At 44.0% G+C, this 115343-nt stretch carries 95 protein-coding genes (1 of these 95 running past the window's edge); 52 read left to right on the top strand and 43 right to left on the bottom strand.

Features of this window, described 5'->3' with window-relative positions; genetic code table 11:
* Positions 1–738 carry the 3' portion of an acyl-CoA dehydrogenase family protein gene (locus K339_RS0102945; protein ID WP_028522274.1) on the top strand. It extends 402 nt beyond the left edge of the window, so 738 of the gene's 1140 nt are visible here — the last part of the coding sequence; the start codon falls outside the window, past its left edge; it ends in the stop codon at positions 736–738.
* 72 nt (positions 739–810) lie between these two features.
* Here the strand turns inward: K339_RS0102945 and recA are convergent, their stop codons facing one another.
* Positions 811–1869 carry a recombinase RecA gene (gene recA, locus K339_RS0102940; RefSeq protein ID WP_028522273.1) on the bottom strand — a complete coding sequence of 353 codons (1059 nt, stop codon included), beginning with the start codon at positions 1867–1869 and terminating at the stop codon, positions 811–813.
* Positions 1870–2090: 221 nt separating this feature from the next.
* Between recA and K339_RS0102935 the strand changes: the two genes are divergently transcribed.
* Positions 2091–3224, top strand: coding sequence for a DUF4932 domain-containing protein (locus K339_RS0102935; protein WP_028522272.1), 1134 nt, complete (start codon positions 2091–2093; stop codon positions 3222–3224).
* A gap of 86 nt (positions 3225–3310) precedes the next feature.
* Positions 3311–3571, top strand: a complete 261-nt coding sequence (locus tag K339_RS32435; RefSeq protein WP_037299073.1) for a hypothetical protein — start codon at positions 3311–3313, stop codon at positions 3569–3571.
* A 203-nt stretch (positions 3572–3774) separates the two neighbouring features.
* Here K339_RS32435 and K339_RS0102925 read toward each other — a convergent pair whose 3' ends face one another.
* Both K339_RS0102925 and K339_RS0102920 read right to left on the bottom strand, forming a co-directional pair.
* Positions 3775–4629 (bottom strand): UbiA prenyltransferase family protein, encoded by an 855-nt coding sequence (locus K339_RS0102925; RefSeq protein WP_028522271.1) that lies wholly within the window; start codon positions 4627–4629, stop codon positions 3775–3777.
* Between the two features lie 3 nt (positions 4630–4632).
* Entirely contained in the window at positions 4633–5166 is a 534-nt protein-coding gene (locus K339_RS0102920; RefSeq protein ID WP_028522270.1) for an acyl-CoA thioesterase, read from the bottom strand.
* A 181-nt stretch (positions 5167–5347) separates the two neighbouring features.
* Here K339_RS0102920 and K339_RS0102915 point away from each other — a divergent pair, with 181 nt between their 5' ends.
* Complete coding sequence (locus tag K339_RS0102915) at positions 5348–6271, top strand: M23 family metallopeptidase (protein ID WP_028522269.1); 924 nt, start codon at positions 5348–5350, stop codon at positions 6269–6271.
* 19 nt (positions 6272–6290) lie between these two features.
* On the opposite strand, the gene K339_RS0102910 is transcribed toward K339_RS0102915, so the two are convergent.
* The 3 genes from K339_RS0102910 to K339_RS0102900 all read right to left on the bottom strand — a co-directional run bounded on the left by K339_RS0102910 (position 6291) and on the right by K339_RS0102900 (position 10583).
* Positions 6291–7634: a hypothetical protein gene (locus K339_RS0102910; protein WP_028522268.1), complete on the bottom strand. Its 1344-nt coding sequence runs from the start codon at positions 7632–7634 to the stop codon at positions 6291–6293.
* 41 nt (positions 7635–7675) lie between these two features.
* Positions 7676–8848 (bottom strand): class I SAM-dependent methyltransferase, encoded by a 1173-nt coding sequence (locus K339_RS0102905; RefSeq protein ID WP_028522267.1) that lies wholly within the window; start codon positions 8846–8848, stop codon positions 7676–7678.
* Between the two features lie 436 nt (positions 8849–9284).
* On the bottom strand, positions 9285–10583 hold the full coding sequence (locus K339_RS0102900; protein WP_169731807.1) for a M23 family metallopeptidase: 1299 nt from the start codon (positions 10581–10583) through the stop codon (positions 9285–9287).
* Between the two features lie 426 nt (positions 10584–11009).
* Between K339_RS0102900 and K339_RS0102895 the strand changes: the two genes are divergently transcribed.
* On the top strand, positions 11010–12902 hold the full coding sequence (locus tag K339_RS0102895) for a peptidase U32 family protein (RefSeq protein WP_028522265.1): 1893 nt from the start codon (positions 11010–11012) through the stop codon (positions 12900–12902).
* 1 nt (position 12903) lies between these two features.
* Here the strand turns inward: K339_RS0102895 and K339_RS0102890 are convergent, their stop codons facing one another.
* The 12 genes from K339_RS0102890 to K339_RS0102835 all read right to left on the bottom strand — a co-directional run bounded on the left by K339_RS0102890 (position 12904) and on the right by K339_RS0102835 (position 26163).
* Entirely contained in the window at positions 12904–13938 is a 1035-nt protein-coding gene (locus tag K339_RS0102890; RefSeq protein ID WP_028522264.1) for a GntR family transcriptional regulator, read from the bottom strand.
* Positions 13935–15416 carry an FGGY family carbohydrate kinase gene (locus K339_RS32430; protein WP_037299069.1) on the bottom strand — a complete coding sequence of 494 codons (1482 nt, stop codon included), beginning with the start codon at positions 15414–15416 and terminating at the stop codon, positions 13935–13937. The genes K339_RS0102890 and K339_RS32430 overlap by 4 nt, the downstream gene beginning before the upstream one ends.
* 128 nt (positions 15417–15544) lie before the next feature.
* The gene (locus tag K339_RS0102880; protein WP_028522263.1) at positions 15545–16525 is read right to left on the bottom strand and encodes an ABC transporter permease; all 981 of its coding nucleotides are present in this window, start codon (positions 16523–16525) and stop codon (positions 15545–15547) included.
* 127 nt (positions 16526–16652) lie between these two features.
* Positions 16653–18158, bottom strand: coding sequence for a sugar ABC transporter ATP-binding protein (locus K339_RS0102875; RefSeq protein WP_028522262.1), 1506 nt, complete (start codon positions 18156–18158; stop codon positions 16653–16655).
* A gap of 20 nt (positions 18159–18178) precedes the next feature.
* Positions 18179–18787: a DUF2291 domain-containing protein gene (locus K339_RS0102870; RefSeq protein WP_028522261.1), complete on the bottom strand. Its 609-nt coding sequence runs from the start codon at positions 18785–18787 to the stop codon at positions 18179–18181.
* A 1-nt stretch (position 18788) separates the two neighbouring features.
* Entirely contained in the window at positions 18789–19646 is an 858-nt protein-coding gene (locus K339_RS0102865; protein ID WP_229598686.1) for a D-ribose ABC transporter substrate-binding protein, read from the bottom strand.
* A gap of 200 nt (positions 19647–19846) precedes the next feature.
* The gene (locus tag K339_RS0102860; RefSeq protein WP_028522259.1) at positions 19847–21244 is read right to left on the bottom strand and encodes a DUF1593 domain-containing protein; all 1398 of its coding nucleotides are present in this window, start codon (positions 21242–21244) and stop codon (positions 19847–19849) included.
* Positions 21245–21321: 77 nt separating this feature from the next.
* Positions 21322–22287: a transketolase family protein gene (locus tag K339_RS0102855; protein ID WP_028522258.1), complete on the bottom strand. Its 966-nt coding sequence runs from the start codon at positions 22285–22287 to the stop codon at positions 21322–21324.
* Between the two features lie 158 nt (positions 22288–22445).
* Positions 22446–23333: a transketolase gene (locus tag K339_RS0102850; RefSeq protein WP_084332089.1), complete on the bottom strand. Its 888-nt coding sequence runs from the start codon at positions 23331–23333 to the stop codon at positions 22446–22448.
* 3 nt (positions 23334–23336) lie between these two features.
* Positions 23337–23681 (bottom strand): four helix bundle protein, encoded by a 345-nt coding sequence (locus K339_RS0102845; protein ID WP_229598685.1) that lies wholly within the window; start codon positions 23679–23681, stop codon positions 23337–23339.
* Between the two features lie 150 nt (positions 23682–23831).
* Positions 23832–25232 (bottom strand): L-fucose/L-arabinose isomerase family protein, encoded by a 1401-nt coding sequence (locus tag K339_RS0102840; protein WP_028522255.1) that lies wholly within the window; start codon positions 25230–25232, stop codon positions 23832–23834.
* Between the two features lie 166 nt (positions 25233–25398).
* Positions 25399–26163 carry a DeoR/GlpR family DNA-binding transcription regulator gene (locus tag K339_RS0102835; RefSeq protein WP_028522254.1) on the bottom strand — a complete coding sequence of 255 codons (765 nt, stop codon included), beginning with the start codon at positions 26161–26163 and terminating at the stop codon, positions 25399–25401.
* A 518-nt stretch (positions 26164–26681) separates the two neighbouring features.
* Between K339_RS0102835 and K339_RS0102825 the strand changes: the two genes are divergently transcribed.
* The 13 genes from K339_RS0102825 to K339_RS32420 all read left to right on the top strand — a co-directional run bounded on the left by K339_RS0102825 (position 26682) and on the right by K339_RS32420 (position 46243).
* Positions 26682–29855, top strand: a complete 3174-nt coding sequence (locus K339_RS0102825) for a SusC/RagA family TonB-linked outer membrane protein (RefSeq protein ID WP_157607456.1) — start codon at positions 26682–26684, stop codon at positions 29853–29855.
* 87 nt (positions 29856–29942) lie between these two features.
* The gene (locus K339_RS0102820; protein WP_028522252.1) at positions 29943–31358 is read left to right on the top strand and encodes a RagB/SusD family nutrient uptake outer membrane protein; all 1416 of its coding nucleotides are present in this window, start codon (positions 29943–29945) and stop codon (positions 31356–31358) included.
* Positions 31359–31464: 106 nt separating this feature from the next.
* Positions 31465–32724 carry a ribulose-bisphosphate carboxylase large subunit family protein gene (locus K339_RS0102815; RefSeq protein WP_028522251.1) on the top strand — a complete coding sequence of 420 codons (1260 nt, stop codon included), beginning with the start codon at positions 31465–31467 and terminating at the stop codon, positions 32722–32724.
* A 114-nt stretch (positions 32725–32838) separates the two neighbouring features.
* Positions 32839–34248 (top strand): four-carbon acid sugar kinase family protein, encoded by a 1410-nt coding sequence (locus K339_RS0102810; protein WP_028522250.1) that lies wholly within the window; start codon positions 32839–32841, stop codon positions 34246–34248.
* A 104-nt stretch (positions 34249–34352) separates the two neighbouring features.
* A complete protein-coding gene (locus tag K339_RS0102805) occupies positions 34353–35009 on the top strand; it encodes an aspartate/glutamate racemase family protein (RefSeq protein ID WP_028522249.1) in 657 nt (218 codons plus the stop codon).
* Positions 35006–36289, top strand: a complete 1284-nt coding sequence (locus tag K339_RS0102800) for a bile acid:sodium symporter family protein (RefSeq protein WP_028522248.1) — start codon at positions 35006–35008, stop codon at positions 36287–36289. Before K339_RS0102805 ends, K339_RS0102800 begins: the two co-directional genes overlap by 4 nt.
* Entirely contained in the window at positions 36273–37529 is a 1257-nt protein-coding gene (locus K339_RS0102795; protein WP_229598684.1) for a glycoside hydrolase family protein, read from the top strand. Before K339_RS0102800 ends, K339_RS0102795 begins: the two co-directional genes overlap by 17 nt.
* 128 nt (positions 37530–37657) lie before the next feature.
* Positions 37658–39673: an aceric acid hydrolase gene (locus K339_RS0102790; protein WP_028522246.1), complete on the top strand. Its 2016-nt coding sequence runs from the start codon at positions 37658–37660 to the stop codon at positions 39671–39673.
* A gap of 138 nt (positions 39674–39811) precedes the next feature.
* Positions 39812–40303, top strand: a complete 492-nt coding sequence (locus tag K339_RS0102785) for a hypothetical protein (protein WP_211243774.1) — start codon at positions 39812–39814, stop codon at positions 40301–40303.
* A gap of 6 nt (positions 40304–40309) precedes the next feature.
* Positions 40310–41314 (top strand): type II TA system antitoxin MqsA family protein, encoded by a 1005-nt coding sequence (locus K339_RS0102780; protein ID WP_028522244.1) that lies wholly within the window; start codon positions 40310–40312, stop codon positions 41312–41314.
* A 182-nt stretch (positions 41315–41496) separates the two neighbouring features.
* Positions 41497–41832 (top strand): SMI1/KNR4 family protein, encoded by a 336-nt coding sequence (locus K339_RS32425; protein WP_051397770.1) that lies wholly within the window; start codon positions 41497–41499, stop codon positions 41830–41832.
* A 35-nt stretch (positions 41833–41867) separates the two neighbouring features.
* Positions 41868–44756, top strand: coding sequence for a 3-coathanger stack domain-containing protein (locus K339_RS0102770; RefSeq protein WP_028522243.1), 2889 nt, complete (start codon positions 41868–41870; stop codon positions 44754–44756).
* Positions 44757–44899: 143 nt separating this feature from the next.
* The gene (locus K339_RS32420) at positions 44900–46243 is read left to right on the top strand and encodes a CotH kinase family protein (RefSeq protein ID WP_051397769.1); all 1344 of its coding nucleotides are present in this window, start codon (positions 44900–44902) and stop codon (positions 46241–46243) included.
* Between the two features lie 15 nt (positions 46244–46258).
* Here the strand turns inward: K339_RS32420 and K339_RS0102760 are convergent, their stop codons facing one another.
* Entirely contained in the window at positions 46259–47179 is a 921-nt protein-coding gene (locus K339_RS0102760) for a ClpXP adapter SpxH family protein (RefSeq protein WP_028522242.1), read from the bottom strand.
* 261 nt (positions 47180–47440) lie between these two features.
* On the opposite strand from K339_RS0102760, the gene K339_RS0102755 reads away from it, so the two are divergent.
* Complete coding sequence (locus tag K339_RS0102755; RefSeq protein WP_028522241.1) at positions 47441–47806, top strand: winged helix-turn-helix transcriptional regulator; 366 nt, start codon at positions 47441–47443, stop codon at positions 47804–47806.
* 22 nt (positions 47807–47828) lie between these two features.
* Here the strand turns inward: K339_RS0102755 and K339_RS0102750 are convergent, their stop codons facing one another.
* From K339_RS0102750 to K339_RS0102740, 3 genes are all read right to left on the bottom strand, one after another.
* Positions 47829–48614 carry a ThuA domain-containing protein gene (locus K339_RS0102750; RefSeq protein WP_051397768.1) on the bottom strand — a complete coding sequence of 262 codons (786 nt, stop codon included), beginning with the start codon at positions 48612–48614 and terminating at the stop codon, positions 47829–47831.
* 47 nt (positions 48615–48661) lie between these two features.
* Positions 48662–49435 carry a hypothetical protein gene (locus tag K339_RS0102745; RefSeq protein WP_157607455.1) on the bottom strand — a complete coding sequence of 258 codons (774 nt, stop codon included), beginning with the start codon at positions 49433–49435 and terminating at the stop codon, positions 48662–48664.
* 62 nt (positions 49436–49497) lie between these two features.
* Positions 49498–50055 carry a helix-turn-helix transcriptional regulator gene (locus K339_RS0102740; protein WP_028522238.1) on the bottom strand — a complete coding sequence of 186 codons (558 nt, stop codon included), beginning with the start codon at positions 50053–50055 and terminating at the stop codon, positions 49498–49500.
* 497 nt (positions 50056–50552) lie between these two features.
* On the opposite strand from K339_RS0102740, the gene K339_RS0102730 reads away from it, so the two are divergent.
* The 3 genes from K339_RS0102730 to K339_RS0102720 all read left to right on the top strand — a co-directional run bounded on the left by K339_RS0102730 (position 50553) and on the right by K339_RS0102720 (position 55476).
* Positions 50553–52784 carry a hypothetical protein gene (locus tag K339_RS0102730; protein ID WP_028522237.1) on the top strand — a complete coding sequence of 744 codons (2232 nt, stop codon included), beginning with the start codon at positions 50553–50555 and terminating at the stop codon, positions 52782–52784.
* A gap of 30 nt (positions 52785–52814) precedes the next feature.
* Complete coding sequence (locus tag K339_RS0102725; protein WP_229598683.1) at positions 52815–54203, top strand: DUF3748 domain-containing protein; 1389 nt, start codon at positions 52815–52817, stop codon at positions 54201–54203.
* Between the two features lie 79 nt (positions 54204–54282).
* Positions 54283–55476 (top strand): alpha/beta hydrolase family protein, encoded by a 1194-nt coding sequence (locus tag K339_RS0102720; RefSeq protein WP_028522235.1) that lies wholly within the window; start codon positions 54283–54285, stop codon positions 55474–55476.
* 156 nt (positions 55477–55632) lie between these two features.
* Here K339_RS0102720 and K339_RS0102715 read toward each other — a convergent pair whose 3' ends face one another.
* Positions 55633–56907: a DUF349 domain-containing protein gene (locus tag K339_RS0102715; RefSeq protein ID WP_028522234.1), complete on the bottom strand. Its 1275-nt coding sequence runs from the start codon at positions 56905–56907 to the stop codon at positions 55633–55635.
* Positions 56908–56987: 80 nt separating this feature from the next.
* Here K339_RS0102715 and ettA point away from each other — a divergent pair, with 80 nt between their 5' ends.
* Positions 56988–58658, top strand: coding sequence for an energy-dependent translational throttle protein EttA (gene ettA / locus K339_RS0102710; RefSeq protein WP_028522233.1), 1671 nt, complete (start codon positions 56988–56990; stop codon positions 58656–58658).
* Positions 58659–58718: 60 nt separating this feature from the next.
* On the opposite strand, the gene K339_RS0102705 is transcribed toward ettA, so the two are convergent.
* On the bottom strand, positions 58719–59732 hold the full coding sequence (locus K339_RS0102705) for an NAD-dependent epimerase/dehydratase family protein (protein ID WP_028522232.1): 1014 nt from the start codon (positions 59730–59732) through the stop codon (positions 58719–58721).
* 228 nt (positions 59733–59960) lie between these two features.
* Between K339_RS0102705 and K339_RS0102700 the strand changes: the two genes are divergently transcribed.
* The 3 genes from K339_RS0102700 (at position 59961) to K339_RS0102690 (ending at position 63815) form a co-directional block, all read left to right on the top strand.
* Entirely contained in the window at positions 59961–61223 is a 1263-nt protein-coding gene (locus K339_RS0102700; RefSeq protein ID WP_028522231.1) for a DUF937 domain-containing protein, read from the top strand.
* Between the two features lie 188 nt (positions 61224–61411).
* Complete coding sequence (gene htpG, locus K339_RS0102695; RefSeq protein ID WP_028522230.1) at positions 61412–63244, top strand: molecular chaperone HtpG; 1833 nt, start codon at positions 61412–61414, stop codon at positions 63242–63244.
* Between the two features lie 187 nt (positions 63245–63431).
* Entirely contained in the window at positions 63432–63815 is a 384-nt protein-coding gene (locus K339_RS0102690; RefSeq protein ID WP_028522229.1) for a hypothetical protein, read from the top strand.
* A 67-nt stretch (positions 63816–63882) separates the two neighbouring features.
* Here K339_RS0102690 and K339_RS0102685 read toward each other — a convergent pair whose 3' ends face one another.
* Entirely contained in the window at positions 63883–64329 is a 447-nt protein-coding gene (locus K339_RS0102685) for a GNAT family N-acetyltransferase (RefSeq protein WP_028522228.1), read from the bottom strand.
* A gap of 49 nt (positions 64330–64378) precedes the next feature.
* Positions 64379–65434, bottom strand: coding sequence for a ferredoxin--NADP reductase (locus K339_RS0102680; protein WP_028522227.1), 1056 nt, complete (start codon positions 65432–65434; stop codon positions 64379–64381).
* 177 nt (positions 65435–65611) lie between these two features.
* Here K339_RS0102680 and K339_RS0102675 point away from each other — a divergent pair, with 177 nt between their 5' ends.
* Both K339_RS0102675 and K339_RS0102670 read left to right on the top strand, forming a co-directional pair.
* On the top strand, positions 65612–65938 hold the full coding sequence (locus K339_RS0102675) for a HesB/IscA family protein (RefSeq protein ID WP_028522226.1): 327 nt from the start codon (positions 65612–65614) through the stop codon (positions 65936–65938).
* Between the two features lie 96 nt (positions 65939–66034).
* Positions 66035–67237, top strand: coding sequence for a hypothetical protein (locus K339_RS0102670; protein WP_028522225.1), 1203 nt, complete (start codon positions 66035–66037; stop codon positions 67235–67237).
* Here K339_RS0102670 and K339_RS0102665 read toward each other — a convergent pair.
* A complete protein-coding gene (locus tag K339_RS0102665) occupies positions 67234–68574 on the bottom strand; it encodes an FAD-binding protein (protein WP_028522224.1) in 1341 nt (446 codons plus the stop codon). The genes K339_RS0102670 and K339_RS0102665 overlap by 4 nt on opposite strands.
* 43 nt (positions 68575–68617) lie before the next feature.
* Positions 68618–69256: a 3-keto-disaccharide hydrolase gene (locus K339_RS0102660; RefSeq protein WP_028522223.1), complete on the bottom strand. Its 639-nt coding sequence runs from the start codon at positions 69254–69256 to the stop codon at positions 68618–68620.
* Positions 69257–69551: 295 nt separating this feature from the next.
* On the opposite strand from K339_RS0102660, the gene K339_RS0102655 reads away from it, so the two are divergent.
* The 6 genes from K339_RS0102655 (at position 69552) to K339_RS0102630 (ending at position 74767) form a co-directional block, all read left to right on the top strand.
* Entirely contained in the window at positions 69552–70355 is an 804-nt protein-coding gene (locus tag K339_RS0102655; protein ID WP_028522222.1) for a ParA family protein, read from the top strand.
* A 69-nt stretch (positions 70356–70424) separates the two neighbouring features.
* The gene (locus tag K339_RS0102650; RefSeq protein ID WP_028522221.1) at positions 70425–71342 is read left to right on the top strand and encodes a ParB/RepB/Spo0J family partition protein; all 918 of its coding nucleotides are present in this window, start codon (positions 70425–70427) and stop codon (positions 71340–71342) included.
* Positions 71339–72037: a DUF5683 domain-containing protein gene (locus tag K339_RS35700; protein ID WP_157607454.1), complete on the top strand. Its 699-nt coding sequence runs from the start codon at positions 71339–71341 to the stop codon at positions 72035–72037. Before K339_RS0102650 ends, K339_RS35700 begins: the two co-directional genes overlap by 4 nt.
* A gap of 24 nt (positions 72038–72061) precedes the next feature.
* Positions 72062–72778 (top strand): 4-hydroxy-tetrahydrodipicolinate reductase, encoded by a 717-nt coding sequence (gene dapB, locus K339_RS0102640; protein ID WP_028522220.1) that lies wholly within the window; start codon positions 72062–72064, stop codon positions 72776–72778.
* 28 nt (positions 72779–72806) lie between these two features.
* On the top strand, positions 72807–73946 hold the full coding sequence (gene lepB, locus K339_RS0102635) for a signal peptidase I (RefSeq protein ID WP_028522219.1): 1140 nt from the start codon (positions 72807–72809) through the stop codon (positions 73944–73946).
* Between the two features lie 356 nt (positions 73947–74302).
* On the top strand, positions 74303–74767 hold the full coding sequence (locus tag K339_RS0102630; RefSeq protein WP_028522218.1) for a YchJ family protein: 465 nt from the start codon (positions 74303–74305) through the stop codon (positions 74765–74767).
* A gap of 6 nt (positions 74768–74773) precedes the next feature.
* On the opposite strand, the gene K339_RS0102625 is transcribed toward K339_RS0102630, so the two are convergent.
* Both K339_RS0102625 and K339_RS0102620 read right to left on the bottom strand, forming a co-directional pair.
* The gene (locus K339_RS0102625; RefSeq protein ID WP_028522217.1) at positions 74774–77815 is read right to left on the bottom strand and encodes an AAA family ATPase; all 3042 of its coding nucleotides are present in this window, start codon (positions 77813–77815) and stop codon (positions 74774–74776) included.
* Between the two features lie 8 nt (positions 77816–77823).
* Positions 77824–79038, bottom strand: coding sequence for an exonuclease SbcCD subunit D C-terminal domain-containing protein (locus K339_RS0102620; protein WP_028522216.1), 1215 nt, complete (start codon positions 79036–79038; stop codon positions 77824–77826).
* A 155-nt stretch (positions 79039–79193) separates the two neighbouring features.
* Here K339_RS0102620 and serA point away from each other — a divergent pair, with 155 nt between their 5' ends.
* From serA to K339_RS0102590, 6 genes are all read left to right on the top strand, one after another.
* Entirely contained in the window at positions 79194–81098 is a 1905-nt protein-coding gene (gene serA / locus K339_RS0102615) for a phosphoglycerate dehydrogenase (protein WP_028522215.1), read from the top strand.
* 60 nt (positions 81099–81158) lie between these two features.
* Positions 81159–81968: a 4-(cytidine 5'-diphospho)-2-C-methyl-D-erythritol kinase gene (gene ispE, locus K339_RS0102610; RefSeq protein ID WP_028522214.1), complete on the top strand. Its 810-nt coding sequence runs from the start codon at positions 81159–81161 to the stop codon at positions 81966–81968.
* A 31-nt stretch (positions 81969–81999) separates the two neighbouring features.
* Entirely contained in the window at positions 82000–82614 is a 615-nt protein-coding gene (locus K339_RS0102605; protein WP_028522213.1) for a cytochrome c oxidase subunit 3, read from the top strand.
* A 68-nt stretch (positions 82615–82682) separates the two neighbouring features.
* The gene (gene ligA, locus K339_RS0102600; RefSeq protein WP_028522212.1) at positions 82683–84773 is read left to right on the top strand and encodes an NAD-dependent DNA ligase LigA; all 2091 of its coding nucleotides are present in this window, start codon (positions 82683–82685) and stop codon (positions 84771–84773) included.
* Between the two features lie 158 nt (positions 84774–84931).
* Complete coding sequence (gene pyrR, locus K339_RS0102595) at positions 84932–85468, top strand: bifunctional pyr operon transcriptional regulator/uracil phosphoribosyltransferase PyrR (RefSeq protein ID WP_028522211.1); 537 nt, start codon at positions 84932–84934, stop codon at positions 85466–85468.
* Between the two features lie 54 nt (positions 85469–85522).
* Entirely contained in the window at positions 85523–85849 is a 327-nt protein-coding gene (locus K339_RS0102590) for a nucleotide pyrophosphohydrolase (RefSeq protein ID WP_028522210.1), read from the top strand.
* A gap of 1 nt (position 85850) precedes the next feature.
* Here the strand turns inward: K339_RS0102590 and K339_RS0102585 are convergent, their stop codons facing one another.
* Together K339_RS0102585 and K339_RS0102580 are read right to left on the bottom strand one after the other, a co-directional pair.
* Positions 85851–86483: a LysE family translocator gene (locus K339_RS0102585; protein WP_028522209.1), complete on the bottom strand. Its 633-nt coding sequence runs from the start codon at positions 86481–86483 to the stop codon at positions 85851–85853.
* A 54-nt stretch (positions 86484–86537) separates the two neighbouring features.
* On the bottom strand, positions 86538–87827 hold the full coding sequence (locus K339_RS0102580) for a type IX secretion system plug protein (RefSeq protein WP_028522208.1): 1290 nt from the start codon (positions 87825–87827) through the stop codon (positions 86538–86540).
* 366 nt (positions 87828–88193) lie between these two features.
* Between K339_RS0102580 and K339_RS0102570 the strand changes: the two genes are divergently transcribed.
* The 3 genes from K339_RS0102570 to K339_RS0102560 all read left to right on the top strand — a co-directional run bounded on the left by K339_RS0102570 (position 88194) and on the right by K339_RS0102560 (position 91535).
* Positions 88194–89177, top strand: coding sequence for a gliding motility protein GldB-related protein (locus tag K339_RS0102570; protein WP_028522206.1), 984 nt, complete (start codon positions 88194–88196; stop codon positions 89175–89177).
* Between the two features lie 63 nt (positions 89178–89240).
* Positions 89241–91055, top strand: a complete 1815-nt coding sequence (locus K339_RS0102565; RefSeq protein WP_028522205.1) for an ABC transporter ATP-binding protein — start codon at positions 89241–89243, stop codon at positions 91053–91055.
* Between the two features lie 141 nt (positions 91056–91196).
* Positions 91197–91535 (top strand): phage holin family protein, encoded by a 339-nt coding sequence (locus K339_RS0102560; RefSeq protein ID WP_028522204.1) that lies wholly within the window; start codon positions 91197–91199, stop codon positions 91533–91535.
* 102 nt (positions 91536–91637) lie between these two features.
* Here the strand turns inward: K339_RS0102560 and K339_RS0102555 are convergent, their stop codons facing one another.
* The 4 genes from K339_RS0102555 to K339_RS32400 form a co-directional block, all read right to left on the bottom strand.
* Complete coding sequence (locus tag K339_RS0102555; RefSeq protein ID WP_157607453.1) at positions 91638–92240, bottom strand: T9SS type A sorting domain-containing protein; 603 nt, start codon at positions 92238–92240, stop codon at positions 91638–91640.
* Between the two features lie 331 nt (positions 92241–92571).
* Positions 92572–93105 carry a DinB family protein gene (locus K339_RS35695; RefSeq protein ID WP_028522202.1) on the bottom strand — a complete coding sequence of 178 codons (534 nt, stop codon included), beginning with the start codon at positions 93103–93105 and terminating at the stop codon, positions 92572–92574.
* 19 nt (positions 93106–93124) lie between these two features.
* On the bottom strand, positions 93125–94033 hold the full coding sequence (locus K339_RS32405; RefSeq protein ID WP_051397766.1) for an alpha/beta hydrolase family protein: 909 nt from the start codon (positions 94031–94033) through the stop codon (positions 93125–93127).
* A 39-nt stretch (positions 94034–94072) separates the two neighbouring features.
* Complete coding sequence (locus tag K339_RS32400; RefSeq protein WP_051397765.1) at positions 94073–94639, bottom strand: TetR/AcrR family transcriptional regulator; 567 nt, start codon at positions 94637–94639, stop codon at positions 94073–94075.
* Positions 94640–94962: 323 nt separating this feature from the next.
* Between K339_RS32400 and K339_RS0102535 the strand changes: the two genes are divergently transcribed.
* From K339_RS0102535 to K339_RS32390, 6 genes are all read left to right on the top strand, one after another.
* Positions 94963–96234, top strand: a complete 1272-nt coding sequence (locus tag K339_RS0102535; RefSeq protein WP_028522201.1) for a metal-dependent hydrolase family protein — start codon at positions 94963–94965, stop codon at positions 96232–96234.
* A 177-nt stretch (positions 96235–96411) separates the two neighbouring features.
* Positions 96412–97698, top strand: a complete 1287-nt coding sequence (locus K339_RS0102525; RefSeq protein ID WP_028522200.1) for a citrate synthase — start codon at positions 96412–96414, stop codon at positions 97696–97698.
* Between the two features lie 243 nt (positions 97699–97941).
* Positions 97942–99309 carry a DNA repair protein RadA gene (gene radA / locus K339_RS0102520; protein WP_028522199.1) on the top strand — a complete coding sequence of 456 codons (1368 nt, stop codon included), beginning with the start codon at positions 97942–97944 and terminating at the stop codon, positions 99307–99309.
* Between the two features lie 18 nt (positions 99310–99327).
* Positions 99328–99783: a DUF6934 family protein gene (locus K339_RS32395; RefSeq protein WP_051397764.1), complete on the top strand. Its 456-nt coding sequence runs from the start codon at positions 99328–99330 to the stop codon at positions 99781–99783.
* Positions 99780–99923 (top strand): hypothetical protein, encoded by a 144-nt coding sequence (locus K339_RS36935; RefSeq protein ID WP_157607452.1) that lies wholly within the window; start codon positions 99780–99782, stop codon positions 99921–99923. The genes K339_RS32395 and K339_RS36935 overlap by 4 nt, the downstream gene beginning before the upstream one ends.
* Before the next feature lie 44 nt (positions 99924–99967).
* Positions 99968–100987, top strand: coding sequence for a formylglycine-generating enzyme family protein (locus tag K339_RS32390; RefSeq protein ID WP_028522198.1), 1020 nt, complete (start codon positions 99968–99970; stop codon positions 100985–100987).
* 11 nt (positions 100988–100998) lie between these two features.
* On the opposite strand, the gene K339_RS0102500 is transcribed toward K339_RS32390, so the two are convergent.
* Positions 100999–102102, bottom strand: coding sequence for a glycosyltransferase (locus tag K339_RS0102500; protein ID WP_037299053.1), 1104 nt, complete (start codon positions 102100–102102; stop codon positions 100999–101001).
* Between the two features lie 158 nt (positions 102103–102260).
* On the opposite strand from K339_RS0102500, the gene K339_RS0102495 reads away from it, so the two are divergent.
* On the top strand, positions 102261–103982 hold the full coding sequence (locus tag K339_RS0102495; RefSeq protein WP_028522196.1) for an alpha-amylase family protein: 1722 nt from the start codon (positions 102261–102263) through the stop codon (positions 103980–103982).
* 153 nt (positions 103983–104135) lie between these two features.
* On the opposite strand, the gene treF is transcribed toward K339_RS0102495, so the two are convergent.
* Entirely contained in the window at positions 104136–105647 is a 1512-nt protein-coding gene (gene treF / locus K339_RS0102490) for an alpha,alpha-trehalase TreF (protein ID WP_051397763.1), read from the bottom strand.
* A gap of 96 nt (positions 105648–105743) precedes the next feature.
* Entirely contained in the window at positions 105744–107003 is a 1260-nt protein-coding gene (locus tag K339_RS0102485; RefSeq protein ID WP_028522194.1) for an MFS transporter, read from the bottom strand.
* Positions 107004–107254: 251 nt separating this feature from the next.
* On the opposite strand from K339_RS0102485, the gene K339_RS0102480 reads away from it, so the two are divergent.
* Entirely contained in the window at positions 107255–108106 is an 852-nt protein-coding gene (locus K339_RS0102480; protein WP_028522193.1) for an AraC family transcriptional regulator, read from the top strand.
* A gap of 74 nt (positions 108107–108180) precedes the next feature.
* Positions 108181–109707 (top strand): L-piperidine-6-carboxylate dehydrogenase, encoded by a 1527-nt coding sequence (gene amaB, locus K339_RS0102475; protein WP_028522192.1) that lies wholly within the window; start codon positions 108181–108183, stop codon positions 109705–109707.
* Between the two features lie 437 nt (positions 109708–110144).
* On the opposite strand, the gene K339_RS32385 is transcribed toward amaB, so the two are convergent.
* The 4 genes from K339_RS32385 to K339_RS32380 all read right to left on the bottom strand — a co-directional run.
* Positions 110145–110570 carry a hypothetical protein gene (locus tag K339_RS32385; RefSeq protein ID WP_051397762.1) on the bottom strand — a complete coding sequence of 142 codons (426 nt, stop codon included), beginning with the start codon at positions 110568–110570 and terminating at the stop codon, positions 110145–110147.
* A 492-nt stretch (positions 110571–111062) separates the two neighbouring features.
* Complete coding sequence (locus tag K339_RS0102465; RefSeq protein WP_037299050.1) at positions 111063–113648, bottom strand: NB-ARC domain-containing protein; 2586 nt, start codon at positions 113646–113648, stop codon at positions 111063–111065.
* 590 nt (positions 113649–114238) lie between these two features.
* Positions 114239–114892: a DUF4145 domain-containing protein gene (locus K339_RS0102460; RefSeq protein WP_028522190.1), complete on the bottom strand. Its 654-nt coding sequence runs from the start codon at positions 114890–114892 to the stop codon at positions 114239–114241.
* Positions 114893–115056: 164 nt separating this feature from the next.
* On the bottom strand, positions 115057–115343 hold a 287-nt coding region (locus K339_RS32380; protein ID WP_037299048.1), incomplete at its 5' end, for an integrase core domain-containing protein.

The following is a 115343-nucleotide window of genomic DNA, read 5'->3' as shown; positions in this document are numbered from 1 at the left end:
GGAAATATGCGAACGGTGGCCGTTAAAGACGGTGACTATTGGGTCTTAAATGGTTCTAAAAATTTCATTACCCACGGAAAAAGTGGCAACGTAGCCGTTGTGATTGCGCGTACTGGCGCAGTGGGCGACAAACGGGGCGCCACGGCCTTCATCATCGAACGTGGCACAAAAGGTTTTTCGGCGGGGCGTAAAGAAGACAAACTTGGAATGCGGGCTTCGGAAACGACAGAATTGATTTTTGAAGACTGCCGCGTCCATGAAAGCAATGTGTTGGGCGAAGTTGGTGAAGGTTTTGTGCAAGCCCTCAAAATTTTGGACGGTGGACGAATTTCCATCGCGGCCCTGAGCCTTGGCACGGCCATTGGGGCGTTTGAAGCCGCCTTGGCTTACTCCAAAGAACGTCAGCAATTTGGCAAGCCGATTTCGCAGTTTCAGGGGATTTCGTTCAAACTTGCCGATATGCACACCGAAATTGAAGCCGCCAAACTACTCGTGTATGATGCCGCTACCCGCAAAGACCGCCACGAAAAAGTAACGCTCCAGAGCGCTACGGCCAAATACTACGCCTCGGAGGTGTCGTGTAGGGTGTCCAATGAAGCTGTTCAGATTTTTGGTGGCTATGGCTTTACCAAAGATTATCCTGTGGAGAAATTTTACCGCGACTGCAAACTATGTACCATTGGAGAAGGTACGAGTGAAATTCAGAAGTTGGTGATTTCGAGAGAGATATTGAGTTAGGCTCAACATAAAACCTCCCGAAAGTTTGAAACCTCCCGAAAGTTTGAAACTTTCGGGAGGTTGATAGCAGGCTTAGTCTGGCGTTCCGTCGTCGGCGATGTTCGGTTGTTGCGTATCCAACAGTGCATCATCATCTTCGTTGACTTTTGCACGGATTTTCGCTTCAAGTTCATCGGCCAATTCAGGATTATCTTTCAATAATTGCTTCACTGCGTCACGACCTTGTGAGAGGCGGTTGCCATCGTAGCTAAACCAAGAACCCGATTTCTTCACGATTTCAAGTTCTACCGCTAAGTCGATGATTTCTCCTACTTTAGAGACCCCTTCACCGTACATAATGTCGAACTCAACCACTTTGAATGGAGGTGCCAATTTGTTTTTCACCACCTTCACTTTGGTACGGTTTCCAGTGATATTATCGGCGCTTTCTTTGATTTGTCCAATCCGACGAATATCCAAACGAATCGACGAATAGTACTTGAGGGCATTACCACCCGTAGTTGTTTCTGGGCTACCAAACATCACGCCGATTTTATCGCGTAACTGGTTGATAAAGATACAGCAGCAATTGGTACGGTTAATAACCCCCGTCAATTTACGCAAGGCTTGCGACATCAAACGCGCCTGAAGACCCATTTTGCTATCGCCCATTTCGCCTTCGATTTCCGCTTTAGGAACAAGGGCCGCTACGGAGTCAATCACGATGATGTCAATCGCTCCCGACGAAATCAAATGTTCGGCGATTTCGAGCGCTTGTTCACCGTTGTCAGGCTGCGAAATAAGTAAGTTTTGGGTATCAATTCCCAACTTTTGGGCATACACACGGTCAAAGGCGTGTTCTGCATCAATAAAGGCCGCCAAACCGCCCAATTTTTGAGCTTCGGCAATGGTCTGCATGGCAAGTGTAGTTTTACCTGACGATTCTGGCCCGTAGATTTCTACGACCCGTCCACGTGGCAAACCACCAATTCCTAGGGCAAGGTCAAGTCCAACGGAACCCGTTGAAATTACCTCGACATCCATTACTTTTTTGTCACTGAGACGCATCACTGTGCCTTTTCCGTAGGCTTTGTCAAGCTTCTCAAGCGTTGTTTGCAGGGCTTTAAATTTTTGTTCTTTGTTGTCTGCCATGGTTGATGTTAAAATATGAAATAGTAGGTTTGTTTACGTGTAAAAGTACTCATTTTATTTAGGTTTTCCAAAGAAAACAGCGACTAAAACGGGTCATTTTTAAGGTTATTTACGGGGCTTTTGCGCAACGTTTTTTAAGACGGGGAAAGTTCATTTTGGGGGTAAAATTCTTAGCGAATCACCTAATTGCTATCTTTGAATCTTGAACATATCCATTTCTTATGAAACATACGCTAACAGCCTTCTTTGTACTCTCATTTGGTGCTTTTCTCTTTACTTCTTGTGGCAACCCGATTGCGCCCAAAGCCCGATTCTCCGCCGCTTATCAGACTGAAAACCGACAAAAAGTAACCATTGAAATGCCCGAGACGTATGAGCTTAGTTGCATTATCATGGCACTCACGGGTTACCGAAACGTTTTGGAAGAGAAAGACCCTTACATTCAAGACGTTAAAAAACATTTTAGTCCTTACAAAGACCATCCGATGGTGCGGCACGCGGCAAAAAAACTTCGTAAGTTAGGATTACTTCACCATACCCAATTGCGCAAAAGTGCACTCACGCTTGAATTTAACGACAACAACCGCCTCGTAAAAAGTAAGGTTTATTCATTAAAACGCCCGCTTTCGATGATTTTGTTGGACTTACAAGACCGCCCAGCCCTTCTTCGGGATTTTATTGAAAAAACAAATTACCGAGCGTTTTACGCCCAGCATAAAAGTTATTACCAAGGCCAGTTGGCGAAGACCGAAAAATACATGCCCGTCCGTAAAATGTGGGCATGGGCCGAAAGTCAGTTTCCGTCGCGCTACGATAGTTATAAAATCTATCTTTCTCCGCTCGACGGTGGCCATCATTTCACGTTTCATCTGAACGAAAACGGCTTTCGTCAAACGCTCATGTTTATAAGTCCAGCGGGCGAGTTTCCTAGCAACCGTTCTGAGGTTGAAAAAGAAGGCTCTTGGTCGCGCATTGTTTTTACCGAAATTGACCACAACTACGTCAACCCCGTCACCGACCAGTACAAAAAAGAAATTGAGGCCGCCATGCCCGATTGGAAAAAATGGAACAAAACCAAAGAAGGCAACAAAGGCTACTATGAATCTACGTACCTGACGTTTAACGAGTACATGACGTGGGCGGCTTTTACGCTGTACGCCTACGACTCCTACCCTGCGGCTGATTTTGAGAAAATCAATCAGCGCGTTGAAGATTTTATGATCAATGGCCGTGGATTTCACCGCTACAAAGAATTCAATCGTTTTTTGTTGGAAACCTATAAAAAACGCGCCGCCAATCAGACCGTTGCCGACCTTTATCCTGCGGTCATTGCTTGGCTCAAAGAACAACCATAAATGGATTTTTTGAATAACCACGCGCCAATCAGTGCCCAAAGCTCGTACCTTTGCCGCACTAACCAATTTATTGAGACATCAAACTCATGAAAACTCCTTTAGTTGAAAGTCTGCTGGGATGGACGTCATTAGGTTTCTTTGCGTTGTGGATTTTGGAATTTCGCCGTACCGAATTTGTAGATAGTTACTGGTTATTAATGCTTTGTTTGGCCTGTCTATGGGGCTTCCAATACCTACGTCGCAAACGCGGTGCCGAGCCTTTATTGTCAAAATATACGCCCGAAAATCGTCAGCAAAAACCCAAGCCCAAAGCGACTATCAAGCCTTCGATTAAGAAGAAGAAATAGAGGTTGGGGGGTGAATTAGGAATTAGGGAATATTTGCCATCACGGGTGGTACGTCCTTTGTCAGTATGACCAGGAAATTGAACGTAGATTCCTCCTATGGTCGGAATGACAAAAAACAGGAAACCACAAACCCGAAACAGGAAACTCAAAATTGGACGTAGATTCCTCCTTTGTCGGAATGACAAAAAACAGGAAACCGAAAACTAAACCAGCCAAAGGGTAAAAAAGAAGACGCCATCGCCTAGCCAACGGTAGCGTTCGTTGGGGAGTACTGAGGCCGACTTTCTTTTGAGGTAGTCGTTGGCAAGGCTCATTACCGACACCGTGATGGCTGCTCGCACGCAATAGCGGTACGAAGTGGTAATTAGTACAATTAAGGCTGTCGCACAGACAATGATGCTAATCCACATCAGAATTTTACTCACAGTTTCTGTTCCCCAAGCAATGGCCAAAGTATAGCCTTCTTCCATGTCGAAAGACTCAAACCAAGAGAATAATAGCAGATTTTGGAAAGCAACCAACCCAAAAAGCCCCATGAAAACTTTGCTCTCCCAAGGTGTTTCGGCGGATGCCGACAGCGCCGTCCACCAGACCCCTGCGGTATAAATCAAAGCAACAATAGGCTCTTTAAACAACTGAAAACCATCGGTTAGCGTTGTTCTAAATATAACCACCAAATACCCCACTACCAGTACTGCTAGCGTCAGCCCAACAATAAACATGCCTTTGGGGAGCCAAAACAGGCAAACAAGCCCCACTACCCCTAATCCAGCTAATATTTTGAGTAAAATCGGCTCATATTTTGCGTGAAATCGGTGTCGTTGGGTATCCACCTTTTTCGATTTACGGTTGTCGAGCAAGCGATCTGTCACATAAATGGCGAACACCGCGATACCCACCAAAAGCGTCGAAGCCCACGAGACTTTCCCGTGTCCATCGGGCATACGCTGCGCAATGGTGTGCGTAAGCATTGCGCCCGCCACCACATCCAAACTTAGCCAATGAGCCCGTTTTAAATAATATCCAATAATAAATGCTGTATTGTGCAGCCAGTTCATTCCTTACACTTTCGTCGAAGCAGCGCTCAGACTTTGTTTAATTTCTCGAATCCGTTCGTTAAAGTTCCAGTTGTGATAATCCACGTTTGGTAAACAGGTTGCTTCCAAATAATCCATAATCGAAGGTGGATGCACCGTGCGTTTTCCCGAACGTACATCAATGTACTTAGAGGTTACCCAAAGTACATTTTTGAGTTGCGTCCGCGAATCGTCCGTCATGTAGTATTCTGTGACAATGGTGTCTTCGCTAAAATAAATCAAGCGCGACGTAATGCGCACCCATTCGCTCACCAGCGCAGGCCGCACGTAGGCGATTTGGTGCTGATATACCACCCAACTCTGTCCTAACTCCCGAAACAAGCGTCCGAAATTAAATTCGTAGAGCTTGGCTACTTGGTCTTCACGGGCGTTGAAATAATAGTCAAAGTACTTCGCGTTGTTGAGGTGTTGAAGCGGGTCACAGTCCTGAAAACGAATCACCATCCGCGATTCGGGTTCTTTGGGATAATCTTTATTGGGTAGGCGCTCAAAAAACATGTGCGTGACGAATAATTGATTCTTTGAAAAAGAAAGCAAAGTTACAACACGAATTGGCTCCTAAGCCTTTGTCCACAAAAAATGATACTCTTTTATAAAAAATTGACAAATGTCAAGTGGTTGACCAGAGATTTAACCTAGCTTTGTCGTTATCAATTTCAGCCAACTCATTATCGTATTTATGAAACTATCCTCTTCTATTCTCGCTTTTACCGCCCTTTTTTCACCCTTTTTCGCGCTTGCACAAAGCTCCGTTGAAGTTACTTACACTGCCAACGACAAACGCGAATACACTTTTCAAGCCAAAAACTCCAACGTTTGCGACTATACCGTAAAAGTCGAATTTACTGATTTACAGGGCGGAAGCTGCGGATGTTCGTTGCCGTTTATTGAATCTATTTCACCTGGCCCCAGCACCTTATTCACACTCAAACCGAACCAAAACAACCAAGGGATTTCGTTTCGCTTCGGTTATTCTTACCTAAAAGGACGAGTGCTGAACAAAGCCCCCAAGCCATTTTTATACCTTTTTCCTTTTTCTTCGGCAGTGGCGCACAAGGCTTTTTTGTCAAAAAATATCATGGAAATGATTGCCAACAAAAAAGTGTCTAATTTCTACGGTATTGCTTTTCAAATGCAAAAAGGAGACACCGTTTTTGCCGCCCGTCGCGGGGTAGTGAGCCAATTGAAAGATGCTTTTGATACCCATTCTGACGGAATTTGGTTCTCCAGCCAAACCAATTCGGTAGAGGTTTTTCACGGCGACGGCAGTTTTGCCAGCTACAATCGACTCAAAAAAGGTAAAATGTTGGTCAAAGAAGGCCAAGAAGTAGAAGCTGGCGAGCCACTGGGCATTGTCACTGACGATACCTTCGAAGGAAGTGTCGTAGTTCAGTTTTCGGTGTACTATCTTAGCCGTGCGAGGGCTTTCAACCAAACCGAATATCCGTACGAATTCGTAGTTCCGTCGTTTTATTCGCCCACCAATACTTCGGGCTTAGTAATGCAGAGCGGCGGCACTTATACTTCCGAATGGCCCGAAGCAATGGTCACCCAAGAAATGTCAAAGAAAGAAATCAAGCGCTGGAAAAGTAAGCAAAAGTAGTCGAGGGGGATATTTCCCCTCAATCTTTGGCATACCAAAATGGCACTGCTACGTAGTCAGTCCATACTTTTTTGGGCAGGCTGTCCACGTTCATTGTTTTAATGTAAAGCGTATTACGGCCAATTTTACATTTTTCAGTACTCAAATACGTCCTCAACCCTTTGGTATTACCCTGGTCTTCAAAGAACAACTCCACCGAATCAAAAGTACTGTCGTTGAGGGCTATTTTAAAGTATTGATTAAAACACTCAAGCCTATTTTTATCCACTAATAGCCTTCGTTTGTACTTTCTGATACTGTCGGGGAGTGTAGGTTCTTGACATATTTTGGCTAAATCGGTATCAAAAACTTTACTATAATTGATATACAACTTCAGAAACGGCTCTTCGACAACGTCCGACTGAATGCTTGCGGCTTCTATCCGCTCACCTTCTGGTCGTAAGTTATCATAGTAATTGGCCGTCAGTTTGTGTTCGCTTGTGCCAGTGGAGTAAAATTTGCGAGATTCTAGGGTAGGAATACTGTTATGCGCCAATATTTTCTCCACATAAATAGAGATAGCTAATCCAAAAAATAAAAATCCTATGGAAGCAAGGGATAGGAAATATTTCTTTCGAGGTAGATTGGAGGCAAACGTAAAATTGATGTACTGGATAGGTTTATACATACCCATGTACATCCAAGCGCTTTTAGCTATGTATTGTTTAAGAAGTTTGCTAAAAAAGGGATGTTCACGGTATTTTTCCTTCGAACTTAGTAGTACAATGACCAAACTAAGCACCATTATGCTCCCTCCTGCAACCATAAAAACAGGTTTGGCTTTGCTATAAAATACGGGGAAGTACGTCTTGAGGCCCACCGTCCCTGCAAATGTGACGATGTACATGATTGTGAGCATCAAACTGAACAATACCATCACGAAGGCGATGGAGAAAATTTGGCTACTAATTCTGTCTAATCGAATGATAAAGCCATCCAAGCTCCCAAATTTCTTTTCGTATGATTCGGCCAGCTCTTTGTTCGTATTTGGCAAATTTTCAAAGTTGATTCCCTGCGGAAACACCGCCCTTAGCCCTACAATAGCAATCCAAAACGCACGAATAATAAAGTGGACAACAAACGTAAATATCAGGAGATAGGCGGAAGATTTGGCAAAACTGTAGGCTAAAATTGGCAAAACTTGTTCGAAAATACTGTTACTCAGCTGGTAATTTTCAAAATAGCTTTCGATGGCAGCATCGGTCAATTCGGGGAGAAACGAGGTAGAAAAAATAGCCGCCCCTGACACGACCAGTTCTAAGTTCCAACTTTGGTTGGATAATTCTTGAATCCAGTTACTTTTTTCGGGAGAAGGGGTTTCCATGCAATAGCCAATAAAGGTTTAGGTCACAACAAATGTAAAAATTAAATTGGCTTTTTACACACCAAAAGTCGTTTATCTCCATTGGCCAGGGTCGTGGCAAAAATGTAGGTGGAGCCACCTTCTTTGAGTTTAAACTTTTTACGTAATTCGTCAGTAGAAAGTGGAAAATTACGCACCGTCAGGTTGGCTTTTCCGTCAGTAAGGTACGGTGCCAACGCTTTGGCGTCCACTTTCACGACGGCTTCCACCTGAAAAATCCGCCCAGGAAAATGCTCAACCAACGTCGCAGAGGTGTAAAGGTGGCTGTGAGGGGCTATTTTTTCCACTCCGTACGCTTTGGCCACCGACTTAAACGCCCCTGCCTTCAATACCGAAGCATTGGGTTCGTAAAGATACATCTGCGGTTCGTTCAGCGTTACGGCTAAACTGGCTTCACTATTCCATTCAAAATCAAACTGTTGTATCGTTTCATCCGACTTAAAATTAATTGTCCGTACCGTTGGATTGGTCGTGGGTTGGGCCTCCGACGCTATTTCAAAAAGCAGCTCTTTGCACTCATTTTCTACCGAAACAACGTAAATGACCGACAGCTGGGGCAAGTCCAACAAGGTTTGTTTGAGGTCGAGCAGCGGCGAGGCTTTGATGAGCAATCGCTTGGCTTTTTGCAAAAGAAGCGGCAGGTACGTCACCACGTCGGGTTCGCAATCGCGCAGCCCTACCACGCGGCGGTTATCGGCCGAACGACGCGCGGGGTCGAGATAAATCCAATCAAAAACGGTATCGAGCGTTGGTAAAATTTCCAGCGAATTTCCTTGCAGATACTGCACGTTTTGAAGCCCTAGCAAGTCTAAATTATACCTTGCACACGCCACGAGTTCGGGCTTTTGTTCTACATAAAACACTGACGTACAGTTTTTAGCAAAAAAAGAAACATCTATTCCCATTCCACCCGTTGCGTCCATGAGCGTCCCCGACACCAACGCCGCTTTGTAACGCCCCGTTGTTTCCGACGAACTTTGTTCTACCGAAACCGCAGGCGGAAAAATGAGTCGTTCTTCAGCATACCACGAAGGAAGTTTGTGTTTGGCTTTCTGCCGAGCTTCGATTTGGCGAATTTCAAACTCTCTATTTTTACCGTATTTGAGCAACAACGCCGCCACCGACGTTTGCTGATGTTGTCGAATAAATTGACGTTGTTCGTCTGTCAAAGTCATTGTAGAAATACCCCGCTTTAGATGTTTGCCAAGGCACAAAAGTAAGCATACAAGTGGCAGAATGTCTATCAAAAGCGTCATTAAAGCTCAAAACCCTAGTTGACTCATACCGATTGCTACGGCTACGAGTTAACTAGGGTGCATTCTGAGTTAAAAACTAACGTTGAACAATGAGTTACAAAAACTACCCTTTTTTATTCCAAAAGTAAAGAGCCCCAAGCCTAAAATTCCTCAAACAGCCCAATCAAAATAAGCCGTACTTTGGGGCGGGATTTTGACAACGTAGGCATTATAATACAGTTCTCAATCAGTTTATCTGCATTATTTTCGAAGCAGACGTCAGTTTCCTCTTTAATAACTTTCTTGGAAACCATTCCTTCTACAGGTTGAATGTATAATCAATAACGAAGGCAGAACCTCTGCATTAGTAATGATATCAATCAGTAACCCATACTGCTAGAATTTGGGGTAAGTTATCTATATACTTGTACTCTAATCTTACTCTTTTTCCATTCATGAATGAATCCTTCAAAATATCAACCATTCTTAATTCCATTGACTTATCTTGAGCGTTCTTTAATGGTATGAAGAAAAATTCTGGATTTGAAACACCATCTAACCAAACTAAAAACTGCTCTTTTTCAGGAGGTGGCATTCCTATGATGTCATTATTTGAAAGTACTCTTGTTTGAATTCTTTTTATTTTCCTATATGGCTGTTCTGTAAGTAATGATATTGGCAGCGAATTTATTAAAGGGTTCGTTCTCCAATGTATAGTTCTAAGTGAACCTCTTATAGAAAAGGTAAGAAAATCAAACTTGTTATTTAAATTATTTGGCAAATAATTATATGAATTTACATCATTAGGATTTCTTGCATAATCATAAATGCCAAATGGATCAATCAAATAATATAATTCTGGAATCTGTACATTATTAACTACTCCTTTTGGACCTTTAAGGGCAACTCCAAAATGTAAATGAGCACCATTTCCTCTTGCTATCTTACCAATTTTTTGTCCTCTTTTTATGAGATGACCATCCTGAAAGTTAATAATACTTGAAGGTTCAAGGTGTTGATAAACCGTAAGAAATTCTTTATTATTTGAAGATTTATGAGATAAAACAACGCAACTATCACTTTTACTTTTCAAAATTCCATCTTGGGCAGCACAAACATCAAAGTCTCCAGATGAAGTTTTAGGCATAAAATCAGTTCCTGCGTGATATTTTATGACATCAGAAGTCCTAATCCAAGCCCTTCCTCTGTCACCTAATTGTATAGAATCAGTATAAAATGGCAGTGTTAAATCAAGTGATGTAGCATTACCCAAAGGGTCATCCAAAAATTTTGACAAATTATTTCCAATGGGTAAGTTATACTTCGTTCCTTCAATTTGGTAGGCAAATGGTTGATATTTAAACGTTATACCATTTATTCTTCCATCTACTTTATCAACAAGATTTCTTCCATTTGGTAATAATCTATTTGGGTCATCCCCAAGTAGAAGTGACAATAGTGATAAGTTTTTTTGAAGAGGCACACCCCCGAATTTTTCGTCAAAATATCCATAAAACTGCGTACCGTTTGAGTTTGGTGATGATACAAAATAATATTGGCTAATCGGTGGATTCTGTGAAAAAGACCTCATTCCATAAAAGATAAATAATAAGATAAGACATGCTGACTTAGAAAAACAGGGTGTGAAATTATATTTTATTCTTAAACGTTCCATTGTACACCTAATTTCTAGGTCGATTTGACGAAGCAATAGCAGCCCTACTATGCCGAGACCAGCATTAAGAACACCAATAAACCGAAAGATGGACACTAGGAAGAGATTCGTAGCATCTCCCCCAAAATAGTCTGTCGCTAATGTGGGAACGAAGAGCACAAACAAGCCGAGGGCTAATGAATAGAACGAGACAATGAAAATAAAGGTAGAACGAGACATAGTAGAAGGTGATTAAGTTTAATAATCACAAAACTGAGAAAATTGCTTCGCATTGTTCCTCATGGTTTTCTATGAAATCATCTCATAGAAAACCATGATTTTGGAGGAGAAGGCAAGCAACTACTCCAAGCCCATTAACGTCACCCTCCATATCTCCTCAAAATTCCCTAATTTTGCGCTCCATTCTTACAACGGATAGATAATTAGATGAAAAAGAAAGTTGAGATTCTTGCTCCTGCCAAAAACCTTTACCAAGGAATGGCCGCTATCAATGCAGGGGCAGATGCTGTCTATATTGGTGCTCCGCAGTTTGGCGCACGAACCAATGCCACCAACTCGGTCGAGGACATCGCCGACATGGTGCGCTACGCCCATCTTTTCAAGGCAAAGGTGTTTGTCGTTATCAATACCATTTTGTACGACGAAGAACTCGCCACTTGCCAGAAACTGATTCACGAATTGTACAAAATTGGCGTGGATGCGCTCATCATCCAAGACATGGCCATCATGGAGATGGATTTGCCGCCTATCGTGATTCACGCCAGTACCCAGGCCAACAACCGCGATGCCCAGCACGTTAAGTTCTTGGCCGATGCGGGCATGAAACGAGCGGTTTTGGCCAGAGAGCTAAACTTAGACCAAATCCGTGACATCAGCGAAGCTACCGACATCGAATTGGAGTTTTTTGTGTCGGGGGCTTTGTGCGTGTCGTTTAGCGGAAATTGCTACATGAGCGTGGCCAACGGTGAGCGAAGTGCCAACCGTGGTTCTTGCGCCCAAAACTGCCGCTTGCCTTACCAACTCATTGACGGCAAGGGCGAAACGTTGATTTCCAACAGCCATTTATTGTCCATCAAAGACTTGGATTTGAGCGACCAACTGCCCAATCTGATTGAAGCGGGTATCACTTCTTTCAAAATCGAAGGGCGCTTGAAAGACATCGTTTATGTCAAAAATAATACGTCGTTTTTGCGTCAAAAATTAGACGCATTTTTGGCCGAAAACGGCGATAAATACGAAAAAGCTTCTTCGGGCCGCACCTTCTACAACTTTGAACCACAGATGGATCGAAGTTTCAACCGAGGCTACACCGACTATTTTGTCAATAAGAGAAAGGAGAAAATCGGTTCGTGGGAAAGTCCGAAATCGCAGGGGCAATACATCGGCAAGCTGTTGGAAATCAAAGGCAAGGGCTACGTCATTGAAAACTTTGAAGAACTCAACAACGGCGACGGCCTTTATTTTATCAACGAAGAAGGCGTGGCCGACGGGGTTCAAATCAACGTGATTTTCAATAACCTCGTCATCCCCAATACCTTTAAGCCACTTCCTGTGGGAACGGTTATTTATCGAAATTCGGATGCGGAGTTCAACAAAATGGTGGAAAAAGAAAACAGCGCCGTGCGTAAAATTGGCGTTTCGCTGTATTTTTCTGAAACTGCCGACGGCTTTCAACTACTCGCCATCGACGAAGACGGTCACCAACACAGCTCGACGCTCGCCATCGCCAAAGAACTAGCTCGCACCGAAGAATCGGTGATTCCGAACATCAAAAAGAACTTGGCTAAAACGGGCAATACGCCTTTTGAGGTGGACGCTATGGAAGTGCAATTTAGCCAAAACTGGTTTTTGCCCACGTCAAAAGTCAACGAAATCCGCCGCGAAGTGCTTGAAGAATTGGCGGAGGTTCGGGTGCGAGATTACCACCGCGAAACGTTTCAAATCGAAAAAACGACCCACCCCTACCCCGTTCAAAAGCTTGACTTCATGTACAATGTGGCCAATCACATGGCGCGGGAGTTTTACCAACGTCATGGCGTGACGGAAATCGAAAAGGCGTTTGAGCTGCAATGGGATCCAGGAAAATCGCGGGTGATGACCACCAAGTACTGCGTCAAGTACGAGTTGGGCAAATGCGCGCGATTCCAGCGCGCCACCATGGGCGAAAAATTGACCGAGCCCCTCACCCTAAAACACGGCGAAGTGGAGTACAAATTGCGGTTTAACTGCAAGCCCTGCGAAATGGAAATTTGGGAAAAAGACGCCGAATTGGAATACGAAGACGAAGACCAACAATTGGGCTACATCGAGAAGTGGTAAATCACAAGGAAGCCCTGAGCGTGAGGTAAAACGGCACTTCTATGTATTCCTTCGCATTGTTGAGAATCAGCTCTGCGGTTTTCTGTCCCATCAACTCAAAATCGGCCGAAATAGTCGTAATTCCGTCGAGGATAATGCGCTTGAGGGGGGTGTCGTTGTAAGAAATGATGCCCACCTCCTGCCCTACTTTTAGGGTTGAAGCCAACGCCTTCTCTACCAGCACAATCAGGTCATTTTCGGTAATACTGATATACACTTCCCCCGCCCGAATGGGTTCATTCACAATACCACTTATTACCTCAAAATCAAAGGAATACTGATGGCAAAAGAGCGACAAGCCTTCCAGAATTTCTTTGGGATGGTGGGATTCTTGCGGAAAAATAATGTTGATTTTTTGGTACTTCGACAAGGCTTCTAACGCCTGTTCGAGGGCGTTGTAAATGTCTTTTTCAAAGTTTTGGCACACTGAACCGTACTTGCCCTTTATTCCCTCAATCGGTTTATCGACGACAATCACCTTCTCGCGGGGAATCGTATTGTTAATGACTTCGTGGGCTTTCTCTCCTCCCTCGGTAAAGTGCGGAATGATGACGTAATGCGTGTAGTCGTGGCTATTGGTTTGGAGGAGTTTTTTAAAATAATTGAAGTCGTTGTTATAAATGTAAAAATCAATCGTAACGCGCTCTCCTAATGCCGATACGAGCGCATCGTAGATGATTTTTTTGTGCGCATTCAATTTATTGACCAACAAAAAAATCTTTGGATGCGGATGAATCACCGTACTTTTGACAAAATATCCTTTGCCAGGAACGGAGTCAAGCATTCCAATTTTTTTGAGGTACTTATAGCCTTTTTCGGCCGTATCCCGCGAAATATCCGATTCAAAACTCAGTTCGTTAATCGACGGTAAAATCTCGTCTTTTTCCAACTCTCCTTTGCCAATGGCCGTCAAAATAGAATTGGCTACTTGCAAGTATTTAGGAGTTGCCGAATAGCAATCTACGGAAATGAGTTCGATTAAAGGTCTTTTTTTCATTGCATTTTTACGTTGGTCAACCAACCTTCATAATCGCCCGCAATCGTGGCATTAGCAAGGTTGGGTTCAAGGTACGTCTTGTTGCTGTGCAGCTGGGCAATTTCTTCTATCGACGCCCAAAGCCCACTCCCAAGTCCCGACAAATAGGCTGCTCCTAAGGCCGAAACATCGGCAAGACCGATGGTAGCGACGGGTTTTGCCAACAAATCAGCCAAAAATTGCACCACAAAACCGTTGGAAGTCATTCCTCCGTCCACCATTAGTTCTTTGAGTTCTATTTCGGTATCCGACTCCATCGCCGAAATAATATCTTTGATTTGGTACGGAATTGACTCCAACGCCGCCCGAACGATGTGGTTTTTGGAACTTCCGAATGTCAATCCTGAAATCGACGCTTTGCGTTTCATGTTCCAATGGGGAGCACCCAACCCGCTAAATGCAGGCACGAGATACACCCCGCCGTTGTTTTCTACCGCCCTTGCCATGGCCTCGGTTTCGCGACTGTCTTGTATCAAACCTAGTTCGTTTTTGAGCCATTCGATAGTAGCACCACACGTTACAATAACTCCTTCTAAGGCATAATCTACTCGTCCTTCAACGCTCCAACAGACCGTGGTCATCATGCCTTGGGTTGAGTTTTTGCGCTCGCTGCCCACGTTCATCAAAATCGAGCAACCTGTTCCCAAAGTAGCTTTGGCCGTTCCTGAGGTGAAACATCCCTCTCCAAAAGCGGCCGCGTGGCTATCGCCAATCATGGCCGTAATGGCTACGGGAGTGTCAAAAAGTCCTTCAAAATCGGAAGCACCAAACTCAAACGCCGAGGGTTTTGGTTCGGGCAAATGGACGTTAGAAAGTCCAAATGCTTCCAGTAATTCGGCATCCCACGCAAGGGTATCTAAGTTAAAAAATAACGTGCGGGAAGCATTGGTATAATCCGTCAAAAACTGTCGTCCTTGGGTGAGTTTGAACAACAACCATGTATCGACCGTTCCGAAGTAAGCGCGTCCTTCGGCAATGGCAGTTTTGACGATTTCAACGTTTTCATTGAGCCACATTACTTTTGTTCCCGAAAAATAAGGGTCAATAATTAAACCCGTTTTTGAGCGAACACTCTCTTCTAACCCTTTGCTTTTCAACGATTCACAAACTTGCACGGAGCGTTTACACTGCCAAATGACAGCGTTGTGCAACGGTTGTCCGTTCTCATCCCAAAGCACAAATGTCTCGCGTTGGTTGGAGATACCCACCGACTGAATATCCGCTATTTTTCCTCCTTTTGACGTAAACGCTGCCACGCACTTCCGTACCGAGGTGAGTACGTTTTGATAAATTTCTTCGGGGTCTTGCTCGGCAAAACCTTCGCCAAAATAATGCGTTTTTAAAGGTTCCGATGCCCGTGCAACGGCATTGCCCGCTGCGTCAAAAATCAACGTTTTGGTGCTGCTCGTGCCTTGGTCGATGGAGAGAATATAAGCCATTTTTGAAGTTTATTTAAACCACAGAAAGCACAAAGAAATGCAACACAAAGTTCACAAAGCAGTTCTTTGAACCCAAGTATGTGGTGTGGCTAGCCCTTCCAAGGTTTAGAACCTTGGAAGGGTTCCACTTATCCATTTTTAGAATTTACTTTGTCAATAATAACGGCCAAGAGAATCACAAAACCTTTGACGACTTGTTGCCAAAAAGGGGAAACGTTCAACAAGACCAAGCCGTTGTTCAAAACCCCGATGATGATGGCGCCCAACACGGTTCCCCAAATGCTTCCCTTTCCGCCCGAAAGCGAGGTACCGCCAATCACAACGGCAGCGATGGAGTCGAGTTCGTAGCCTGTTCCTGCGTTGGGTTGGGCCGAATCGAGGCGCGAAGTCACCATGAGACCACCTACCGCCGCCAAGGCGCCTGCGATGGTATAGACAATGACCTTGACTTTATTGATGTTGATGCCCGACAAAAGCGACGCATTTTCGTTGCCACCGATGGCGTAGATGTAGCGCCCCAACTTGGTTTTGTCTGACAAAAACACCGCCAATCCTACCACGGTGGCACTGATCCATACAGGTACAGGAACGCCTAAAAACCAGCCCGTTCCCATGTACGCAAACTGCTCGCCGAGACCACTGATAGGAAAGCCTTTGGTCCAAAGCATGGTAAGGCCGCGAGCGACGGTCAACATGGCCAACGTGGCGACAAAAGAAGGGACTTTGAAGCGGGTAATAACAAAACCGTTGAAAAACCCTAACAACGCGCCCGTCAGAACTCCCGCTACAGAAGCCCCTAATAACGTGAACCCAACGTACAGGTTTTGGGAAGGTACTTCAATGCCCATTTTGAACAAACCTGCGGTAATCGCCCCGCACAAGGCCAAAACCGACCCCACCGACAGGTCAATTCCTGCCATTAGCACAACGAGAGTCATCCCTACCGATAAGCAAATGTTGACGGAGATTTGGCGGAGGACGTTCCAAAAATTAGAAACTGTGAAAAATTTATCGGACAACAACCCAATGATGAGGCACAAAACGAAGAGTGCAATCAGGGGTTGTAGCTTGGCTAACCGTTTTTTCTGAGATTCAAGGGTTGTTTGCATATTTTTTCTTTTGTGACATTCATTCTGAAACACATAGAAATCAGTAGAATAAACACATAGAAAATAGAGTAAAAGCTTTGTTTTCTATGTAAAAATCTAAGTGAACTATGTGTTTGCTTTGTACACCTTATTTCTTTGAAATCGCTGCTTTTAAAAGTTTGTCTTCCGTGGCGTTTTCGATGGGTGTTTCGAGGGTTAATTTTCCTTCTGACAACACTAAAACTCGGTCCGAAACCGCAAAAATTTCGGGGAGTTCGGAAGACACCATCAAAATCCCCAGTCCCGACGCCGCCAACTGAAGTATCAACCTATAAATCTCACTTTTGGCGTGTACGTCAATACCGCGCGTGGGTTCGTCGAGGAGTAAAATTTTAGGGTGTGTGGCCAGCCATTTCCCCAAAATTGCTTTCTGCTGATTGCCGCCGCTGAGGTTTTTAATCAATTGCCCCGACGACGACGTTTTTATCCCTAATTCCTGGATGTATTTGTCGGCCAGTTGAGCCTCTGCGTTGTTGTTTAGCACGCCATTTTTTTCGACATGATACCCCAACGACGCCAAGCTAATGTTTTGCTTTACCTCCATGATGGGCACGATGCCGTCTCGTTTTCGGTCTTCGGGCACCAACGCCAAACCTGCTTTTACAGCTTCGACAGGCGACGTAATTTTCACTTCCTGCCTTTCAATGCTCACTTTCCCCGACGTAAGGGCTGGGTGTAATCCAAAAAGTGCTTCAAAAAGCTCCGTTCTACCCGCTCCCATCAAGCCAAAAATGCCCAGAATTTCGCCCCGTTTAAGCGTAAACGACAGATTATCAAGCACCAACTCAGGACGTTTGGCCGAGCGTTTGAGTGAAAAATGCTGAACGCTCAACAATTGGTCTTGGGAAACCGACAACGCAGGCTTTTGATGAACAAAAATCTCCCGTCCTACCATTTTTTGAATCAGTTGATCCTGATTGATTCCTGCCATTTCGCCCGACTCAATCGACTTGCCATCGCGCAACACAATGTAGCGGTCGGCAATCCGAAACAACTCGTCGAGTTTGTGCGAAATGTAGGCAATGGTTTTATTTTCTTGCTTCAACTCATTGATGATGTCAAACAACGTTTCTACTTCTTGGTCGGTAATGGCCGAGGTCGGTTCGTCCATGATAATCACTTGAGGGTTGAGCAACAGCGCCTTCGCAATTTCAACCAATTGTTGTTGCCCTACTTTCAGTTCATTCACTTGGGTATCAGGGTCAACGTCCAATTTGAGTTTTTTGAGCAACTCAGTGGTCGTTTGACGCATTTTTTTCTTATTGAGCGCCCCCCAAATCGTCTCTAATTCTTGTCCCAAAAAGATATTTTCGGTGATACTCAGGTATGGTATCAGGTTGAGTTCTTGGTGGATGATGGCAATTCCTGCGTCTTGGGCTTCTTTGGTGCCTAAAAAACGGACGGGACGTCCGTTCCACAGGAGTTGCCCTTCGTATTCTTGATAAACGCCCGACAAAATCTTCATCAAGGTGGACTTTCCTGCGCCATTTTCCCCCAAAATAGCGTTGACTTTCCCCTCATGGAGTTCGAGGCAAACGTTGTCGAGGGCCGTGACGCCTGAGAATTTTTTGGTGATATTTTCGGCAACTAACATATAAAACCTATTGCGGTAAATTATTTTAACGACGCTGGAATCACCTCAATTTCAGCCAGATTCAGGTGTTCTTTATTAAGGGCAACTGCCCCCGCAAACTGCACCATATCACCTTCTTTGGCTTTGGGACGAAACGGAAATACTACCGATGCTCGAATGAGTTTATTCAACTCCGAGGAAACGTTGTTGATGTCGGCAGTTTTGGTAAATTTTGTAATATCAAATTCCCCAGAAGCATCCCGCAAGGCATTGCCATAAATAAATTCCATCGCTAAGGTAAGCTGCTGTTTGGGCGTCTGAATCGTCAGGTCATTCTCATTAATTTTGACAATTTTACCCTGTCCTTTGACCAAAAAATAACGGATGTTCCCAATCGCCGTCGCGTGCGAATAAGTATCAAACGCCTTGTTTTTATCCGTCGAAAGCATAGTCGTCAATTCATCAATATCGGGCGCAGTTTCCAGTTTTGGGCTCAACTGTTTTTCTAAAAAATTCTTGGCAAAACTTGCAGCATCAAACTTCCCCGAAGCCTCTGCTTTTACTTCGTCCAATTTTCTAAAATACACTGAATTGTAGGCCAACAACAGCACCACAGCGCCCCCAATTCCGTACTTGAGCCACGGCAGCATTTTATTGTTCTTTTTTTCCAAAGGCGGCATAGTCTTCGATGTTCTTTTTGGTGACTAATTCTACGGCTACGGGCAGTTTTTGGGCAAACTCCCGCTTTCCTTTCAAGTATTCATCGGCATAAATGGCCGCGGTTTGCGCCATTACTTTCGGAAATTGCATACCAGTAGCAGCTATTTTTCCGTCTTTAATCGCCGAAACCACATCGTCGGCCCCATCAAAACCAAACACTTTTACTTTACTGGCTTTTCCCGCAGCGGCCAAGGCTTGGTACGCCCCCATCGCCATGGCATCGTTTCCACAAAAAACGGCGTCGATATTTGGATTGGCCTGTAAAATCGACTCCATGACGTCCATGGCCTTATTTCGGTCAAAATCAGCACTTTGTTGCGCTACCATTTTGAGGCTTGGATAATTATCCACCACGCTATGAAACCCTTGCGAACGTGCCCAAGTATTGTTGTCGCCCACCAGTCCAAGGAGCTCGACGTACGTGCCTTTTTTGTTGGTTTGTTGTACAAAAAGCTTGGCTAATTCTACACAACCCGAATAGCTATCTGACAAAATCTGAGACGTGGCGGCATCCGTGGCGTTGATTTCACGGTCCATGCAAAACACAGGAACGCCAGCGGCTTTGGCTTTTCGCACGTTGACTACCGAACCTTCAGCATCGGTTGGGTTGAACAAAATAGCACTGTACCCCGATACCAACGCATTTTCAAAGTGGTCGGACTCTAACGCTGTGTTGTTTTGTGAATCAAAAATTTTGGTTTCGTAGCCCAATTCTTTGGCTTTGGCAGCGGCGTTATCGGCCAAAAACACAAACCAAGGGTTGTTTAAGGTCGAAATAATAATCGCCATCTTTTTTGGGGCGTTTGAGTCTTTTTTCTCTGCACAACCAACAAGTAGCAGAAAGAGAAAAAAGCCCCCTAATCGAAGCATAAGCCATGCTGTATTTTTTTCGGACACAGAGTTTCTCGGAGTTTGGCACGGAGTAACACGGAGGCTTATTTGCTGGATGACACTCGTTATTTTTTTCTGATGAAACATACACTCATTGTTTAAGGAAAAACAGTCACAATTACCCGTTGATAACGTGTCAAAGCAGGCGTGCCATTATCGGTGACGGCCAACACAATATGGATAGTTTCGGGTTGAGTTACTTTAGGGGCGACAAACGATGTCTCCGCTTTCTTGCGGTCGGCGAGTTGAATTCCGTTTTTGTTTCCGTACGTACCTGGTTCGGCATAATACATCCAATCGTAACGCAGGCTGTTCCCATCGGGGTCGGTGCTTCCTTGAGCGCTCAATTGTACTTTTCCTCCGCTCTTTGCTTTAAGAAAATTGGCGTGTGCCAACTTCGCAACGGGCGGGTGGTTTGCTTCTTTATAAGGCTTTACGCACCAGTCCATACGGGCCGCAAAATCGTACTGATACGCTTCGCGCCAGCGCCAAATCGTTGCTTGGTTTCCTGTATGATAAACGCTATCGGCACCCAGCACTTCGTCCACGGCATCGGCCCACATCGGGCGGGTTTCGGGTTCGTAAAACCATTTTTGGGTACGTGGGGTGTACAATTCATAACGCCCACCCCAGTTGCCCCAATTGGGATGCTCAGGGTCGCTTAGGCCGTTTTCCATTAAATACAAAAATGTAGGGGTGTCGCCTTCCATCAAAAATTTCACCGCAGGGTATTCTTCGCCCAGCGGCCCGTGGTTTTTGCGGATGTGTTGCTCCAGCCAAGGATTATCAACAATGCTAAAATTTCCTCCCGAAAAACGTCCGTGAAACTTGTCGCCGCTGATGCCCGTCCAGGTAGAATAATGGTACGCGCCGTTGGCGTGAAAACCTGGACTTGCAATGTAAAACAACTGTGGAAAGTTTTTGCGAATCCACGGCCCCGTGTCGTCTTGGTCGGAAATGGTATAAACCCGAAGTTTCGATACAAACTTGGCCACTTCGTCGGGCGTGCGGGTCATTTTTACTTTCCAAAGGGCTTGCGCAAGGCAATTGGCTCCACCCCAAACGGGTATCCACAGCGGGCGTGGGTCGGCTTTATCGGCCTGACGAATAATCCATTCGGAGCCTTCCGAATCTTTTCCTTCGCCAATGGCTTCCATCCCAAATTTGGGAAGTCCTGATTTGATAATACTCAATAAATAGCTGGTTTCGGGAAACCCTTTTTCGTGCAAAAGCAGGTTGCTACGCACTTTGTCGTAGGCATTGACAATTTTACGAATGCTTTCGGGAGCAACGCGCTCACGCTGGTGAACGGAGGTCGTGGCCACAATCCCTTCAATATCCCATTGATTTGAATAGACTAAAAATCGCACCATCGACTCGGTGTCGTCGGGTTCGTTTTCAATGTCGGTCAGCACCAATACGCGCCTCTTTTCGGGAGTTTGGGCGTAGAGTTGGCTGGCGACCAACAGCAGCATCAAGGTAAGTAGGCGTTTCATTTGTTAAGGTTTAGGTACTTTTTTGCGTCGGAGACGCGATTCCATTGGGGTTCCCAAATTGTAGTTTGGGAACAGCGTTAAGCACTTTCAATCAATGCTTTTGCACGACCCGCGATTCCGTTTTCTGAGATTCCGTAATGATTTAAAATCTCCACTTGTGAGCCCGTAACGGTGTATTCGTCGGGGATTCCTAAAATATCAAAAGGTTTTGCGAAACGGTTTTTTAGCAACCACGAGGCGCAGGCTTCGCCCAAACCACCGTTTACGCTGTGTTCTTCTACCGTCAAGATAGCGTTGCACGATGCTGCCAATTCAGCCAGTAGTGCTTCATCCAAAGGCTTGATGGTGTGCATACTTACTACTGTGGCTTCGATGCCATGTTCAGCCGAAAGTTTTCGCGCGGCTTGCAAAGCGGGGTAAACCGTTTCGCCGTTTGCGATAATCGCTACGTCGCTACCTTGTCGAACCACCCGTCCTTTGCCAATTTCAAAAGGGGTTTGCTCCGTTTCGTCCAACAAGGGCATGGGTTTCTTTCCAAATCGCAAGTAATAGGGCGCGTCCGACGCGGCCACTTGTTGCACTGCTTGCTCCGTTTCGTAGTTGTCAGCGGGTACAACAATCGTTATGTTATTGATGGCTCGTAACACGGCGAAATCGTGCAAACTGTGGTGGGTAGAGCCCAATGCCCCGTAACTTACCCCCGCACTTATCCCAATGAGTTTCACGGGATTGTTGGAATACGCTACATCGTTTTTGATTTGCTCCAACGCCCGCGCCGTCAAAAAACAAGCGGGAGAAACCGCAAATACTTTCTTCCCCGCCGAAGCCAATCCTGCCGCCATGCCTACTAAGTTTTGTTCGGCAATGCCTACCTCTACGATTTGCGCGGGGTATTTTTTACCAAATGGCACCAATTTCCCCGACCCACGCGAGTCGCTGGTGACAACCACGATGTTGCGGTCGGTCGCAGCCAATGCTTGCAGTGTTTCTGAAAACACGTCCTGATTGGCCCTATTTACGGTATTTTCAACTATGACTTCCAAAGTATTTGAAGTGTGTAAACACGATTAGTTTATGTGACTATCTATTTTCTGTATTCATCTGTGGGCTGTTCCCTCTGTGGTTATCTGTGTGAAATGATTGGTTACGCACAGATAACCCCAGATTATGAGCACAGATTTCCGCAGATTGTACCAAGCCATTATTTTATTGAAGTGACAGTCTCTAATTCCTCCATCGCAATTTTATACTGCTCTTCGGAAGGGACGCCGTGGTGCCATTTGAGTTCGTTTTCCATAAAACTCACCCCTTTTCCTTTCACCGTATGGGCAATGATGACGCTTGGTTTGTCCTTTTCAAAGGGCAAAGCATCAAAGGCTTCTTTCAACGCAACTACGTCATTGCCGTCCACGTGGCGGGTTGCCCAACCAAAACTTTCAAATTTTTTATCCAAAGGCTCGGTATTGCACACATCCTTGGTAGGCCCCGTAATTTGCAAACCGTTCAAGTCCACGATGGCACAGAGGTTGTCCAGCTTGTAATGCGCTGCCGTCAACGCCGCTTCCCAGTTGGAACCTTCGGGCAATTCGCCGTCACCCATCAACGTAAACACCCGATAATTACGGTTATCCATTTTTGCTGCCAATGCCACGCCTGCACTCATCGGAAGGCCATGTCCCAACGCGCCCGTATTCTGCTCTACACCATTTACCTTTCGTGTGGGATGACCAATGTAGTGCGACTGGTATTTACACAGCGTTTCGAGGTCGGACTCAGGGAAAAAACCTTTATCAGCCAATACCACAAACAACGCTTCCACACAGTGTCCTTTGCTCTGAATGTAGCGGTCTCGGTCGGGCGAGGTGAATGTTTCGGGCGAAACGTTTAGGACTTCGTTGTACAGCACATTCAAAATATCAATACACGACAACGACCCTCCCGTATGCCCCGCCTTGGCTTTGTAAATGTATTTGAGGATGTTTCTACGGTATTCCGTTGATTTAAGTGATAAGTGATGAGTGATGAGTGATGAGTCATCGGTCAGCAAGGAATTGTGCAGAGTAAGTGTTACGTCTTTTGTAGCTTCCATTCTTTATTTATCACCTTTAAGGTTTTTCTTTTTTGTCAAGATTGAGCTTCTAATCATCTTCATCAGCTCTTCGGCGTCCTTATAAAGAGAATCATGTTCAATCAGCGTTATGTAGTCAGTTCGATGTAAAATTTCTAACCAGTACTGGGTCTCTCCGATTTCTTTTTGGGAAATTCCCAATTTGTGTACAAAATCTACTCCAGATTCCGCATTAACAGCTTCTCTAACCATTGCCCCTGGATTTGTCCCACACCTAAGAATTTGCTTACTTAACACATATTCATTTTTTTGTGATGTCAGATATTGATACAACCGTACAATTCTAATAGCAAAATCGGTTGATTTCACTCTCAACGGGCTTTCCATATTTGTATTAGCGATACGTTTTGTTAGAGATAAGTAATTAGTGGGGAGTAGGGAGCGATAAGAGTTGAGATTGTTTAGTAAGGGAATTGTGAAGAAATAACCTACTCATCTCTCATCACTTACCTCTCATCACTAAATATGCTGATACACCTCCCAACCCATATAATTCTCCAATGCTTCTTTTAGTATGTCCGCAGTTTTTGAGGCATTCATTACGACGTGGTGTTCAAAACCATTGCGACAAACATATTTCATTAGTCCCTGTAAATCTGAAATTTGCGCTACCGCTCGGTTGCCAAAGGTCGCTAATGGGTCGTTGGTCAGGTCGCCTTCTCCGATGTACGCTTTGATGATTCCTTTCGGGTCATCGGTGCTGATTCTACCGTAGGTCAACGGCATAGCAGGTGTACGGCCATCCAAGGCTCCGTAGGTATTTTCAACCCCTACCGATGTACCCAAAATCGGCGCATTACTAATTTGAATATCAGGCAAAAACGATTTCGCCCAGTTGCCACAGTGGAAAAGCACACACTTATTTTCGTCGTCAGCGTAGTTGTTGTTCCAATCTACCAACGCACTTGGTGAGCCCGACGCCAACTGCATGGCGTACATACTCAACGTGCCAGTCACGTCCACTTCACACGCACTTGGGAGCATGTTTTCGCTCATGATACTCATGCTCGTACACACATTACAGCCGTAGTTTTGCTGCAAGCTCGTCCAGCACTGAATGGCGGTGGCGTCGAGGGCATTTTCTTCCATGATTTCTTTTAGCACCACGTCCAATTTGGCGATTTGAAGCATCGCTTCGTTGGGCGTTTTGCCCTTGGGCGCATAGGCATTGATTGACTCAAGGTGTTTTTTTACTTGTTCGCTATCGGCCGTTAGCTTATTGGCTCTCCCCAAAATCTCCGACAAGTCGAAAGTAGTTACTGTAATGCCGTTGCGTTGTAAGATTTTTTCCGAATAACGTACTGTGTTGAAAGCGCCAGGTCGAGCTCCGATGGCGCCAATCCGAACATTTCTTAGTCCTTTCACCACGCGACATACCGCCACAAAGTCCGTCAAATCTTTCTGAAAAGCTGGCGAAGATGGCAGGCTAACGTGCTGACTCGTAAGGGTATATTTGATTCCGTATTGATACAAATTATTACAAACTGAAATCTTTCCGCACCACGAATCGCGGCGATTGACGACGTTCATCTTCGTCAATTCGTCAGGGTACGCCTGAATCAAAACTGGCACGTTGAGATTGGCCAATTTTAGGGTATCAGCCACGCCTTTTTCATCACCGAAGTTGGGTAAAAGCACCAAAATTCCCATGATTTCTTCGCGGTGGGCCTTAAAAAGTTCCGCGCATTTTTGGGCTTCTTTAAACGTCTCTACTCCCCCCAATTTTGTCGCATTGCTATCCAAAAGGATGGGGGTAAGTTTCAACTGGGCAAAAACATCAATGATTTCCGTTCTTGCTTTTTCGACCAAACTATCAGGGAAAAAGTCCCTGTTTCCGATGATGATTCCGATACTTGCCATGTTGTATAAATTCTGTTCAAATGAGGTTTGTCAGGGCTAAAGCCCCTCTTATGTATCTACTTATCTTCTTCCCACGCCCTGAAGGACGTAGTTAGAAGAACTTATTTCTCCTTTAACTCCATGCTTTAGCATGGGGATGATCAAACAAGGGCTTTAGCCCTGACCGTTACTTCGCAATGATTACTTCAATGTCGTTTTGCTTAAAAAGCTGCAAATGACCGTCTTCGATGCCACTGTCGGTTATCAAATAATTAATCAGCGACAATGCTCCAAGGCTCGCAAAAGCGCTTTTGCCTACTTTGCTCGAATCGGCCACCAAGTAGGTGGTTTCAGCGGCGTCAATCATTGCTTTTTTTACCACTAAATCACTGATACTCGGGTAGGTAAGTCCTGCTTTAAGCGAAATTCCTGCCGTGGCCAAAAACAACTTTTGGACGTGAATCCCTTTAAAAAAATCAGCCGCTTTCTGTCCCGTCAGCGACAACGTCGGTGGTTTAAACTCTCCTCCCGTCAGAATGACTTCGATGTTTTGTTCCGCCCCCAACATCAAGCCAATATTCATGGCATTGGTGATAACTGTCAGACGGCGGTTTCCTTTTATTTTTTTTGCGATTTCGGTAGTGGTACTTCCCGAATCCAAAATAATCGTATCGCCGTTGTCGATATAGTCGAGGCAGGTCGCCGCAATGATTTCTTTCTTGTCCATGTTTTCTTGGTGGGCCAACGAAAACGAGCTTACTTGTTCCCGCACACTTTTCAAGTACGCCCCTCCGTGTTCGCGCACCACAATCCCCTCTTTTTCAAGCTTTTCTAAATCTTGCCGAATGGTTACTTCGGTTACTTTGAACAAATGGGCTAAGTCCACTACTTTGGCAGAGCCGTCTTCGTACAACAACTCTAATATTTTTTCTCTTCTTTGATTTGGAAGCATTGTTTTACTTTTTAAGGCATTTGAACAGATTGATTTCCTTCAAAGAAAAGAAATAATAAGAAAACAAAAAACACAGCCTTACCCCTTTTCTCAACATAAACGCTCCTAATCAGCGGTGTTCGTAGGAGTTGCTATTTTAGAATGGGAACAAAAACCTTTTGTTTTTTGCAAATTTCTAAACAAAACAAAAACAAATGAAAGAAAACAGAAAAATATTTTTATTTTTAATAACAAAACAAAAGACATTTTTATTGAATTATTCAAATATTAATTTTTCTAAAATCGACTTTTTATTTGCAAAAAAGGGCAAAAAAACCACAAAATTACATTTTGTTGCCTAATCTTCGTTTTGCAACAATTTGTACTTTACTTATTCAAAAAACACTATAAACTTTCGTTTACTTTTGTTTTATCAGGACGGTTCAGGACGGGGATACTTTGTCACAAATTTACTTTTGTTTCACTTTTCATTGATTTTATAGTAACAATTCTACATTCCCAGCCTCAATCTTACCACCATGAACCTTTATCTACCCTGTTTGTACCCAAAGTATTCGAGGTACATTTCTTTTGTTTTGCTTTTATTTTGTTTTAGTCAGGCCATTGGCCAAAACAGAACCGTCACGGGAAAAATTACCGACGAAACAGGCAAACCCGTTCCTGGGGTTTCGATTGTGGTAAAATCAACCACGACAGGAACCATATCAAACGCCGAAGGCGCTTACAACCTTTCTGCTCCCGAAAATGCCACGTTGGTGTTTAGCTCAGTGAGTTATGAAACGCAGGAAATCGCCATCAACAAACGTTCAATTATCAACATCTCACTACTACCTTCCAGCAAAATCTTGAACGAAGTTGTTGTGGTGGGCTATGGTACTCAAAGCAAACGTGCCGTGACGGGCGCCGTTGCGTCCATCAACAACAAGCAATTCCAAGACCGTTCGTTTAGCAACGTGGCGCAGTCCTTGGCGGGGCAAGTGGCTGGGGTCAATATTTCGCAAGCACAAGGCGCACCAGGTTCGTCACCGTTCATTAAAATTCGCGGGGTAAGCTCCATTACGGCAGGGACGAACCCGCTGTTGGTGGTTGACGGTGTGCCTTTGGAAAACTTCAACCTCAACATGATTAACCCACAAGACATTGAGTCGGTAGAAGTGCTAAAAGATGCTTCGTCGGCGGCTATTTACGGGTCGCGCGGGTCGAGCGGAGTGGTGATTGTAACCACCAAACTCGGCAAAGCAGGCAAGCCAAGTGTTAGTGTAAACCTCGAATATGGCTCGCAAAAAGTAGCCCGTCAAATCGAAATGATGGATGCGCAGCAATTTATCCGTACCTACGTTGATGCCAAAAACAACGCTTGGATTGCGGCAGGCGGCAAAGCCACTGACGGAAATGCGCTACGCCCTACCTTGTTGAAAATTCCTGAAGATTTCTTGACCAATCCACAGCAATTTGGCGCTGGTACCAACTGGCAAGATGTGATGTTTAGAACGGCACCGATGTACAACGGTCAAATCTCGGTATCGGGTGGGACTGAAAAAACGCAGTACATGTTTTCGGGGGCGTATTTAGACCAAACGGCTATTTTGGACATGAACTACTACAAGCGTTTGGCTCTCCGTTCTAACGTAAAAACGATGGTCACTGACAAATTGACGATAGGCTTAAACTTGGGTGTAACGAGCATTTTTGACCGTACGGAAGGCACAAAAGGTAAAAGCGATGTCATTAGCTTAGGCTTGCAGAGCAACCCGCATTTTCCTGTTTACAACGAAAATGGTAACCTCGGCTACCGCGATCCCAATTCTACTTGGTTCCGTTTTACGGCCTTTGGCGACATGAACCTTTGGCATCCTTACTCGCTCACCCGTGAGGTGGACAAAGGCACCAAATCGTTCAATACTTTAGGAACAGCCTATTTGGAATACAACATTTTGAAAAACCTCAAGTTTCGTACCAGCCTCAGTGGCAACCTTTTCAACACGCGTAACCACTTTTACTGGAACGACAAACAAAAATATGGCTACTCAGCCGTATTGGCTGCACAAGCCAACGCAGGCAACAGCTATATGTTCAACTGGTTGAGTGAAAACACATTGACGTACGACAAACAAATCGGCGACCATTCACTCACGGGTTTGATCGGTTATACATCGCAAAAACAGCGCGACGAAACCATGTACGTAGCGGCCAATAATTTCCCCAACGACTTGGTACACACCCTCAACGCAGGGACGGTGACGGCAGGAAACACCACCGCCAGCGAATGGTCGTTGCTGTCATACATTGCACGTTTGCAGTACAATTTCAACAATCGTTATTTCTTGACAGGAACCATTCGCCGCGATGGAATGTCGCGCTTTGGTGACAACAATAAATGGGGCTATTTCCCATCGGTATCGGCAGGTTGGTTGATTTCGGACGAGGCTTTTATGAGCAGTTTGAAAAATATCAACAACCTCAAACTCCGCGTCAGCTACGGTGTAACGGGTAACAACCAAATCCCGAACTACGGAGCGGTGAGTTTGTTGGCTGCTTCCAATTATGTGTATGGAAGCACCATGAACAACGGCTTGCGCGTCAGCAGCATCGCCAATCCCAATTTGAAATGGGAAAAAACCAACATGTTTAACCTCGGTTTGGATGTGGGCATATTGAACAACCGTATTTCGGGTTCGGTAGAATTTTATAACTCCCTTACCCGCGACATGCTCCTGTTTGTTCCCGTGCCTGACATCACAGGTTTTTCAAGCCAGTTGACCAACATTGGTAAAATGCGTAACCGTGGGATTGAATTGAACATTTCAACCAAAAACACCGTAGGCGAATTTAAGTGGACGACGGATTTTAACTTCTCTCGCAACCGCAACAAAGTACTTCAACTCGGCTCAGGCAACGCGCCTATCCAGTACGTTGACAACGTCGTGACGGTTCGGACGGAAGTAGGCCAACCCGTTTCTAACTTCTACGGATATATTTTCGACGGGGTGTTTAAAAACCAAGCCGAAGTGGACGCCTATCCGCACCACGCCAGCACTACCCCAGGCGACCCGAAAGTACGCGACGTAAACGGCGATGGCAAAATCACCGACGCCGACCGCACCATCATTGGCAACAACCAACCTGACTTCATTGCGGGAATGACCAACACCTTCACTTACAAGGGCTTTGACTTATCGTTTATGCTTCAAGGATCATACGGCGGCGAAATCGCCAACAACAACATCCGTTACTTAGGAACGTGGGACAACGGCCGTAACTTCTACGCAAGCATGTACAACTACTGGCGCTCCGAAAGCGACCCAGGGGACGGCATTCACTTCAAACCCAACGTAAGTTACCAAGGGTTGCAAAAGCAGTTTTCGTCGTATTGGGTAAGCGATGCTTCGTTCTTGCGCATGAAAAACATCCGCGTTTCGTACGCCATTCCGAGCAAGCTATTGAGCAAGATGAACATGAAATCAGCGCGGGTATATGTCAACGCCGAAAACGTGTTTATCCTTTCGAAATACAAAGACGGCTATGACCCTGAAAACACCACTTACGGCACGACTTCGTACAGTAGCAGCATGGAGACTTCGGGCTCATACACCAGCGGAAATGCGCCCGTTCCTGGTGCTTTCCAAGGCGTTGACTACGGTTCATACCCACTTCCACGCGTGATTACAGTAGGTGTCAAGGTTGATTTTTAATTTCATTTACCACATAGTGATTAATTTCTATGTTTTCTACTGTGAAAATCGTCTATGTACCTATGTGGTAATAAAAAACATAACACAATGAACAAGTTCAAACACATATTAGCAGTCTGCCTCACAGGAATGGTGATGAGCAGTTGCAGCGATTCTTTTCTTCAATTAGCGCCTGTTTCCAATCCCAACGCAGGGAATTTTTTCAAAACAAAGGCTGACTTTGACTTGGCTTCCAACGCCGCTTACGCCACCCTTTACACGATTTATAACCCCGAAGGGCCTGTTTCATATACGGGTGAATTGATGGGCGACAACGTGACAATTCTGAACATTTCAGGAAACATGGCCGATAAATGGCAGTTTCGCGATTATACCCTCGCGCCTGCCAATACGATGGTGTATCAGTTTTGGCAAGATTTTTACCGCTCTTTGTACAACATTAACATTGTACTCGATAAAATCGAAACGGCCGACGTGGACGCAGCCTACAAAGACAAAGTAAAGGGTGAAATGATGTTTTTACGCTCCCTTTATTACTTCCAAATGGTGCAGATTTGGGGTGAGATTCCGCTTGTGACTAAGCCCATCACAGCCGAAGAAAGCTACGGCGTGTTGCGTTCCCCCGTTACGGAAGTATATGCTCAAATTGTCAAAGACTTGCAGTTTGCGGCAAGTAAACTTCCATTAGCCTCGGCAGCAGGAGCAGGAAAAGTATCAAAAGGAGCGGCACAAGCGTTGTTGGGTAAAGTGTATTTGACCATGGGAGATAAAACCAACGCTGCGACTGCCTTAAAAGAGGTAGTTAATAGCGGTCAGTACCAATTGCTTCCCAGCTATGCGACACTTTGGGATGCCAAAACAAAAAATACCAAAGAATCTATTTTTGAAATTCAATACTTGGGAGGGTCGTCAACGGCTCCTTTCAGCGACTATTACCTCGGCTTTTTCCCCAACTCCAACGCCCTTGGTTTTTACGGAAGTGGCATGAACCAAGTGGTTGATGATACTTGGAACGAATACGAAACAGGCGACGCACGACGTGTTGCTTCAATTGATACGGGTTTTACGGATGCCAAAGGAACATTTACAAAGGTAAAATTTCCTAAAAAATGGCAAGACAAAACGGCTCCTATCATCGGACAACGCATTGCGGCCAACAACAACTTTATGGTATTGCGCTATGCCGACGTGCTGTTGTTGTTGACCGAAGCTACGGGAGATGCGCAATACCTCAACCAAGTGAGAAAAAGAGCGGGAGTGCCAGAGTTTGGTACAGCCGCCTATCCTTCAAAATACAGTACCATCGAAGCCGCTACCGAGCACGAGCGCCGCGTAGAGCTTGCCTTTGAATTTCAACGCTGGTTTGACCTCAAACGTACCAATCGCGCACTCACCGTGTTGGCGGCCAAGGGCAAAAGTGTCTCTCAAGCTAAATTGCTGATTCCAATCCCTAACGTAGTCAGAGATCAAAACGGTAAAATTACCCAAAATGCAGGGTATTAAATCATAGAGTTGCAAGTAGGAGACGCTGGCTAAAATCTTTGAAATTCAGAGCGTTTTAACCAGCGTCTCTCCCCCATTTAACCACCTTAACTAGCCTCCGTTTTAAATGGAACGCATATCTGCTACTTATTTTATTGAAACGCCTTTTGACGTTGAAAAGGCTGCCAAAGTGTTGGCTGGTGAACAATCCAGCGGCACTTTTGTGGCTATCCCTGGAGAAACGGATGAATTAAAAGAGCGTTTTGCTGCCAAGGTAGAATCAATCGAACTGTTGGAAACGGTTTCGCAACCCGCTTTGCCTGGTGCTGAAGGCTACGACGAATACCACCGCGCCAAACTCACAGTATCTTGGTCGGTCGAAAACTTTGGGTATAATTTGCCCGTGATGATTTCCACCTTGCAGGGCAATTTGTACGAACTGTCTCAGTTCACAGGGCTAAAACTCATGGACTTAGACGTGCCTGACTCTTTTCGCAACCATTTTGTTGGACCTCGTTTTGGAATCGAAGGCTGTCGTACGTTGACCCAAGTGTATGATCGTCCGCTCATTGGCACCATCATCAAACCAAGCATAGGGTTGGCCGCCGAGCAAACCGCAACTTTGGTAAAAACGCTTGCCGAAGCAGGCATTGATTTTGTCAAAGACGACGAACTCATGTCTTCGTCGGCTAATTCTACCTTTGAAGCACGCGTGGACGCGGTCATGGACGTCATTAATCGCCACGCGGACGCTACGGGCAAAAAAGTAATGTATGCCTTCAACCTCAGCGATGAAATAGATTCGATGCTTCGTCGGTACGAATACTTGCTCAAAGCAGGTGCTACCTGCGCCATGGTAAGTATCAATACCGTTGGACTATCGGCCGTCAAAAAAATCTGTGACCAAGGCGCACTTCCTGTTCACGCCCACCGCAACGGCTGGGGCATGTTAACCCGCCACCCGCTGTTAGGAATCGACTTTGTAGCTTACCAAAAGCTTTGGCGCTTGGTGGGGGTTGACCAAATCCACGTCAATGGCATTCAAAATAAATTTTGGGAAAGTGATGATTCCGTAGTCCGTTCCATAGAAGCCTGCCGCCAACCCTTGTTAGGAGGTTTTGAGGTACTGCCTGTCGTTTCGTCGGGGCAGTGGGGTGGGCAAGCACCCGAAACCTACCGCCGTACGCAAACGGTGGACTTGCTCTACATGGCAGGCGGCGGCATTATGGCACACCCTAGCGGCCCCCAAGCGGGTGTAATTGCCCTAAAACAAGCGTGGGAAGCGGCTGTAAACGGCTGGAGCGTAGAAGAAGCTGCTCAGTTTTACCCCGAATTTGGAAAATCAGTAGAAAAGTTTGGGAAATCAATGAAGTTTATCCCTGCCTAAAGGCGACATGAAATTAGAAGGGTGTACGAAACTTTTCAGGTGAACACATAGCTCAGATAGTTTTTTCACATAGAAAACATAGCTATATTAAATAACATTGCCTTTACCTTTACAATGCCACAACCAAACCCACTCTTATTGGCTTTTTACGGTGACGACTTTACGGGTTCAACCGACGCGCTCGAATCCATGAGTACCTCAGGAGCACGTACGGTGTTGTTTATCGAACCTCCTACCGTTGAGCAAGTTCGCCAGTACGAAGGTTTACAAGCCATTGGCATTGCGGGGCTTTCGCGCTCACTTTCGCCCGCCGACATGGAACGGGAGCTTTTGCCCACTTTTAAAGCCCTTAAATCGCTTTCTCCGCGCCACGTTCATTACAAAGTTTGCTCCACGTTCGACTCCTCTCCTAGCATTGGGAACATTGGCAAAGCCATTGAAATCGGCGCAGAAGTATTCCAATCGCCGTGGGTTCCCATTTTGGTCGCGGCACCTTCACTGGGGCGTTATTGTGCCTTCGGAAACCTGTTCGCGCGCATGGGCATTGGTAGCCAAGGAGTTATTCACCGCCTCGACCGCCACCCTTCGATGAGCGTTCACCCCATCACTCCTGCCCACGAAAGCGACTTGCGCTTGCATTTAGCCCAACAAACGGAACGCACGACGGGGCTTTTTGATATTTTACAGATTGAACAACCTGAGCCTTCTGTTCCCTTTCAAGAAGTATTACAAAAAGGTTTTGACAATATCCTTTTTGATGCCTTATACGACCATCACTTACCCCGCATCGGTAAGCTTTTGGAGGAAAATGCCCCTTCACACGTGCCGCTTTTTTCGGTAGGTTCGTCGGGCATTGGAAGTGCGTTAGGAGCGTATTGGCAACAAACGGGGCAGCTTCAAGCCCGTACCGCTTGGAAGTCGGTTGACATTGATACACCTATTTTGGTTATTTCGGGCAGTTGCTCTCCCATATCGGCACGGCAAATTGCGTGGGCTGAAAAACACGGTTTTGCCTCTTTGGGCATTGACACCGCCGCCGTGGTTGAAGCAGAAAATACGTTAGAAGTTTTAGAAATTATCATCCAAGAAGCTGTCCAAACAATTCGTCGAGGCCAATCGGTTATTGTCCATACCAGCAAAGACAACCAAGACCCACGCATCGCCCAAACGAATGCCATTTTTGAGCAAAAAGGGCTAACGCCCGCAGAAATTCGTTCGCGGACGGGGCAGCTTTTCGGGAATGCTTTAGGAACAGTAGCGCAAGAAGTGGTAGCTCAAACCAACGTGCAACGCGTAGTCGTGGCAGGTGGCGATACCTCCAGCTATGCCGCCCGTGCGATGGGGATTGAGGCCGTTGAAATGCTCGCTCCACTAACGCCAGGTGCGCCCATTTGTTTAGCCCATGCTCCTTCATCGGCGCTGGATGGGAAACAAGTTGTTTTCAAAGGAGGCCAAGTAGGTGCTGAGAATTATTACGAAACCGTGCTTGGGGTTTCTCAAAACCCCGACGACATCAAACACTAGGTTTTGAGAAACCTAGCCGCGGTTAGGAGTAGTAACCACGGGCACAGCACAACAGAACAGCGAACGCAACAAAATCACGAATACAAAGCTAACTAACATATAAGATGACAAAAACATTAGGATTGGTTCACACCTCCGCAACCTTAGTACCTGTTTTTCAAGAACTTTGTAAACAATACATTCCGCATATCAACGTCTTTAATATCGTTGACGATAGCCTCATTAAACAAGTGATTAGTCGCGGCGAACTGCGGGCTGATACCGCGCGGCGGGTAGTCAACTACGCAGGCTCGGCCGAAAGTGCGGGAGCTGATTACATTATGTTTACCTGCTCGTCCATTGGTGCTGCCGTGGAAGCAGCTGCCGACCTCACCCAAGTGCCTGTACTCCGCGTGGATCAACCCATGGCCGACCAAGCCGTAGCAACGGGTTCGCGCATTGGAGTCATCGCGACGTTACCAACTACCCTCGCCCCCACGTCCGATTTAGTGCAACGTCGTGCGGCGGTTGTAGGGAAAGATATTCAATTAAAGGCCGTCTTGTGCGAAGGCGCGTTTGAGGCATTGATGGGCGGTAATCCCGCCCTTCACGACCAAATGGTGGCCAAAGCCCTGAAAGAGCTGAGTACCCAAGTCGATGTGATTGTGCTAGCCCAAGCCTCGATGGCACGGGTCGTCGATACCCTTTCAGAATCAGAGAAAATAGTCCTCATTTTGACAAGTCCACCGATTGCGATGGCGTATTTGGCAACCGTATTATGAAACAATTTTCAAAAATAGCCTTGTACCTCAGTGGCTTGGCAGTGGTGCTACTCGGTGCTGGGCTATTCACTTCCACCGATGCCCTTTGGCAACCTGCGGCTGTGGCGTTGGCGGTTTCCTTGGCCATTGGCATTGGTGCAATCCCGTCGCTAAAAGGGTATCAATATACTACTTGGATTATTGCGGCCGTGGTAGCGGGCATGATTTACCCTTCGGCCTTCACTAAGTGGGGAGATTTTGATTTACGTAACAAATGGCTGATTTTAGTAATTATCCAAACGGTCATGTTTGGCATGGGAATCCACATGAGCATCCGCGACTTTTCGGGTTTGGCCACCACGGGCAAGGGCGTGATTATTGGGCTTTTGTGTCATTTTTCGGTGATGCCTTTGATGGGTCTATTACTTACCAAAATCTTTGACTTTGAGCCTGAAATCGCCGCTGGCATCATCCTGATTGGCTCATGTTCAAGCGGTTTGGCTTCCAACGTCATGGTGTATCTGGCCAAAGCCAATTTGGTTTTATCCGTTATCGTAACCGCCATGGCGACCTTGGTTGCGCCTTTTTTGACGCCCTTATTGATGAAACTGTTGGCAGGAACGCTCATTGAGGTGCATTTTGTGGACATGATGATGGAAATTATCAAAATCATCATTGTACCCATCGGCGCGGCTCTTTTACACGATTACCTCAAAAACGCGACACCCGCCATTTGGCAAAAAGTCTGGTTTATTTTTGGTAGTTGCCTGTTGTGGCTTCTTACTTTGCCACTTGGAACATGGGCTTTTTTCAAAGAAACGATTACCTCCACGCCCCTACTCCAATCTCTTGAGATTTTGGGCTTTTTTGCGGGGGCGTTTGTCGTGGGAGTGTTATATCATTTGCTTACCCTTCGGTTTCCAAAACTGGACAGTCTAATGCCTTATTTTTCGATGTTTGGCATCATTTACTTCACGACGGTGACCACCGCCGCTGGCCGCGAAAACTTGATGAAGGTAGGCTTTTTATTATTTATCTGTTCGGTCATTCACAATGCCGCTGGTTATTTCTTTGGGTATTGGTTGAGTCGTTTGTTTGGCTTAGACGTTAATTCCAGCCGTACTGTTGCTTTTGAAGTAGGACTCCAAAACGGTGGCATGGCCTCGGGTTTAGCAGGAAGCATGGGAAAACTAGGCACGGTAGGACTTCCTGCCACGGTGTTTAGCCCTTGGATGAACATTTCGGGGTCTATTTTGGCAAATTATTGGCGTAAACGACAAAAAAATGATGAGCACGCTTGAACTACTAACCTCACCCCAACCCCTCCGCTTGGGCGGCACCGTCCCTCAGACGAAGGGCTTCAAAAGCCCCCCTCCCCTGAAAGGAGATGGGGCCGCCCGAGCGGAGGGGGATTTAGGGGGTGAGGTTATCCACATTTTCTATATTCTCCTTTGTTTCTTCTTCCTCCAAAACGCCGCCGCACAAACGGTATCCCCCGAACGAATGCAGCAGGTGTATGAAGAAATCAAGACGCCGCACAAGTATGGCCTCATCATCACCCCAACTACCAATGAGAAAAAGCTCGATTGTCCAACGGTTTTTCGTAAAGGCAAAGGTTGGTACATGACCTACCTCATTTACGACGGGCGTGGCTACGAAACGTGGCTTGCCAAAAGTAGCGACTTGCTCAATTGGACAACCTTGGGGCGTTTGATGTCGTTTGCCGATACTGATACTACGCATTGGGACAGCAACCAACGGGCGGGCTATGTAGCCCTTCAAAATACAAAATGGGACGGCAACTACAAGCTTCAAAAATACGACAGTCGCTATTGGATGCCGTATTTGGGCAGTAATACCCGTGGCTACGAAGAAGGCAAATTGTCGTTAGGAATGGCTTTTACTACAAATCCGCCCCATAAAGTCGCGGAGTGGCAACGCCTTCCCAAACCTACCCTCACTCCCGACGACCCAGATGTGCGGTGGTGGGAAAACAAAAAGCTCTATAAAAGCACGGTGATTTGGGATAAAAAGAAAACCACGGGCTATCCGTTTGTGCTGTACTACAATGCCAACGGCGATACTAGCAATAATAACCCCAAATACCGCTTGATTGAGCGTATTGGTATGGCCGTTTCTAATGACATGAAAACTTGGAAACGCTTTGGCCAAGACCCCGTCATCGATCATCAATCGGGGATTTCGGGGGATGCTGTGTTGCAAAAAATGGGTGATTTGTGGGTAATGTTTTATTTCGGTGCTTTTTGGAACGACCGAAAAGATGCCTACAACCGCTTTGCCTGTTCGTACGACCTCGTCAACTGGACCAAATGGGAAGGCGTTGACTTGATTGCTCCTTCCGAACCCTACGATAGTATGTACGCCCACAAATCGTACGTCATCAAACACAAAGGAATTGTATATCACTTTTATTGCGCGGTCAATAAACACGACCAACGCGGCATCGCCGTCGCTACTTCCAAAGACGTAGGAAAAAGCAAGCTGGCCTTTGTCGCCCCCCCGCCGCCTAAGAAGAAATGATTTGTTATCCGTTAAACGAGACTTTCCAAATTTTAGGTTTATGCTATTGATAATCAGAAGAGTTATAAACTTGAAAAGTCTATTTTTACATTATTGCTTAATTCCTCATTCGTAATTCGTAATTAAAAATGAAGCTTCCCTTCACCACCCTTTGCACCATTGCCGCTACGGCCTTTGCAATGGCCCAAAATAAAGGCATCACCAACACCACCCATAGCCCCTACGCCAAAGTTTACTCACCCAACATCACCGACGTACGTTGGACAGGTGGTTTTTGGGGCGACCGTTTTCGGGTAGCCAAAGAAACCATGGTGCCACAGCTTTGGAAAACCTACACCGACCCCAATATCAGCCATTCTTTTCGGAATTTTGAAATAGCAGCGGGGTTGGAAACGGGCAATTTTAAAGGCCCTTCGTTTCACGACGGCGATTTTTACAAGACATTCGAGGCTGTGGCGAGTCTGTACGCTTCTACCAAAGACCCCGAACTGGACGCCCTCATGGAAAAAGCCATTGCGGTGATGGCCAAAGCCCAACGCGAAGATGGTTATGTATATACCAAAGCCATTATTGAGCAAAAGAAAACGGGGAGTACGAAGCTGTTTGACGACAAACTCAGCTTTGAAGCCTATAATTTTGGCCATTTGATGACGGCGGCCTGCGTACACCACCGCGCGACGGGTAAAACCAACTTGCTCGATATTGCAAAAAAATCGGCCGATTTCTTGATTGGTTTTTACAAAGTAGCCACGCCCGAACAGGCCCGCAACGCCCTTTGTCCTGCGCACTACATGGGTTTGACGGAACTATACCGCACCACCAACGAAAAGAAATACTTGGATCTGGTCAAATACCTGATCAACATCAAAGGCACCACCGAAGGCACCGACGACAACCAAGACCGCATTCCGTTTCGTCAGCAAACGGTGGCCATGGGTCACGCCGTACGCGGTACGTACCTCTACGCGGGTGTAGCCGATGTGTATGCCGAAACGGGCGAAGATTCGTTGATGCGGTCGTTGAATTTGATTTGGGACAACCTCACCCAACGCAAGATGTACGTTACAGGAGCTTGCGGGGCGCTGTTCGACGGCGTTTCTCCCTATGGCACTTCGTACAAACCCAACGACGTCCAAAAAACGCACCAAGCTTTTGGTCGTGATTTTCAACTGCCTAACGTCAGCGCCCACAACGAAACCTGCGCAAACATTGGGAATGTGCTGTTTAACTGGCGAATGTTTGCCCTCACAGGCGACGCCCGCTACACCGATGTGGTGGAATTGGCGTTGTACAATAGTGTACTTTCGGGCATTAGCCTTTCAGGGGATAAGTTTTTCTATACCAACCCTTTAGCCGCTTCCAACGATTTTCCGTACCAACTCCGCTGGATGGGTGGTCGTATTCCCTACATCCGTATTTCCAACTGTTGCCCGCCCAACACCGTGCGTACCATCACCGAAGTAAGTGACTACGCTTACAGCCTCAGCGACAACGCCGTTTGGTGTAATTTGTACGGCAGTAGCCAACTACAAACTACCCTTAAAAATGGCCAAGCCGTCGCGCTCAAACAAGAAAGTAATTACCCGTGGAACGGCAATGTGACCCTCACCGTAGAGCAGTTTCCTGCGCAAAGCTTTGGGTTAAAATTACGTCTGCCTAGCTGGTGTACCGAAGCAAAATTACTTATCAACGGCAAAGTCATTTCTTACACCAGCGAGCGCGGCTACGTAACTATCCAACGGACGTGGAAAAAAGGCGATGTCATTCAATGGAACATGGCGATGCCGACCGAGTTGTTGGAATCAAATCCGTTGGTCGAAGAAAACCGCAACCAAGTAGCCGTGAAGCGCGGCCCCATTGTTTATTGTTTAGAATCGCCCGACATGCCCGCTTCTACGCGGGTTTTCGACGTAGCCATTCCGAGTTCAGCGACGTTTAAGCCCGTAGCCACGCAGCTAGAAAACTCACCCATTACGGTGTTGGAAACCAACGGCGTAATGGTCAATGATAAAAATTGGGAGAAACAGCTCTACCGCCCCCTCTCCCAACAAAAAAAAACAGTCCCACTCAAGCTCATTCCCTACTACGCCTGGGCCAACCGAGGTCAATCCGAAATGACGATTTGGGTACCTGTGGTGCGGTAGGTTTGTGACTTAAAATAGCACGGCGTCTATTCCTGATATTTTAGGGATAGACGCCGTGCTATTTTTGTGGAAGGAAGTGGGGTTTGTCTGCTCATTGTCCGAAAGCCTAAAAGAGCTAAAACTTCAAAATAATAATATTTGCTCCAAACAAATAATGAAGTCTTATTAAAATTGACCACAAAATACTATATAGTGCATTTTTTAATAAAAACAACCAATTATACAACTTTAAAGTTGTTTTCTTCAAAAAGTAGCTATATCTTTGCCGCACTACATCAATATATGAGCACTGAAGCAGAAGTAACCTCCTTTTTAAAAGAATTCAAAGAAAAAATGAAGATTTGGGATGTACTCTTTCGGGACGACAGAGGCAAAAATGCCCAAGCACTTGTAGATTTAGAACTTCGCCCCATAGACAGAAAAGCCATTCTGGAAGCACTCGAAACCAAAAATTACAGCGAAGGCCCGCTAGCAGAAAAACTATACGGAGGTGCTGATATGTGGGTGTTCGGTAAAATCGTAAAGAAAAAAGAAGTGTACATCAAAATTACAATGGGAGCAATGGGCAGTAGTGTTATCTGTATTTCCTTTCATTTGGCACAGCATAAAATGAACTATCCTTTAAAATAATTGAATATGAAAAGTCCAATCACAGGTAAAGAAATGAAGTTGACCAAAGAACGTAGGTCAATGGATTTCAGAAAAGAATCATTTGAAATTGTTTTTCATTATTACAAATGCGAGGATAGCGGAGAACAATTTACCACGACATCATTAGATGAAGTGAATATGAATCAGGTATATAACCAATACCGAGACAAATTCAATATCCCCTTCCCTGATGAAATTATTCGAATTCGGGAAAAGTATGGTTTATCAGCAGCAAAAATGTCGGAGATTTTAGGATTTGGGACGAACAGCTACCGTCAATATGAAGCAGGAGAAATGCCTAGTGTAGCAAACGCCAAATTGATACAGATGGTCGACGATCCTAAAAAATTTATGGATATGGTAGAATTGTGCGGCACATTCGATCAAAATACCAAAACCAAATTAATACATAAAGCACAATTGTTAGCTGACGAAAAGAAACGAAACATTTTCAATTTGAATTTCAAAGAATATTTATTGGGCAACCATTTAGCAGATATTTATTCGGGATACAGAAATCCAAACTTTGAAAAATTCACTGAAATGGTAGTTTATTTTTCCAAAAAGCTATCACCATTCAAAACCAAAATGAACAAACTCTTATTTTATGCCGATTTTTTAATGTTCAAACAAAGTTGTTTTTCTATTAGCGGAGTACGTTACAAAGCTATTAATATGGGGCCTGTGCCTAATAATTTTCAAAGCATATTTGAGTATTTGTCTAACAAAAATGAAATAGAAATTCTCACCATAGAATTTCCTGATGGCCACATAGGTGAACAATTCAAAGCAAAAAAAAATCGAGAGTTTAATGTGGATTTATTTACAGAAATTGAATTGAAAACTTTAGAAAAAGTATCAAGTGTATTTAAAGAAACAAGTACTAGCGACATTATCAAATTAAGTCATTTAGAAGAAGCCTGGAAGAGTAACGAAAAAGAAAAAAAAGTAATCAGCTACGAATATGCTTTTGAATTAAATCAGATTTGAATACATATCTAAAAACTCAAACGCCAGCATATAACAAGCATTTGACTCAATGGCGGATAAAGTACTTAATTGAACATTCTACCTTACATCAAATTTTGCAGTGTATTGACAGTCTTGTGCTTTAAAACCCACCACTGCACTTATTTACAAGCCATTAGACAGACGTTATAAACAAGAAAACTATGGCAATTGATAAGAATGAATTTTGGGGAGACAATTACTATAACAATTCATCCTTGACTGAAAATATGGTTTTAGTTGCTGAGAAAATGTTTCAAGTAAAACTCCCGCCACTCTTCATTGAATTACTCAAAATTCAAAACGAAGGTTATACAAAGGGATTTGCTTTTCCAATGAATACCACAGCAACTTGGGCAGACAATCATGTTCCATTATCTGAGTTGTTCGGCATCGTAACCGACAAAGCAACGGAAAGTGCTCACAATATTCTTGAGACGCAATACGTGATTGAAGAATGGGGTCTTCCTGAAAAGCAGGTCTTAATAAATGGTGTCTGATAAATTCACACTCTTTGCTACAAAACTTAAACAGCATGAAGTTTCCAATTATTTTTTATTTTATTTTCTCAGTTTTTTCAACTTTTACCCACGCACAAAGTATTGAATTTGACAACAAGCTGCTCAGGAATATAAATATATCAGAATCAGACATTCAAAATTCGTTAATGGGTTTTGGCAACAAAGTTATTTTTAGTGGATATACCGACTCTACTGGATATGAACCTTGGGTAAGCGACGGCACAGAAGCTGGGACTTTTCTGTTAAAAGATATTTTTGTTGGCAAAACCAGTGGTTTCACGGATTCCTATAAAGTAGTATTCGACTCAAGCATCTTTTTTATGGCCACCACAAACTCAAGTACTGGTCTTTGGAAAACGGATGGAACTTCAGCAGGTACAGTAAAAGTAGAAGGTTTACGAACGGATATCTATTACGATAGATTGCCACACATATGTTTATTTAAAGGAAACATATATGTAAACGCCATCGCAGATAACAGTACATTCGGGTCAGAACTTTATAGAGTCAACCCTTACAATTTGAGTATAACCTTGGTCAAAGATATAAATCCTGGCTTTGCTCATACAGCTATGTCAAGTTTTACTGCTTTTGAGAATGAGTTTTATTTCTTTGTTTATACTCCTGAATTAGGATATGAATTATGGAGAAGCGATGGTACAGCAAATGGTACCTATGTAATAAAAGATATTGCCCCAGGTAGAGGTTCAAGTGTTTCCATTTACAATCCTAAAATTACTCGGTCTAATAATATCGTTTTCTTTGCTGCTGACAGTACTAGTAGTGGCAATAGCAATAATGCCTTATTATGGCGAACTGATGGAACACTTAGAGGCACATATAAAGTAGAGAAACAAATAGGTAACACGCTACAAAATTTCCCTCGCCCCGATGATTATACAGTATTTGGAAATAAGCTGTATTTCACAACAAAATCTAGTAGCGGCTATAAGGCACTTTGGTGTTATTTTACTGAAACCAATAATATGACATTGATTAGTCAGAATATTCACCCTTTTAATCCTTTGGTTAAAACGGGCAATAAACTTTTATTCTTCAAGGAAAGTGGCGGACTATTCGAAGTAAACACTGTCAATAATTCGATTAAAACAAGGCATTCTACCCTTAATGCAGTCAATGAAAGCGTAAATTTGAAATATCCATACGTGGATAATGCAGTAAGTGGAGACGCCTTCTATTTTAATGCAAAAAACAATAACACTAATGGTTTTGAGCTTTGGAAAACTGACTCAATTAGTACGCGTATGGTTTTCAATGTTGCAAAAGGAAAAAAAAGTAAAGACCTTCATTCATCCAATTGTAGAGATATAAATGTGGTTAATAGCAATATATTCTTTATCGCCGACGATGGAATAAACGGGCGTGAATTATGGGTTTCCAACGAGAATAACATTAACGAAGCTCACATAGTAAAAAATATAAAGAATAATAAAACCAAAAGTTCTGCACCGAATAATTTTAAAGTGTCTAATAATCAGCTTTATTTTACAGCATCTACACTTGAAAAAAATGACCAGTCTGACCCTATTTTCAATGATGTATATAGGTACGATAGCGTAAAAGATAGCCTTTTTTTACTTTTTGAAAGTGACGAAATTAGTAAATCTCCAAACCTTGTAACCATATTCAAAGACAGACTTTTCTTTAGTGGAAGTGACTCTTTTAGAAGCACTTACTACGAGAAACCCAACAAAACAGGTTTCGATATTTTCCCTATATCTTTAACTTCTGGTTACCCACACGCAGTTGTCAACAACGAGCTATTATTTTCTGCAAATACACACAGCTCCGCCACTGATCGGTTGTATAAAATTAATAAACAAGGCACTCTTGAATTGGTTTCAACGAAACCTACATCAATTTGGTCAATGGCTGAGTTAAATAACATCTTATACTTTCGGGCACAATATCAACTATCCCCCCAAAATGGCATAGAACTTTGGCGCTCAGATGGTACCGATGCAGGTACATTTATGTTAAAAGATATACGTGTTGGTTATGATTCTGGTTTGAACCGTGGTAGTTTATTTAAAGCAGGAAATTATATATATTTCGGAGCATCTAATAGTTCGAATGGCACAGAACTTTGGCGAACAGATGGCACATTAGAAGGAACTATTAAAGTTTACTCATTATCTACTTCATCCAGCAACCCTAGCGTTTCTTTTTTAACTGTTTATGAAAACAAAGTTATTTTTAGCGTTAGTGACTCAGATAATGGGAGTTCATTTAATCGTCTTTGGATAACGGATATCAATTCGTTATCAACTTCAAGTATAAGCGATTTTGGCAAAGTCTTACATTACTTCAATTCGGAGTATAGTAACCCTACTATTTCGCACGGCTATTGTTATTTTAATACATCAAATACTGAAAACCCTATTTGGAGAATAAATCTAAAAGATTATAGCGTATCAAATGTCAAGGATCGCTTAGGCTATCCAGTCAAAGGTCAAGTTATTTTTGGTGACGACAATTACGTTTTATTTTCAGGTACAATAGTAGATCCATCCACTAACTACTATGTTTCTGGAGTTGGCTATATTGACCAAGGCCTACAAAATTTAAAAATCATCAAACCTAATTTTTTTGCTTCAACTATTTACCGAATTGGTAACAATGGATACTTTGCAGGCAACCAAAATGAAGACTCTGAACTATATAAAGTAAAGCTTTGTCCATTTTCTTCCAATCTAAGCACCCCACTAGGAGTTGCCAATGAATCTACGTCACTCAATGTTCACACCTATTTAACTGTCTCAAGTAAAACACCATTGACCTCAAACAATAACTTATCGGCTGGAAAAGCTGTCCTATTAATGCCTGGTTTTGAAACAACAGGAAACGTTTTCAAAGCTGAGATAAAAGGATGTAAATACTAATTTTTATATTGTACACATACCACCGCTTACTCCAAAAAATCAAATTAATGTAGCAAAGAAACTTTCGTAGGAATTTTTGAGGACTTAAACGAGTAGAGAACAACCTCCCGCCTCCTTACTACCGCAAGCCTTGTCCTACGCACATGAATCGTATCATTTTCCTTTGTTTGTTGACTTCCATTGTTATTGGTTGCAAAAATGACGCGGATGTTTTTCCCGCTAAATTTAGCCAAACCCCAGATTACGCTTGGGTCTTTCCAGAGGATCAGGTACGAACCATCACTATTCAAGTGGGACAAGAGAATTGGGATAAAATTCAGCGGGACATGGAATGGCGTACGGCGCGTAAATTTGGCAGTTCCAGCGCTATTCCTGGCGTTACTCCTCCCGTAGGTGCTCCTTTGGATGCTGTTTATGGCGACCCCATTTTTGTGCAAGCCCAAGTTAAACAAGGCGACAATACGTGGAAAAATGTTGGTTTTCGGCTCAAGGGCAACGCGTCGCTCAATGGGTCTTGGCGCAGTGGCATTTATAAATTGCCGTTTAAGCTAAAATTCGACGAGTGGGAGGACCAGTACCCCGCCATCAAAAATCAGCGTTTTTATGGCTTTCAAGAACTCTCTTTTGCGCCTAGCTACGGCGACGACTCTTTCCTAAGAGAAAAACTGCTCACCCAACTCTTCCGAAACAACGGTATTATGGCCTGCAAAGTAGCCTATTATAAAGTTATTCTTGATTTTGGTCAAGGGTTAAAAAATTGTGGGGTTTACCAGGTTATTGAGTCCGTGGAGGAGCACATGGTAGAAACGCAAAGCGGTAAAAAAATGGGTAACGTATATAAGCCTGAGTCGAATATGCAGCAGTTTATTACTAGCCAATTTGAAAAACAAAACAATCAAACTTTGGCCAATTACTCGGACGTAAAACAACTGATTACCACCCTCAATAGCCCTTTACGGGTCAGTGACAATGCACAATGGAAGAAGGAGTTGGAGACGATATTTGACGTCAAAGAGTTTTTGCGGTACTTGGCCGTCAACAACACCGTGGGCAATTGGGACTCGTACGGGGTCTTGACCCACAACTATTTTTTGGCCAATACCGACGGCGTTCTGCACTGGGTTCCGTACGACCTCAATTTATCGTTTCAAATGCGGGGTGGCTCCAACAATTCGAGGTTTGCCCTCAGTATGGACATGAAAGAGGTGACGAGTCAGTGGCCTTTGATACGGTATATTATCGACGACCCCGCCTATTTTGCTTATTACAAAGCCGCCGTGAAGGAATTTATCCAGAAAGATTTTAACCCCCAAGTTATGGGGGCTTATATCCAGAAACACAGGGTAATTTTGCAGCCTTACTTTGCAGGAACGGGCGTGGAAGCCCCTCCGTATAGTCATTTAAGAAGCCCCCAAAACGTTGAAACTGCCATCACGGCACTCGAAAAATACATCAATGAAAGGTACCAAGTTGCGTTTGATTTCTAATTGAAGAAATACGCACTACGGCTCTTTTCTCCAAATAGCACCATTTTTGGTGGTGACTTTTGTCAAAATTCCTTGATCAGAAAGCTCATTTAATACTTTTTCGCTGTCATTCCGTGGGGTATTGGAAAGCACCGAAAACTCTTTCGCTGTCAACGATTGATACTTTTTAAAGAGCGTTTCCCAAGTTGTACCATACTCAACTTTAGTAGCGCTCTCGTTCAGTCTCAATACGGCTGTTTCGTAGAAAACATAAGGCTTTGTACCATATACGGTTTCTTGGCTGCCACTGTTGTTTGAAAAAAACATTGTAGGAAATCCTCTCACTCCATACGTTTTTGCTACCTTCAAATCTTCCTCAAAAAGCATTTTCGCTTTGCCTTCAAAATCCGTTTTTAGCTGTGCCACGTCCAACCCTACTTTTTTCGCAGCGGTGGCGAGGTGCTCCCATTGGGTGATGTTTTTCTTTTGTAAAAAAACCATTTCCCGTATCTCTCTTAAAAATAAAATCGCCTTTTCGTTATTCTGCATTTGCGCTGCTTTGAAGGCAATCGACGGCGGATACGACGAATGCAAGGGAGATTCTAACCAAACGTCCCCGTCGATGGGCATATCATAATGCACGCTTACTTCGTCCCAGTGATGTGCCACGTCTGAAGGCTTGCTAATTCCACCGCTGTTGTAGCTCCAATCGGGCAACAAACCTCCCATGCGGTATTCGATTTCGATACTGTTTCCGTACTCCAATTTTAATTTTCGAAGCTGTGGTTCTATTCCCCAACACGAAGAGCAAATTGGGTCAGTAAAATAGACGACTTTCACTGGTTTTTGGGTCTGCGTAGTGGCAACTTTTAGGTTGTCTGTCGCGTCTGGAAGTCCGCAAATTCCCGCTACGGGATCGCACAAAAGCGGATTACTGTTTACTGTTTCGTTGGCCATTGTTTTGTTTTTTGGTTGTGCTTGGCAATTTAAAAAAACGGCTACCAAGACAATTGCTGTACTATATATTTTCATTTTGAGTTGATAGTCAAGAATTATGTACCCCAAAAAGTACATTCATTTGCTTGATTTTTAAGTCCGATGCAAAGATAAAATCGAGACAGTTTACAATTGTTATGCGTTTCCTTTTAGAAACTACTTTCCCATTAGAAACTATTCCCATTTTTAATACCTTTGTTTTACCATTTTGAACTGTAAAGCATGAAAAAAGAAGCAAGTCTGAACACTACGGCCATTTGCAAAACCCGAATTGGGGCTATTAAAGACACGATGGAAATACTGTCGGGAAAATGGAAAATCCACATTTTGGGCACGCTCATGCAAAGTGAGAAAATGCGTTTTATGGATTTGTTGAGAGAAGTAGATGGTATTGCGGCAAAAATGCTTTCAAAAGAATTGCAAGACATGGAAATGAACCACCTGATACGTCGTACCGTGCTCGACACCAAGCCCATTACGGTGGAATATGAAGTGACTGAATACGGAAAAACCTTAGAGCGTATCATTGACGAAATAGCGCAATGGGGAATTGAATACAGGAAATCCATCTATGAAATGTCTAAGTGACGAAATAGCACCGTTGCTATGTTCACTTTCCCTTTCCAAAGCCCAATAAAGCATTCATTACAAAACGATTTTGGGTTTCGTTCTCAAACGTAAACGACAATTCTTTGTTGGTTTTGTTTTCGTAGTCAATGTCGTTGTGCCCCATGTTGAGGTACAACATTCGGTAGTTTTTGTTGCGCCACGCCACGGGGTAATAGCCGCTGTGCCAAATCTCGTGCGGCTTAGGTCCCGTACCCAACGGAAAACTAGCGGAGTCAATCGACAACAGAATTTCAATATCAGGATTTTGCCGTAAGTCATGCTCCCAGCGGTACCATTCGTTGGGGGCAGTGGTAAAAGTTGTGGGGAGTTTTTTGGTTGAAAAGTGCTTTTTGGTTTCGACTTTTAGCACCGCCGACGTCGGCCGCCACGTATTGCTCTTGTATTGCCCCGCCCCCAAAAATGTTTCGTGGTACCAATCCCAATCTTGCGGATACTTAGACGGCGTTAGGGCAAAGGCGGCAAAATGAAACCCAATCCACGCCCCTCCTTTTTTCATGTATTCTTCAAACGCCTGCCGTTGACTGGGTTTGTCTGGGCGCGTATCTAAAAACAAAACCACCTGATAATTAGACAGATAATCAGCGTTTAGGTTATCCCAATTGGACGTAGTATCGTATTGAAAATGGTGTTTCTCAGCCATTTTTGGAAAGAAACGATTTGCTTCTTTGACAAAACTAACGTGCGCTTGGTCGTTTTTACCCGTAAAAAAAGCAATCACTTTAAACGATTGGGCACGGGCATATTCCGCAGCCATACTGCACAGCATCAAGGCAAAGAAGCATATTTTCATTTTGTCATTATTAAATTCTCCACTTAGGGTTCGTAGATGTATTCTCCGTCGGCCATAAATTTGTTATCAATATACAGTTTATAGGTCGCAGGAAAACCCGAAACGGCGTCGTAGGTGTATTCATACCGCCATACGTTGACTTTGTTTCCGTTGGCATCTAAGCTAAAATTGGCCGTTACGTTGTTCGGACTTGGCCAACTTGGATTCCAATAGGGAATATTCAGCTTCCTCAACGGGCTTGGCTTGGCATCATATTCCCAGTACGAACCTCCCCAAAAAAGCAAATTTCCCCGTTGGTCGTATTCATAAACCGTTACTCCGTTCGTTTGCCCATCGGGCGTAAACCTTTCACTTTTCAAAAGTCTCCCCGAATTATCGTAGCTATTTAATTGATACGAACTGACCTCTTTGGGGTTTTTCATCGAATACGTGATGACTTTGGAAGGATAAGGCTGGTTGGATGCGTACTCGTATTTAGTAGCCCATTGCAGCGCCAGCGGCTTACCTGGCGCGGGAAAAGTACTTAAATGAAGCGGATGCGACGACCAATATTCTTGTTTGACCACCTTGCTCCCTTCGTACTCATAACGCCATGATTCCCAGACGTTTCGACCATCGGAGTAGTACTTTTGGATTTCTGTAACATACCCTTGTTTGTTGTACAAAAACGCCATCTGTAGCTTTCCATTTTCGCGTATCTCGCTGATTTTGGGGCCGATGTTACTCAAGGGAGATGGGTTGTTTCCACAACCCATCAACCAGCAAGTGATTGCTATAAAGAAATAGATTTTTTTCATGGGAAAGTTTCTTTCAACCATGACGCAAATCAAGCCCCTCAGGTTGGATTCAAGCCCAAATCTCAGGAAGCGGCCCTTGCTTCCATCTGAAACTTTTTGGGCGTCAGTCCAAAGTGTTTCTGAAACATCTTGTTAAACTTAATGCTCGATTTGTCGCCGTAACCAATCATTTTGGCAATTTCTTTTGCTTTGTGCCCTTTTCGGAGCAAATCAGCCGCATAGTCCATCTTTTTATCAATGTACAATTGGTAAAAAGACTTACCATAGACGGTTTTAAAGATTTGTTGAAAGTTTAATAAACTGATACTGTACTCTTTGACAATGTCCTTGATGTTGGCCGAGGTACTAAAGTCGGTGTCAGAGATGTACTGTCGGTAAATGTTTTCTACGAGCTGCGCTTCTTTCAGGCGCTTTTCTTTTTTTCTAGGGGTTAAATCAGCTTCTGCATCACTCATTAACGAGGCAATCTCCAAGGGAGATTCAGTAGCGCTAGTTCCTTTGTATTCTACTTTAAAAGGGATGTGTGCTTTGATAAGGAACTCCATACATTCAGCAACATTGGCCTTATCAATTTCGATGATAAGGGTTTCTCCAGTTAGGTTTGGCGGGATGGCATTCATAACGGCATTTCAAAATTATACTTTATTATCAATTTCCAACTGATGGTTTCATCAAAATTAGCCCAAAAGAAACAAATATCCAATAACAAAAAAGATACGAAACGAAAAAGTAAATAAAATGCCTTTTTGAGCATACAAACATCCTTTTTCTTTGTACAAAATTCGTCACTTTTTTACCTTTTAAATACCCACAATTGGTGCTCTCAAATGTCAAAAAAGCAGCCTTTTTTGTTTTAAATGACTAATAAACAACGAACTAAAGTGCGCAATTATGCACTATTTTTTGGTACTTCCAAACCGTTAAATAAATTCCCCCAAACTATTTATCAAGCGTTTTTTTTCCAGAGTTATGGCTATTTATCAAACAATATATACAATTCGGACATTAGCTAATGGTATAAAATTATGCCGTAACAAAATATCCTTTTGGAAAGCGAAATAGTCTTCACTCCCGCATCCGTCGTACTATAGATATTGATTTTTCTGATAAGCCAACTATGCGTTTCACTTCCACACTTGCATTATTGCTAACATTTTGGGTAACATTCCCTTCGCTATCTCAAAAGCTGCGCCCAACGGCCTACACCGACCAGCCATATCTCCAAGATTATAGCATCAAATACTATGTTCAAGACAGTTCGGTGCAGCTTCATAAAATCCTTACCGACAAAGACGGACGGATACGAATTTTGACTTCGGCAGGTCTTATGCAGCCCCACGGGGGACAATTCCAGTACCCAGGCCAACTTCGTCCTGACCGCTCGTACGTTCCGATGTCCAGCCGAAAAATAGCCGATATGGCACTTCTCCAAGGTCAACTGGTTTTTATGGACGATCGTGCGGTGTTGAGCAACGCGTGGGCAGGAAAAGTGTATGCGCCCCATTCGCTTGGCTCCGCCCAGAAACTGGCGTCAGCTCCCAACTTTACGTTTTTGGTCGCCAATGCCCAACGGCTTACATTGCTTCAAAACAATGCTGTTGTGGACACCAAGCCCGCTCCAAGTCAGCCCATTTTGGAACTGGTGTTTGATTCACCTCGAAACCGTTTTTTGATGCTCACCTCGCAGCAGATTATCTCCTATTCAGTGGCCACCAAAGAGGTTAAAACCGAATTTCAGAGCAATAACCTGAGCTGTTTTGCTTTGGCCAAAGACTCCCTATTTGTAGGTACTTCAAACGGCTATTTTGCAGTTTCGGCCCTTACTTTCAAGGCCACTGCGCTGCAAGAAAAACTACCCTGCCCGCAGCTGACCGCCATGGCTTACATCAACGATAAACTATGGCTAGGCTCTACCACGGGGGCATTTATGCGTCGGCCCGAAGGTGGCTTTAACTATTATTATGGCGAACGTTGGATTCCTAGTAATCGGGTTGTGAGCATTGCAGCAGGGCCAAACCAAACCGTTCAACTACTTACCAACAAAGGCGTAGGCGAAATTCATTTTGACAAAATGACCCTCCACGACAAAGCCATGGTCTATGAAAAACAGGTACGCCAGCGCCACATTCGTTATGGTTTCAACTGCGACGTTTCTACCTTAAAAAATGGCGATTTATCAACCTTTGAAATGGGACAACGCGACAGCGACAACCTCTGGACGTCGATGTACCTCGTTAGCCAATTGTTTCGATACAAAGTGACGGGAGAAAAAGTAGCCCTTGACAATTGCCTCGAATCGTTTGAAGCCATGCAACGCCTCTTTAGCATTACCAACATGAAAGGGTACTTTGCCCGAGGTTTTGAACGCCACGGACACCATAAATTTAAGGCCGTTCCGTGGGATGGTGGCATGACCAACGGCTGGGTACAGGCCAAAGACAGCGTGTGGGATTGGCGCGGCACCACCAGCAGCGACCAAACGGTGGGGCAAATGTTTGCCCTGACCATGTTGGCACAAAACCTAGACGGCGAAGTCAAACAAAAAGCCATTACTTTGATGGACGAGCTGATGACTTACATCATCGAAAATGATTGGTATTTGATTGATTTTGACGGCAAACCCACTCTTTGGGGCAAGTGGAATCCTGCGTATGTCAATGGATTTTCAAAAACAGTTGGTGATCGAAAATTGTACTCTTCCAACATCATCGGCTTTTTACAAACAGCCTATCATTTCACCAAAAAAGAAATTTATAAACAAAAGGCGTACGAGCTGATGCAAAAACACGGCTATTTGGAAAACCTGATGCGCCCGATGGCTGACATTGGCCGCGTGGATGAAAACCAAGGAAAACTTGCCGCCGAGCTTTCCGAAGAGTGGAACCACTCCGACGATGAAATGTACTTCTTAGCCTATTGGTGTTTGTATCCGTACGCATTTACATCTGAGCTAAAAAAACAATACCTTCACACCATCAAAGAACATTGGGACTTTGAACGCCCCGAAAAAAATGGCTTGTGGAATTTGTGTTATGCCATGACAGGGGCGCAGCAATTTGACCAAAAAGAAACCATCTGGTACTTAAAAGAATTTCCGTTGGACATGGTAGAATGGCAAGTTGTCAATAGCCACCGCAAAGACCTTGTGTCGGTTCCTGCCAATTTTCGGGGACAAACCATCACGCACGTTCTTCCGCCCGACGAGCGACCAGAGTTAAAACACAATCGCAATCTATTTAAGCTCGACCGCCTTGCCAACGGCCAAAGTGAGCTAAGTGCGGGCGATTCCTTTTTATTACCCTATTGGATGGGACGCTATTTGGGCGTCATCAGCGCTCCAAAACCTTAGCTTTTCGTCTTTTATAATTCGCCAATTTGTATGAACACCTTCGGAAAAACCGTTTTATGCTTAACCAGTCTTGCCATGACCTCTTGCAGCAGTAACTCCTACTTAAAAGAAACCCAATTAACCAACGACCTTTCGTACCACCACGATTTGGACAACAACGACAATTTTTCGCCTGATGATCAGTGGTTGGTGTACGACACCCGCACCGATGACGGTGGCATTGCAGCTTCGGCCAAAATTGAAAAAGTTCATACCCAAACAGGGGAGAAAAAAGTACTATACGCCCTGCCCAACAACGCCGCATGGGGGCCTGGCGCGGGGGCGGTGAGTTATGCCCACACCGAAGCATCCGTGGTGTTTATTCATGGCCTAATGAATGTGACCGCCGCCAACCCTTATCAACAGTGGCGACGGACGGGCATTATCATCAAAGACCAAGCACCCAATATTCCTATTTATATGGATGCCCGTGACGTGACGCCGCCTTTTACCGCTGGCGCACTGCGCGGAGGCACCCACCGCCACGAATGGAGCGGCGACGGGAATTGGATCGGTTATACCTACAACGATGCCATCCTGAAAGCACTGGAGGACAAAACGCAACAAAAACACAACCTCCGCACCATCGGCGTGTCGAAACGTGGGCAGTCAGTGACCGTTTCCAAAACAACCAACGGCGAAGATGTATCGAGCGAATGGTTTAGCGCGGTGGTCGTTCGGGTAACGCCTACCCCACAAGCAGGTTCCGACGAAATTAGCCACGCCGCAGGCGATAGTTGGGTAGGTCTAAATGGGTATGCAAAACCCGATGGTAGCCGTCAAATAGCACGGGCGTTTGTGGGAAAAGTAAAAGATAAAAATGGCAAAGACGTTGATGAAGTTTTTATCGTGGACATTCCTGATGACATTACTCAACCTGGCGCATGGGGGCCACTCGAAGGTACTGACACCATGATGCCCATGCCACCCAAAGGCACAAGTCAACGCCGCCTGACCCACACCGCCGATACGGATTTTTCAGGATGTACGGGCGTCGTTCGTTCGTCGGGCGATGGTAGTTTGTTGGCGTTTTTGGCCAAAGACGATAAAGGAGTCCAACAGGTTTTCACCCTCTCGCCGCTTGGAGGTACACCTACTCAACTTACCTTTCATCCATCCAATGTTGAAGGGTATTTTAGATGGCATCCCGACGGGCAGCACCTTTGCTACGTTTGGAACGGAAGCATTGCACTGGTAAAACTTGGAAATGAATCCTTTGAAAATCGGGTACGATTACTGACACCTTCAAGCAACCCTTCGCCTTCCAATTTGGTATGGTCTCACGATGGGAAAAAGATAGCATTTAACCGTGCGTTAAAAAACCCGCAAACAGCGCAAGAAAACAAGCAAGTTTTCATTGTTCATCTTGACAAATTATAGGGCATTTTCAAAATTGGCGGGCAACTTTCTCTAATTTTGTACGTTAAGAATCATAACCCAAACACGATTCAATTTCCGTATGAAACACTTCAAACATTCATTTTACCTGTGGCTCGTAGCGCTGATGGTGATTGTCAGTAGCTGTAGCAAAAACAGTGACCCCACGCCTTCCAACCAGTATTTAGTAAGCAGCGCCCTCGTTGGAGAATTTACCAAAGACCAGCTTGTGCAACGAATAGCGGCAGGCGACCCTGCTTTTGCGCAAATTGCCCCGTTTCTCCAATACGGCATCAAAGTGTATAAAATCGTTTACAAAACGAAAAACACCGATGGCAAGGAAATTCAGGCTTCTGGGGCATTGATTTATCCTGCTGCCAAAACCACCACCTCGGCCCTTATCAGTGTACAACACGGAACCATTCGCTCCGACCAAGAAGCGCCGTCGTACTTTGCAGCCAATTCGGAAGCAAGTTTAGCAGGCTCACTTTTTGCTTCGTTGGGATACATCATCGCTTACCCCGATTACATTGGATATGGTACCTCTAATACCGTACCGCATCCTTACGAGCACCGTGCCAGTTTGGCCTCAGCTTGTTTGGACATGATTCGGGCATCGAAAGAGTTTATCAACCAAGAAAAAATTCAGTGGGACGAACGTCTGTACATCGCGGGCTATTCGGCAGGTGGTTTTGCAACCATGTCACTTCAAAAGAAAATCGAAGAGGAAGCCAGCGCAGAATTTAATTTGAGAGCGTCGAGCTGCGGGGCGGGTGCTTACGATAAAACGGCTTTTATGAAGTACATTACCACCAACAAAACCACGGGAGTTGTGGGTTACAACCAACTTTATTTGTGGACGTTACTTACTTACGACCGAATCTATGGCCTCAACCGCCCCACGACTCAGTACTTTAAAGACCCTTGGGCAGCCCAGATTCAATCGTCTAAAGAGAATGCCACTATCAACGTGAGCTTTAATACTATTTTTACCGATGCGTTTATCAAAGGACTCACCGATGGCTCAGACACGGGTTTTACCAACGCAGTAAAAGACAACGACGTATATGATTGGAAACCCAAAACACCTACGCGTTTGTACCACGGTGATGCCGACGATTTGGTCTTTTATTTCAATTCACAAAACGCCTTCAATGCCATGAAAGCACGGGGAGCAACCAATGTGGAATTGATTACTCTCAAAGGTAAAAACCACGCTACTGCAGTTCAGGATTTTCTTTTAGGCTCCTACCAATTCTTCTCGTCGATTCAATAGGCATTTGAGTTCCAACAAAAATACCCGTTTATGGTCAGCCATAAACGGGTATTTTTGTTGGGAAAAATAGACTTTCCAAGTTTATAATTCTTCTGATTATAAATAGTATAAGCCTAAAACTTGGCAAGTCTCGTCTAATTCTGCGTAAGTACTAAATTAGATTCGCGTAAGCGCTATTTTATATTCCTCTAAAATCTTCTCCTTCATCGTGATTTTACGGCGTTGGATGTTGATTTTACCCATCACTTGGCGTTCAGCTTCTGGATCAGGCGGCATATTTTGCGCATTGGCAATGGTCACCTCCAAATCTGCTTTTTCACGCTTGATGAGCCATTCCATCTCACGAATTTTGATGTTGAGCTGGTCTTGTGGCGTACGAATTTCAAACGCAGGATATTTACGTGAGATAACACGGGCCAAATAACTTAACTCAAAAATCTTATCGCAAGCCGAACGGAAACGCTCTGCAATATTTTTATCTCCCACTCGGGGTGGAAGGCGAATTTCTTTCCATTGGTTCAACAACGTTTTGGCACGTTCTGATGCCTGAATGATGTCGCTCGAACGGGCAAGTTGCTCCGCTTCGCGGCACATTTCGCGTTGTTTGGTGACCAGTGGGTTTTCTTGCGGCTGCGTCACAATGCCACGGATACGGTTGATTTTGTCCATAATCCGTTGGTTTGAGCGCTTAAATTGCTTGTACAATTTAGCCGAACGTTTCACTGGGATTTCACCCACATCTTTCCATTCAGACCTTACTTGACGCAAAATGCGGCTTGCTTCGTCGAGGTCATACATACGCATGAGCGAATCCGACTTGGCAATAAGTTCCGTATAGCGTTCGATGCGGTCGGCAATGACGCGGTTTAGTTCCGAGAAGAAATCACGACGTTGTTGGAAAAATGTATCCAACAACAACTGGAATGTACCTTCAACTTCCTCTTGGTATTCTTTGTCAACAGGGCCAGTACGAATCCATTTCGATTTAATTTCTTGCAACATGTCCGTTGCGGCTTGCCAATCGTCATTTTCGACTTGTACAGCCCGCGTTTCATCCAACAAAGCGCGCTTGATTTCCAGGTTTTTTTCTTGGTTGACTTTAATCAAGTCTTCAAGCACCACTTCCAATTTGTCGAGCCGTTCTAAGAGCGGGACAAAATCACCGAGTCCGTCAAAACTGAGCAGTTTTTTGCGTAGCTGCACCAATTTTGTCAGGTAAGAGCCTTTGTTTTGGGCTTCTTCTACATCACTTTCTAACTGTTCCACCTTACTCGAAGCAATATTGAAGCGATTTTTAAAATAATCAATGGCTTCTTGTTCGGTGCGTTTCACTTCGCCAATCTGGCGGTCTGGGTTCCCTAAATACCCTTTTAAGAATACCTTGCCGTCTGAGACATAGCCGTATTCGTCCATTAAGGTGGCATTTTCCATCACTGGTTTACTTTATTTATCTGCTTTTGAAGGTTTTGGTGGGCAATTTACGATATTTGCCACCACAAATTAAACGAAAAATGAGCAACGAAACTATTATTTTCTCGATGTCGGGGGTAAGTAAAGTAATTCCTCCCAACCGACAAATCATTAAAAACATTTATCTGTCGTTTTTCTATGGTGCTAAGATAGGCGTTTTAGGATTAAATGGCTCAGGAAAATCCACTCTTTTACGCATCATTGCAGGCATAGACAAAGCTTACACTGGCGAAGTTGTTTTTTCACCAGGGTATTCGGTGGGCTTGCTTGAACAAGAACCCCAATTTGACCCCACCAAGACCGTTCTTGAGGTTGTCCAAGAAGGAACGCAGGAAGTGGTCGATTTATTGAAAGAGTTTGATCAAATAAATGAAGCTTTTGGCGATGCCGATGCCGATTTTGATAAATTGCTGGAACGACAAGGGGAAGTTCAGGAGCGCCTCGACGCCCTCGACGCCTGGGATTTGGACAGCAAATTGGAGCGTGCCATGGATGCCCTTCGCTGCCCGCCGTCGGATGCCCTCATTGCTAATTTGTCGGGTGGGGAAAAACGCCGCGTGGCGCTTTGCCGACTTTTATTGAAAAAACCTGACGTCCTTCTTTTGGACGAACCTACCAACCACTTGGATGCCGAGTCGGTACTGTGGTTGGAAGAACACCTTCGCCAATACGAAGGAACGGTCATTGCCGTAACGCACGACCGTTATTTCTTGGATAACGTGGCTGGTTGGATTTTGGAACTTGACCGTGGCGAAGGTATTCCTTGGAAAGGGAATTATTCTTCGTGGTTGGAGCAAAAACAAAACCGTTTGGCCAAAGAAGAAAAACAAGAGTCAAAGCGTCAGAAAACACTCCAACGCGAATTGGAGTGGGTACGTATGGCACCCAAGGCACGTCAAGCCAAGTCGAAAGCTCGTTTGGGGGCTTACGAAAAACTCTTGGACGAGGACATGAAGCAAAAAGAAGAGAAATTGGAGCTTTTCATTCCGTCAGGGCCGCGTTTGGGTAATAAAGTAATTGAGATGGAAGGCGTTTCTAAAGCGTTTGGCGACAAGCTTTTGTTTGAGAATCTTACCTTTTCGCTTCCTCCTGCGGGTATCGTGGGTATCATTGGCCCCAACGGCGCGGGTAAGTCCACTTTGTTCAAACTCATTACGGAGCAAGTCAAACCCGACAGCGGCACTACTGTCATTGGTGAAACGGTGCAAATTGCCTACGCCGACCAAGAGCACAACCAGCTCGATCCCAACAAAACCGTTTATCAACAAATCTCTGATGGAAATGACTGGGTATTACTTGGCGGAAAACAAAGCAACGCCCGCGCGTACGTGAGCCGTTTTAACTTTACGGGAAGCGATCAAGAAAAGAAAATTGGCAACTTATCGGGAGGAGAGCGCAACCGTGTTCACTTGGCGATGATGCTCAAAGAAGGTGGCAACGTGCTGCTTTTGGATGAGCCTACCAACGACTTGGACGTAAACACGCTTCGTGCCCTAGAAGAAGCCCTCGAAAATTTTGCGGGCTGCGCCGTGATTATCTCCCACGACCGCTGGTTCTTAGACCGCCTTTGTACGCACATTCTGGCTTTTGAAGGCGATTCTCAGGTGTATTGGTTTGAAGGAAACTTCTCCGACTACGAAGAAAACCGCCGCAAACGTTTAGGAACGGACGTGACACCAAAACGGATTAAGTATAAGAAGTTGATGGCATAGACCTAACATCAAAAATCCCCGAAACAATTATGTTTCGGGGATTTTTGATGTTAGAGGAAACTAATACTTTTTCAACGCTTTACAAACCCGCACCACCGTTTCATCCAACGGCCTGTAAGTAAATCCAAGTGCTTTTTGGATTTTTTCTCCGTTGTAAATAAACTTTGTTCGGGCAGTTTTAGCGGTTTCTTTGGTGATGAGCGGCTTGCTTCCCGTCAACCATGAACGAGCGGCTTCCACTCGCCAAATGATTTCTGTCAAAAAGGGCGACACCAGCTTTGAAGGTGGGCGTTTTCCAAACCCTTCGGCCATTTTGGTAAATAATTCGCGGTAAGTAGTGCTACCTGCACTTAGTACAAATCGCTCATTTTTAACTTCCGATACCAACAGCTTCACCGTCGCTTCTGCTACGTCTAATACGTCAACGTAGTTGATTAGCCCTTCGGTATAATACTTGTTTTCGTCGAAGGCATATTTAAACAATTGCGTACTGCTTCGCGTCCAGTCGCCTTCCCCGAGCACCATGCTTGGGTTGACCACCACCGCCGAAAGTCCCTCCGCAACGCCTCTCCACACCTCAATTTCTGCCAAATATTTACTTTTTCCGTAGTGCGAATTTAGCGGCGATTCTTCCCATTTTTGGTTTTCATCAATCACCGTCGGTTTCGACGCGTCTATCATGCGCGGGTCAGGCCGCCCCAGCGCCGCAACCGAACTCACAAAAGCCATTTTTTTGACACCTACCTCTAATGCCAAGTTGACGACGTTGGCCGTTCCTTGTACATTAATTTGGTACATTTGCTTTTGATCTTTGGGAGTAAAAGAAACAATTGCTGCCGTATGAACTACGTAGGTTACTCCTTCAAACGCTTTTTCCAACGCCAACACATCCAACACATCCCCTTCGGCCCATTCCACCTTTGCTTCCACGCCGTTCAACAACTGAATGTCGCTTCCACTACGACGTAAGCCACGGACACGGTGCCCATTTGCCAATAAATAGGTTACAATGGCACTACCCAAAAGGCCGTTTGCGCCAGTGACTAAAATGAGTGGTTCAGCTGATTTGTCCAAAAACGTAGAATTTTAAGTAAATTTCTTTTGTGCAAAGGTAACGACAATGGTTCGATTGCTAAAAAAAACTATCAGCTGTTGGCTATTGGCTCTCAACTATTAAGTAACTTTCCGCCCCATTTGAAAAAATCGAGTCACTATTGGTTGTAACGCTGGGAGGTGAAGGGCAGAGTTGAGTAATTTTTCCCTTTTCCTACTGGGGTTCTAACTCATAAAAAACCATTGAAAATGAACTTATTTACATCTCTGAAGGAGACATTGACTGAGGGTATCGTAAGTCAGATTGCGGTACAGAACAACGAAAAAACAGAGAAAATCCAAAAAGCACTTGATGCTTTTGCAGCTTCGATTGTGGGCGGTCTTATTAAGCGAGCGTCCAACGAATCGGGCATGAAACTTATTTTTAATCAGGCAAAAAACACGCCATTTTCCCCCGAACAGCTTCCCAGAATTTTAAAAACACCCTCAGAATTAGATGAATTTAAGGCTGCTGGTGAAAAAATTCTCAACACGGTGCTCCCAGGTTTTAAAAGCCCTGTGTGTAGTATGGTGACAAAATACTCAGGGACAAAAAATTCGCTTGCATCATCGTTGAGTGGGATTTCGATGTCAATTATTATCTCAGTGTTGAAAAAAGTGGTGGCTGAGAAACAATTTGATGCCGAGTCGTTGGCGGCTTATTTGGGAGAACAACGTGAAAGCCTCCTTACTATCGTACCTGACCTCAACGACCGTATCATCGAAACCGTGGGTATTCAATATCTTTTACAGAGTTTTGACGTACCTCGTGCCGAACAATCAACAACCATCACCAAAAGTTCTGAGCCTATTCCAGCGAAGCAACCATTTTTGGTCGGCGTCGATGTAGAAGATTCGGGATTGGGACGAATTAATTTCAAATGGGTAGGAATCGGCCTTTTGGTCGTTGCAGTTCTTGGAGCTAGTATTTACTTCTGGACTCAGCGAGACACCTCGACGGTTGACACAGAAATAGATGCCGATACGCTTGCCGAAGCCCGTACCATTCAAGAACCAATCACTGCTACAAAAACGGCCGATACGACCACTGCAACTACTCCAACGACGCCCGCTGCAACCACAACCGAGAGTCCAATGGCAACGTATTTGGCAGATGCTGCCGCAGCCAAAGGAAAAGCGTTTAAATTTGACAACGTGGATTTTGAAGACAATACGGTTCAATTAAAAGCAACAGCTTCGCAACCCGTACAAGCATTGGCTGATTTGTTGAAAAAATACCCAACCGCCCAAATCAAACTCGTAGCCTACGCCAACGATGCCAAACCGCCTTTGACCAACAAAGTGCTATCGGTAAAACGTGTGTATGCGTTGAAAGACCAATTTGTAAAATCAGGCATTAGCTTCGTACGAGTTGATGCCGAAGGACGAGGCACGGGCATTAATCCTAAAGATACCACAGGCCGCAAACAAGTACCTATGCGCGAAGTATGGGTGAAGTTTGTGCAGAAATAGTGTATAGTCGATGGTCAATAGTCGATGGACTATAGACTATTGACCATCGACCAAAAAAAGGGCTGTCAGATTTTCAAACCTGACAGCCCTTTTTTTTTGCCATTATGTCAGATAATAAAGCGGTGGAATACATTTTTTAGGTAATCAAGCCAGAAAACCAAAAACTGTAAAAACCGTAAAACAGAATTATGGAAGCAAACGTACAAGCCGAAAAAGGGCAATTGTCGATTCATACCGACAATATTTTTCCAATTATCAAAAAATTCCTCTATTCAGACCACGAAATTTTCTTGCGTGAGTTGGTTTCAAACGCCGTAGATGCCACTCAAAAAATCAAGAAATTAGCCGATTTTGGTGAGTTTAATGGTGAACTTGGTGAATTGAAAGTATCGATAAAACTCGACGAAGAGGCAAAAACGATTACCATCAGCGACCGTGGTATCGGGATGACAGCCGATGAAATCAAAAAATACATCAACCAAATCGCCTTCTCGGGCGCGGCTGAGTTTGTTGAAAAATACAAAGAAAAAGAAGATACCCGTGGCAATATCATCGGTAACTTCGGATTAGGTTTCTACTCGGCGTTTATGGTGGCCAAAGAGGTAGAAATCATTACCAAATCGTTTAAAGATGGCTCCGAAGGCGCTCGTTGGATATGCGACGGAAGCACCGAGTTTAGCATTGAACCTGCCGAAAAAACCGACCGTGGTACGGACATTATCCTCCACATCGCCGAAGATTCGGAAGAGTTTTTGAGCAAATACCGCCTCACCGAAATCCTTGAAAAATACGGCAAATTTTTGCCTATTGAGATTGAGTTTGACGAAAAAATCATCAACAATCCTACCCCTATTTGGGTAAAAGCACCTTCCGAGCTCAAGGATGAAGATTATTTGGCGTTTTACAAAGAGCTTCACCCGATGGGCGAAGACCCGCTGTTCTGGATTCACCTTAATGTTGATTATCCGTTCAATTTGACGGGAGTTTTGTATTTCCCCAAATTGAAAAACGACTTCTCGGCCCGCAAGGAAAAAATCCAATTGTATAGCCGTCAGGTATTTATTACCGACGAAGTCAAAGACGTAGTGCCTGATTTCTTAACACTTCTTCACGGGGTTATCGACTCTCCTGACATTCCGCTCAACGTGTCGCGTAGCTACCTTCAAGCCGATGGTAACGTCAAGAAAATCAGTGGATACATCACACGTAAAGTAGCCGACAAACTTTCTGAGATTTTCCGCAACGACCGCGAAGGATTTGAGAAAAAGTTTGATGACATTGGCTTGTTTGTCAAGTACGGTATCATTTCCGACGAAAAATTCGGCGAGAAAGCCAAAGAATTCTGCTTGGTGAAAAACACCCAAGGCAAACACTTTACATTTGAGGAATATACCGCCCAAGTCAAAGAAAATCAAACCGATAAGAATGACACGGTGGTGTGGCTGTACGCCAGCGACTTACAAAAGCAAGACGCCTACATCCAATCGGCTACCAAACGGGGCTACGATGTACTCGTGTTTGACAGTGTGATTGACCCGCACTTTATCAACGGCATCGAGTACAAAATAGAGAAAACAAACATCAAGCGCGTGGATGCTGATACGCTCGACAAGCTTATTGAAAAAGAAATCAAGCTGGAAAGCGTATTGTCGAAAGACGACGAAGAAAAAGCGAAGAATTTGTTTGAGCAAACCCTCGGTGGCGCACCCAAACTAACCATCAGTGTGGAACCAATGCCTACCGACGAGTTGCCAGTAGTCATTACCATTCCAGAATTTATCCGTCGGATGAACGACATGGCGGCTACTTCTGGTCAGAAGTCGATGTTTGGTGATATGCCTCAAATGTTAAACGTGGCCATCAATGCCAACCACCCCGTGACGCAGAAAATCCTGACCGCAGCAGAAGATGAGCAAAAACAACTAATCCGTCACGCATATAACCTAGCATTGCTTTCGCAAGGAATGCTGACAGGTAGCGAGTTGACGGCTTTTGTTCAACAGGCGGTGTCACGTTTGTAATTGAATCGACCTACTTTTACAAAAAAGCTCTCCTCAGGGAGGGCTTTTTTTATGCCCCTCCACGCTTTACAAGTATTTTCTTTCGCTTTAATCGCCCTTTTCGTCGCTTCTATTGATTCCTTTTGTTAGGCACCTCACCTACTGCCAAATTTGCAAAGTCGTTTCAATTTTAATTTTCTATCAAGTTATGTCAAACATCAAAACCAAAATAGACGAGTTTGAAGTCCGCGATTTGGAAGACAATGGGCTTTTACGAATTTATGTAGAGCACAATACCGAAATGGGCAATCGTGGAGTGCCTGGCATTCAAGTTTGGTACACAATTGCGGGCGGGACATCTATCGTCAATTTTGAACCTTTGCACGTAGAACGTTGGGCATACCAAGCCCACAAACAGCAAACTGACGTTTATTTATTGAGCGATTATTCGTGGAATGTCCACGAAGACACCTACATCAAAAATTATTTAATCATTGGCGAAACGCTCAAAGCACGCGTGGAAGTAAAAGTGAGAAGCAAAGCCAAAGCGGTGGTTCGTGAGTACGACCTACCATTTCACTTAGAAGAATAAAAGTGATTTATCAAACGCAAAAAGCACCCCGCTTTAGCAAAGCCACAACGGGGTGCTTTTTGTTTTTTTATAACTCCAATACTGCTGAGTATAAGTCGATTCCTTTGGCCCAGTAATCGATTTGGCGGTTTAGAAGTTTAAACCCAAGTTTTTCGTAGAAACCAAACGAATGTTGCGACGTTTCGACCATGATGGTTTTGGCAACGCCCGATTGACGAATTTGATCTATTCGGTACAAAGCCAATTCTTTTCCAACACCCGTACCTTGAAAATCGGGGTGTACAAAAGCCCACGAAAGTCCTCCTTGCTGGTCAAACGAACGCACCCAATAGCCGCCACCACCCACAATTCTCCTATCCACAACGGCTACGACGTAGTCATCTCCAAAAATATCCAAATACTCCAAGAAGTCGCCCAATTCTTTGGGGTCAAAGTATTTAGGAGTATTCATTATAAAAATTTCTTCCAGTGTGGTGCGGTCACTGAGTTCGTAGGGGCGTAATGTAATTTCCATACTCTTATTATTTAATTCAAAAAGGTGGGCAAAAAAAATGCCAAAACTATTATTCAATCTCAATAACCACTCCCTTGGTAAGTGGATGGGCAACACATGTCAAAATATACCCTTGGTTTAACTCCGATTTGGTAAGGCCATCTTCCTCGTCCAGTTGCACTTTCCCCGACGTACATTTTCCCATGCAAGCCGTACACATCCCCGCCTGACACGAATAAGGCAAGTCAATGTCGAGTTCGAGGGCTGCTTCCAAAATCGTTTGATGCGGTTCTACATTAAACGTGTATTCTTCTCCTTCATACAAGACTTTCACTTCTTGCGTCTTTAGGCTTCCGTCGTCCTCAGCTTCATGTACTACATGGGTGGTTGCCGTGGCAAAGCTCTCTCGATGGATTTTTTCTTCGGCTACACCCCACGCCAGCAATGTCTCTTTGGTCGTTTCCATCAACCCATCTGGTCCACACAAGAAATACTCAGCCGATGCGTTTTTCAACCCTCCTATTCCTTCGAAAATCTCTAAAATAGTTAACTTATTCAAACGGCCTCGTACGCCTACCCACGCGTCAGAAGGCTGAGTTAAGGCATAATAAAGCACAAAGCGATTGCCATATATACGGTTCAGCTCGTCGAGTTGTTGTTTAAAAATAATACTTTCTTCTTTCCGATTGCCATACAAAAGCACGACCCGACTCTCCGCCTCTACTTTCAACACCGATTTGGCAATAGAAATCAAAGGAGTGACACCACTCCCAGCTCCAATCAACACAACAGTGCGGGCGTTGCGCGCATCGGGCAAGACCTGAAAATGCCCCATGGGTTCGAGTACTTCCAAAAAATCTCCCTCTTTGACGTTGTCCAAAAGCCAATTGGAAACCAAACCTCCTGGAACACGTTTGACGGTGACGGCAGGGGCGGTATCGGTATGGGGCGAGCTACTCATTGAGTACGAACGACGCACTTTTTCGCCATTGATGGTCAACAATATGGTCAAAAACTGTCCCGCTTGGTACTTAATCATTTCGCTCAACGGATGCCAAAAGGCAATCGTAGCCGCATCGGGAGTTTCTTTAATAACTTCTTTAACTTTCAGATGAAAATGCTTCATAGTTCTACTTTATACATCGTAGGTTTAACCCCCAAAATTACGATTTGTTTTACCATAACCACAGGATTTACGGAGAAACCTACGGTCGTCACCCTAAGTTCGGAAACTTTTAGCCGTTGATTTTGGTTTTGGAAATAGTTAATTTGCCTTCAAAAACTATCGAAAGTTAATAAAGACATGGTCACAGTAAGCGATAAAGCAAAAGATAAAATCCTTGAATTACGCCGTGAAGAAGGGCGTCCTGAAGACAGCCACATTCGTGTAGGAGTGGTTGGCGGAGGCTGTTCTGGGCTGATGTATAATTTGGAATTTGATTCAACCAAACAACCCACCGACATGGAGTTTCAAGACAAAGGAATTCGGATTGTGGTTGATAAAAAGAGTATCCTTTACCTAGCTGGGACAATTCTCGATTTTTCGGATGGTCTCAATGGCAAAGGGTTTCAGTTTGTCAATCCAAACGCCAGCCGTACTTGCGGATGCGGCGAGAGTTTTGCGGTTTAACCTACTCCAAGTCACCCCCAAAAAAGGCGTCAGATACAAATTCTGACGCCTTTTTTGTGTTATTAGCTATCTTTGCGCCCTCTTACCATTTATGTCATGGCCCTTACTTTCTGGAATTTTTGGAGCAACAAACTTTTCAACTGGTTAGCAACCTTTACCAATACCCCTTATTGGAAAACCAAGCTTGCTGTCTTTACAGTTTTGTACATCTTGTTTACCTCTTTCCCTGATTATCAGGCACTGGTAAAAATGGATACGGGTGGACAACGCCTTGCAGCTCGCTTTGAAGTGATTGATTGGATTGGTACCCATCCATTTCAGAACTTACCTGAGCATTTGTTGACGGGAAAAGTACTAAGTGAAGGCGACCAGTCTCACTTCAAAAAACGAGTTTTTCGCCCACTCATCCCCGTTGCCCTCCACACAGTAGGACTAAAAGCAAAACACTATGTTGGTATTCAATTTGTCGTCGGGATTTTGTTCGTCGTGTTATTAATTCGGTTCCTTTCTAAGCACCTAAGCTCTACTTCAAGTGTCTTGGCCACGTTTATGTTTGCCAATTTATTCGTCACCAAATGGACTTTCTTTGATTTTTTCTACCACGACCCGCTTGCCTATCTCCTCCTCTTAGTCATCATTAATTTCCGAAATCCATTGTTAATTATTCTTGGCATTGTCCTCGGTGGATTTGTCGATGAACGCGCCGTCATTGGCAGTAGTGCGGCGGTTTTGTGGTGGTTTTGGCAAGAAAGCAATGCCCAAAAAGTCGCCCTCAGCAACGTATTTTCTTTCAAACGCTACCACGCTACTTGGGCGACGGTGGTTGGTATCTTGCTATTTATAGTTTTGAGACTTTACGTCATGTCGTTTTTGGGAATGCGAACCGACAAATCAATGCTGGGCTTTGACGCAAATCAGTACAATTCATTTCCAATGGGCCTGACCGTGACCTACGAATGTGCTTGGTTGCTTCTTATCGGTGCGGTTGTGGGTATGGTTGCTAAAAAAGATTGGCAATACCTGCTGATGTTTATGTTTAGCGCACTGGGTGTAATAGCAGCGGGTAGCTTGGTCTTAGATTTTTCCAGAAGTTATGCCTACGGTTTTGTTCTATTGCTATTTGCGATAGTATATCTTTCTAAAACCGAGACACTTACTCATTTTCAAAACGGACTTACCTTCTGCGCCATTGGGTGCTTTTTGTTCCCGACCTATTATCAAATAGGTTCTTCTTTGTTTTGGATGCCCCACTTTTTCCCAAAAATAAAGGTCTTACTTGCTTTCTATCATGTCATCTAACTTCCAAAAAGATTGGTCTCAATAAACTCATTCCGAAATTTGCCTTCGGGGTCGTGTTTTTCCATTATTTTTTTAAAATCGGCCAGTTTTTCAATGCGCGATTGTAGTACCGCAGGTTTTAGGGTAAAAATTTTGCCCCAATGAGGACGAGGTGCAAAGGGCGCCAACGCCTCTTCTATTTCGGGCAAAAGCGCCATTACCGCCTCCACTTCTTGTTTCCACGTAAAATGGAAAGCTACGCACGTTTTTTTGTAAAATGGACTCATCGGTAACTCATCCGCCGCAATTGCCCTCACTTCGGTAATAAACAAGTGGGGGGCTACTTTTTCGTTTAATTTCTCAATCGCCATAAATCCTTCATACGCGTGCTCAAAAGCCACAAAATACTCCGACTGTAGCTCTTTGCCACTGCTGGGTGTAAAACCCATTTTGAAGTGAGGCATACGCTCGTACCAAGGCCCCTCCACGCCCATTTGGTCTGTACAATTAACGGGGTCTAGGGCTTCAATTGGGTGCAGGTTTTTGGTAGCTAATTTCGCCCCGTAAAACTCAGGAGCTACTTCTTTCATGTCCTCAGCCTTACTTTTTACCCACACCTCACTCACGTTTTTATTGCGCCAATCGGTAAACAAACTCACGCTATACCCTCCCGACATAATGGCTTCAAAATTTTTCTCCAAGGCCGACATGGGCAAATTTTGATACACCACCTGTTTCATTTTAAACGTTGGCTGCACGTCGAGCGTGATTTTGGTCGCAATACCCAAAGCCCCAAGGTTTACAACCGCCGCTCCAAATTCTTCTCCGTCTTTTTCACGACTCAATGAAACCACCTCCCCTTTGCCATTCACCAACTCAATGGCAGAAACGGCCGTTGCTAAACTGCCATTTTTGATACCCGAGCCATGCGTGGAAGTAGCACACGCCCCCGCCACCGAAATATGCGGCAAAGAAGCCAAGTTGTGCAAAGCAAAACCATTGTCATCCAAATACTTACACATTTCTCCGTACTTAATTCCAGCCTCTACTGTTACCGTATTTTTTTCTTTATCCAAACCAATGATTTTGTTAAAAGCCTCGGTCGAGATTTGGTTTTCTTTGCTATCGGCAATGGTATTAAAGCAGTGTTTCGTACCCAGTGCCCGCACTTTTTTACACTTTTTAATCGCTTCCTGCAACTCTTCCACGTTTTTGGGAATGTGTAAATTATCCGTACTGTACGTCAAATTTCCCGCCCAATTGGTACGCGGATCCGCTTTTTTACACGACATCAAATTAGAAAGCATACTACCAGTTAAAAGAATAGATGAGGTTTTGAGAAATGTTCGTTTGTCCATTTGAATGTTAGGTTTAGGTCTTTGGTCATTAAATCAGTATGGCCTATTTTAGTTCTTCGATGAAGATATCTTTAAAATAAACCAACGCCTTTCCTCCCCCGTGAATTTGAAGGCCAATGAGGCCCGACTGAGGTATATTAGTATCAGGCTCGGTATAATCCACGGTTGTTACTCCGTTGATTTTAAGAACGATATGGCGTTTATCCGCTCTAATCTCATAGTCGTTCCAATCGTTAGGTTTAAGCAATTTAGCAACTTCTTCGGCGGGTTTTCCAGCCAGCGTTTTATTCCGCCGCGATTCATCATAGAGGCTTCCCCAATATTTATCACCCAAATCAGCTTGGTATCCTTCCATTTCATAGGACGGATTGGTGAGTCGTTTACTTCTAAACTGCACCCCCGAATTGATGAAGCCTTCGGTGCCCACCAGCTTAAATTTAGCCTTTAGAACAAAGTCAGAATAACTCCGTTTTGTACATAAAAAATCATTGTTTGGCACCTTTGTTTGTAAAGAACCACCAACCAATGCCCCCTGCTCAATTCGCCACGTTTTTAGGGTATCGCCTTCCCAGCCTTTAAAACTTTTGCCGTCAAAAATCCGCTCAGGCTTGCGGTGTGTTTCTCCCGAAAAAGCGGCCAATGTCACAGTCGCCGCCGCCGACAAAATCAATAAGTACTTCATTGGTTATGAATGGTTAAGCCTATGTCTCGCGTATATACTTGAAATAAAGTCTCATTTGCTTATTTCTACTTTTAGGCTAACCCACAGATCTCCATACTCCAAACCAAAATTTCATTATTTCATAACATGCCCATGCACCTCCTAGCACTTGCCTACTGCACAGGTTTTGCCTTGTTTTTAGTTTAAAACTTGGCCGAAAAGTACCAAACCGTGAAACATTTAACATTTTTTACGTGGAACAGTTTGGGTTATTGGGAATAAAGACGGATATTTGAAGGCGGTAAACCTAATAACAATGGGAAAAATCATAGCAATAGCCAACCAAAAAGGTGGAGTTGGCAAAACCACCACAGCCATCAACTTGGCAGCGAGTTTGGCTGTATTAGATTTCAAAACGCTGATTGTAGATGCCGACCCACAGGCCAACTCTACGTCAGGTTTGGGCTTCAACCCCAAAGAGATTGAGTACAGTATCTATGAGTGTATGGTAGAGGGAGTCATACCACAACAAGCCATTGTGGAAACCAACTTTGAAAACCTATACTTGTTGCCTTCGCACATCGACCTCGTAGGGGCTGAAATTGAGATGATTAATCTCAAAAGTCGGGAAGAAAAAATGAAAGAGGCCCTATGGCCCATCAAAGAAGAGTACGACTTTATCATCATCGACTGTTCGCCTTCGTTGGGTTTGATTACCATCAACAGCCTTACGGCCGCTGATTCGGTGATTGTCCCCGTACAATGCGAGTACTTTGCCCTTGAAGGTTTAGGCAAACTCCTGAATACCATCAAAATCATTCAGACTCGTTTGAATACAAGTTTGACGATTGAGGGTATTTTATTGACCATGTACGACATGCGGGTGCGTCTATCCAATCAGGTAGTAAATGAAGTTACTGCTCACTTTAAACACATGGTTTTCAACACCATCATTCCACGCAATATCCGTTTGAGTGAGTCGCCAAGTTACGGTGTACCTACCATTGCGCAGGATTCGGACAGTAAAGGAGCCATTAGTTACTTAAACCTTGCTCGTGAGGTTTTGAACAAAAACGGCTTGCTAGAGCAAGACGAACCTACCAGCCGTAGAGCGCTGTAATTGACACCAACTTTGAATACACAGTAGATTTTTTCCAAAAATCTATCTAAAAACATACAATTCTAGCACATGGAAAATGTCGGAAAAGCTGCACCCAAAAAAATGACAGGACTTGGTCGTGGGTTGGGTGCTTTACTCCAAGACAGCGACAACGTCAATCGTTCTTCAAGCCCCTTGCCCCACGAAGGCGTAAGCATGATGAACGAAGTTTCGGTCGAACACATTGAAACAAACCCCTATCAACCTCGTACCCGATTCGATGAAGAAGCGCTCAATGAATTGGCGGAATCAATTCGTATTCAGGGAATTATCCAACCGATTACGGTACGACAAATCGGGAAAGACCGCTATCAATTGATTTCGGGAGAACGGCGTTTACAAGCATCCAAACTTGCTGGACTTACCCACATCCCGACTTACGTTCGTACGGCCAATGACCAACAAATGTTGGAAATGGCCTTGATTGAAAACATTCAGCGCGAAAACCTAAACGCAATCGAAATTGCCCTAAGTTATCAGCGCCTGATTTCGGATTGTGGACTTAAACAAGAAGAACTCGGAGAACGAGTAGGTAAAAATCGTACGACGGTCAACAACTACATTCGTTTGCTCAAGCTCCCCCCGTTGATTCAAGCCGCCTTGCGCGACGACCAAATTACGATGGGGCACGCACGTGCGATTATCAACATCGAAAACCCCGAGACACAGCTCAAAATATTTCGTAAAACCATCGAAGAAGCTTGGTCGGTTCGCAAGGTAGAAGAAGCCGTTCAGGCACTTAAACTCGACCCCGACGACACCAACAAAGACCGCAAGCCGACTCTGTTGAAACAAGAACTGCGCTCCTTGCAATTTAAACTTTCATCGTTTTTTGGTTCAAAGGTTTCTATCAAAACCGATGACAAACAAAAAGGTGAAATTAAAATTCCGTTTACCTCCCAAGAAGAATTAGATCGTATTTTAGACGTTTTAAAGTTTGAACCTTGAGAACATTAGGGATTTTTTTCAGTTTGTGGCTATGGTCGGGAGCAATGATGGTGAAGGCGCAACAAACAGCAACAGACTCCCTCCAAAAACGTCTATCAAAGGCGGTATCCTCCTTGGCCGTTGATTCTACGGTGCTGGACTCGCTCAAGAATAAAAAAATGAGCAAAAACAGCCTCGCAAAAAGTTCATTGAACGACGCTGCTTTAAAGAAACATAGTCCGCGCAAAGCAGCATATTACTCATTCATGTTTCCTGGGCTGGGACAAGCGTACAATCGTCAGTATTGGAAAATGCCTTTCGTATATGGAGGCTTAGGAGCCGTTGCTTATTTTATACGATTTTACCACCTGCGTTACCAAGATTTTTTGTGGCCGTATTACTTTAGCTATGATGTAACAACAGGTAAGCAGCTGAGAACGGAGGCGGAGGTGTTTTTGCGAAGTCAAAACCAAACCAGAACCCTCACTCTTGACCGTATTACCCAAGGAAAAGATTTTTACCGCCGCTATCGGGACCTCAATTTTTTGTTGGTAGTGGGTGTTTGGGCGCTGGCAGCCGTGGAAGCCAACGTGTCGGCTCACCTCAAAACGTTTGATATGTCAGAAGATTTGTCTTTTCGATTTGAGCCTGATACTTACAACAACTCTTTTACGGGCCAAGTATATGGGGTAAAAGTTGTCGTTCCTATCAAATAAATTACGTATTGCAAAACATAAATTATGAATATTCTTCTTTTAGGTTACGGTAAAATGGGCAAAGTGATTGAACAAATCGTCCTGAGCCGTGGCCACCAAGTAGTTGGAAAAATTGACATTTCTAACCGCCACGAACTAGATACATTTAGCCGCGACAACGTGGATGCCGTCATCGAATTTAGTGCCCCCGAAGCGGCCTATGAAAACCTTAAATGGTGCATGAGTAAAGGCTTACCAACCGTGTGTGGAACCACAGGCTGGCTGCACCACCGCCCCGAAATTGAGCAACTGTGTATCGAAAACAAAGCGGCATTTTTCTACGCGTCAAATTACAGCATCGGAGTTAATTTGTTTTTTCGCCTTAACAAGCAATTAGCCAAACTTATCGCTCCCTATTCCCAGTATTCGGTGCATACAACCGAAATCCACCATATTCATAAGTTGGACGCCCCAAGTGGAACGGCCATCACGTTGGCAGAAGGGTTAATGCAACAACTTTCTAACAAAACAGAATGGGTAAATACCGAAGAGGGCACCGAAAACCAAATCCCCATTCTATCTTTGCGCGAAGGAGAAGTTCCTGGTACTCATATTATTCGCTACGATTCTGAAGTAGATAGCATCGAAATCAAACACACCGCCCACAATCGTCAAGGGTTTGCCCTCGGCGCGGTCGTTGCGGCCGAATGGCTGGCTCCCCGCGAAGGCGTGTTTGGCATGGATGAACTGCTAGGAGAATAGTTTTTTGTTTACAATAAGAATTGTTTTTATGTCTCAACCCAAACCTAAAAAATCGGCCCTTAGAGAATGGCTCGACTCGGTCGTTTTTGCTGTAGTAGCAGCTACCCTTATCCGTTGGTTACTATTGGAAGCGTACACCATCCCGTCGTCATCCATGGAAAAAAGCTTGCTTATTGGCGACTTTTTGTTTGTAAGTAAACTCCACTACGGAGCGCGGACGCCTGGTACGCCACTTCAAGTACCGCTTACGCACCAAACCATTTGGGGAACCAATATTCCCTCATTTTCTACCTTAATTCAACTTCCGATGTTTCGCCTCCCAAGCTTCACATCGGTAAAACGCAACGACGTGGTTGTTTTCAACTATCCTGGCGACCCAGAAGAACCGTTTGAAGATCCGCTTGTTGGGAATGGAGGATATAAAAATTTCCCCGTTGACTTGCGTACCAACTTCATCAAGCGTTGTATTGCGGTAGCAGGCGACGTGGTGGAGGTTAAAAATGGTTTGGTTTATATCAATGGTAAAGAAGGAGAAACGCCTCCACAGGCCCAGTTGATGTACCGTTTGGAATCAAGTGACTTGCTGGACGATCGTTTTTTTGAAAATGAAGACATTCGGGATTATGGTACGTTTCCTGGTGATACGGCCAAGCCTAACCATTTTGTGTATCAAATCCGTACCACACCCCAAACCGTGGACGATTTGAAAAAACACAGCTTTATCCGCTCTGTGACCCACGTTAGTCAGTATGCTGCCTCTGCTCCTGAGATGGGACTTTTCCCCGCCGCTGCGAAGCAAAATCCTGATTTTTGGGGACCAATGCAAGTACCTAAAGAAGGCCTGACTGTCCAACTTGACTCTGCCAACGTAACCAAATATGGCTACGTGATTAAGTATTTTGACCACAATGACCCTGAAAAAGTAGTGCTCGATAAAGGCAAAGTTTCCATAGACGGCAAAGCCATTACGAGTTATACCTTCAAACAAGATTACTATTTTATGATGGGCGACAACCGCTACGAATCGGCGGACTCGCGTTTTTGGGGCTTTGTTCCTGCCGACCACATCGTTGGGAAAGCGGTCTTTATTTGGATGTCGATTGATCCAAATCCAAAATCTATCTTAACAAAAATCCGCTGGAATCGTCTGTTTAGGTTGATTGACTAGCCCTTTTTAGCAATAATAATAGCACAAAAAAGCGGCTCAACGCCGCTTTTTTGTGTGTTTGGATACTCATATCCAAACATAGGGTTTCTCAAAACCCAATTCTGTAATCGAGGTTTTGAGAAACCTCGCCCTCGGTTAGTAGTAACCGAAGGCACACACGTGCGTTTGGATACTCATATCCAAACACAGGGTTTCTCAAAACCCAATTCTGTAATCGAGGTTTTAAGAAACCTCGCCCTCGGTTAGTAGTAACCGAGGGCACCCCACACGTGCGTTTGGATACTCATATCCAAACGCACGTCTCAAAACCCAATTTATTGTACACATTTGAAGATGGTAAACCCAATTTCTCCTCAATGACAACAACCTGTTTTTGTGGTTCATCCCTTTCCTTTAACGAATGCTGTGGTAGCATTATATCAGGAAAACGCGCCGCTGCAACGGCCTTGGAACTGATGAAATCACGCTATTCGGCGTACTGCGTCGTAGCTAGTGATTATCTGATTGCAACCACTCATCTTAGCAAACGGGCTCAGTTTGATAAAGCCTCCATCGAGCAATGGGCCAAGGAGTCGCAGTGGAAAGGGTTAAAAATTATCTCTACGGCCAAAGGTTCGGCGCTCGATACGCAAGGAGAAGTAACTTTCCAAGCGTTGTATATCGACGAAGACAAAAAGAGTCGGGTGCATTACGAACACTCGCTCTTTGTGAAAGAACATAATCAGTGGTTTTATCTTTCGGGAAAAACGATTGCCATCAGCCGCAATGATGATTGCCCTTGTGGTAGTGGGAAAAAATATAAAAAATGTTGTGGGGCTTGATGACTATCATCCCACAATTTCCATCGTACTTTGCCCATTGCCATTTTTGAAGAGGCGAATTTGCGTTCCGATACGCTCTTTCAATGCTTCCACGTGCGAAATGATGCCAATTGTTTTTTCACTCTCCGACTGCAAGCGTTCCAACATACTCAATGCCATATCGAGCGAATCGGGGTCGAGCGTTCCAAACCCTTCGTCTATAAACAAACTTTCAATACTCACATTTTGCGATGCCAAATCGGAAAGAGCGAGTGCGAGGGCTAAACTAAGGGTGAAAGTTTCACCACCCGACAACGTATTGACCGCCCGCTGGGCATTGCCTTGGTAAGTATCTATCACAAAAAGACTCTCGGTTTCCTCTTTCGGTTTGTCTAAAATATAGCGGTCGGATAAATGCCGTAATCGCTGATTAGCCAATCCAATTAAGTTGGAAAGTGTCAAGTTTTGGGCAAAATTGCTAAACTTGTTTCCTTCACGGTCGCCAATGTAGCGATTGAGCAAATCCCATTTTTTTCGTTCCTTGCGTAGTTGTTCAAGCTCCGTTTGTAGGGTTGAAAATTTGGTCTGTTGGGCTTGATGATGCGCCAATTTAGACCCAATATCCGATACTTCCCTCAAGTATTGATCACGTAAACTACGGCTTATTTTAACTTTAAATTCTACATCCTCCAACGGCAATTCAGCTTGGCGAAGTTGGGCCGTTTCCATTAATTGTTCTTCCCAAGTTTTCCGATTGATGGCCAGCTCTTTTTCGCGGTCTTCTAGCACTTTACGTTTGGTTCGCAATTTTTCAACCTCTAGGGCTGGCAGTAAAAGTTCATTGGCTTTTTCGATACTTTCAATGCCTTTAGCAGCTAAATGGGTTGACAACACACTGGCCAGATGCGTTACTTTTTCACGCTCAACTGCAATGCCATTTTCGGTTTCATTTTTTTGTTTCTGAGCTATCTGCCAAGTTGTTTCCGCATTGGTCAACGTATTCCGTAATGCTTGACTTTCGGTACGAATATCCTTACCAGCATACCGCTGTTGTTTTTCTAATTCTTTCGCCGACTTTCGTACCCGAAGCTCAAAAAGCACTTCATATTGCCCCAACAATTTACCTATCACGGTATTCATGTCGCTGACTTTCTGCCACTTAGTAATTTGTTCTTGCAAGTCCCCTAGTTGCCTTTGCTCTTGAGCCAATTGCTCCAGGGTACTGTCCGATGCCAATCCCAACACTGTCAATGTTTTTTCACCTTCCTCTTTGGCCTTTCGATACTCCTCGCGAATTTTGACCAAATTTTCGGTCACTTTTGTCATTGACCCCTGCGCTTGGTTTAACTCCGCCCCTACTTTTTGCATTGAAGTATCCACCTCTTTTCTCTCCCTTTCGAGCAAATCTAGCTCCATTTGCACCTTAGAAAGTGCATTCACGTAAGCATGGACGTAGGGATGGTGCGTAGATCCACACAATGGACATTCTTCCCCATTTTGCAGGGCATTGCGAAGGTCTTCGAGGTTAAATTTTTGCTGTTCTTTTTCCTTTTGCACTTGAAGAACTTTCAATTTGGTCTCCATTTCAGCCATTTTTTGCTGAAGTGCGACCCATTGAGGTTGTCGTTCGTTGACTTTTGCCGTCGATTCTTCCAAGGCTTTTTTAGCATCAAGACCTTGGGCGTACCATTCGTTTCGTCGTGTCAAGGTTGCCTTTAATTCCATCAAAGCGTTTTGCCGATTGGCTAATTGAGCGAGCTCTTTTTCTGCTTCAAAATCTACCCGAAAGCCCGCAACCTCTTGCTGTATTTCTTGTTTTTTCTGCTGAAGAAGGGCATACGCTTCGTCTAATTTTTCAACCGAAAGCGTCCTAAGCCAAGGGTGATTGGTTGCGGAAACTTCTTGTTTTATAGCCGTAAAAACAGGGCGGATTTCAGCATTAAGTTTTTCAATTTCCGTATCGAGTTGTAGGATTTCGCCTTCAAAAACGTTCAATTCTGCCAATAAATGCTCTTTCGGAACCAATTTTTGCACCAAATGAGTGATTTGTTGATGCGACGTTTCGATGATGGTTGTCTGCGTTTCTATTTGCGTCTGAAGCGTTTTTCTACGTTCTTCCAACCCTTTCAACTGCGTTTGCTGAGATTGTAAAGTTGCCAATTCTCCGGCCCACTCGCTAATTTGTTCGTGTTGGAGGAGTCTAAAAGCGTCTGTTTTAAAGATTTCTTGCTCATTTTCAACAACTTGAACCTCTTTTGCGACTTTCTCCAATTTTTGTTGAAGGTCATAACAACGCTCCAATACCGACTTTTCTTTTTCCCAAAACTGCACGTCTTTCTCCGCCTGTACCTGATGCATTTCGGTCGTGGATTTGGCTTGCTGAAGCTGTAATACTTCCTCTTCGGTGAGCATCAGAACCAGTTTCAGCTCTTTTTCTTTAAGTTCAAGTTCTTCCTTAAAGAGTTTATCCTTCAAATAAGAAGCCGTTCCAAGTTGCCGATAAATGCGCTGTCCTGTAATGTCTTCCAATAATTTAGAACGGTCGTGGGCTTTGGCGCGTAAAAACTCGGCAAAACTCCCCTGCGCCAGTACAATTGACTTTACAAACTGCTGGTAAGTTAGTCCGATAAGTTCTTCGTTCTTTTTTGGAAACTGCGACAACCCTTTAATATCCAACAAATTACCAGAAGGAAGCTCGGCGATTTCCATTTGGTAATTGTTCCATTTGTCGTTACGATTTTTTGAAATACTCCAACGTGATCGAAACTGTCCTCCGCGCACTTCATACTCTACTTCGGCATAGGCTTCCACCTTAGGTTCTTCAGCAGCTTTGAGGTTGACAATAGAGCCTAATTTTTCAATTTCTGTTTTTGAAATACTGCCAAAACGCGGAATTTCATTGTACAATGCCAAGGTGATAACGTCCAACAAAGTTGACTTTCCTGCCCCCGTTGGGCCTGAAATGATAAACAAACCAGAAATCGCTAAAGGATTGGTTGTAAAGTCAATGCACGGATGCTCGCCGTAAAATGAGTTAATATTTTTAAAACGAATGCGAAGAATTTTCATCGATAAAATCAGTTTTGTTCGGCCACTTCACGCCACAGTTCTTCAAAAGCTTCGGCCAAAAGCTGCTGGGTTTCTTCGTCGAGGTTTTCGGTTAAAAGGCGTTTTTGAAAAACATCCCTTGGGGTTAAATCCTGAATCGAAGTACCTGTAACATAAAGTTCATCAGCACCTTGGGTGCGATTGGTAAACGATAGTCGAGGCTTGATGATTTTGAAAGGAGCCGCTTCAAAATCTCGAATTAAATAACCGAAATACGCTTCTTTTTGAGGGTCAGCATAAGGTTCGGTCACGTGGATTTCTACATAAGGTGGCAAGGGAGTAACTACTTCGTACGCGTTCAAAGCCGCTTCCACTTCTTCCAAATTCCCCGAGAAACAACGCAGTTCTCGAAAAAGAGGCACTTCAATTGGCGCTACTTTTTCAATCTTTTGCCCCTCCACGGTGAGTTCGAGTACGTATTTTTTATCATCTCTCTCGCTAAAACTCAACGGAATAGGCGACCCTGAATACCGCACAAAATCGGAGTTTGCAATGCGTTGCGGCTTGTGAATGTGCCCCAACCCAATGTAATCAAAGCCCTCTGGAAAAAAATCGGCTGAAAAAGCCGCTTCGCCCCCAATCACGTGAATATCGCGCTCGCTCTCACTTACCGACGCGCCATTAACGTACAAATGCCCCATCGCAATAGCGCATTTGGCGGGATAACGCTCGGCACACAACTGCGCGAGTTGTTCGTAATGCCCTCGAATCCCTTGTCGTAATGCCAACAAACGGTCGTCGTATCCTTCTCCCACGACCGATTTTCGCAAGTCAGCATCGCGCAGATAGGGCACTGCCGCAATTACGACGTCTCCTTTAGGAGTGTCGATGTGTAGCAATTCATCTGCAATGTTTTCTTGCGCATTTCCAATGACTTTGATGTCCAAAAAACGCAACAGTTCCCTTGGAGCATTCAAAACCCCTGGTGAGTCGTGGTTGCCTCCCGTAATTACCACATGACAGCCCGTTCCGACCAATTTTTTGAGGAAACCATAATACTGAGTCAATGCTTGATTAGAAGGATTAGCGGTATCAAACACATCGCCCGAAACCAACAAAACATCAATTTCTCGTTCTTTAATCTCTCCTACCAACCAGTCCAAAAACAAGCTCTGCTCTTCTTCAAGGCTGTATTTATGTAGTTGTTTGCCCAAATGCCAATCGGCCGTGTGAAGTATTTTCATGAATTTTTTTCTGCCAGCGTATTGACAAAGTTCTAAAAGAACCTTCCATTTTTTGACAAGTTTGCAAAAATGCCAAAAAGGAACGGTAAATTTGTGTGCTGAAACATAAATTCGTTTCAGCACCCGCCGATACTATTTCAATAAATTTTTGCAGAATGCTCACCAACACGATTGAACAAACCTATTACGTCATTGATTTCGACAGCACGTTTACGCAAGTCGAAGGTCTGGACGAATTGGCTAACATTGCCCTCGCGGGCAATCCCAACCGCGAAAAAGTAGTTCAACAAATCCGTGATTTGACCGATGCCGCCATGAACGGCGAATTGTCGTTTGCGGAAGGTTTGCGCCAGCGTATTTCGCTTCTTCAAGCAAATCGCAACCACGTCGAAGCACTGGTTGATTTTTTGCGTACCAAAGTTTCAGATTCGTTTGTTCGCAACCGAGCGTTCCTCCGCGACTATTCCGACTCTATTCTTATCGTTTCGAGTGGTTTTAAGGAGTTTATTGTCCCAATCGTCACCGAATTAGGGCTGAAAGAAGAAAATGTGTATGCCAATACATTCCGTTTTGACGCCGATGGCAACATCATTGGTGTGGACGACGAAAACGTATTGTCGCAAGATAAAGGAAAGGTAAAATTGCTCGAATCGCTTGCACTTCCTGGCGATGTCTGCGTCATTGGCGATGGCTATACTGACTATGAACTCCGCGAAGCAGGCGTAGCAAGCCGTTTTTATGCCTTCACCGAAAACGTGGAGCGTCCAAAAGTAACCAACGTCGCCGACCACATAGTACCGTCGTTGGATGAGTTTTTGTTTTTGAACAATTTACCTCGTTCGCAGTCCTACCCAAAGAGCCGTATCAAGATTCTTTTACTCGAAAACGTCCACCCCGTAGCTCGTCAAGCATTTGAGGAACAAGGCTTTAACGTTGAGTTTTTGAAGGGCGCCTTGGACGAAGACGAATTGATTGAAAAAATCAAAGACGTTACCATTTTGGGCATTCGTTCCAAAACAAACGTTACGCGCCGCGTTCTTGAAAACGCCCCGCGTTTGATAGCCATCGGTGCTTTTTGTATTGGTACCAACCAGATTGACCTCAAAGCCGCGACCGAAAAAGGAGTAGCGGTCTTCAATGCACCTTACAGCAACACGCGCTCGGTGGTTGAGTTGGCAGTAGGCGAAATGATTATGCTCATCCGTAATGTATTCACCAAGAGTAACGGAATGCACGAAGGTAAATGGGACAAATCGGCCAACAACAGTTTTGAAGTTCGTGGTAAAAAACTTGGACTCGTTGGCTATGGTCACATCGGAACGCAGCTTTCGGTCATCGGCGAAGCCCTTGGTATGGAGGTGTATTTCTACGATGTAGTCGATAAAATGCCCATCGGAAATGCTAAAAAACTCAAGTCGTTAGACGACCTTTTACGCATTGCCGACGTGGTAAGTATGCACATCGACGGTCGGAAAGACAACAAAAACGTCATCGGCAAACGCGAGTTTGAGTTGATGAAAGATGGAGTCGTGTTCTTAAACCTTGCCCGTGGCCACGTGGTGGAGGTGGAAGCGTTGGTTGAAGCCCTCAAAAGCGGCAAAGTATGGGGCGCTGGGGTTGACGTGTTCCCGTATGAACCCAAAACCAACAACGAAGCGTTTGAAAGTGAACTTCGCGGATTGCCCAACGTAATTCTGACTCCGCACATTGGAGGAAGTACCGAAGAGGCCCAAGAAGGAATTGGGCATTACGTTCCTGAGCGTTTGTTGGAATACATCAACAATGGCAGCACCACAGGCAGCGTAAATTTCCCAGAAGTGCAACTTCCGCTCCTCAAAGGTTCGCACCGTTTGTTGCATGTTCATAAAAACGTACCAGGTATTTTGGCCAAACTCAACAACATTTTTGCCAAATACAATGTTAACATCACGGGTCAATACCTCAAAACCAACGAGCAAATCGGCTACGTCATCATGGATGTAGAACGCAGCTACGAGGATGGATTCATTGACGAAATTAAGAATGTAGAAGAAACGATTAAGTTTCGGATGTTATATTAAATAGACGTTATTCTAACATCCCGAAAGTTTGAACTTTCGGGATGTTTTTCTTCCAATTGTATGGTTGCATTTGCCAACGCCAAAATCAATATCGGGCTTCAAATCACAGAAAAACGACCCGATGGCTTTCACAACATTGCTTCATGTTTTTACCCCGTGGGTTGGTCGGATGTCGTTGAAATCATTCCCTCTGCTGAATTTAGCTTTAGTTCTTCGGGCATAGATATTCCAGGCGACCCCGCCAAAAACCTCTGTGTAAAAGCCTACGAATTGCTGAAGGCTGATTTTGAGTTGCCACCAGTAGCCATGCACTTACTAAAAATCGTACCCATTGGTGCGGGGATAGGCGGTGGTTCTTCGGATGCTGCTTTTGTGCTTAAACTCCTAAACGATACCTTCAAACTATCGCTTTCTACGGACGCCCTCCAAAATTACGCCCGACGCTTGGGCAGCGACTGTGCTTTTTTTATCGAAAATCAGCCTCAGTTTTGTTTTGAGAAAGGAGACCAATTTGAAGACATTTCGCTTTCCCTCAAAGGCAAAGGCATTGTTCTGGTCTATCCAAACCTCCACATCTCCACCGCCGAAGCCTACGCGGGCGTGGTTCCCCAAAAAACTGAGATAGACTTGCGCGAAGCATTGCAACGTCCCATCGAAGAATGGCGTCATTATGTAAAGAATGATTTTGAAAATGGTCTCTTTCAAAAATACCCCGTTTTACCTCAAATAAAAGCCCAATTGTACGAAGCAGGTGCTTTGTACGCCAGCATGACAGGCTCAGGCTCGACCGTATTTGGAATTTTTGAGAAAGTGCCCGATTTACAGAACATTTTTAGTCCTTACACCGTTTGGAAAGGAGAACTCACTTGATTTTTGACTTTTACTTGACCCATTAAACACCATGGCAAAAGCATCCACCGTAAAAGAAAATCGTTTCACTAAACGCCGTGAACCTTTCAATTTTATGCTTTGGTTGGGACTTGGTGGAAGTGTGCTTCTGTTTACAATTTTGTTGGGAACTTATGTCATGCGAAAGTCAGTGGGAGTCCATTGGACAGATGTGCCACTTCCTTCGCTTTTTTGGGTGAGTACCTGTGTCATTATCGTCAGTAGTTTTACCCTGCACGGCGCTAATCTTGCCTTACAAAAAGATCAGTTCCCCAGGTTTCGCTCTTTCATTGGAGCTACCCTTAGCTTAGGCATAGTGTTTGTTGTTTTACAATTCTTGGGCTGGACGCAGCTTATTCAGGCGGGCATTTCAACCGTCAATAACCCATCCGTTGGGTTTATTTACCTTCTTTCTGGCATTCATATTTTACACATTGTCATTGGAGTTGCGGTGTTGGCATGGGCCGTTTATCAGTCGCTCAAAAACCACAGCTACGTGGATGCTTTTGTCTTTAGTGTCAACCCTCCCAATCAGCTTAAAATCAAACTCATTACCATTTATTGGCATTTTGTGGATGTACTCTGGTTATATGTATTTGCGTTTTTGCTGTACCACCACGGCTTCTAAAGACCTAGGGTTTTTGGTTTAGATTCTCTAACTTCGCGGCCTATCCCATTGCAAACATTCTCATAGCCATGTCTGTAGCCGACCGCATTAACGAACTGACCGAGCGTCTCAATTTTTACAACCATCGGTATTACCAAGATAGCGTTTCTGAAATCAGCGATTACGAGTTTGACCAACTCCTCGAAGAGCTTGTTTCGCTCGAAAATCAATATCCCGACCTCAAACGCCCCGATTCTCCCACCCAACGTGTAGGAGGTACAATCACCAAAAATTTTGCGGCGGTCGAGCACCGTTACCCCATGCTTTCGTTGGGAAACACCTACAACGAGCAAGACCTGCGCGACTTTGACGAGCGGGTTAGAAAAGGGATTAATGGCGCTGACTTTGAGTATGTTTGTGAATTAAAATTCGACGGTATTTCACTCAGTATGACCTACGAAAATGGCGTACTAGTGCGAGGCGTAACTCGGGGCGACGGCGTTCGAGGCGATGACATCACGGCCAACGTCCGAACCATCAAAACCCTGCCGTTGAAGGTACAAGATTCGAAGTCCAATTCTGCCCTTCGCTCTTTGCCTCTTGCTTTTGAAGTCCGTGGTGAAGGTTTTATGCCCATTTCTTCTTTTGAAAAACTCAACAAAGAGCTCGAAGAGGCCGACGAACAAACCTACGCCAATCCACGCAATGCAGCATCGGGCGCGTTCAAACTTCAAGACTCCGCAGAGTCAGCTCGTCGGGGGTTAGACTGTTATGTGTATTATTTTTTGAGCGACGACGACGTATTTGAAACCCATTCCGACAGCCTCGAAGCCCTCAAAGCATGGGGATTCAACGTTTCGCCTTCGTGGGAGAAATGCGCTACCATCGACGATGTTCTTCAGTACATCCATACGTGGGAGGAAAAACGGCATACGCTTCCCCTCGCTACCGATGGGATTGTTATCAAAGTAAATTCGCTCGCCCAACAACGTGAATTAGGCTTTACGGCCAAAAGTCCGCGCTGGGCGATTGCTTACAAATACAAAGCTGAAAACAAGCCTGGCGTTTTGCGTTCCGTTTCGTACCAAGTCGGGCGAACAGGGGCTTTGACACCCGTGGCTAACTTAGATAACCTCAACGAAGACGGCAAAGGGCTTTGGCTATCGGGGACCCGCGTGAAACGTGCTTCCTTGCACAATGCCAACGAAATCGAGCGCCTTGGCCTCATGCTCAACGATGTAGTTTTTGTAGAAAAAGGCGGAGAAATCATCCCGAAAATTACGGGCGTGGATACTGAAGCACGGGCATTTCGTCTAACATCCCCCATCTACTACCCAACCCACTGCCCCGAATGTGCTACTCTGCTTATTCGTAAAGAAGGCGAAGCTAATCATTATTGCCCCAATGAACGCGGTTGTCCGCCCCAAATCCGTGGTAAAATCGAGCATTTTATTCACCGTAAAGCCATGAATTTGGACAGTTTGGGCGAAGGGAAAATTGAGTTATTGTTTGACAAAGGTTTGGTAAACACCCCCGCAAATTTGTACGATTTGACTTATGAAAAACTATTTGGGTTAGAAAAAGTCATCACCGACGAAGAAACGGGAAAAACCAAGCGAATTGGGTTTAAGGAAAAGACCGTTGAGAATATTTTAAAAGGAATTGAGCAATCTAAACACGTTCCGTTCAAGCAGGTTTTGTTTGCCATCGGAATTCGTTTTGTCGGTGCTACAGTCGCTGAAAAACTGGCTGCGTATTTCAAAAACATCGACGCGCTGATGAATGCTGACTTGGAAGCCCTGCGTAACGTCCCCGAAATCGGCGAAAAAATTGCCCAAAGTTTGATAGAATACTTTGCTGAGGACCAAAACCGTGCCTATATCGAGCGTCTCCGTGCCGCAGGTCTCAAAATGGAAACCGACGACCTTCCCGTGGTGATGGAATCAAACACCCTCGAAGGGAAAACATTCTTATACTCAGGTACGTTTGCCAGCATGAGCCGCGAGCAGCTCGAAAACAAAATTGAAGCCAATGGCGGCAAACTTGTTAGCGGGGTTTCGGGAAAACTCAACTTCTTGATTGTAGGGGAAAAAGCGGGAGCTTCTAAGCTCGACAAAGCCACGAAATTGGGCGTCAAAATGATTTCTGAAACGGAGTTTTTGGAAATGTTGGGCGAGTAACGATTGGTTATTTCTATATTTGTACACCCAGAATAGGAGTAGGTTTTAGTCCTCGTCCCTACAGATGTCAGGGCTAAAGCCCATTTTTAAAAGTTATTGATTACCCCCAGCCTAAAGGCTGGAGTTAAAGAAGCCTTAAAAGTCTTCCTTTTTATCTGATGAATCAAAATCGCCTTATCCTGAGCAGTCCTTTGCTCGAAATTATGATTAGTCGGCTATGCCAACAGCTTCTGGAAAACCACCAAGATTTTTCGGATTCTGTCTTGTTGGGTCTTCAACCGCGTGGTATTTATTTTGCCGAACGCGTCGCCCACGAACTTCGCCAAATCACAGGTTCAAACATTCCACTTGGGTATTTGGATGCGACTTTTTATCGCGATGACTTTCGTCGCCGTGAACCACTGAAAGCCAATGCGACCAAAATCAATTTTGTCATTGAAGGCAAAAAAGTGATTTTGATTGACGACGTACTCGCCACGGGTCGGATGGTTCGGGCCGCACTTGATGCCATGCAAGCCTTTGGTCGCCCCCGTAAAGTGGAGCTTTTGGTACTTATCGACCGCCAATACAACCGCGAAATCCCCGTTGAACCCGATTATACTGGAATGAAAGTAAACACCCTTGATTCTCAGCGTGTACTGGTTGAATGGAAAGAACAAGGCTACGACGCCGACCGCATTTGGCTGGTTGACTAGGCTACACGGCCTCTGTTATTCATCATTCGATTCATTCAAACATTCGTCATCCCCATGACTTTAGAACAAGCACAACAAGAAGTAGATACGTGGATTAAAACCTACGGAGTACGCTATTTTAGCGAATTGACCAATATGACCATTTTGACCGAAGAGGTGGGTGAACTCGCCCGCATTATGGCCCGTACCTACGGTGACCAATCGTTCAAAAAGTCAGATTTAGAGAAAAATTTAGCCGATGAAATGGCCGATGTGCTGTGGGTACTCATGTGCTTGGCCAACCAAACTGGCGTCGATTTGACCGAAGCTTTTCAGAAAAATTTAGAAAAAAAAACCAAGCGCGACGCGACGCGCCACCACGAAAACGAGAAGCTGAAGTAGTTTATTGACTGCGTTTTGCCAACGCCAAATACGCCCCAAGCCCAAGCATCATCACGCCCGTTACTTTGTTTTGGATACGGGCGAAATTGGGTAATTGGTTCAAATACGAACCTGCTTTTCCAAACAATACCGCCACCAAACAATTGACGACGGTTCCCGAAAAGTTAAACCAAATCCCTAAACCCAGCACTTGCCATTTAAAATCGGGCGAATAGGGGTCGGAAAATTGGGGCAAAAAGGCCAAGAAAAATAAGGCTACTTTGGGATTCAAAACGTTGGTATAAACTCCTTGCCAAAACAGCTTTTTCAACGGAATGGTCCCTACGGTGCTGCTGCTTGACAAATTGCTGGTTGTTAGAAGCGCCATTATGCCCAAATAACACAGATAAGCCACGCCCAAGTATTTCACGATATTAAACGCCAATGCCGATTCGGCAATCAAAACCGAAAGCCCCAACACGGCAGCCAATGTGTGGACTACGCACCCTCCCGCAATCCCCAAAGCCGAAACAATTCCTGCTTTTGTCCCTTGCGATGTGCTACGGGTAGCGACGTAAATCATGTCCGAACCTGGCGTGAGGTTCAGCATTAACGTCGCAAAAGCAAACACCAAAAAACTCTGTAAATCAATCATATTACTCTGTTTTTTCAACCTCTCGAAAGTTCAAAACTTTCGAGAGGTTTTTTTTTAACGTCGTCCAAACTCCACTAAACGATAACCCACCAACTGATCAGCGCGGGCTGCGGGTGGACGATGATAGACAAATATTTCGTAGTCGTTGGACGTACTCGAATAACTTCCTTCAAAAGCCGTATCGTTTATTTTTCCATCGGCGCCAACCGCCAAATAATAGTAATTCACAATTCCTTGTTTAATCAAAATACTGGCTTCATAGACATTTTTCGCCGCATTGTAGCTCATCCGATTGGCATCCTCCAATTGCCATAAATTGTAAGCCCCTCCGACATATACTTGCGCATTGGGATATTGCGGACTTTGTAACGTAAAGACCGTATTGATATAATCAGCCTCATTGGTGCTATTAGCCGCATCGCGGTTCAGTACAATGTATTGACCGTTAAAGTCTTGCGCCTGAAAAGTTGCTCCACCTCCTACTCGCGACTGGTCAACCCGAAGGTGGGCGATGGTCTGGTCGGGCAATTGTTGAATGTCATCCACGCTCATCCCTACTCCGCGCGAAATGCGGGTATCGAACCAACGAAACTCATTGCCCCCCAGCATGTTATTAGATAAATCAAACGGGCGAAATTCCAGCTTTTGGTCAAAAATACGAACGTTGGTTGGGCGCAGATTCGTAATCATTTTGTTCCAACGGTAGTTTTGACGAATCACAATTTTTAAGTCTTCTTGCGGAGAAAGGATTTCATATCCACGGTAATCAACGTCAAAATCAATCTGCTGATGCGTGCGCTGCTCGGCAATTCCTGACGACATCCGAACTTGCGCAAACACACTTACCTTCGATTGATAGACCATAAATCGACGCGTAAATACGACTTTGGCAGGCCGCGAATCTTCGTAAACCGCCACCACATAATTCCCCGAAAGTTTTAACCTCGGAACTTCAAAAGTATAATGGTAATACGGAATTTTGGTGTTGAACGACGCCTGGTAAGTGTTAATCGGGTAGTCGTTGTATTCGTACGTAAATTCAATATCGTTCAAGCCCGACGACGTCCAATCGGCATTGCAGTGAAAAATACGGTACCTCAACGTTCGATAGCGCGCTTTGAGGTCATCAAATTCCACAATCAACGGATTCGTGCTTTCAACATTGACAACGGGCGAATAAGTGGTACGCGCAGGATCTTGAATGTTGTTGGGTGCGGGATAAATCGCCACGGTTTTAATCGTGGTTTCGTAGGTACGGTCTTCGTACTGAATCGGGGGTAGTTTCTGAGCCAAGGCGCTACACATCCATCCCCAACACATCAATACTATCAAATATCTGGCCATGAGAGAAAAATTATCGTTCACAAATTATGGGGTAAATCTAACGGAAATCTCTTGAAAATACTCGCCCCGAACTCCGATTCGGGGCGTAAATGGTTCAGCGTCTCCGACGCAAACATGAAATTCGGAGCGAAAACGATCTGCCTTATCTCGCCCCGAACTCCGATTCGGGGCGTAAATGGTTCAGCGTCTCCGACGCAAACATGAAATTCGGAGCGCAAATGGCCTGCCTTATCTCGCCCCGAACTCCGATTCGGGGCGCAAACGGCCCAGCGTCTCCGACGCCAAAACGCCAAAAGCGGTTTTCTAGCCCTACTTCAAACTTTTTTAGGCCGCTTCTACGTTTAAAATACGTCATCAAAATTTTCAATGAAAGCAGCTATTTATTCATTCCTCGTTCTTATTGCTTTTGGGCTTACTTTTAGTGCCTGCGAACAAAAACCCCAAGAAGTACCCGTTGGCATTCGACGCCTCGAAAAAGAAATTTTTTCGGCAAAATCCCCCGCCGACTTATCACTGTTATTCCAGAAAAACCCCATTTTAAGAGACTATTTTGGTTTGCCTTCGGGCGTGGCGGACTCGATGATTACCAACCAGTTGTACCAAAACATTTCCAATCGAGACCTACAACAATTTAGCCAAGAACTTCAGACCCAGTTTGCGGACTTAACATTTTTACAAACCCAACTCCAACAAGCTTTTGGGCAAATCAAAGCTTCTTACCCTGATTTTAAAGCCCCCGAAATCGTAACAACCATCACAGGTTTCATGGGTACTGATTTGTACGTATCAGACAGCATTATTATCATTGGGTTGGATTATTTTGGCGGTCCAAAAGCCAAATACCGCCCGCAACTTTTTGATTATCAACTTCGTCGTTACCAAAAAGAATACATCGCTCCAGGCATTTTGTTCTTTATTTCTCAGAAATACAACAAAGTACCTAACGAAGACAAAACACTCTTAGCCGATATGATTTGGTACGGCAAAGGATTTGAGTTTGTCAAACGCGTCGCCCCCGAAACGCCAGATAGCCTAATCATTGGCTATTCGGGCGAACAACTTACCGATGTCTATGCCTCCCAACAAGACATTTGGGCTTATTTTTTAGATCGCCAACTCTTGTACCAAACCCGCGACGCCGAAAAAGAACGCTTCATTGGCGAACGTCCCGCCACGCCCGAAATTAGCCAATATTGCCCCGGAGGGATTGCCCGTTGGGTAGGTTGGCGCATTGTGGGAGAATATTTGCGCAAAAAATCAAACACCACGCTGACCGAATTGATGGCGAACACCAACGTTCGGCAGATTTTTGAAGAAGCCAACTACAAAGGGCAGAAAGATGAAGAATGAGCCGACTTGTGATTACCTTTGTCGCTCAATTGTCTCTTATTAACTCACTATTTATATATACTAATGGCCAAAGGCAGAGGAACGGGCACCGAGTTGTCGCCCGAAGATAAAAAACGCAAACTCACCAAAGAGAGCCTCCAAAAAACACTAAAGATATTTCGATTCATTCTCCCCTATCGAAACACCTTTATCGTCGGCATTTTATTCTTATTTTTATCCTTAACCACCAACTTACTTTTCCCAAAACTAATTGGAGAAGTTTATGCGGTCATTGAAGGAAAATCGTCCTACACCATCAATCAAGTTGTATTGGTACTTGTAGGAGTTCTAATTCTGCAATCGGTATTCTCATTTGGGCGAATCTTTTTCTTTTCGATTGTCAGCGAAAAAAGCATGGCCGATATTCGTCGGACGGTTTACAGCAAAATCATTTCGTTACCTGTTTCTTTCTTTGAACAGCGGCGCGTGGGCGAGCTCATGAGCCGCATTACGTCCGACGTCCAATCGTTGCAAGATGTTCTCTCATTTACCCTTGCGGAGCTGTTTCGCTCACTTGCCACGGTGGTTGTGGGTATTGGCATCATTTGCTTTATTTCGTGGAAATTGACCATTTTTATGTTGGCAACTTTCCCCGTAGCCATTGTGATTGCGATGGTTTTTGGGCGTTTTATTCGCAAACTTTCTAAGAAAGCCCAAGATGAATTGGCAGCTGCCAACGTCATTGTAGAAGAAACACTTCAATCGGTCAACGTGGTAAAGGCTTTTACCAACGAACGCCTTGAGGTTCAGCGCTATGGCAAAGCCCTCGACAATGTGGTCGTAGCAGCACTCAAAGCAGGGCGTTTCCGTGGCGGCTTCGTATCATTTATCATTTTTGCCTTGTTTGGCGGCATCATTGGTGTGGTTTGGTACGGTGCTACGCTCGTTCAAAGCGGCGAAATGCCACTCTCAGAGCTTATGACTTTTATTTTATATACCATGTTTATTGGTGGGTCAATAGGAGGTTTGGGAGATATGTACGCCCAAATCCAAAAAACATTGGGAGCGTCGGAGCGTCTTTTAGAAATTTTGGATGAAACGTCGGAAGTCGAAATAGAATCGCCCAAAGCAGTTGCTCCGATGAACGGTACGATTTCTTTCCAAAACGTTAAATTCACCTACCCCACTCGTCCCGACGTAACGGTGTTGAAAGATATTTCGCTTGACGTGGCCGCAGGTCGTAAAATTGCGCTGGTGGGCTACAGTGGGGCTGGAAAGTCAACGATTGTTCAATTATTGATGCGTTATTATCAGCCCGTTGGAGGAAAAATATTGGTCGATGGCAATGATATTCAAGGACTTGACATTACAGCATACCGCCAAAATATCGCCGTCGTTCCGCAAGAAGTGATGCTATTTGGCGGAACTATTCGCGAGAACATTGCCTACGGAAAACCCAATGCCACCGAGGAAGAAATCCGCGAAGCAGCCCACAAAGCCAACGCGTTAGACTTTATTTTATCTTTTCCTGAAGGACTGGAAACCGTTGTAGGCGAACGTGGAATAAAACTTTCGGGTGGGCAACGTCAGCGTATTGCCATTGCACGGGCCATTTTGAAAGACCCTAAAATCTTGATTTTGGACGAAGCGACCAGTTCACTCGATGCCGAATCAGAAAAATCGGTGCAAGAAGCCCTCGATGGATTGATGCAAAATCGCACGACGATTATCATTGCGCACCGTTTGGCGACGGTTCGCAACGTGGACTGCATTTATGTCATCAAAGACGGTACCATTTTGGAATCAGGTACGCACGACGAGCTAGCGCTCAACGAAGAAGGGCTTTACGCCAATCTCATCAAGCTACAGTTTGATTCTACCAACCTTGCTGTTTCCTAATGAAGGCAAGTTGGGTTTTCGAATGTGGGTCAGGATACTCATATCCTGACCTTTGTTTACAATCAACCTGCTGAGGGTTTCTCAAAACCCGACTTCTGTCTCCAAAGCTAATTTTTTACAATTACTATAACCTCAAAACCAATGACTAGCCTAATTATTCGACTCATTATCAGCACCGTTGTGGTAATTGTTGCCAGCCGTGTTTTACAAGGATTTTATGTGGATACCCTCACTACGTCCGTGATTGTTGCCATTGTGATGGGGCTCCTCAACACCTTCGTAAAGCCTGTTTTACAGTTTTTGTCTATCCCTATTACCATTCTGACGCTTGGACTCTTTTATTTTATCATCAACATCGCCCTTGTATATCTCTGCGCGTACTTGGTCGATGGTTTCAGCGTTTCGAGTGCCATTGCCGCTTTGCTTTTTAGCGTTGGTTTATCGTTGACCCAATGGATTGCAGGTTGGTTTTTGGACTAACCATAAAAAAACCGTCGGCGGGTTCTCCGCCGACGGGTGTCGCAAAATCGCAAGATGATGTGGTTATAGTCTGTTTTTTTGAGAAGTCATTGCAACTGTTGCTTATTTTACTTTCACGAATTTCTTGAAAGCTTTATCAGCCACTGTAAATTCAAAAGCGTATTCACCTGCTGGCAAGTGGCTCAAGTTAAAACGGCTACCTGCTGACAAATAGCTGCTATAGATTGAGTTTCCAGCCAAGTCTGTGATGGCTACGCTCATGTCTGCTACGTTCTTGTTAGAAGTTGATACTTCAAAACGGTTTACACCAAACGCTTCTACTTTAGGAAGAATCGCTTCTTTGTAGCTATTCTCGTCGATTTCCACGTTGCCATTTTTGATGAAAAGCGTTTGTGCCGACCAGAAACTGTTGTTAGAGCAACTCATAACGTACTCACCGTTTGGAAGTGCGTTAAGGTTCAATTGAGTTGACACGCCTTCGTTCACTTCAAAAATTCCTTCGTGAACAACTACGCCGTCTATATCTTTAATTACTACATCAAGTACGCCTACGTTAGGTTGGTTGATTTTGACTTCAACCTTCTTGGTGTCACGCTTTACCAATTTTACATCTTTGGTAAGGAGGTGAGTTTCTGCCGAAGCAGTTCCTGCGGTTGCAAGCATCATAGCTGCAAATACTGTCGAAAGCATTGTGATCTTTTTCATAGTGTGTTATAGTTTTTGTACCATCTTGTGCCGCTCAGTCGCGGTGACTTCGCTTTGACAATGCAAAGGTGTAAGATTTTGATTTACAAAAAAATAGGTCAAAAATACCCTCTTGATAAATTCATATCTTGGGTTTCAACCTTTTCTTAGAATAGTACAAACCCTCTTCCTTCTTGACTGAAAAATTCAACAGTTGCTTAGTTCAGTACAAATAAATTTTTGCTAAAAATGAAAAGTTCTTTAAATAGTACAACGAAAATAAGAAAAGTACTACATTTAATAATCCTTTTTGCTATCAAAAATGTACAAATTCGCTTTTAGGGCTACTTTTTTAGGCTACTTGTTCCACCCTTTTTTGCATAATTTGATGATGATGAAGGAGATGATAAGCGGTAAAATACAACATTTCTCGGGCAGTAATTAGCCCCAAAAGCGGGTGTGGTATCGGGTACTCGTCCAGTTCTTCTTCCGACCAATTGGCTTCCACCAATTGTAACAGCGTTTGGTGTATTTGCACGAAGTCCGTCAGCAGTTGCTCCTTAGAAGGTGTCGTCGCCAATGGCACAAATGCACCCGTTGCTACACCTCCTCCCCCCAACGCCGCGTCGTAAATCTCTACCATCTGTTCGTACGCTCTTGATGAATGGGGTGCTTTTCCCCATTTGTCAATAAAATACGATTTAGGTGCGCCAAAAAGCCGCGCCAACGGCTGCACCGATAAAATCAAGTGCTGGACATTCTCCGCCACCGACCATACCTCAGGAGCGGGTTTGGCATAAAAAATTTCGGATGTTTGGTTTTCTGAAAACACAACAATCCCTTGGACTCGCTCTTGGAGCAGTCCTTTCAATTCAATTTTGTTCATAAATGCGTTGTTTAACTGTTTACAAATTGACTCTTCGAAGTGCAGGATTATTATAATGATGGTTTTTGGTAGCCATCGCTTCCAAGTCTTGGGTTATTTTTTTCCAAATCGTGTCCTTGAATTTTCTTGAAAATACGCCAAAGTGCCCTAGCTGCTTTACACGGTAGTCCTTGGGCCGAAGGGCTTCATTCATAATATCAGCATTTCGGAAATGTTTCAACAGCGCAGGCACAGTATGCGCGTTGGCAATAGGGTCGTCGGTAGCCCAGTACGATTTGATGGGCAACCTTACTTCATTATAATAATGTTGGGGAATGGTTTTGTCTAAAAAATCAAAGAGGTAATTTTCTGAATTGCACCACGAACGCCACTCCATAATCAAGCCTTTGGGGAGGTCTTCCATCAGTTTCATTCGCTTGGCGGGCAAATACCCCCAGTAAGGAGCCGTCAGCGGCGACAATATATTAAAGAAAAAGAAGGCTTTCAATCGGTATGGAAAGGTCTGACGCCACCACGTACCCGTCGAGCTTGTCAGCAATACCACTCCTTTCAAAATTGCATGATTGGCCATCAGACCTAACAACTGCCCTCCAATGCTATGACCAATCATTAATTTGGGCCAATCGGGGTAACGCTGTTCCAAAAAGGCGAGCACTTCGCTCATGTCTTTGGCCCAATCCTGCATCGTTATGGCCGAAAAAACCTCTTTATCTGCTGGCCTCGACAATCCCATACCTCGGTATTCCCACAAGCACACAATGAATCCTTGTTCGGCGATGAAGCGTGCCAAATTTCCGTAAAACTCTTTGCGCATCCCTGTGCCAATATTAAACTGTACCACCCCTTTGGGCTGGCCTGAATACTCATAAAGAATTGCCGATAAGTCAAAACCGTCGGTGGTTGGGATTGTGAGCGAAATTTCCTTCATTTTCAATAGCTGTGTTAGGTTAATTGGATTTCCTTATCATTAATTCACCGCATCAAATCGGTCAAGGGCGCGTTGAAGCACATCTTGTAAAAAATGGTTATTTTGGGTCAATTTCACCATAATCCATGCTCCTTCGTATTCAACTATGGCCTGTTCGGCCAATTTCTGAGCCGTAGTTGGTTCCCATTTGAAACTATATAAATGCGCCAATGCGCGTAGGTATTCCTCAAAAAACTCCCGCATTTTGGGCAAAAACTCTTGTGTAACTAGGGCAGTTTCTATCGCCATATTTCCCATCAAACAGCCGCCTTCTGTGCTTGCTGCAACATAAATTTGTTTCGCAATCATTTTTTCAAGGCGTTCCCGAGGCATTAATGATTCGTCGTAAGCAATAGCAAAAACCCTTGTGGCAAAATACTGATGCACGGTATCCAATACCTCCAACATGAGCGCATCTTTGCTTGTGAAATAATGGTAAAAACTCCCCTTCTGCAACCCACAGGCCGCTGACAAATCAGACATGCTAGTTCGGTGATACCCTTGTTTTTTAAACAAAAACAGGGCTTGTTTTACAACTTCCTCTTTGGTGACTTTTTGAATGGGCATTTATGGTTGTTTATAGGTACCAACTCTGTCTGACTGTCGTCTGACAGATAACTCTGACCAACTCTGTCAGACGACAGTCAGACAGATACATCTTACAAACGTACTTACGGTCAGACGGTAGTCAGACCGTGTGGTGTACAAAAGTGTAAAAACAATTTTATTTTACCAAACGAACGTTTGGTAAAATTTCAAGACCCCTCTTTTCCCTTCTTAAAAATCACGGCTAACGTTCAGTTTTTAGCTAAATGTTAAAACTTTCAGGTACATTTTGAGGTTATGAATGCAGTTTGACGCCTATTTTTGTAGGATACAAATTAGCAAGCATGTCACTTCATCAACTTAATCGAATCATTTGGGTAATTCTTTTGACGGCTCATTCCGTTGTCGCTCAAAAATCGTATTTACTACGCCCCGACCGCATTTTTGATGGGCAAGAAATCCACGAAAACTGGGTAGTTCTGGTTGTAAACGACAAAATAACCGCCGTCGGGGAAGCCAAATCAATCGTCGTCGCCACCGCATCGCCCAAACCCGAAATCATTGATTTAAAAGGCTGTACGCTACTTCCTGGCTTTATCGAAGGGCATTCCCATTTGTTTTTACACCCCTACAACGAAACAACTTGGGACGACCAAGTGCTCAAAGAAGCACGCTCCCTTCGTACTTCGCGGGCAGTTGTTCACGCCAAAAAAACGTTGATGGCGGGATTTACTACCGTCCGAGATTTGGGAACGGAAGGAGCTGAGTTTGACGACGTTGGCCTAAAACAAGCCATCCAACAAGGGATTATTCCTGGCCCTCGGATGATTATCGCCACCAAAGCCCTGATTGCCACGGGCAGTTACGCGCCCAAAGGTTTCAGTACCGATGTAACCGTACCGCAAGGTGCCGAAGAAGCCGACGGTCGCGACCCGCTTATTCGAGCCGTCCGAAACCAAATCGGGAAAGGCGCCGACGTCATCAAGATTTATGCCGATTATCGGTGGGGTTTGATGGGAGAAGCACGCCCCACGTTCTTGATTGATGAAATCAAACTCATGGTGGAGACCGCCCAAAGCAGCGGCCGCCCCGTGATTGCCCACGCAGGAAGTGCCGAGGGAATGCGACGGGCGATTTTGGGAGGATGCGAAACCCTCGAACACGGCGATGCAGGTACGCCCGAAATCTTTGCGCTGATGAAAGAAAAAGGCGTTGCACTCTGCCCTACCTTGGCCGCAGGCGATGCCATTACCCAATACCGAGGTTGGAAAAAAGGCATTGAACCCGAACCCGAAAGAATCAAAAACAAACGAAAGACGTTTAAAGAAGCCCTAGACGCAGGAGTTACGATTTGTTTCGGGGGCGACGTAGGTGTTTTTACTCACGGAGACAATGCCCGTGAAATGGAAATGATGGTCGATTATGGCATGAAACCCCTCGACGTGCTGCGTTCGGCGACGTCGGTCAACGCCCGCGTTTTCCACCAAGAACAGCTTGGCCAAATCAAAACGGGCTTTTTGGCTGATTTAGTGGCGGTTGAAGGCCGCCCCGACGTTCGGATAAGCGACGTTCGCAATGTCAAATTGGTCATCAAAAATGGTGAAATTCAACATTAGTAAAGGTCTTAGTACCCTACTTTTTTAACGGCACTAGAATTCCGCAAACAACGTATATCAATACTAATTTTGCGAAAAACGTTTAAAAAAAGTAGGTTTTCACTAAGAAAATCCGAAATTTTTTCGGAAAATTGTAGCTTAGTCCAAATCCATCTAATATTCATAAATACCCACTGTATGTCAGATAAAGCACAATTAATAGTAGAAGGAAAAACCTATGAATTTCCTACCATCGAAGGGACGGAAAAAGAAAAAGCCATCGACATCAACACTCTTCGTGATACCACAGGTTATATAACTATTGACAGTGGTTATAAAAACACGGGTGCAACCAAAAGTGCAATTACATTTTTGGACGGAGAAGAAGGGATTTTGCGGTATCGTGGATACTCAATTGAAGAACTTGCGGAAAAAGCTACTTTTTTGGAAGTAGCCTACTTATTAATTTACGGAGAGCTTCCAACGCAAGCCGAATACGAGGCGTTTGAGCATAAAATTCGTATCCATACGATGGTAAACGAAGATATGCGCAGAATTTTCGATGGCTTCCCCGTGAACGCTCACCCAATGGGCGTGTTGTCGTCGTTGGTAAGTGCCATGAGTGCTTTTTACCCCGATTCGTACGACGAAAAAGCCCCTGATAGCACAGAACTCCATATCATTCGTTTGTTGGCCAAATTGCCAACCATCGCGACTTGGTCGTTCAAAAAATCACAAGGCCACCCAGTAAACTATCCTAAGAATGAATTGGACTACTGCTCTAACTTCCTTCACATGATGTTTGCTTTGCCCGTGGAAGATTACAAAGTCGATCCTGTTGTTTCAAAAGCCCTCAACAAATTATTGATTCTCCACGCCGACCACGAGCAAAACTGCTCTACCTCAACGGTTCGTTTGGTAGGTTCTTCAAAAGCCAACATTTATTCGTCTATCTCGGCGGGTATTTGTGCCTTGTGGGGGCCGCTCCACGGCGGTGCAAACCAAGAGGTTATCGAAATGTTGGAAGACATCAAAGCCGACGGTGGTGATGTGGCGAAATACGTGGACATGGCGAAAAACGCAAAAACAAGCGGTTTCCGTTTGTTTGGTTTCGGCCACCGTGTTTACAAAAACTTTGACCCACGTGCCAAAATCATTAAAAAAGCGGCGGATGATGTATTGGCGAAATTGGGCGTAAACGACCCAGTTTTGGAAATCGCCAAAGGCTTGGAAGAAGCTGCCCTTCATGATCCATACTTCGTGAGCCGTCGCTTGTATCCAAACGTTGACTTCTACTCGGGTATCATTTACCGTGCCTTGGGTATTCCTACCAACATGTTTACGGTGATGTTTGCGATTGGTCGTCTTCCTGGCTGGATTGCTCAATGGAAAGAAATGCGTACCAACAAGGAGCCAATTGGCCGCCCACGTCAGATTTACACAGGTGCTACTCCTCGCGATTTTGTTCCAATGAACGAGCGCTAGAACGCCTCCATTTTCATATAAAAAGCGTTGATGGTGGAGTCACTGTCAACGCTTTTTGTTTAGATGATGACTAGAGCGCAAGTTAATCGCAACAATGCCCCAGAGGGGCTAAATCTTAGTAGAAAGAATAACGCAAACTATCCTCAAAGCCCCGTCGGGGTGACATCTTTCTCCGAGCGTTGAAGCCACTTTATTTTAATACGTTTCATCTATCAGTGCAACACAAACCAATTACATTCTTACATGGCAAAAGTAAAAACAGCCTATTTCTGTCAAAATTGTGGACACCAAGCCACTAAATGGATGGGGCGCTGCCCGTCGTGTGGCGAGTGGAACACGCTGGTAGAAGAAGTTATTGAAAAAGAAGATAAAAAAGGGCCGTTAGCCCAATGGAAATCGGTGAGTTTAGCCCCCAAACCGAAAGCTATTAACGAAATAAAATACGAAGAAGAACCTCGAATCGTCACTTCCGATGCCGAGCTTAATCGCGTTTTGGGGGGTGGTATTGTATTGGGTTCATTGGTATTGATTGGAGGCGAGCCTGGCATTGGAAAATCAACGTTGATGCTCCAAATCGCCCTTACGCTTACCCAAAAAGTGTTGTACGTTTCGGGGGAAGAAAGCGAGTCGCAAATTAAAATGCGCGCGGAGCGTTTGAGCAGTAAAAACAACAATTGCTTCATCCTCACCGAAACTTCTACCGATAATATTTTCCGTCAAATCGAAGAATTTGACCCCGATGTCCTTATTATCGACTCTATCCAAACCATGCAATCGTCGCTGATTGAGTCGGGAGCGGGAAGTGTGTCGCAGGTACGTCAATGCGCGGCCGAATTGATGAAATATGCCAAGGAAAGCGGGGTTCCCGTATTTATGATTGGGCATATTACCAAAGATGGAAATTTGGCAGGGCCCAAAACCCTCGAACACATGGTGGACACCGTGCTGCAATTTGAGGGCGACCGCCATACCACTTACCGTATTTTACGTACGACCAAAAACCGTTTTGGAAGTACGTCCGAGTTAGGTATTTATGAAATGTTGGGGTCGGGGCTGCGGCAGGTAACCAACCCTTCCGAAATTTTAATTTCCCAACGGGAAGAGCACCTCAGCGGCATCACGATTGGCTCGATGTTGGAAGGAAATCGTCCCTTAAAGATTGAAATTCAATCGCTTGTGAGTGTCGCCAACTACGGAACGCCCCAACGCAGCAGTACGGGTTTTGACAACAAACGCCTTCAAATGTTGTTGGCCGTACTCGAAAAACGCGGCGGTTTTCGGTTAGGAACGCAAGATGTTTTCCTTAATGTAGCAGGCGGCTTACGCGTCGAAGACCCCGCCATCGACTTGGCAGTCGTTACGTCCCTTGCTTCTTCGTACGAAGATTCTTATGTTCCTCCGTCGATTTGTTTCGCGGGCGAAGTTGGACTCGGAGGTGAAGTACGGGCTGTCAATCGAATCGAAGGGCGCATAGCGGAGGCTGAAAAGCTCGGTTTTAAGAAAATTTATATATCCAAATACAATGTTAAAGGGTTGATTTTCAAAAACTACAACATCCAAATTATCCCCGTTGCCAAACTTGATGAGGTTTTTGGGGAGGTTTTGAGATGAATCAAAGAAATTTAATGAATGCAACATCCATTCTACGAGTTTTCTATCTTAGACAATGCACATAGGTTTGAGTTTGAAAGTATTGGTCCTCGAAAGATTAGAAAATTGGTGTATTTTGACAAAACAGATATACCTAATTTCTATAACCTTTCTCTTGGAGACCAACTTTCAAATGGGAAAGTAAGTTTTATAACTGTTTCGAACAATAGTGATAGGGATAAAGTGATAGCAACTACCATTCAAATCTTGCTTCACTTTTTAAACATATATCCAGATGCCTACGTTTTATTTTCTGGGAATACTCCTGAACGTACTCGGCTATACCAAATCATCATTGTAAGAGAACTAGCTACAAATCAAACAAATCTATGTTTTTGGGGAATGGACGAGGAGGGGAATATTCAACCATTTGAGAAAAATAAATCGTATATTGGCTTTATTATTTCATTTAATAAGAAACTTCCAAACTTATGAAATCGCTCGAAAAACCTATAAAAACGAAGAAAAATGAGGCGTTACCCGAAGCTTTTGATTCAATGAAAGAGCTCTCGAAATTTAAGTACCGTGAGTTAAATAAAAAACTCCACAAGGCATTACAGGGCAAAACTGCTTAATAATTTATGCGCTTTGTTTGTAACCAAACAGGGCTTTCTCACCAATGTCGCACTATTTTTCACTTTATTTTCTTTCGATAGGTTTACTTTTTGCGGGCTGTCAGTCAACGGATGATTCGAATTCGGAACAGCAACAAGAAGAAACAAAAACAGTGGCTCTCAACGAAGCCTTGACGAAAGAACTTGGCTTCCCCCCTACTGTTTTATATTTAGGGCTAGACAAACCTTCGGATACGACGGTCACAGCACCCGCTCAAACCAAAGCCCCCAAAGGGATGGTTTATGTAAAAGGTGGAGTTGTGCAGATTGGGTCAGACGATGGTCATCAGCACGAACGTCCCTCTTTTTGGGCCAAAATAGCCCCTTTTTATATGGATGAACACCCCGTCACGGTGGGCGAATTTCGGGCATTTATAGAAGCGACCAATTATAAAACAGAAGCAGAAAAATTTGGAAACGGCGGTATCATTGATGAATCAACGGGACAACAATGGATTCTGAAAGATGGCGCCAACTGGCATCACCCAATGGGGACAGACTTCCCCGCTGCACCTGATAATCACCCCGTTACGCAAGTTTCTTGGAACGATGCCAATGCCTACGCCAAATGGGCAGGCAAACGCCTTCCTTGCGAAATGGAATGGGAACACGCCGCCCGCAACGCCAACAATAGCCGTACGTTTTACCCTTGGGGTAACGACATTCAGACGGGAGGCAAGTACAATGCCAACATTTGGCAGGGCAAATTTCCCGTCAAAAACTTCAACGAAGACGGCTTCTTTTATACTTCGCCCGTCGGGAAATTTGGTAAAACACCCCTCGGCCTCACCGACATGAGCGGGAATGTTTGGGAATGGCAATCAAACTTAAAATTTAACTACGAAGCATTATTTAGAGTGCCCGTTCGCGAGGGAGATATTTCAGCCGAACGTGCCCAACGCGGCGGCTCATTTTTGTGCGAACCCACTTGGTGTCACGGTTATCGGGTCTCGGGGCGCTCTTCGTCATCGTCCGAAACTAGCCTTTTTCACGTCGGTTTTCGTTGCGTGAAAGATGTGAAATGATATTGCCGTTTCTATTTTTGGTACAATTCTACCAGCTTTTTGGCTTCATTGTCCCAATTGTACTTTTCCTTTATCGCATTACGGCCACTCTCTCCCATTTTTTTTAAATTTTCGGGCTTTTCGATACACCTAATTAGCTGTTCTGCCAACGCATCCGAATCATACGGATTGACACAAAACCCACACTGATTTTCATTGACGACATTTGTTAACAACGGCAAATCGGACGTGATGACGGGTAATGCCAAGGCCATGTAATCAAACAATTTGGTGGGGTAGGAATCAACATAATCGCCAACGGGCTTGAGCAGTGCGATACCCGCCAATGCCTCACGGGCGTACACAAACGCCTCTGATTGAGTTCGGTAACCGTAAAAAATCAGATTTTCTTTTACTTCTTGATACCCTTCTAATTGGGTCAAGTTAGGGATACGTACGGGGCCAAACAACTGAACACGAACCGAGGGATATTTCTTTTTGACGACCAAAATTGATTTTACAAGCGTATCAAAAGCCCGTTCGATACTTATGACACCTGCATAAAAAAAAGTAGGTTGGTCAAGATTTGGAACGGGTGGCGGTGCCGAAAGCCAGTGCGAAGCAGCAAAATTGTGCACTACCGCGGAGGGTTTCGTGAGGTTGTGGTATTCATTGAGGTAAGCGTCTTCGGTAAAAACAAGCTTGAAGCGCTTTCGGGCACGTTGGTCAAAAAACTGAAAAAGACGCACCCAAAGCCAGCCACGGTTGTACGTTTTGAGAGGAATTTTTTTGTATAAATTTTCCTGTACTTCGTAAATCACCTCTGCTCCAAGCCACTGAAAAACAAAGGCTAATGGCAATAATTCGGCCACAAAAATATGAACAAATTGCGGGCGGGTTCTCAGAAAATGAAGCAATATTACGGGTTGAGCCACCAATACCCTTTGCCAAATCCGTTTAAAAAAGGGAAACCGAACGTTCAAAAATTCATCCGAATCAGACTGCTCGGGCAAAAGTACCTGCACTTCAAAATGCTGCTTTAAACTTGACGCAATTTTCCCCACAATCCGAGGGTCGGTGGCGGGATGAACCGTACTTACTAAAAGAACACGCGGAGGGGAAGTGACGTCTTGCATCTTGCAAATATGCGTGAATCCGCCTATTTTTGAAAAAAGAACCTTTTTTTACTAACCTATGATCAATGAAAGCACTCACCAAAACCATCTTGGGGGTGGTTGCTGTAGCATCAACTTTTCAATCACTTGCCCAGCCTTCACCTAAATTTTCACCACGTATGTCTTTACCCACCTCTGACAAAATTGTAGTTTATCAAATTTACACGCGCCTCTTTGGCAACCTAAAAACCACCAACAAATTTTACGGAAGTCGCGACGAAAACGGCGTTGGCAAATTCAACGACATTACTGACAAAGCCCTTACCTCGCTCAAAAAATTTGGCATTTCACACGTTTGGTTTACGGGCGTCATCGAGCACGCCACCATGACCGACTATTCGGCCTTTGATATCCCAAAAGACAACCCATACGTGGTCAAAGGAATTGCGGGTTCGCCCTATGCCATCAAAGATTATTACGACGTCAATCCCGATTTGGCCGTTGATGTTCCGAATCGAATGAAGGAATTTGAAGCCCTCGTCGAGCGGTCACACAAAGCCGATTTGAAGGTAATTATCGACTGCGTCCCCAACCACGTTGCGCGGCAGTATCATTCGGACGTCAAGCCCAAAGGCGTCAAAGATTTTGGAGAAGATGACAACAAAAACGTTCCTTTTGACCCTCAAAACAACTTCTATTACCTCCCCAATCAAGCGTTTCAAGTACCCGACAATGTCCCGATTCCACCTGGTGTTGAGGCGTTTCCTTACGTCGAAAATCCTGCTAAAGCTACTGGAAACGACGTTTTTGCGGCAAAACCTAGCATCAACGACTGGTTTGAAACCATTAAATTGAACTATGGGGTTGATTACCTCAATGGCCGCCAAAAGCACTTTGACCCCATTCCAAGCACTTGGCTCAAAATGCGCGATATTTTGCTGTATTGGGCAGGCAAAGGTGTCGATGGTTTTCGGTGCGACATGGCCGAAATGGTGCCTTTTGAGTTTTGGGGATGGGTGATTCCTGAAGTAAAAAAAGTCTATCCAAATCAAATATTCATTGCCGAAATCTACAATCCTGCCGAATACCACAATTATCTTTTCAACGGAAAATTTGACTACCTCTACGACAAAGTAGGTCTGTACGACTCGCTCCGCCGACTGATGGAAGGTCACGGGCATACGGGCGACATCACGCGCGTTTGGCAAAACGAATCGGGGAATTTTAGCAATCGGATGCTTCGTTTCCTCGAAAATCACGACGAACAACGGATTGCGTCGAAGTATTTTGCCAAAAATCCGTCTTATGCCATTCCTGCCATGGTCGTTTCGGCGACGCTCCACACGGGGCCATTGATGCTTTATTTTGGCCAAGAAGTAGGGGTAACGCCAACCGTTGCCGAAGGTTTCTCGGGCGAAGATGGACGTACCACGATGTTCGACTACTGGGGCGTACCCGAATACCAAGCCTGGGTCAACGGTGGGAAATTTGACGGCGGGAAGCTTTCGTCCGAACAAAAAACACTGCGTAAGTTTTACCAAGATTTGTTGAAATTGACCAACACTTCGGACGCGATTCGAAACGGGGCGTTTTATGATTTGCAATACGCAAACGGTCAAACTGCGGGTTACAACAGCGCCAAAATGTACACCTACCTGCGCCATACCGACAAACAAAAACTCTTGATTGTCTGCAACTTTGATTTACAACAAGGCGCAAAAGCAACCATTCAACTACCCGCTCACGCGTGGGAAACGATGGGGCTTTCGGCAACAGGAAATTATACGTTAAAAGAAATATTTATGCACTCCGAAATACTAACAGTAGAAGCCCAAAAAGGTGTTTCGGTAGAGATGGCTCCCAACAGCGTACGGATTTTTGAAATCAAAAAAGCGAAATAAGTATTGTATTACCTCATCCCAACCCTTCTCCTGAAAGGAGAAGGGCTTTTTTTAAGCTATTCACTAGAAGAAATTCATCTACTTAGATAAAGCTCTGCTTCATTGCCACTCTCTCATTGATTAGACTTTCCAAGTTTTGAAAACTTGGAAAGTCTAACCTAGTTCCTGCTTCATTTTCAAGTAAACGCCATTGGTCCAGCCAAAGCCATCTTGGTTGGGGTACTCGCCTCCTTGGGCCGATAGCTCGTCCGTTTGGACGTTGTATTTTTCCATGAGTTTACCCGTTTTTTGGTAGTATGACTCACAGTTTTTTGTCCAATTTTTCGCAATCTTATCGGCAACTTCGATAAGGCCGTAGCGTTTTGCTCCCGCGTAGGCCATCCATTGCAAAGGAGCCCAGCCATTGGGGGCATCCCACTGCTGAGGAGTGGTTTGTAAAGTGGTGATTAAACCTCCTGTTTTTAAGAATTTTTCTTCTAATTGACTCGCTACCAATTTCGCCTGTTCGGACGTAGCCACCCCAAAAAACAACGGAAAGGTAGAAGCTAAGGTTAAATGAACGGAAGGAACTTGTTCTACCCAATTGTAATCCACATAAAACGCCTGCGAATCATCCCAACAATACGTTTGGATGGCCGATGCTCGTTGTGCTGCCAATGCCGCGACTTCCTCTGCTTTGACAAGATTGTTTTGCAAACGATAAGCCCGCTCAAGCGATTGTTCTAAAAACAAAAGAAGGCAATTCAGGTCAACGGGAAGCAAATCGGTGGTGTGAATGGTCGTCATGTGTTGGCCCTCTTTAAACCAACGACTGCTAAAATCCCAGCCCGATTCGGCTGCCGCCCGCACGTGCCGATAAACTGTTTCGGGCAAAGAATGAGACGCTTCATGCGCCAATTCAACATCCTCTTTGTAGGCTTCGGGACGGGGTAAGGCATTGTCATCCCAATACCGATTCAGCACGACACCGTTTGGCAAGATTATTCGCCGAAAACTAGCTTCCAACTCCTCATTTTCTTCCTTCATCCAAAACGAATATTCTTTCTCCAGTTGCGGCAAATAACGCTTCCACACTTCCTCCCCTTTTTCTTCGGCCAGCAAAGAAACCATCAACGCAAAAAAAGGCGGCTGCGAACGCCCAAGGTAATACGTTCGGTTACCGTTGGGAATAAAACCCACCTGATCAATCAAATAGGCAAAATTATTGACCATCGCCTCAACCAAGTCAATCCGCCTTGAAACTTGTAACCCCAACATGGTGAAATACGAGTCCCAGTAATATACCTCTCGGAAGCGTCCACCAGGCACAACATACGAATAAGGCAACGTAATCAAGGTTCCGCCCGTATCTTGCGGCTGTCGTGTCAAAACCGTCCACAAGTCTTCAATATGCTGTTTGATGGGTTTGGAAGCGTCGTTATAATATCCCGTTGGCTGCTCGGTAGGAAGCAAAAAATGCGCCTTTACAAAACTGGCTAAATCGAACGAAGGTGTCTGTTTTTGAATCAGATACGCCTCAACAATCTGTTCGACAGGTTCTTTAGCTACGGCATCCATAAACGTTTTAGAATCCGAAAATAGCGCACTTTGTTGAACATCTTCATACAAATCGCCCAATGATTCGGCCAACAAAAAACCTGATTTTTGTGCTTCTGAAATAGTCATCTTACAACGTTATTTTGGTATATTCTGACCCTCCCGAAAGTTTTGAACTTTCGGGAGGGGAAAATTCGACACTCTACCCTCTCCCTTCGACACTCCTCAATGCCCCGCTCCCGCTCCGCTAATATCAACTGAGCTAGTTGAGCCTTGCAGACGGCTAAAGAAAAACAGCGCGATGGTCAAAATGCTGATGGGTAAAAGAGAAAAATAGAAGGCGGTTTGTCCCCCGTAATGTTCAAATACGTAACCTGTTATGAGCGAGCCCGTTGTCCCTCCCAGCGCCGAAAAAATCACAATCAATCCCGACATAATTCCGTGCTGTTTGACGGGTAACGAGCTTAAAATAAGTGAATTGATGGCAGGATAAATAGGTGCTAAAAACAACCCAATCATCGGAAAAATAAAAGCCGCCACGGGCGCATTTCCCCAGCCCGTTACAGCCGACGTATCTACACCTTCTGCCAGCGGTAGGGCTATCAGTACCAAGCCCGCCGAAATCACTAAGCAGCCAACTAGCACCACCATCCAGTTGAGTCTTTTTAGCACAACGCCTGCCAAAAAACGCCCCAATGCCGTGGCAATCGCCAATAAGCTCGCCATTTGAATGCTCAAAGTTGCTGGCAGTTTTAGTACTTTATTATTGAAAGTCGGTAGCCAACTCATGATGCTTTGCTCAATCAAAACGTAGGTAAACGCACAAATCACAAACACCAACACCAGCGGCAAGATGACCAAGCGCAGCATTTCGGCAAAATCCTCAAAGACAGGCTTATCGCTATCGACTTTCAACGATGACTCATCCAAAGGAGTCGTTAGTAGAAGCAAGAAAGCCACCAGCGCAATCCCACCAAGCATATAGTACACATTGAGCCAAGCCGTGGGGGTGGATTCGTCCATAAAACTGGTAAAAATAAAGTAGCCAGTTAATATCCCAATCATAAAGAAAGACTCAATGAAATTCATGAGGCTGATGTGCTCTTTTTTATCGGCTGTCACCAAGCCAATCGTACCATAGACCGACACTTTGATGAGCGCAAAACCTGCACCTGCAACGGCAAAAAGGAGTTTTGTCATGCCAAACGAATGAATGGTGGGCATTAAAAAACAAATCAACGCATTGCCCCCCAAAGCAATCAACATGGCACGTTTGTATCCCAATCGGTTAATATAAGAAGCAACAATAAACGAAACGGCCGCAATGGTCAAATCTTTGAAAGCTTCGAGCACCGAGGCCGAAGTTTCGGATACACCATAGGTGCGTTGGACTTGCAAAATCACCGTTCCTACGCTATTGAGCAAAATGGCAAAAACGAAATAATTTAGAAAAATCGACAGCTTAACTTTCCAGTACGATTGCATTTAGAGAATTGGTTATGGTTAGACGTTTAAGGGTCGAGCGACAATAGAACGAAAATCGGTGGGAAAAAAGGAAGGGGAGCGGTTGAAAGCGCTCCCCTTTCATCATAGGTGAGTGAGATAAAGCCAAGTCCAATTTTTTCACAACAAAATTCAACTTTATTTTGAAATAAAAATAGGCTTCTATTGTTCAATTTTTATCCTGTATTAAGAATCTTTTCCTTATTTTTACCAAAAATAGCTTAACACAGGGTATGAAAACTGAATACGAAATAGTCCAACCCGACGAAGGGAGCTCTTTCCGAATCATTCACAACGTTGTTTTGCCTGAGCTTTTTCGATGGCAATACCACTACCACCCAGAGTACGAAATCGTCAGTGTTTTTAGCGGTTCGGGACGGCGGCACGTGGGGACGCACATTAGCCAGTACGAAGACGGTGATTTGGTATTTATCGGCCCCAATTTACCCCATTCGGGCTTTGGGCAGGAAGCCATTGGCACCCACGAAGAAATTGTGGTTCAACTTAAAGAGAGTTTTTGGGGCGAACAGTTTCTCGAAATGCCCGAAATGACGCCTATCCGTCAGTTGTTTGCGCGCTCGAAGCAGGGTGTATGTTTTCACGGCGACACCAAAGTTCGCGTGCAAAAGCGGCTCAAAAAATTGCTCTCACTGTCGCCGTTTGAACGGCTGATGGAGTTGATCCAAATTCTCCACCTGTTGGCGCATACCGAAGAGTATTCCCTGCTGAACATGGAAGGATTGAAGCTCGAAATGAATTCAAAAGACGAGGCGCGGCTGAATCGTATTCTTAAATACGTAGAAGAAAATTACCAAAAACCCATTGATATTCAAGAAGTTGCTTCGGTGGCTCACTTGGCCGTTCCTTCGTTTTGTCATTATTTCAAAAAAATGATGAACCTTACTTTTACCGATTTTATGAATCAATACCGTGTCAATCAAGCTTGTCGTTTGTTGGCTACCGATAAAAGCATCACCGACGTAAGTTTTGAATGTGGATTTGGCAACATTGCATATTTTAATCGCGTCTTCAAAGCCCATAAAAACCAAAGCCCTTCGACGTACCGAAAAGCACTACTTCAATAGTAAATTATTGTACATTTGCTTCGGAAACTTCATCAATCATCCAAAAATCAACCGTTTCGACGGCCTTAACTTACATGCAAGACATTCTTAACGCACTCCGCATCGCGGAATCTAATCATGGTATCAGTACGGGTTTAGCCACTTGGGCGGGACAAGGCGAAGAAATCGCTTCGTACTCACCCGTTGATGGTAAACTTATTGGAAAAGTACAATCAGCAAATCGCCAAGACTACGACACCGTCGTGGGACAAGCCCAAGAAGCTTTTAAAACCTGGCGGCTTGTTCCCGCCCCAAAACGCGGCGAAATTGTGCGCCAAATGGGGGAACAGTTCAGAAAATACAAAACAGAATTAGGAACGCTCGTCAGCTACGAAATGGGGAAAAGCCTCCAAGAAGGACTTGGCGAAGTACAAGAGATTATCGACATCTGCGACTTTGCCGTGGGACTTTCACGCCAATTATACGGCCTGACGATGCACAGCGAACGCCCCGCCCACCGCATGTATGAGCAATGGCACCCGCTGGGTATCGTTGGCATTATTTCGGCCTTCAATTTTCCCGTGGCCGTTTGGTCGTGGAATACCATGCTTGCGTGGATCTGCGGCGATGTCTGCGTGTGGAAACCTTCCGAAAAAACGCCTTTGACGGCCATCGCTTGTCAGCACATCATTCAGGAGGTATTGAAAGCCAACGACGTTCCCGAAGGAGTTTCGGGGCTGATTGTGGGTGGCCGTGAAGTAGGCGAATGGCTCTCGCACGACGAGCGCATTCCGCTCGTATCGGCAACGGGAAGCACGCGTATGGGCAAAGCCGTGGGACAAGCCGTGGGCGGGCGTTTGGGACGCAGTTTGTTGGAACTAGGCGGCAACAACGCCATTATTGTGTCACAACACGCCGACCTCCCGTTGGCCATTCCTGCCATTGTTTTTGGAGCAGTAGGCACCGCAGGGCAGCGCTGCACCTCCACTCGCCGCCTGATTATTCACGAAAGCATTTATGAAGACGTTAAGAATCAACTGGTTAAAGCCTATGGACAGCTTCGTATCGGAAATCCATTGGACGCTCATAACCACGTCGGGCCTTTGATTGACGAAGCCGCCGTCCAAAGTTATCAGTCGGCCGTAGCGCAAGTGGGAGCCTTGGGCGGGACGTTTGCGGTAGAACCTCACGTCTTAACGGGCGATGACTTCAGTTCGGGATGTTATGTAAAGCCGTGCGTTGCGGAAGTCGAAAACCATTGGCCCGTTGTCCAACACGAGACCTTTGCGCCAATTCTTTATTTGATAAAATACAAAACGCTCGACGAAGCCATTGCCCTACAAAACGGTGTTCCTCAGGGGCTTTCATCGGCTATTTTCACCTTGCACTTGCGCGAAGCCGAGCAGTTTTTGAGCCATGCGGGTTCGGATTGCGGCATTGCCAACGTCAACATCGGCACTTCGGGAGCGGAAATTGGGGGAGCTTTTGGGGGTGAAAAAGAAACGGGCGGCGGCCGCGAATCGGGCTCAGATGCGTGGAAAGCCTACATGCGCCGCCAAACCAATACCCTCAACTACGGCACGACCTTGCCCCTAGCCCAAGGGATCAAATTTGAGCTTTAGGTTTCGATAATACAGCTTTCAGAACTTTCATACATACACGAGACGGGCGGGATTTTAGGGTTCTGCCCGTTTTTTGTGGGGCTATTTTGGGTAGAAAGTTACGGGGAGATTAAGGGAGAATTTCTAACCCAAAGCATTGATACAATTTTTGTAAGACATTGATTACAACGGTATTAAATTGAAAATTTTTACATAATGCGTAAGTTGGACTCGCAAGATTTGGAATACCCGCTAATAAAAAGTCGCATGAAAATTTGAGTAATAACTAAGCTAAAACTAAGAGTTTTGAAATTTGGAGCAAAGATAAAATGCCAATTTTCATAGTGAGATTCTGTCGCCAAAATGTTTGAAGCACCCTTGAATTATAACATAAAGTGTGTTTGTCGCTCGAAAATTGGCATACCAATAAAAAGCCAACCGCAACGGCGGCCGCAGATTTACTTCTCGACTGAAAGTTGATTGATTAAATCCTCATTTAGTCCTGTTGAATCTGCAATTTGTGTAACTGTTAAAACTCCCAAAGCGAGCAACTTTTTTGCTGTTTCCATTTGAACAGATAAGATTTTTTTATTTTCATTTTTAACCGCCAAAGCATTAGCTGAAAGTGTCATTTCATACGCTAATTTTTGCTCGGGTGTCATATTTCGTAAATCAACTTCCGAAATAGCTTTTTTGAGCCATTCTTCGTTCCAAAATTCAGGAAACTGTGATGCTTCGGTAACAGTATGTAAGTTTTTCATCGTAAATAACAGTTTATCTAAATCGTTTTCAATTTCATTTTCTTGTTTTACAAACTTATCTAATTCTACTGTTACATCGGATAGGATTGAGATAAATCTACCGTTGTCGTTTGCTATATCCATACGGTAAAGTTACACAAAATCACGAGTTTATGAAAGCAGTAAAAATAGAAGAAAAAGAGGTGACTTATGGCTTTCAACCAAAAGCATTGAGGCGACTTAAATTGACGTTAACTCACTAATCATTAAACACTTACCTTTAATTAATGGGTATATTGAGCTCCTAAAATGGTGAAGTACTAATTCATCTTTTATGTCCCCAGGCAACACACACTCTATGATGTTAAAACTAAGATGTTTATTGCTGAAAACCAAACTTGAATACCAATTTTTGCTCTGATTGAATGTCACAGGAAAATTTGCAGACCCCTTGTATAAGTCAAAAGAAGTTTCCTGCCCACCATGAAAACAGCAAGCCTTTAATTAAATACCCAAGTGCTTGCTTGTCGAAAAATAGCTAAATCTGTTAAACTATTTTAGAAGTACACGTAAACTTGATTCAAAACAAAGCAGAAAGTATAGTAATCTTGATTAAAATAATAATTCATTATTCAGCTACGAACTTATACTCAATCGATTATTTAGCTTTTGACAATAATGATTGTTTGGGTCAATTTTTAACCCTTTCTCAACATAAGTCAAAGCTTCATCTGGCATATCATGATTTACTAAAAGCCATGCTAATCTTGAGTAATCAGTAGAGCTACCCTCTGAAATTCTACTTTTCATTACCTCGATAACTCTGTCTAAAAGCAGTTTTTTGTAATCAACTTGTTTTGCTTCTGGGTGATTTTTGAAATAATTATTTATTCTATTTGAAGCATCACTAATATATGTAAAATCCACTTTTGGCAATAAAATTAACTCTGATAGTGCAAAACTTTCCCCATCCCAATCTTTTGTTAATTTACAAATATCTGCTAATTTCAACCATACCTTAGTTTTTTCTGAATAACTATTTGGTGTTTTTAGATATTCACGGAGATAATATTTGACTTTATCATAATCTTCAAATTCTTCACAAACATCTGCAATAATTAGGTAGGCTTTTGGAAATTTTGTTGCTAAATATTCTAATGTTGGAAGTTCTTTTACAAATTTATCTAATGAATCTGTTCTTTTTGCTACTGCTGTAATTTTTCTTTCAATTTTAGACATCAAGCCAATACTAATTCCGCTATGGCTTGTAGCTCCAAATTCTAATAACAATTTTCTGTCATCGTAAACTTTTATCTTTTCGGGATAAACCTCTAACTCTGCTTTTCCGAAAAGGGATGCTGCTAAAGGTACATTGATAAAACCTTCTTTTTCTTCATTGATTATATCAATAAAGGAACTTTTCATAAGTTCATCAATTGCATTCTGTATATCCATTTTTTCATTTTCAGGCCTCCAAAGAACTGCCTCAACTGCGATAACTGGAACAAATGAGTTCCAACTACATAATGTAAGGAATACTCTCTTTGCTGATGGAGAAAGTGCGTTGAATGTTCTTTTGAACAAAGCTGTTAAAATTTTTTCCTGCTCTGCGACAATTCTTTGGATTTTTAAAATCTTTCTTGTTTTAGATACTTCTCCTAACAATATTTTAATAATATATGGATGTCCATCTGATTCGGATATTAGTTGTTCAACATATTGTTCATTTATTAAATTAGAAATATTTAATCTATTACTTGTTAAGTCAATTAGATTTCTACACTCATTTTCATTCATTCCTCCAACTTCAATTGGATAATCTGCTTTAAAATTTTTACTAATACGAGAAGTGATAAGGACTTTATTGGGATTTCTTATATATGTGTTTATCCATTCAAACACTTCTATTGGATTGGTTACTGTTTCAAAATTATCAAATATATATAAGGCTTTTCCAAGACTATTTTTCACTAATTCTTTTGAAAAATAGTCAAGTTTGTCTTTTATTTCTGTTTGGGAATATACTAAATTACAATATTCAGCAGCTATATCTTTTTGATTTAATACTTTTGTCTGTACCTGTTTAGGCCCCTCCATCAGTAAATCAATATCTCTGGCACTAAACCAAATAATCAAATTAAATCTTTCAATTTTAGTAATGTTTTTTACAACGTTAAGTGCTAATGAAGTTTTACCTACTCCACCCTTACCTAATAACGTGATTATGGGAAATCGGTCTTCTTCATTCAAAACTCTGAATAATTCAGCTTCTAACAAAGGTCTATCTACATACTCATCAATTGAGTTTGGTAGATTTGTAAAACAATTACCAATTACGCTTAACTCATTTCCTCCTTCTGTATGACTACTCGGAAGTTGAGTAAAGGGCTGTAAATATTCATTTGCATTTTGTATTATTCTTTGGTCACTCGAATATGATATACATTCGTACGTTTCTCCTTTTAAATTTCCATTGGTAATAAAAAATTCAGTTAATTCTGGATTTGAAAAGAATAAATTTACTTTTCTTAAATTATTTAAATAGCAATAAATACCATCTTCGAAGGAGTGGAATGTTTCACTTTTCAAAAAGTCAAAGTGTCCAGTTTTTTCATTAATATATGATACACGATATTTGCCTGAGTAGTTTCTATGTAAGTATGCCCAAGGTCTTTTGAATGCTGTAAAATTATCTATTATAAGTTTTATTGATTTTTCTAAAAGTGGTGATGCTTGTGTGCAAGGTTCTATGGTTGTTGCGCCATGACCTTTTGTCTTATTTCTTAAGTATGTGAAATTAGAAAACCAATTTCTTAAAGCACTTTTGGTTTGTAAGTTATTATTACTATCAATATTAAAAATTTTAAATGTCTCAAAAAGTAGTTTTTGGGACTCATATTGCCAATCTCCTTCTGTTGCTCTATATGTTAATTCTTTTAACTCAAATTCACGAATTACTGATGATAAAAGTTGTGCTGGTGGCCCTGTAAGAATTTCATCAATTGAACGAGCAAAATCACCTATTGCATTTGCCCTTACAAGATTATATTCTTGTCTATATCTTGTTCTTTCGTTATCATCAATAATTGAAGCTACTAAAAATAGATTAATTATCTTTGTCAAAGACTCTCCTAATAGCAATAAGTCATAAAAGTATGCTAAATCTGAATCATTTTTCGAGGAATCCAACCTCGAGTTCATTTCTGTAAATGGTTTGAACATAAATCTACTAATTCAGTTAAATTATAAATACGTGTGTTTAAGTTTTATTATAGAAATCGATTTTAATATAATATTAGGACAAAGTTCAATATAATATTTTTAAAAACCAAGTTTAATTGCTGAAAGAAATTATACAATTGATTATTCTCTTCTAACAACCAGCATTGTGACGGCTTTGGAGCAACTTTAGGTTCAACTTATTAACTATTAGATTTTTAGATAGTACTTAACGTTGAAGAAAATAAACTTTCGACCGATTTAATATATTATCGAAAGACGCCTAAGCGAGACAGTCAACCCAATCCTATCAACTTGATTGCTAAAAGTAAATGTACATCAAAAAAAACAAATGAGTTGAATAAAATTTTGAAAATTGGCAAAAACGCCAGTCAGATAACTTATCACCAACCCACTTTGCAAGCTAAAAAACTACTACGCGAACTAAAATACTTACTCGTTGCAACAAATAAGAGTTTTTGAAGTTTTAAAAAACTTAGCAGATTATACCCAATCGAAAACACCTATAATCTTGAAATTATAAACTATTAATGCAGCATGCGAATTAAAAACTCACAACGAGAATATTATTATTATTCAGGCATATCATCTTCAAATGACTCTGTTAATATCTCAGCTTCAATCCAGTGTAATGTTAAATCAATTAATTTTTTTAAATCGCCAAGTGTCTTACCTTCCCATTTTCTAACATAGTGAGTTTCATCATTTCCTAACCAAACCGCTCTTTTTGCAACAGACTTAATTTTATCATCACTTACATAATCCCCTATACATTGTGCCAACATTTTCTTTTCTATTCTTTCTTGTTCTAATGGAAAAAGCCTAATAGCGTAATCTTTTATTAAAAACTCTAATGCTTTTCTATAACCAACACCACATATTTCGAAAAGTCCTTGTTGTTCAGCGGAAAAAGATTGATTGTATATTTTAGTGAAAGATATAGAAAGCGTTTCAATAGTTTCAGTAAACCTTCTTCCAATTAATGTTCCTTGAGAAACTTGCCCAGTAAAGTCATAATGGTCAAGACTAGTATGTATGTAATACCCAATGAATGTTGAAAAACAATTATTGTCTGGACAAGCCATAAACACTTGTAATTTTTTTTTATCATTCAATCTATAACCATAAAATACTTGGGGTCTTATAGATTTATGACAATACGGACATTTTGAAGGAAGGTCAAAAAAATCTACATGTCCGTAATTAGTTTGAAGTTGTATTTTCATTTTTTGTTTTTCCAACGTGTTATTAGACGAAATTAGTCTTCACTAGTATACACTGCCAATGAGCAGCATCTCGCGTAGCAACAACTATTGACAGTTTACTGCTACTTCCAAAAGTGTGCTAACCGCTAATTATTGGACACGTAAATGATAGAAAGTTAGAGACTTCAAGCACAGATTTTTGTCTTATTTTGAGTTAAATTTTTCATGTCAATGTTATGTTTGAGCAAATACTTGTAAGGGCTTTGAAAGTTGATTCCTCCATGTATTCTCTCGAAATTATAAAAACTTCTAAATTCCTCCAATGTTTCTCGAGCTTGCTTCAAATCGTCAAATTCAAACCTCTGACATACAGAGCTTTCCATGATGGAATGGTAGGCTTCGATGTGCGCATCTTGTTGGGGTGTTGCAGGTTTTGTGAATTCTTGTTTGACTTGTTTATCTCGAAAATATT

The sequence above is a fragment of the Runella limosa DSM 17973 genome (assembly GCF_000482465.1).
GTDB classification, from domain to species: Bacteria; Bacteroidota; Bacteroidia; order Cytophagales; family Spirosomataceae; genus Runella; species Runella limosa.
Note: the sequence above shows the minus strand (reverse complement) of the source record. Positions and strands in the feature narration are given on the sequence as shown.

Coding starts and splice junctions, on each gene's coding strand:
- K339_RS32430 (WP_037299069.1), bottom strand. CDS start 15,416: ATGGCTTATATTCTCTCCATCGACCAAGGCACGAGCAGCACCAAAACG.
- K339_RS0102825 (WP_157607456.1), top strand. CDS start 26,682: ATGAACCTTTATCTACCCTGTTTGTACCCAAAGTATTCGAGGTACATT.
- K339_RS32420 (WP_051397769.1), top strand. CDS start 44,900: ATGAATCGTATCATTTTCCTTTGTTTGTTGACTTCCATTGTTATTGGT.
- K339_RS0102690 (WP_028522229.1), top strand. CDS start 63,432: ATGTCAAACATCAAAACCAAAATAGACGAGTTTGAAGTCCGCGATTTG.
- K339_RS0102485 (WP_028522194.1), bottom strand. CDS start 107,003: ATGCAATCGTACTGGAAAGTTAAGCTGTCGATTTTTCTAAATTATTTC.
- K339_RS0102500 (WP_037299053.1), bottom strand. CDS start 102,102: ATGCAAGACGTCACTTCCCCTCCGCGTGTTCTTTTAGTAAGTACGGTT.
- K339_RS0102465 (WP_037299050.1), bottom strand. CDS start 113,648: ATGTTCAAACCATTTACAGAAATGAACTCGAGGTTGGATTCCTCGAAA.
- K339_RS0102815 (WP_028522251.1), top strand. CDS start 31,465: ATGGAACGCATATCTGCTACTTATTTTATTGAAACGCCTTTTGACGTT.
- K339_RS0102685 (WP_028522228.1), bottom strand. CDS start 64,329: ATGGAAATTACATTACGCCCCTACGAACTCAGTGACCGCACCACACTG.
- ispE (WP_028522214.1), top strand. CDS start 81,159: ATGGTTGCATTTGCCAACGCCAAAATCAATATCGGGCTTCAAATCACA.
- serA (WP_028522215.1), top strand. CDS start 79,194: ATGCTCACCAACACGATTGAACAAACCTATTACGTCATTGATTTCGAC.
- K339_RS0102730 (WP_028522237.1), top strand. CDS start 50,553: ATGCGTTTCACTTCCACACTTGCATTATTGCTAACATTTTGGGTAACA.
- K339_RS0102910 (WP_028522268.1), bottom strand. CDS start 7,634: ATGGAAACCCCTTCTCCCGAAAAAAGTAACTGGATTCAAGAATTATCC.
- K339_RS0102650 (WP_028522221.1), top strand. CDS start 70,425: ATGGAAAATGTCGGAAAAGCTGCACCCAAAAAAATGACAGGACTTGGT.
- K339_RS0102795 (WP_229598684.1), top strand. CDS start 36,273: ATGATGAGCACGCTTGAACTACTAACCTCACCCCAACCCCTCCGCTTG.
- dapB (WP_028522220.1), top strand. CDS start 72,062: ATGAATATTCTTCTTTTAGGTTACGGTAAAATGGGCAAAGTGATTGAA.
- ligA (WP_028522212.1), top strand. CDS start 82,683: ATGTCTGTAGCCGACCGCATTAACGAACTGACCGAGCGTCTCAATTTT.
- K339_RS0102625 (WP_028522217.1), bottom strand. CDS start 77,815: ATGAAAATTCTTCGCATTCGTTTTAAAAATATTAACTCATTTTACGGC.
- K339_RS0102460 (WP_028522190.1), bottom strand. CDS start 114,892: ATGAAAATACAACTTCAAACTAATTACGGACATGTAGATTTTTTTGAC.
- K339_RS0102810 (WP_028522250.1), top strand. CDS start 32,839: ATGCCACAACCAAACCCACTCTTATTGGCTTTTTACGGTGACGACTTT.
- K339_RS0102925 (WP_028522271.1), bottom strand. CDS start 4,629: ATGAACTGGCTGCACAATACAGCATTTATTATTGGATATTATTTAAAA.
- K339_RS0102715 (WP_028522234.1), bottom strand. CDS start 56,907: ATGGAAAATGCCACCTTAATGGACGAATACGGCTATGTCTCAGACGGC.
- K339_RS0102780 (WP_028522244.1), top strand. CDS start 40,310: ATGAAAAGTCCAATCACAGGTAAAGAAATGAAGTTGACCAAAGAACGT.
- K339_RS36935 (WP_157607452.1), top strand. CDS start 99,780: ATGAAATCGCTCGAAAAACCTATAAAAACGAAGAAAAATGAGGCGTTA.
- K339_RS0102585 (WP_028522209.1), bottom strand. CDS start 86,483: ATGATTGATTTACAGAGTTTTTTGGTGTTTGCTTTTGCGACGTTAATG.
- K339_RS32395 (WP_051397764.1), top strand. CDS start 99,328: ATGCAACATCCATTCTACGAGTTTTCTATCTTAGACAATGCACATAGG.
- K339_RS32385 (WP_051397762.1), bottom strand. CDS start 110,570: ATGGATATAGCAAACGACAACGGTAGATTTATCTCAATCCTATCCGAT.
- K339_RS0102560 (WP_028522204.1), top strand. CDS start 91,197: ATGACTAGCCTAATTATTCGACTCATTATCAGCACCGTTGTGGTAATT.
- K339_RS0102590 (WP_028522210.1), top strand. CDS start 85,523: ATGACTTTAGAACAAGCACAACAAGAAGTAGATACGTGGATTAAAACC.
- treF (WP_051397763.1), bottom strand. CDS start 105,647: ATGACTATTTCAGAAGCACAAAAATCAGGTTTTTTGTTGGCCGAATCA.
- pyrR (WP_028522211.1), top strand. CDS start 84,932: ATGAATCAAAATCGCCTTATCCTGAGCAGTCCTTTGCTCGAAATTATG.
- K339_RS0102905 (WP_028522267.1), bottom strand. CDS start 8,848: ATGACTTTGACAGACGAACAACGTCAATTTATTCGACAACATCAGCAA.
- K339_RS0102895 (WP_028522265.1), top strand. CDS start 11,010: ATGAAAAAGAAAGTTGAGATTCTTGCTCCTGCCAAAAACCTTTACCAA.
- K339_RS0102850 (WP_084332089.1), bottom strand. CDS start 23,333: ATGGAAGCTACAAAAGACGTAACACTTACTCTGCACAATTCCTTGCTG.
- lepB (WP_028522219.1), top strand. CDS start 72,807: ATGTCTCAACCCAAACCTAAAAAATCGGCCCTTAGAGAATGGCTCGAC.
- K339_RS0102890 (WP_028522264.1), bottom strand. CDS start 13,938: ATGAAAAAAAGACCTTTAATCGAACTCATTTCCGTAGATTGCTATTCG.
- K339_RS0102760 (WP_028522242.1), bottom strand. CDS start 47,179: ATGGCCAACGAAACAGTAAACAGTAATCCGCTTTTGTGCGATCCCGTA.
- K339_RS32400 (WP_051397765.1), bottom strand. CDS start 94,639: ATGCCCATTCAAAAAGTCACCAAAGAGGAAGTTGTAAAACAAGCCCTG.
- K339_RS0102555 (WP_157607453.1), bottom strand. CDS start 92,240: ATGAAAAAGATCACAATGCTTTCGACAGTATTTGCAGCTATGATGCTT.
- K339_RS0102670 (WP_028522225.1), top strand. CDS start 66,035: ATGGCCCTTACTTTCTGGAATTTTTGGAGCAACAAACTTTTCAACTGG.
- K339_RS0102495 (WP_028522196.1), top strand. CDS start 102,261: ATGTCTTTACCCACCTCTGACAAAATTGTAGTTTATCAAATTTACACG.
- K339_RS0102620 (WP_028522216.1), bottom strand. CDS start 79,038: ATGAAAATACTTCACACGGCCGATTGGCATTTGGGCAAACAACTACAT.
- K339_RS0102525 (WP_028522200.1), top strand. CDS start 96,412: ATGTCAGATAAAGCACAATTAATAGTAGAAGGAAAAACCTATGAATTT.
- K339_RS0102915 (WP_028522269.1), top strand. CDS start 5,348: ATGAAACTATCCTCTTCTATTCTCGCTTTTACCGCCCTTTTTTCACCC.
- K339_RS0102920 (WP_028522270.1), bottom strand. CDS start 5,166: ATGTTTTTTGAGCGCCTACCCAATAAAGATTATCCCAAAGAACCCGAA.
- K339_RS0102805 (WP_028522249.1), top strand. CDS start 34,353: ATGACAAAAACATTAGGATTGGTTCACACCTCCGCAACCTTAGTACCT.
- radA (WP_028522199.1), top strand. CDS start 97,942: ATGGCAAAAGTAAAAACAGCCTATTTCTGTCAAAATTGTGGACACCAA.
- recA (WP_028522273.1), bottom strand. CDS start 1,869: ATGGCAGACAACAAAGAACAAAAATTTAAAGCCCTGCAAACAACGCTT.
- K339_RS0102720 (WP_028522235.1), top strand. CDS start 54,283: ATGAAACACTTCAAACATTCATTTTACCTGTGGCTCGTAGCGCTGATG.
- K339_RS0102790 (WP_028522246.1), top strand. CDS start 37,658: ATGAAGCTTCCCTTCACCACCCTTTGCACCATTGCCGCTACGGCCTTT.
- K339_RS0102935 (WP_028522272.1), top strand. CDS start 2,091: ATGAAACATACGCTAACAGCCTTCTTTGTACTCTCATTTGGTGCTTTT.
- ettA (WP_028522233.1), top strand. CDS start 56,988: ATGAGCAACGAAACTATTATTTTCTCGATGTCGGGGGTAAGTAAAGTA.
- K339_RS0102655 (WP_028522222.1), top strand. CDS start 69,552: ATGGGAAAAATCATAGCAATAGCCAACCAAAAAGGTGGAGTTGGCAAA.
- K339_RS0102725 (WP_229598683.1), top strand. CDS start 52,815: ATGAACACCTTCGGAAAAACCGTTTTATGCTTAACCAGTCTTGCCATG.
- K339_RS0102755 (WP_028522241.1), top strand. CDS start 47,441: ATGAAAAAAGAAGCAAGTCTGAACACTACGGCCATTTGCAAAACCCGA.
- amaB (WP_028522192.1), top strand. CDS start 108,181: ATGCAAGACATTCTTAACGCACTCCGCATCGCGGAATCTAATCATGGT.
- K339_RS0102770 (WP_028522243.1), top strand. CDS start 41,868: ATGAAGTTTCCAATTATTTTTTATTTTATTTTCTCAGTTTTTTCAACT.
- K339_RS32435 (WP_037299073.1), top strand. CDS start 3,311: ATGAAAACTCCTTTAGTTGAAAGTCTGCTGGGATGGACGTCATTAGGT.
- K339_RS0102565 (WP_028522205.1), top strand. CDS start 89,241: ATGGCCAAAGGCAGAGGAACGGGCACCGAGTTGTCGCCCGAAGATAAA.
- K339_RS0102865 (WP_229598686.1), bottom strand. CDS start 19,646: ATGGCGATTATTATTTCGACCTTAAACAACCCTTGGTTTGTGTTTTTG.
- K339_RS32405 (WP_051397766.1), bottom strand. CDS start 94,033: ATGAAGGAAATTTCGCTCACAATCCCAACCACCGACGGTTTTGACTTA.
- K339_RS0102880 (WP_028522263.1), bottom strand. CDS start 16,525: ATGCAAACAACCCTTGAATCTCAGAAAAAACGGTTAGCCAAGCTACAA.
- K339_RS0102480 (WP_028522193.1), top strand. CDS start 107,255: ATGAAAACTGAATACGAAATAGTCCAACCCGACGAAGGGAGCTCTTTC.
- K339_RS0102870 (WP_028522261.1), bottom strand. CDS start 18,787: ATGCTGCCGTGGCTCAAGTACGGAATTGGGGGCGCTGTGGTGCTGTTG.
- K339_RS0102875 (WP_028522262.1), bottom strand. CDS start 18,158: ATGTTAGTTGCCGAAAATATCACCAAAAAATTCTCAGGCGTCACGGCC.
- K339_RS35695 (WP_028522202.1), bottom strand. CDS start 93,105: ATGAACAAAATTGAATTGAAAGGACTGCTCCAAGAGCGAGTCCAAGGG.
- K339_RS0102900 (WP_169731807.1), bottom strand. CDS start 10,583: ATGGAACGTTTAAGAATAAAATATAATTTCACACCCTGTTTTTCTAAG.
- K339_RS32390 (WP_028522198.1), top strand. CDS start 99,968: ATGTCGCACTATTTTTCACTTTATTTTCTTTCGATAGGTTTACTTTTT.
- K339_RS0102535 (WP_028522201.1), top strand. CDS start 94,963: ATGTCACTTCATCAACTTAATCGAATCATTTGGGTAATTCTTTTGACG.
- K339_RS0102665 (WP_028522224.1), bottom strand. CDS start 68,574: ATGGACAAACGAACATTTCTCAAAACCTCATCTATTCTTTTAACTGGT.
- K339_RS0102700 (WP_028522231.1), top strand. CDS start 59,961: ATGAACTTATTTACATCTCTGAAGGAGACATTGACTGAGGGTATCGTA.
- K339_RS32425 (WP_051397770.1), top strand. CDS start 41,497: ATGGCAATTGATAAGAATGAATTTTGGGGAGACAATTACTATAACAAT.
- htpG (WP_028522230.1), top strand. CDS start 61,412: ATGGAAGCAAACGTACAAGCCGAAAAAGGGCAATTGTCGATTCATACC.
- K339_RS0102835 (WP_028522254.1), bottom strand. CDS start 26,163: ATGCTTCCAAATCAAAGAAGAGAAAAAATATTAGAGTTGTTGTACGAA.
- K339_RS0102680 (WP_028522227.1), bottom strand. CDS start 65,434: ATGAAGCATTTTCATCTGAAAGTTAAAGAAGTTATTAAAGAAACTCCC.
- K339_RS0102800 (WP_028522248.1), top strand. CDS start 35,006: ATGAAACAATTTTCAAAAATAGCCTTGTACCTCAGTGGCTTGGCAGTG.
- K339_RS0102660 (WP_028522223.1), bottom strand. CDS start 69,256: ATGAAGTACTTATTGATTTTGTCGGCGGCGGCGACTGTGACATTGGCC.
- K339_RS0102675 (WP_028522226.1), top strand. CDS start 65,612: ATGGTCACAGTAAGCGATAAAGCAAAAGATAAAATCCTTGAATTACGC.
- K339_RS0102580 (WP_028522208.1), bottom strand. CDS start 87,827: ATGGCCAGATATTTGATAGTATTGATGTGTTGGGGATGGATGTGTAGC.
- K339_RS0102745 (WP_157607455.1), bottom strand. CDS start 49,435: ATGAAAAAAATCTATTTCTTTATAGCAATCACTTGCTGGTTGATGGGT.
- K339_RS0102605 (WP_028522213.1), top strand. CDS start 82,000: ATGGCAAAAGCATCCACCGTAAAAGAAAATCGTTTCACTAAACGCCGT.
- K339_RS0102820 (WP_028522252.1), top strand. CDS start 29,943: ATGAACAAGTTCAAACACATATTAGCAGTCTGCCTCACAGGAATGGTG.
- K339_RS0102840 (WP_028522255.1), bottom strand. CDS start 25,232: ATGGCAAGTATCGGAATCATCATCGGAAACAGGGACTTTTTCCCTGAT.
- K339_RS0102740 (WP_028522238.1), bottom strand. CDS start 50,055: ATGAATGCCATCCCGCCAAACCTAACTGGAGAAACCCTTATCATCGAA.
- K339_RS0102630 (WP_028522218.1), top strand. CDS start 74,303: ATGACAACAACCTGTTTTTGTGGTTCATCCCTTTCCTTTAACGAATGC.
- K339_RS0102860 (WP_028522259.1), bottom strand. CDS start 21,244: ATGAAACGCCTACTTACCTTGATGCTGCTGTTGGTCGCCAGCCAACTC.
- K339_RS0102750 (WP_051397768.1), bottom strand. CDS start 48,614: ATGCTGTGCAGTATGGCTGCGGAATATGCCCGTGCCCAATCGTTTAAA.
- K339_RS0102570 (WP_028522206.1), top strand. CDS start 88,194: ATGAAAGCAGCTATTTATTCATTCCTCGTTCTTATTGCTTTTGGGCTT.